Source organism: Azospirillum aestuarii, assembly GCF_016632405.1.
Classification (GTDB): Bacteria; Pseudomonadota; Alphaproteobacteria; order Azospirillales; family Azospirillaceae; genus Azospirillum; species Azospirillum aestuarii.
Genome location: NZ_JAEPIV010000001.1, coordinates 625,825 through 739,542, shown reverse-complemented (window position 1 = coordinate 739,542; position 113,718 = coordinate 625,825). Strand labels below are relative to the sequence as shown.

Annotated in this window: 106 protein-coding genes, 1 tRNA gene and 1 pseudogene (2 of these 108 cut by a window edge); 54 read left to right on the top strand and 54 right to left on the bottom strand. The window is 68.1% G+C overall.

Translation table 11 applies throughout. The annotated features are described in order from the left end of the window. The 7 genes from JJL56_RS03410 to JJL56_RS03380 all read right to left on the bottom strand — a co-directional run. Positions 1-338, bottom strand: partial view of a hypothetical protein gene (locus JJL56_RS03410; protein ID WP_109069503.1) — the 5' portion only. It extends 61 nt beyond the left edge of the window; 338 of the gene's 399 nt are visible here — the first part of the coding sequence; the start codon lies at positions 336-338; the stop codon falls past the left edge of the window. Between the two features lie 117 nt (positions 339-455). Further along, a complete protein-coding gene (locus JJL56_RS03405; RefSeq protein ID WP_247890246.1) occupies positions 456-1,367 on the bottom strand; it encodes a DMT family transporter in 912 nt (303 codons plus the stop codon). A 16-nt stretch (positions 1,368-1,383) separates the two neighbouring features. Then, positions 1,384-4,023, bottom strand: coding sequence for a cation:proton antiporter (locus JJL56_RS03400; RefSeq protein WP_200484180.1), 2,640 nt, complete (start codon positions 4,021-4,023; stop codon positions 1,384-1,386). A 155-nt stretch (positions 4,024-4,178) separates the two neighbouring features. Further along, a complete protein-coding gene (locus JJL56_RS03395; protein ID WP_345772538.1) occupies positions 4,179-5,732 on the bottom strand; it encodes a sensor histidine kinase in 1,554 nt (517 codons plus the stop codon). A 70-nt stretch (positions 5,733-5,802) separates the two neighbouring features. After that, entirely contained in the window at positions 5,803-6,603 is an 801-nt protein-coding gene (locus tag JJL56_RS03390; RefSeq protein ID WP_186452813.1) for a response regulator transcription factor, read from the bottom strand. Next, complete coding sequence (locus JJL56_RS03385; protein ID WP_145623590.1) at positions 6,596-7,135, bottom strand: hypothetical protein; 540 nt, start codon at positions 7,133-7,135, stop codon at positions 6,596-6,598. Before JJL56_RS03385 ends, JJL56_RS03390 begins: the two co-directional genes overlap by 8 nt. A 799-nt stretch (positions 7,136-7,934) precedes the next feature. Then, positions 7,935-9,377 (bottom strand): hypothetical protein, encoded by a 1,443-nt coding sequence (locus JJL56_RS03380; RefSeq protein ID WP_345772537.1) that lies wholly within the window; start codon positions 9,375-9,377, stop codon positions 7,935-7,937. 260 nt (positions 9,378-9,637) lie between these two features. Between JJL56_RS03380 and JJL56_RS03375 the strand changes: the two genes are divergently transcribed. The 11 genes from JJL56_RS03375 to JJL56_RS03325 all read left to right on the top strand — a co-directional run bounded on the left by JJL56_RS03375 (position 9,638) and on the right by JJL56_RS03325 (position 19,042). Beyond that, positions 9,638-10,621 carry a hypothetical protein gene (locus JJL56_RS03375; protein WP_200484178.1) on the top strand — a complete coding sequence of 328 codons (984 nt, stop codon included), beginning with the start codon at positions 9,638-9,640 and terminating at the stop codon, positions 10,619-10,621. Further along, positions 10,618-11,034: a phage holin family protein gene (locus tag JJL56_RS03370; protein WP_145623592.1), complete on the top strand. Its 417-nt coding sequence runs from the start codon at positions 10,618-10,620 to the stop codon at positions 11,032-11,034. The genes JJL56_RS03375 and JJL56_RS03370 overlap by 4 nt, the downstream gene beginning before the upstream one ends. Beyond that, positions 11,031-12,041 carry a hypothetical protein gene (locus tag JJL56_RS03365; RefSeq protein WP_200484177.1) on the top strand — a complete coding sequence of 337 codons (1,011 nt, stop codon included), beginning with the start codon at positions 11,031-11,033 and terminating at the stop codon, positions 12,039-12,041. The genes JJL56_RS03370 and JJL56_RS03365 overlap by 4 nt, the downstream gene beginning before the upstream one ends. Positions 12,042-12,328: 287 nt before the next feature. Continuing rightward, entirely contained in the window at positions 12,329-12,811 is a 483-nt protein-coding gene (locus tag JJL56_RS03360) for an SUF system Fe-S cluster assembly regulator (protein ID WP_145623594.1), read from the top strand. A gap of 49 nt (positions 12,812-12,860) precedes the next feature. Beyond that, positions 12,861-14,348, top strand: a complete 1,488-nt coding sequence (gene sufB / locus JJL56_RS03355) for a Fe-S cluster assembly protein SufB (protein WP_145623595.1) — start codon at positions 12,861-12,863, stop codon at positions 14,346-14,348. A 32-nt stretch (positions 14,349-14,380) separates the two neighbouring features. Further along, complete coding sequence (sufC, locus tag JJL56_RS03350) at positions 14,381-15,133, top strand: Fe-S cluster assembly ATPase SufC (RefSeq protein WP_145623596.1); 753 nt, start codon at positions 14,381-14,383, stop codon at positions 15,131-15,133. A gap of 2 nt (positions 15,134-15,135) precedes the next feature. Next, the gene (gene sufD / locus JJL56_RS03345; RefSeq protein ID WP_200484176.1) at positions 15,136-16,491 is read left to right on the top strand and encodes a Fe-S cluster assembly protein SufD; all 1,356 of its coding nucleotides are present in this window, start codon (positions 15,136-15,138) and stop codon (positions 16,489-16,491) included. Positions 16,492-16,505: 14 nt separating this feature from the next. Next, on the top strand, positions 16,506-17,774 hold the full coding sequence (locus JJL56_RS03340; RefSeq protein ID WP_200484175.1) for a cysteine desulfurase: 1,269 nt from the start codon (positions 16,506-16,508) through the stop codon (positions 17,772-17,774). Beyond that, a complete protein-coding gene (gene sufU, locus JJL56_RS03335) occupies positions 17,771-18,238 on the top strand; it encodes a Fe-S cluster assembly sulfur transfer protein SufU (protein WP_145623599.1) in 468 nt (155 codons plus the stop codon). The genes JJL56_RS03340 and sufU overlap by 4 nt, the downstream gene beginning before the upstream one ends. Positions 18,239-18,261: 23 nt before the next feature. Continuing rightward, positions 18,262-18,669: an iron-sulfur cluster assembly protein gene (locus JJL56_RS03330; RefSeq protein ID WP_145623600.1), complete on the top strand. Its 408-nt coding sequence runs from the start codon at positions 18,262-18,264 to the stop codon at positions 18,667-18,669. Positions 18,670-18,685: 16 nt separating this feature from the next. Continuing rightward, on the top strand, positions 18,686-19,042 hold the full coding sequence (locus JJL56_RS03325; RefSeq protein WP_200484174.1) for a HesB/IscA family protein: 357 nt from the start codon (positions 18,686-18,688) through the stop codon (positions 19,040-19,042). Positions 19,043-19,112: 70 nt separating this feature from the next. Here the strand turns inward: JJL56_RS03325 and JJL56_RS03320 are convergent, their stop codons facing one another. From JJL56_RS03320 to JJL56_RS03310, 3 genes are read right to left on the bottom strand one after another with little or no spacing between them, the layout of a single operon-like run. Then, positions 19,113-19,730 carry a hypothetical protein gene (locus tag JJL56_RS03320; protein ID WP_200484173.1) on the bottom strand — a complete coding sequence of 206 codons (618 nt, stop codon included), beginning with the start codon at positions 19,728-19,730 and terminating at the stop codon, positions 19,113-19,115. 5 nt (positions 19,731-19,735) lie between these two features. After that, on the bottom strand, positions 19,736-20,920 hold the full coding sequence (locus tag JJL56_RS03315) for a M48 family metallopeptidase (RefSeq protein WP_200484172.1): 1,185 nt from the start codon (positions 20,918-20,920) through the stop codon (positions 19,736-19,738). A 5-nt stretch (positions 20,921-20,925) separates the two neighbouring features. Further along, positions 20,926-21,651 (bottom strand): hypothetical protein, encoded by a 726-nt coding sequence (locus JJL56_RS03310; RefSeq protein WP_200484171.1) that lies wholly within the window; start codon positions 21,649-21,651, stop codon positions 20,926-20,928. Positions 21,652-21,892: 241 nt separating this feature from the next. Here JJL56_RS03310 and pepN point away from each other — a divergent pair, with 241 nt between their 5' ends. Next, positions 21,893-24,550 carry an aminopeptidase N gene (pepN, locus tag JJL56_RS03305; RefSeq protein WP_200484170.1) on the top strand — a complete coding sequence of 886 codons (2,658 nt, stop codon included), beginning with the start codon at positions 21,893-21,895 and terminating at the stop codon, positions 24,548-24,550. Positions 24,551-24,638: 88 nt separating this feature from the next. Here pepN and JJL56_RS03300 read toward each other — a convergent pair whose 3' ends face one another. From JJL56_RS03300 to JJL56_RS03290, 3 genes are all read right to left on the bottom strand, one after another. Further along, positions 24,639-25,019: a c-type cytochrome gene (locus JJL56_RS03300; protein WP_145623607.1), complete on the bottom strand. Its 381-nt coding sequence runs from the start codon at positions 25,017-25,019 to the stop codon at positions 24,639-24,641. 129 nt (positions 25,020-25,148) lie between these two features. After that, a complete protein-coding gene (locus JJL56_RS03295) occupies positions 25,149-25,820 on the bottom strand; it encodes an SRPBCC family protein (protein ID WP_200484169.1) in 672 nt (223 codons plus the stop codon). 102 nt (positions 25,821-25,922) lie between these two features. Then, positions 25,923-26,384 carry a hypothetical protein gene (locus JJL56_RS03290; RefSeq protein WP_200484168.1) on the bottom strand — a complete coding sequence of 154 codons (462 nt, stop codon included), beginning with the start codon at positions 26,382-26,384 and terminating at the stop codon, positions 25,923-25,925. A 235-nt stretch (positions 26,385-26,619) separates the two neighbouring features. Between JJL56_RS03290 and folK the strand changes: the two genes are divergently transcribed. The 3 genes from folK (at position 26,620) to JJL56_RS03275 (ending at position 28,039) form a co-directional block, all read left to right on the top strand. After that, positions 26,620-27,126, top strand: coding sequence for a 2-amino-4-hydroxy-6-hydroxymethyldihydropteridine diphosphokinase (gene folK, locus JJL56_RS03285; RefSeq protein WP_145623610.1), 507 nt, complete (start codon positions 26,620-26,622; stop codon positions 27,124-27,126). A 144-nt stretch (positions 27,127-27,270) separates the two neighbouring features. After that, positions 27,271-27,678 (top strand): dihydroneopterin aldolase, encoded by a 408-nt coding sequence (locus JJL56_RS03280; protein ID WP_200484167.1) that lies wholly within the window; start codon positions 27,271-27,273, stop codon positions 27,676-27,678. Between the two features lie 202 nt (positions 27,679-27,880). Then, positions 27,881-28,039: a hypothetical protein gene (locus tag JJL56_RS03275; protein WP_186452815.1), complete on the top strand. Its 159-nt coding sequence runs from the start codon at positions 27,881-27,883 to the stop codon at positions 28,037-28,039. Positions 28,040-28,099: 60 nt separating this feature from the next. Here JJL56_RS03275 and JJL56_RS03270 read toward each other — a convergent pair whose 3' ends face one another. From JJL56_RS03270 to JJL56_RS03255, 4 genes are all read right to left on the bottom strand, one after another. Beyond that, positions 28,100-28,459 (bottom strand): hypothetical protein, encoded by a 360-nt coding sequence (locus tag JJL56_RS03270; RefSeq protein WP_145623612.1) that lies wholly within the window; start codon positions 28,457-28,459, stop codon positions 28,100-28,102. 225 nt (positions 28,460-28,684) lie between these two features. Next, a complete protein-coding gene (locus tag JJL56_RS03265; RefSeq protein ID WP_145623613.1) occupies positions 28,685-28,945 on the bottom strand; it encodes a hypothetical protein in 261 nt (86 codons plus the stop codon). 150 nt (positions 28,946-29,095) lie between these two features. Next, entirely contained in the window at positions 29,096-29,962 is an 867-nt protein-coding gene (locus JJL56_RS03260; RefSeq protein ID WP_200484166.1) for a universal stress protein, read from the bottom strand. Positions 29,963-30,101: 139 nt separating this feature from the next. Next, on the bottom strand, positions 30,102-31,661 hold the full coding sequence (locus tag JJL56_RS03255) for a bifunctional aminoglycoside phosphotransferase/ATP-binding protein (RefSeq protein WP_200484165.1): 1,560 nt from the start codon (positions 31,659-31,661) through the stop codon (positions 30,102-30,104). A 246-nt stretch (positions 31,662-31,907) separates the two neighbouring features. On the opposite strand from JJL56_RS03255, the gene JJL56_RS03250 reads away from it, so the two are divergent. The 3 genes from JJL56_RS03250 to JJL56_RS03240 all read left to right on the top strand — a co-directional run bounded on the left by JJL56_RS03250 (position 31,908) and on the right by JJL56_RS03240 (position 34,266). Further along, a complete protein-coding gene (locus JJL56_RS03250; RefSeq protein ID WP_345772536.1) occupies positions 31,908-32,483 on the top strand; it encodes an acyloxyacyl hydrolase in 576 nt (191 codons plus the stop codon). A gap of 162 nt (positions 32,484-32,645) precedes the next feature. After that, on the top strand, positions 32,646-33,188 hold the full coding sequence (locus tag JJL56_RS03245) for a DUF2934 domain-containing protein (RefSeq protein ID WP_145623615.1): 543 nt from the start codon (positions 32,646-32,648) through the stop codon (positions 33,186-33,188). 115 nt (positions 33,189-33,303) lie between these two features. Beyond that, positions 33,304-34,266, top strand: a complete 963-nt coding sequence (locus tag JJL56_RS03240; RefSeq protein ID WP_145623616.1) for a DMT family transporter — start codon at positions 33,304-33,306, stop codon at positions 34,264-34,266. A gap of 61 nt (positions 34,267-34,327) precedes the next feature. Here JJL56_RS03240 and JJL56_RS03235 read toward each other — a convergent pair whose 3' ends face one another. Then, on the bottom strand, positions 34,328-37,894 hold the full coding sequence (locus JJL56_RS03235) for a PAS domain-containing protein (RefSeq protein WP_200484164.1): 3,567 nt from the start codon (positions 37,892-37,894) through the stop codon (positions 34,328-34,330). 284 nt (positions 37,895-38,178) lie between these two features. Here JJL56_RS03235 and JJL56_RS03230 point away from each other — a divergent pair, with 284 nt between their 5' ends. From JJL56_RS03230 to JJL56_RS03200, 7 genes are all read left to right on the top strand, one after another. After that, positions 38,179-39,432, top strand: a complete 1,254-nt coding sequence (locus JJL56_RS03230) for a multidrug effflux MFS transporter (protein WP_345772535.1) — start codon at positions 38,179-38,181, stop codon at positions 39,430-39,432. 132 nt (positions 39,433-39,564) lie between these two features. Continuing rightward, positions 39,565-40,497, top strand: a complete 933-nt coding sequence (locus tag JJL56_RS03225) for a LysR family transcriptional regulator (protein ID WP_145623619.1) — start codon at positions 39,565-39,567, stop codon at positions 40,495-40,497. A 168-nt stretch (positions 40,498-40,665) separates the two neighbouring features. After that, the gene (locus JJL56_RS03220) at positions 40,666-41,154 is read left to right on the top strand and encodes a formate dehydrogenase subunit gamma (protein ID WP_109069533.1); all 489 of its coding nucleotides are present in this window, start codon (positions 40,666-40,668) and stop codon (positions 41,152-41,154) included. After that, positions 41,151-42,716 (top strand): formate dehydrogenase beta subunit, encoded by a 1,566-nt coding sequence (locus JJL56_RS03215; RefSeq protein WP_200484162.1) that lies wholly within the window; start codon positions 41,151-41,153, stop codon positions 42,714-42,716. The genes JJL56_RS03220 and JJL56_RS03215 overlap by 4 nt, the downstream gene beginning before the upstream one ends. A gap of 19 nt (positions 42,717-42,735) precedes the next feature. After that, positions 42,736-45,564, top strand: a complete 2,829-nt coding sequence (fdhF, locus tag JJL56_RS03210; RefSeq protein WP_200484161.1) for a formate dehydrogenase subunit alpha — start codon at positions 42,736-42,738, stop codon at positions 45,562-45,564. A 28-nt stretch (positions 45,565-45,592) separates the two neighbouring features. Next, entirely contained in the window at positions 45,593-46,378 is a 786-nt protein-coding gene (gene fdhD, locus JJL56_RS03205) for a formate dehydrogenase accessory sulfurtransferase FdhD (protein WP_200484160.1), read from the top strand. A 24-nt stretch (positions 46,379-46,402) separates the two neighbouring features. Beyond that, positions 46,403-46,636 (top strand): formate dehydrogenase subunit delta, encoded by a 234-nt coding sequence (locus JJL56_RS03200; protein ID WP_145623623.1) that lies wholly within the window; start codon positions 46,403-46,405, stop codon positions 46,634-46,636. Between the two features lie 111 nt (positions 46,637-46,747). On the opposite strand, the gene JJL56_RS03195 is transcribed toward JJL56_RS03200, so the two are convergent. Beyond that, positions 46,748-47,134, bottom strand: coding sequence for a MarR family winged helix-turn-helix transcriptional regulator (locus JJL56_RS03195; RefSeq protein WP_247889301.1), 387 nt, complete (start codon positions 47,132-47,134; stop codon positions 46,748-46,750). Between the two features lie 396 nt (positions 47,135-47,530). Here JJL56_RS03195 and rimO point away from each other — a divergent pair, with 396 nt between their 5' ends. Further along, entirely contained in the window at positions 47,531-48,895 is a 1,365-nt protein-coding gene (rimO, locus tag JJL56_RS03190; protein WP_200484159.1) for a 30S ribosomal protein S12 methylthiotransferase RimO, read from the top strand. 82 nt (positions 48,896-48,977) lie between these two features. Here rimO and JJL56_RS03185 read toward each other — a convergent pair whose 3' ends face one another. The 4 genes from JJL56_RS03185 to JJL56_RS03170 form a co-directional block, all read right to left on the bottom strand. Continuing rightward, the gene (locus JJL56_RS03185) at positions 48,978-49,313 is read right to left on the bottom strand and encodes a tRNA-binding protein (protein WP_200484158.1); all 336 of its coding nucleotides are present in this window, start codon (positions 49,311-49,313) and stop codon (positions 48,978-48,980) included. Positions 49,314-49,438: 125 nt separating this feature from the next. After that, a complete protein-coding gene (locus JJL56_RS03180; RefSeq protein ID WP_145623627.1) occupies positions 49,439-49,867 on the bottom strand; it encodes a phasin family protein in 429 nt (142 codons plus the stop codon). 137 nt (positions 49,868-50,004) lie between these two features. Further along, positions 50,005-50,751, bottom strand: coding sequence for a TetR family transcriptional regulator (locus tag JJL56_RS03175; RefSeq protein WP_200484157.1), 747 nt, complete (start codon positions 50,749-50,751; stop codon positions 50,005-50,007). A 56-nt stretch (positions 50,752-50,807) separates the two neighbouring features. After that, on the bottom strand, positions 50,808-52,466 hold the full coding sequence (locus JJL56_RS03170) for a phospholipid carrier-dependent glycosyltransferase (protein WP_247890913.1): 1,659 nt from the start codon (positions 52,464-52,466) through the stop codon (positions 50,808-50,810). 146 nt (positions 52,467-52,612) lie between these two features. Here JJL56_RS03170 and hflX point away from each other — a divergent pair, with 146 nt between their 5' ends. From hflX to JJL56_RS03140, 6 genes are all read left to right on the top strand, one after another. Beyond that, a complete protein-coding gene (gene hflX / locus JJL56_RS03165; RefSeq protein ID WP_200484156.1) occupies positions 52,613-54,019 on the top strand; it encodes a GTPase HflX in 1,407 nt (468 codons plus the stop codon). A 134-nt stretch (positions 54,020-54,153) separates the two neighbouring features. Next, positions 54,154-54,576 (top strand): DUF2934 domain-containing protein, encoded by a 423-nt coding sequence (locus tag JJL56_RS03160; RefSeq protein WP_200484155.1) that lies wholly within the window; start codon positions 54,154-54,156, stop codon positions 54,574-54,576. 195 nt (positions 54,577-54,771) lie between these two features. Then, a complete protein-coding gene (ilvD, locus tag JJL56_RS03155) occupies positions 54,772-56,637 on the top strand; it encodes a dihydroxy-acid dehydratase (RefSeq protein ID WP_200484154.1) in 1,866 nt (621 codons plus the stop codon). Between the two features lie 294 nt (positions 56,638-56,931). Continuing rightward, a complete protein-coding gene (locus JJL56_RS03150) occupies positions 56,932-58,932 on the top strand; it encodes a tetratricopeptide repeat protein (protein ID WP_200484153.1) in 2,001 nt (666 codons plus the stop codon). 216 nt (positions 58,933-59,148) lie between these two features. Continuing rightward, complete coding sequence (locus JJL56_RS03145; RefSeq protein WP_200484152.1) at positions 59,149-60,099, top strand: sensor histidine kinase; 951 nt, start codon at positions 59,149-59,151, stop codon at positions 60,097-60,099. Between the two features lie 47 nt (positions 60,100-60,146). Further along, positions 60,147-61,109, top strand: coding sequence for an acetyltransferase domain-containing protein (locus JJL56_RS03140; RefSeq protein ID WP_200484151.1), 963 nt, complete (start codon positions 60,147-60,149; stop codon positions 61,107-61,109). A 12-nt stretch (positions 61,110-61,121) separates the two neighbouring features. Here JJL56_RS03140 and JJL56_RS03135 read toward each other — a convergent pair whose 3' ends face one another. The 6 genes from JJL56_RS03135 to JJL56_RS03110 form a co-directional block, all read right to left on the bottom strand. Continuing rightward, positions 61,122-62,129, bottom strand: a complete 1,008-nt coding sequence (locus JJL56_RS03135) for a YihY/virulence factor BrkB family protein (RefSeq protein ID WP_145623635.1) — start codon at positions 62,127-62,129, stop codon at positions 61,122-61,124. Between the two features lie 10 nt (positions 62,130-62,139). Then, a complete protein-coding gene (locus JJL56_RS03130; RefSeq protein ID WP_200484150.1) occupies positions 62,140-62,970 on the bottom strand; it encodes a ferritin family protein in 831 nt (276 codons plus the stop codon). 220 nt (positions 62,971-63,190) lie between these two features. Beyond that, positions 63,191-63,266 (bottom strand) — tRNA-Lys (locus tag JJL56_RS03125). Positions 63,267-63,385: 119 nt separating this feature from the next. Further along, complete coding sequence (gene coaD / locus JJL56_RS03120) at positions 63,386-63,934, bottom strand: pantetheine-phosphate adenylyltransferase (RefSeq protein WP_035675985.1); 549 nt, start codon at positions 63,932-63,934, stop codon at positions 63,386-63,388. A 21-nt stretch (positions 63,935-63,955) separates the two neighbouring features. After that, the gene (gene gyrA, locus JJL56_RS03115) at positions 63,956-66,778 is read right to left on the bottom strand and encodes a DNA gyrase subunit A (protein WP_200484149.1); all 2,823 of its coding nucleotides are present in this window, start codon (positions 66,776-66,778) and stop codon (positions 63,956-63,958) included. 186 nt (positions 66,779-66,964) lie between these two features. Next, the gene (locus JJL56_RS03110; protein ID WP_247890912.1) at positions 66,965-68,344 is read right to left on the bottom strand and encodes an MATE family efflux transporter; all 1,380 of its coding nucleotides are present in this window, start codon (positions 68,342-68,344) and stop codon (positions 66,965-66,967) included. A 206-nt stretch (positions 68,345-68,550) separates the two neighbouring features. On the opposite strand from JJL56_RS03110, the gene JJL56_RS03105 reads away from it, so the two are divergent. After that, complete coding sequence (locus tag JJL56_RS03105) at positions 68,551-68,703, top strand: entericidin A/B family lipoprotein (RefSeq protein WP_109069550.1); 153 nt, start codon at positions 68,551-68,553, stop codon at positions 68,701-68,703. A 202-nt stretch (positions 68,704-68,905) separates the two neighbouring features. On the opposite strand, the gene JJL56_RS03100 is transcribed toward JJL56_RS03105, so the two are convergent. After that, entirely contained in the window at positions 68,906-69,136 is a 231-nt protein-coding gene (locus tag JJL56_RS03100; protein WP_200484147.1) for a hypothetical protein, read from the bottom strand. A 65-nt stretch (positions 69,137-69,201) separates the two neighbouring features. On the opposite strand from JJL56_RS03100, the gene JJL56_RS03095 reads away from it, so the two are divergent. The 4 genes from JJL56_RS03095 to JJL56_RS03080 all read left to right on the top strand — a co-directional run bounded on the left by JJL56_RS03095 (position 69,202) and on the right by JJL56_RS03080 (position 71,193). Next, the gene (locus JJL56_RS03095) at positions 69,202-69,828 is read left to right on the top strand and encodes a calcium-binding protein (protein ID WP_145623640.1); all 627 of its coding nucleotides are present in this window, start codon (positions 69,202-69,204) and stop codon (positions 69,826-69,828) included. 158 nt (positions 69,829-69,986) lie between these two features. After that, entirely contained in the window at positions 69,987-70,451 is a 465-nt protein-coding gene (locus JJL56_RS03090; protein ID WP_247890911.1) for a hypothetical protein, read from the top strand. Positions 70,452-70,594: 143 nt separating this feature from the next. After that, positions 70,595-70,849, top strand: coding sequence for a hypothetical protein (locus JJL56_RS03085; RefSeq protein ID WP_200484146.1), 255 nt, complete (start codon positions 70,595-70,597; stop codon positions 70,847-70,849). Beyond that, positions 70,846-71,193 (top strand): hypothetical protein, encoded by a 348-nt coding sequence (locus tag JJL56_RS03080; protein WP_200484145.1) that lies wholly within the window; start codon positions 70,846-70,848, stop codon positions 71,191-71,193. Before JJL56_RS03085 ends, JJL56_RS03080 begins: the two co-directional genes overlap by 4 nt. On the opposite strand, the gene JJL56_RS03075 is transcribed toward JJL56_RS03080, so the two are convergent. After that, positions 71,153-71,458, bottom strand: a complete 306-nt coding sequence (locus JJL56_RS03075; RefSeq protein ID WP_200484144.1) for a hypothetical protein — start codon at positions 71,456-71,458, stop codon at positions 71,153-71,155. The two genes, JJL56_RS03080 and JJL56_RS03075, sit on opposite strands and share 41 nt — an antisense overlap. A 372-nt stretch (positions 71,459-71,830) precedes the next feature. Here JJL56_RS03075 and JJL56_RS03070 point away from each other — a divergent pair, with 372 nt between their 5' ends. Both JJL56_RS03070 and JJL56_RS03065 read left to right on the top strand, forming a co-directional pair. Then, positions 71,831-72,271, top strand: a complete 441-nt coding sequence (locus JJL56_RS03070) for a helix-turn-helix domain-containing protein (RefSeq protein WP_200484143.1) — start codon at positions 71,831-71,833, stop codon at positions 72,269-72,271. 74 nt (positions 72,272-72,345) lie between these two features. After that, positions 72,346-72,822 (top strand): annotated as a pseudogene (locus JJL56_RS03065) (transposase); the annotation flags it as partial. 552 nt (positions 72,823-73,374) lie between these two features. Here JJL56_RS03065 and JJL56_RS03060 read toward each other — a convergent pair. From JJL56_RS03060 to JJL56_RS03010, 11 genes are all read right to left on the bottom strand, one after another. Further along, positions 73,375-75,756, bottom strand: coding sequence for a heavy metal translocating P-type ATPase (locus JJL56_RS03060; protein WP_200484142.1), 2,382 nt, complete (start codon positions 75,754-75,756; stop codon positions 73,375-73,377). Between the two features lie 151 nt (positions 75,757-75,907). Next, entirely contained in the window at positions 75,908-76,378 is a 471-nt protein-coding gene (locus JJL56_RS03055) for a c-type cytochrome (protein ID WP_247890909.1), read from the bottom strand. 19 nt (positions 76,379-76,397) lie between these two features. Beyond that, the gene (locus JJL56_RS03050; protein WP_200484141.1) at positions 76,398-77,264 is read right to left on the bottom strand and encodes a WD40/YVTN/BNR-like repeat-containing protein; all 867 of its coding nucleotides are present in this window, start codon (positions 77,262-77,264) and stop codon (positions 76,398-76,400) included. Between the two features lie 62 nt (positions 77,265-77,326). Then, the gene (locus JJL56_RS03045) at positions 77,327-77,719 is read right to left on the bottom strand and encodes a hypothetical protein (protein ID WP_200484140.1); all 393 of its coding nucleotides are present in this window, start codon (positions 77,717-77,719) and stop codon (positions 77,327-77,329) included. A 36-nt stretch (positions 77,720-77,755) separates the two neighbouring features. Next, positions 77,756-80,872: an efflux RND transporter permease subunit gene (locus JJL56_RS03040; protein WP_200484139.1), complete on the bottom strand. Its 3,117-nt coding sequence runs from the start codon at positions 80,870-80,872 to the stop codon at positions 77,756-77,758. Between the two features lie 13 nt (positions 80,873-80,885). Further along, entirely contained in the window at positions 80,886-82,610 is a 1,725-nt protein-coding gene (locus tag JJL56_RS03035) for an efflux RND transporter periplasmic adaptor subunit (protein WP_200484138.1), read from the bottom strand. Beyond that, positions 82,607-83,821, bottom strand: a complete 1,215-nt coding sequence (locus JJL56_RS03030) for a TolC family protein (RefSeq protein ID WP_200484137.1) — start codon at positions 83,819-83,821, stop codon at positions 82,607-82,609. The genes JJL56_RS03035 and JJL56_RS03030 overlap by 4 nt, the downstream gene beginning before the upstream one ends. Then, a complete protein-coding gene (locus JJL56_RS03025; RefSeq protein ID WP_200484136.1) occupies positions 83,814-84,491 on the bottom strand; it encodes a methyltransferase family protein in 678 nt (225 codons plus the stop codon). The genes JJL56_RS03030 and JJL56_RS03025 overlap by 8 nt, the downstream gene beginning before the upstream one ends. Beyond that, a complete protein-coding gene (locus JJL56_RS03020; RefSeq protein ID WP_200484135.1) occupies positions 84,488-84,760 on the bottom strand; it encodes a DUF2933 domain-containing protein in 273 nt (90 codons plus the stop codon). Before JJL56_RS03020 ends, JJL56_RS03025 begins: the two co-directional genes overlap by 4 nt. Before the next feature lie 10 nt (positions 84,761-84,770). Then, positions 84,771-85,520 (bottom strand): Spy/CpxP family protein refolding chaperone, encoded by a 750-nt coding sequence (locus tag JJL56_RS03015; protein ID WP_200484134.1) that lies wholly within the window; start codon positions 85,518-85,520, stop codon positions 84,771-84,773. Positions 85,521-85,676: 156 nt separating this feature from the next. Beyond that, positions 85,677-86,030 (bottom strand): hypothetical protein, encoded by a 354-nt coding sequence (locus JJL56_RS03010; protein WP_200484133.1) that lies wholly within the window; start codon positions 86,028-86,030, stop codon positions 85,677-85,679. Between the two features lie 472 nt (positions 86,031-86,502). Here JJL56_RS03010 and JJL56_RS03005 point away from each other — a divergent pair, with 472 nt between their 5' ends. From JJL56_RS03005 to JJL56_RS02990, 4 genes are all read left to right on the top strand, one after another. Further along, positions 86,503-86,841: a hypothetical protein gene (locus JJL56_RS03005; RefSeq protein ID WP_200484132.1), complete on the top strand. Its 339-nt coding sequence runs from the start codon at positions 86,503-86,505 to the stop codon at positions 86,839-86,841. A gap of 105 nt (positions 86,842-86,946) precedes the next feature. After that, positions 86,947-87,597: a cupredoxin domain-containing protein gene (locus JJL56_RS03000; protein WP_200484131.1), complete on the top strand. Its 651-nt coding sequence runs from the start codon at positions 86,947-86,949 to the stop codon at positions 87,595-87,597. Between the two features lie 17 nt (positions 87,598-87,614). Next, on the top strand, positions 87,615-89,306 hold the full coding sequence (locus tag JJL56_RS02995) for a cbb3-type cytochrome c oxidase subunit I (RefSeq protein WP_200484130.1): 1,692 nt from the start codon (positions 87,615-87,617) through the stop codon (positions 89,304-89,306). Positions 89,307-89,322: 16 nt separating this feature from the next. Continuing rightward, entirely contained in the window at positions 89,323-89,511 is a 189-nt protein-coding gene (locus tag JJL56_RS02990; protein ID WP_200484129.1) for a hypothetical protein, read from the top strand. Positions 89,512-89,588: 77 nt separating this feature from the next. On the opposite strand, the gene JJL56_RS02985 is transcribed toward JJL56_RS02990, so the two are convergent. Further along, positions 89,589-89,798, bottom strand: coding sequence for a hypothetical protein (locus tag JJL56_RS02985; protein ID WP_200484128.1), 210 nt, complete (start codon positions 89,796-89,798; stop codon positions 89,589-89,591). A 257-nt stretch (positions 89,799-90,055) separates the two neighbouring features. Continuing rightward, positions 90,056-90,538 carry a single-stranded DNA-binding protein gene (locus tag JJL56_RS02980; RefSeq protein WP_200484127.1) on the bottom strand — a complete coding sequence of 161 codons (483 nt, stop codon included), beginning with the start codon at positions 90,536-90,538 and terminating at the stop codon, positions 90,056-90,058. A 467-nt stretch (positions 90,539-91,005) separates the two neighbouring features. Between JJL56_RS02980 and uvrA the strand changes: the two genes are divergently transcribed. The 5 genes from uvrA (at position 91,006) to JJL56_RS02955 (ending at position 98,396) form a co-directional block, all read left to right on the top strand. Further along, the gene (gene uvrA / locus JJL56_RS02975; RefSeq protein WP_200484126.1) at positions 91,006-93,858 is read left to right on the top strand and encodes an excinuclease ABC subunit UvrA; all 2,853 of its coding nucleotides are present in this window, start codon (positions 91,006-91,008) and stop codon (positions 93,856-93,858) included. A gap of 115 nt (positions 93,859-93,973) precedes the next feature. Further along, on the top strand, positions 93,974-94,174 hold the full coding sequence (locus tag JJL56_RS02970; RefSeq protein ID WP_137141096.1) for a hypothetical protein: 201 nt from the start codon (positions 93,974-93,976) through the stop codon (positions 94,172-94,174). A gap of 138 nt (positions 94,175-94,312) precedes the next feature. Beyond that, positions 94,313-94,705 (top strand): SRPBCC family protein, encoded by a 393-nt coding sequence (locus tag JJL56_RS02965; protein WP_247890908.1) that lies wholly within the window; start codon positions 94,313-94,315, stop codon positions 94,703-94,705. 142 nt (positions 94,706-94,847) lie between these two features. Then, complete coding sequence (gene trmFO, locus JJL56_RS02960; RefSeq protein ID WP_200484125.1) at positions 94,848-96,212, top strand: methylenetetrahydrofolate--tRNA-(uracil(54)-C(5))-methyltransferase (FADH(2)-oxidizing) TrmFO; 1,365 nt, start codon at positions 94,848-94,850, stop codon at positions 96,210-96,212. Between the two features lie 105 nt (positions 96,213-96,317). Next, complete coding sequence (locus tag JJL56_RS02955; RefSeq protein WP_200484124.1) at positions 96,318-98,396, top strand: methyl-accepting chemotaxis protein; 2,079 nt, start codon at positions 96,318-96,320, stop codon at positions 98,394-98,396. A gap of 10 nt (positions 98,397-98,406) precedes the next feature. Here JJL56_RS02955 and JJL56_RS02950 read toward each other — a convergent pair whose 3' ends face one another. Beyond that, positions 98,407-99,261 carry a phytoene/squalene synthase family protein gene (locus tag JJL56_RS02950; protein ID WP_200484123.1) on the bottom strand — a complete coding sequence of 285 codons (855 nt, stop codon included), beginning with the start codon at positions 99,259-99,261 and terminating at the stop codon, positions 98,407-98,409. Between the two features lie 120 nt (positions 99,262-99,381). Here JJL56_RS02950 and JJL56_RS02945 point away from each other — a divergent pair, with 120 nt between their 5' ends. The 4 genes from JJL56_RS02945 (at position 99,382) to JJL56_RS02930 (ending at position 103,226) form a co-directional block, all read left to right on the top strand. Continuing rightward, positions 99,382-100,254: a squalene/phytoene synthase family protein gene (locus tag JJL56_RS02945; protein WP_014197277.1), complete on the top strand. Its 873-nt coding sequence runs from the start codon at positions 99,382-99,384 to the stop codon at positions 100,252-100,254. Between the two features lie 39 nt (positions 100,255-100,293). Beyond that, positions 100,294-101,229 (top strand): presqualene diphosphate synthase HpnD, encoded by a 936-nt coding sequence (gene hpnD / locus JJL56_RS02940; protein WP_200484122.1) that lies wholly within the window; start codon positions 100,294-100,296, stop codon positions 101,227-101,229. Between the two features lie 9 nt (positions 101,230-101,238). Next, positions 101,239-102,552 carry a hydroxysqualene dehydroxylase HpnE gene (hpnE, locus tag JJL56_RS02935; protein ID WP_200484121.1) on the top strand — a complete coding sequence of 438 codons (1,314 nt, stop codon included), beginning with the start codon at positions 101,239-101,241 and terminating at the stop codon, positions 102,550-102,552. Positions 102,553-102,620: 68 nt separating this feature from the next. Next, positions 102,621-103,226 (top strand): superoxide dismutase, encoded by a 606-nt coding sequence (locus tag JJL56_RS02930; RefSeq protein WP_035676248.1) that lies wholly within the window; start codon positions 102,621-102,623, stop codon positions 103,224-103,226. 86 nt (positions 103,227-103,312) lie between these two features. On the opposite strand, the gene JJL56_RS02925 is transcribed toward JJL56_RS02930, so the two are convergent. From JJL56_RS02925 to JJL56_RS02905, 5 genes are all read right to left on the bottom strand, one after another. Beyond that, entirely contained in the window at positions 103,313-103,690 is a 378-nt protein-coding gene (locus tag JJL56_RS02925) for an Mth938-like domain-containing protein (protein ID WP_145623701.1), read from the bottom strand. Between the two features lie 27 nt (positions 103,691-103,717). After that, positions 103,718-104,671 (bottom strand): protein translocase subunit SecF, encoded by a 954-nt coding sequence (gene secF, locus JJL56_RS02920; RefSeq protein WP_200484120.1) that lies wholly within the window; start codon positions 104,669-104,671, stop codon positions 103,718-103,720. A gap of 12 nt (positions 104,672-104,683) precedes the next feature. Next, the gene (gene secD, locus JJL56_RS02915; RefSeq protein WP_200484119.1) at positions 104,684-106,282 is read right to left on the bottom strand and encodes a protein translocase subunit SecD; all 1,599 of its coding nucleotides are present in this window, start codon (positions 106,280-106,282) and stop codon (positions 104,684-104,686) included. Between the two features lie 36 nt (positions 106,283-106,318). Beyond that, positions 106,319-106,690 (bottom strand): preprotein translocase subunit YajC, encoded by a 372-nt coding sequence (gene yajC, locus JJL56_RS02910; protein WP_145623702.1) that lies wholly within the window; start codon positions 106,688-106,690, stop codon positions 106,319-106,321. 111 nt (positions 106,691-106,801) lie between these two features. Next, positions 106,802-107,542 (bottom strand): hypothetical protein, encoded by a 741-nt coding sequence (locus JJL56_RS02905; RefSeq protein ID WP_200484118.1) that lies wholly within the window; start codon positions 107,540-107,542, stop codon positions 106,802-106,804. A gap of 151 nt (positions 107,543-107,693) precedes the next feature. On the opposite strand from JJL56_RS02905, the gene JJL56_RS02900 reads away from it, so the two are divergent. Further along, the gene (locus tag JJL56_RS02900; protein ID WP_200484117.1) at positions 107,694-108,551 is read left to right on the top strand and encodes an ATP-binding protein; all 858 of its coding nucleotides are present in this window, start codon (positions 107,694-107,696) and stop codon (positions 108,549-108,551) included. Here the strand turns inward: JJL56_RS02900 and JJL56_RS02895 are convergent. The 4 genes from JJL56_RS02895 to serS are packed head-to-tail and all read right to left on the bottom strand — an operon-like array spanning position 108,508 to position 112,547. After that, entirely contained in the window at positions 108,508-109,803 is a 1,296-nt protein-coding gene (locus JJL56_RS02895) for a peptidoglycan DD-metalloendopeptidase family protein (RefSeq protein ID WP_345772534.1), read from the bottom strand. The two genes, JJL56_RS02900 and JJL56_RS02895, sit on opposite strands and share 44 nt — an antisense overlap. Positions 109,804-109,817: 14 nt before the next feature. Continuing rightward, positions 109,818-110,471, bottom strand: a complete 654-nt coding sequence (locus tag JJL56_RS02890; protein ID WP_200484116.1) for a protein-L-isoaspartate(D-aspartate) O-methyltransferase — start codon at positions 110,469-110,471, stop codon at positions 109,818-109,820. A gap of 28 nt (positions 110,472-110,499) precedes the next feature. Continuing rightward, positions 110,500-111,282 carry a 5'/3'-nucleotidase SurE gene (surE, locus tag JJL56_RS02885; RefSeq protein WP_145623706.1) on the bottom strand — a complete coding sequence of 261 codons (783 nt, stop codon included), beginning with the start codon at positions 111,280-111,282 and terminating at the stop codon, positions 110,500-110,502. Beyond that, positions 111,282-112,547, bottom strand: coding sequence for a serine--tRNA ligase (gene serS / locus JJL56_RS02880; RefSeq protein ID WP_145623707.1), 1,266 nt, complete (start codon positions 112,545-112,547; stop codon positions 111,282-111,284). Before serS ends, surE begins: the two co-directional genes overlap by 1 nt. Before the next feature lie 185 nt (positions 112,548-112,732). Between serS and JJL56_RS02875 the strand changes: the two genes are divergently transcribed. Further along, on the top strand, positions 112,733-113,718 hold the 5' portion of the coding sequence (locus tag JJL56_RS02875; RefSeq protein ID WP_200484115.1) for a GGDEF domain-containing protein. It continues 178 nt past the right edge of the window; 986 of the gene's 1,164 nt are visible here — the first part of the coding sequence; its start codon is at positions 112,733-112,735; the stop codon falls past the right edge of the window.

The following is a 113,718-nucleotide window of genomic DNA, read 5'->3' as shown; positions in this document are numbered from 1 at the left end:
GCCTGCGCCGGCGTGGCCGGGCCGCCGGCCCCCGGCGCCTTGGCCGAGGTCGCCAGGAATCCGCCGACGCGGGCGCGCAGCTCGACCGAATCGTGGGCGGCCTGATCGGCGTTTTCCGCCACCTGGCGGCGCACGTCGGCGTCGAGCGTGTTGAAGGCGCGGGTGGCGAATTCGAAGGCCGGCTGGGACTTGGTGGCGATCACCTGCCGCAGCGCCTTGGAAACCAGGACCGTGTCCAGCCCGCCGGGGCCGTCCACCCCATCCAGCACGTCGGCGAGGATGCCGATGGCCTGCAGGGTCTGGTTGTCATCGAGCGAGATGGGCTCCAGGCCGTCCATGACACTCACTTCCGATGTGGTTTGCCGAAGCGTGGTTGAACCAGCGGACACCGCCGGAAATTTTGCCGGTGCGGGGAAGCATAGTCGGACCGCCCCGCCGAGGCAATGCGCACGGCGTCAGGCCGCACGTCTGGCGCTCCGGTTCACCAAGGCGACACCGGCCACCGCCAGCGCCATGCCGGACAGGGCCAGCAGCCCCAGCCGCTCCCCGAACATCGCCCAGGCGATCACCGCGGTGACCGGCGGGACCAGATAGAACAGGCTCGCCACGCGCGCCGCCGCACCACGCCGGATCAGCAGGAACAGCAGGAAGATCGCCCCCACCGACAGCACGAAGCTGAGCCACAGCAGGGCGAAGACGAACTCGCCGGTCCAGTCGATGCGCATCGTCTCGAACAGCGGGGCCAGCACCGCCAGCACCGCCGCGGTCGCCGCATACTGGATGGCGGTGCCGCTGCGCAGGTCCATCGCCGTGCCGTGGCGCTTCTGATAGAGCGTGCCGAAGGTGATGCCCAGCAGGGCGGCCAGCGCCAGCCCGATGCCCAGCGCGTCCGTCGAGTCGAAGTGGAGCTTCTCACCCACCACCAGCCCTACTCCCGCCAGCCCCATCAGGAAGCCTACCCACTGCCGCCCGGTCACCCGCTCGCCCAGCAGCGGGCCGGAGAGGGCGGCGGTCAGCAGCGGCTGGATGCCGACGATCAGCGCGGTCACCCCTGCCGGCATGCCCTTGGCGATGGCGCAGAACACGCCGGTCAGGTAGACGCCGTGCACCAGCAGCCCCGCCAGCGCGATCCGCCCGGCCTCGGCCCAGCTTTTCGGCCAGGGGGCGCCGGTGACCAGGGCGACGACGCCGAGAATCACCGCGACCAGCCCCAGCCGGACCAGCAGGAAGGTCAAGGGCTCCGCATAGGGAAGCCCGTATTTGGCGCCGATGAACCCGGTGCTCCACAACAGCACGAACACGCCCGGCATCAAGCGCACCCAATCGGGCCGCCCGCCCGCGGCGGCGGTGGTCGCTTGCACGGTCATCGCTTTCCCTCGTCTCCTATCCGCGCGCCTGCGCACCTTCGGCGGCGGAGGCCTCGACCGCCAAGGGCTGGGCGTCCGGGGCGGTCGCCGCAGCACCGGACGGGTCCGGCTTGGGCGCCTCCACCGCACGCGTTTCCGCCACGGGTGTCGCAGACTCCTCGACAGGCTTCGGCGGCGGGTTGCGCCGCGCTTCGGCCACCGACTGGAGATGGGCGCGCAGGCTTGCGTCCTTCTTCACCAGCCGATGGAAGTCTCTCACATCCAGTACCAAAAGTTGGCAATAGCCCATCGCGCGCACATCGGCGTTGCGCCGCTGGCGGGTCAGCAGGGCCATCTCGCCGAAGACGTCCCCGGTGCCGAGCTGGACCGGCTCGTCCAGACCCGGCACCATCACCTCGACGGCGCCGGATGCGATGAAGAACATGGCGTCGCCGCGCTCGCCGCGCCGCACGATGGTTTCACCGGGCAGGACCAGCCGTGGCTTCAGCAGGGTGGCGATGCCGCGCACGCGGTCGCCCTCCAGCCCCTTGAACAGCGGCACCCGCCCGACGAGGTCCATCAGATCCAGCCGCAGGTCGAGCTTCGGCAGGGCGTCGAGCGCGCGGCGGCGGTCGTCCAGATCGCGCTGGAGGTCGCTCAGGATCTCCTGGCTGATGATCGATTCGGCGAAGAGCGCCCGGTAATCCGCCTCCTCCAACCGCAGGGCGGCGCGGCTGACGTAGCGGCTCTGCAGAATCAGTGCGTAGTCGGGATATTGCAGCTTCAGCGCCGCCAGGGCCTGCTCGACCATGGCGAGGCGCACCGTCAGGATGCCTTCCAGTTCACAGGCGACGTCGGTGCCCAGGACCTGCCCGACCTTGTCGTTGATGAACTCCAGAAGTTCGCGCTGCACGGTGCGCACGCCCAGAAGGATCTCGAAGCGGAAGGCGAGCCGGCGGGCGAGCGGCGCGTGGATGCCCAGCCGGCGGTGCAGCAGGCTGGCCACCCGCATCCAGGGCGTGAAGGAAATGAAGGGCTCCTCGAAGGCGCGGTAGCCGGCGCGCCCCTGGGCCTTCACCGCGTCGAGCAGCCGCCCGGTGCGGCGGTTCAGCAGCTCCGCCACCCCGCGCGACAGGATGCCCTCTCGGAAATGCTCGTAGTACAGCTCCTCCTCGCGGTTCACCAGGATCACGAGGCCGATGGTCACGCGGTCCTCGTTGCTCAGCGGCGCCTCGGTCGAGCGTTCCCGGACGATGGCGTCGAGCCGGTCGCTGTACTGCGACACGGTCGAGCCGACGGCCTGCTCGTCCACCTCATAGCGGTGGGCCAGATCCTCCACCCGCTCGCGCACGCCGGCCAGCGACAGGGCGAGCGCGCGGTTGCGCATGGCGTGCTCGACCGGGGACAGCTTGTTCAGGCCGAGCAGGTTGATGACGGCGCGCAGCGTCGTGCCGTTGATGAAAAGCGTGTAGAAGACGAAGCCGGTGACCAGCACGGCGACGAAGCCCTGGACCCGGTCGGGAACGCGCCCGTTCTCGGTGACCGCCAGCGCCAGCGTCAGCGACACCGCCCCGCGCAGGCCGCCCCACAGCATCACCGCCTTGTAGGCGTGGCTGACCCGCTGGGCCAAGCCGGCGCCGGACAGCAGCGGCAGCAGGCCGAACAGCACCAGCGCGCGGGACACCGTGGCCGCCCCGACCACGACCAGCACCAGCCCGACATCGCTCCAGCCGATGCCGCCGAGCAGGCGCGGCACCAGAAGCGCCGTCATTAGGAAGATCAGCGAATTCGCCCAGAAGCCGAGCTGCTTCCAGACATGCTCCAGCGCCCCCCAGGTGGCCGGGGAGATGCGCGTGCGCCCGACCGAGCCGACGACCAGCGCCGCCGTGACCACCGCCACGACGCCGGAAGCCCCGACATAGTGCTCCGCCAGCACGTAGCTGAGATAGGCGAGCGCCACGGTCAGCGTGATCTCGGCCATCGGCTGGTCGCGCACCGGCTCCACGATCATGCAGACCACGCGCCCGCACACATAGCCGGTCAGCACGCCCCCGGCGAAGTCGCGCAGGAACTCCATCGCCGCTTCCGTCGCCCCGCCATGGGCGTTGCGGGTCAGCATGCCGAGCAGCAGCGTGAACAGCGCGATGGCCGCGGCGTCGTTCAGCAGGCTTTCGCCCTCGACCAGCATGGTCAGCCGGCGCGGCGCGCCGAGGTCGCGGAAGATGCTGACGACCGCCGCCGGATCGGTGGTGGCGACGATCGCCCCCAGCAGCAGGCAGGCCACCAACCCCATCGAGGTGAAGAGATTGAGCGCGTAGCCGACGGCGAAGGTGCAGACGAACACCGCCACCACGGCCATCAGCAGGATCGGCCACACATCGTCGAACAGCCGCCGCACATCCACCGCCAGCGCCGTCTCGAACAGCAGCACCGGCAGGAAGACGTAGATCAGCACCTCGGACGAGATGTCCATCTCGGCCAGGGAATTCAGGAAGTCATGGAAGGGGCCGGTGCCGCCCTGGCCGGCGAAGGTCTGGATCACCAGCCCCAGCGCCACGCCCACGGCGGCCAGCAGCACCGTGTAGGGGACGCGCAGCCGGGCGGCCAGAGGCGGCAGCAGGCTGACCAGCGCGAGAAGGCCGGAGACCGCGAGGACATAGATGACGATGACGTGCATGGGGCTGCCTTGCCCTTGGGGGTCGCGGCGCACGGTATCGCCCGATTGAGGCGCCGGCAAGGTCAGGATAAGGGACAAAGCTGTTCCGTACGTGTGACCGGGCGTACAGTCCGGCCACACCCATACAGAGGGGCACGTACAGAGGGCGCCCCCGGTTACGCCACCGCCAGGGTCACCGTCATGCGGAAGCCGCCGGTGGAGCGGTTTTCGGCGCGGACCTTGCCGCCGAAGGCCTCGATGTTCCGCCGAACGATCCACAGGCCGATGCCGAAATGGGTCGCCTCGGCCTGGTTCTGCGCCGCCGCGTCCTCCGGCATGCCCCGTCCCGGCTCGCGCTGGGAGAAGTAGCGTTCGAAGATGCGCGGCAGGTTCGCCGGATCGACGCCCGGACCCTCGTCCTCGACCACCAGCTCCGCCCAGGCGCCGTTGCGCGACAGCCGCACGCTGACGGTGCCGTCCGGCGGAGAGAAGCTGACGGCGTTCTCCACCAGATTCTCGATGACGGTTTCCAGGATGTCCTCGCTGGCCCGCACGACCACCCCGGATTCGATGCGCGAGCGCATGTGGAGCTGCCGCTCGGCGAGCAGGCTGGTGTAGCCGCCGGCCATCCGTTCCACCAGATCGGACAGGTCCACCCGGCGGCGCGGAGGGACCAGCAGATCGGCGGCGGCCTCGTCCATGCGCCGCCCGAAGGAGACCAGACCGTCGAGCTTGTCCACCGACTTCTCGATCATGGTCAGCGCGCGCTGGCTGCGGTTGTCCTCGGCAGGCAGCGACCGGCGCAGCGGCTCCACAGACTGGCGGATGACCGCGATGGGTGTCTTGTAGGCGTGGGCGTTGTCCTCCGCGGCGCGGCGCAGCGACCGCGCGCTTTCGCGCAGGGTGTCGACCAGCCGATCGAAGTCCTCGGCCACCCCGGACAGTTCCGGCACGGTGTTGCGGTTGGTGAAGGACCCCTGCCCGCTCTCGCCGATGCCGCCCGACACGATGTCGCGGGCGAGGTCGCCGAAGCGGTGCAGGTTGCGCCAGACCCCCAGCAGGACGGCCATCACCAGCGCCGCCATGACGATGTAGATCATCGCCGCGGCCTGGACGACCGGCGTGCTCCAGTAGGGGCGCCCCAAGGAGGATTCCAGATAGCCGCCGGCGGTGTGGCTGGTCACCAGAGCCCAGCAGCCGAAGGCCGTGTTGATCGGCGTGACCGAGGTCAGAATCTCGTAACCGCCCGATGAGCGCGGCAGACGAAGCGCCAGCGGCTCGTTCCCGGCGCAGGAGGCGCCCAGCCGGTCCAGCACCCCCTGTTCGAGGAGCTGGTGCCGCTCGGCGTCCAGGTCGTCGGTGGGCACCGACGGGGCGGCGGCGACGTAGTAGAAGCCGTCGCTGCCCATCAGGTTGTTGCCGGCCAGGACGCGCGGCCGGACCAGCAGCTTCAACCGCGTGTTCCCGTCCGCGAAGCGGCGCAGGATGGAGCCGAGCTGCGGCAGGGCCGCGCGGTTGGCGCGCGACAGGTCCGGCTCCAGCGCGCGGGCGATCAACTCGCCCTGCCGCTGCGCGCTTTGCAGCAGCAGGGTCTGCGTCGTGGTGTCGGCCCGCTGGAACTGATCGTAGATCAGAACCGGGACCGCCAGGAAGACGATGGTCAGCAGCGCCAGCCGGCTGGCCAGCGAATGCCACAGCCACCGCAACCGGCCGCCGGGGAAACCCGCCACGGAGAAGCCTCCCTTGGTGAGTTCCGCCCCGTCCCGCGCGCCGTCAGGCCCCCCGTCGGGCCCATGGGCCTCAATCGGCAGCAGCGCCATCGACCATCACATCCGCGTCGTCATCCCGCGTGCGCCCCGTGCCTCCGGTGCCGTTGCCCCAGCGGTAGCCGAAGCCCGGATAATTCTCGATGCAATCGAATTCGGCGTCGACCACGCGGAACTTCTGGCGGATGCGCTTGATGAAGGCACGCACGTTGGCGCGGTAGCCCGAAGGGCCGTAACCGGCCAGGAAGCCCTTGCCGTGCACGAGATCGTAGATCTCGCGGTAGGACACATCCTCTTCCGGACGGGTCGCCATCAGCTTGACGATGTTGAACTCGGTCAGCGTCAGGTCGATGCGCTTGCCGTTCCACAGGGCGCGGCTGTTGTCCAGGCGCAGGTCGAGGTTGCCGAGCGCGTAGACGGATTCCTTCGGCTCTTCGGCCTCATCCGGTGTGCCCTTGGAGCCGTCCACGATGAGGCGCATGCGCTTCAGCAGGATCGACAGGCTGCGCGACTTCTCCACGAAGTCGAGCGCGCCGCCGGCCAGGGCGGCCTCTTCGTAAATCTGGTCCGACAGCACGGTGAGGAAGATCACCGGCAGGTCGATGCCGCGGGCGCGCATCTGACGGAGGACGTCGATGCCGTCCATTTTCGGCATGCGCCAATCCAGCAGGACGATGTCAACCGAACCGCCCTCGGCGAAAAAGTCGAGCGCGGGTTCGCCACGGTCGAACGTGACGACCTCGTACCCCTCGTCGGCGAGGTTGAGGCTGAGGGATTCGCGGAACAGGTCGTCGTCGTCGACCAGCGCCACACGGGCGACGGCGGCCTCAGTCATTGCGGACATCCCAGCCTTGGGCAAGGAGTTGAGCGAAGCATCGTTTATCGACATCTGGGACATTTTCGCTGCTCTTCATATCGTAGGAAAGGGCACGGAAGTCCTGGGAGGACGTCATGTCCATGAAGAAGAAGACTTTGAGCGAGCAATCGCCCTTAGCGTAATGCCACACCTTTGCAGGTGGCGCCTCTTCCGTTGCGGCAGGGGTGCCCAGGAGACGCCGGGTCTGGACCTGGTCCAGGCCGACGAGCGTTTCGGGGGACAGGGTGGCGGGCGGGCTGGCGCCGCCGAACGGTACGGGGGGCAGCCCCGCCACCTCTGTCCCAGCCATGGCGATGACCTCGGCGGCGGGACCGGTCCCCGGACCGTTCACCGCCGGCGTGGCCGTCTGTTCCTTGCCCGCGGTCTTGACGCGCGGAGGAGCAGGCTTCGTCTTCGGCACCGGAACGGCCATGGCGGTCGGTCCGGCGGTCTGTGTTTCAGGAGGAACCGTGGTGCCGGGGCACCCGGCCAGCAGAAGAACCGCCAGCACAAGGCCCGCCTTCCGCCGCCGGCACCCCACTCCGGCGTTGGTTCCAGCCACTTCGCATATGGTACCCGTCATCGTCATCGTCGGGCCTTTCAAGCATCGTGGTTGAATTCGCGGGCGGTGTTGCTGGCCCCATGCCTGCACTTGCCGCCTCCGTGAGATCAAGGTCAGTCCAGTCTGGTTAATGTGGCGTTAAACCCCTGTTTGATACCCCCTTTTTGCGCACATTTGCGGCCAATTTTTGTTCCTACTCCTATCGATAGGTCGGATTTTGAACTAATTTGCCTATTTGTGGGTTAGGTGGAAGGGCGCCGATCGCTTCAAATACCCTTACTTCCCTTTGGCTTATCCTATGACGGGAAAAGCGGAAGGGGTGCGTGCACACGGCGCGTGGCACCGAGCGTCTCGGGGCGTGAAAACCGGCGGATGGGAAGGGAAAAGGAAAGGGCGAAAAAGCGCCCAAAAGACAATCGGCGGCGGAGCCACCCGGGTATGGCCCCACCGCCGGTCAGCCGGACGGGCAACAGTATCGGTAAGATGAGAGCGCCACACAGGCGTCTCACAGGATGTTGCCGCTTGAACTCCAGCCTTCTATCCGACCGTCGTTACCGCCGGTCGGCACTGTGCGTACAATGCTTTTCGAGCATCAACCTTCACATCGACGATTCTGCTCCGGTCCGCCGCCCGCGTCAAGTCTGTATTGATCGCGAAATGGGCTGGATTACCCACATGGCGATACTTCCGAAGGCGATCGCCTCACGCGCACGAAGGGAGTGTCCTCCGCTTCGGCGCACCGGCACTGCTACGCGAGCAGATTGACCGATCCCGCCAAGGCCGGCATCCCCAGATCCGCCACGCCCAGATCCGCCCCACCAAGAACCGGCAAGCCGTCCGCCGAAGGCGTGATCGCGGCCTCTCCGGCGGCGCCGTCCGGATCGCCGGAACCGCCGTTCGCGGCGTCCGGGTCGGTCATGGCCTCCACGAAATCCTTCAGGGTCGTGCCGGACCCGAAGGCCGCCTGACGCAGTTCGTTGACGTTGTCCTGCGCCTCTTCCACAACCTTGTCGTAATCCTTGAAGGACTCCCGCCGCGCCTTGCGCCGCTCTTCGGCCTGATCCAGCTCGTTGGCGGCCTTCGCCTCGGCGATGATCGACTTCGCCTCGGCGAGGACGGCTTCCACCCGGCGACCGAATTCATCGGCCTCGCGGTAGCGCGACATCTTCAGGTCGTTGTCGGCCATCATCCGCTGGATATAATTGCGTATCCTGTCGCCCGGCGGGGCGTTGGGGGTGGCGTTCAGGCTGGGGGCCACGTCCTTCATCAGCTGCTCAAGCTCACCCGCCTGCCCGTCCGCGGCATTCTCGTCGGTCTTCCCTTCATCCCTGTCCTTTTCTTTGTCCTTATCCGTCCTTTCGCTGGCCGCCCCTTCGCTGGCGGACTTGCCGTCCGATGACGTCTTGCCATCCGAGGACACCCCCTGGGCCGTGGCTTGCCCGGCCAAGCCGGCAGCCTCCGCCGCCACCGCTTCGGCGGAGCGCGCCTCCCCATCCTCCGCCGCCTCTTCACCGGCCGCCATGTCCGCAGACGTGCTTGCGTCCTCCGCGGCGGCGTCCACCGGCAGCGGCGGGGGTGGCGGAAGCGTCGGTTGCTCCGACGGTGCCCCTTCGGCCAGAGCGCCCTGCGCAGGCGCGCCGTCGCCGCGGATGGTCATCGTCACATCGACGGCGATCTCCGTCTGAACGACGGTGATGGAGGTGCGGGTGGTCGTCCTCTCGATGGTGATGCCACCGATGGATGGCGCTCCCGCCCCGCCGGGCAACCCCATCTCCGCCGCGGCGGCCACGCCGGCGCCATACTCCTTCGCCGCCCGTCCGGCCTGCTTGGCGAGAATCGCGGCTTCCCGCGCCAACTGCACCAGCTTCTCCCGGTCGCCATGGTTGTGGCGCATCATCATCTTCAGTTCGGCGATCTTGCGCTCGACGTCCTCCAGCCTTTGCGCGGCCACGGCCTTCGGCCCGCCGACGCGCTTGGCCTCCTCCAACGCGTTGACCACGGCGGTGAAGTTCTTTTGCTGTTCCGGAGTCATGGCGAAGGGCAGCTTCGCCTGGTCGGCCTTTTCGGCCAGGATCTGCATGGCGTCCTTGCCGTCCATGGCCTCCATCGCCCGCTCCCAGTCCTTCTTGGCCTTCTGGAGCTGGAAAAGGCTGTTCTGGCCGTTGGTCAGAGCGGAAAAAATGCCGTTCACGGCCGCCTCCTCCGGTTCATTGGAACCTTCGCGAATTCGCGGAGAAGTTTAGCACAGTTTCATAGCCCGTCCAATTCCGACAGCGCCCGCGGAGTCGGCACCGGCAACCCCGCGTTGATGCGCAGGAACGCATTACACACCCCGGAACTCCGATGCCCATGAGGGTGTTTGATTCCCGACATCGGACGCCGCAGAACGCGGCGAATTGCCGCAGGCTGCGGCCGGGACACACCCGCAGCCGACCCCGAGGAGGAAAACAGATGGCAGACCGCGATACGTTGGGCACCGGCGAACCGAACCGCAAGACGCCGGACCCGATGGCGAACCGTGGGGCGAACACGGGAATGGGCAACGATCGTCCGCAGAACAGGAGTTCCTCGGACGATCTCAACCGCATGGCCGGCGAGGCCACCGATGCCGGCCGCGACACCATCGACGCCGCCCAAGGCCGCATCCGTTCGCTTCTGGAAATGCAGACGGGACGCGCCGCCGACCAGCTGGGCAGCGTCGCCAACGCGCTTCACAAGGCCGCCGAGCAGTTGAACGAGGAGAACAACGGCACCGCCGCCCATTACGCCGGGCAGGCCGCCGACCGGGTGGAGCGGGTGGCTGATATGCTGCGCAACTCCACCGTGGACGACATGGTCGGCCAAGTGGAGCGTTTCGCGCGACGTCAGCCCGAGGTGTTCGTCGGCGCCGCCTTTGCCGTCGGCTTCCTGTTCGCCCGCTTCGTCAAAAGCTCCGGAGAACGGCGAATTCGCGGCGCGTCGTCGTCGCGTCTGACCGGCGGCTATGGTCGGCATGACCTTGGCCGTCACAAACAGGACCATCACGACTACCGGGACTTCGGCCTGCGGGGCGCCGACCGCGCCGGTCAGGAGGCTCTGCGCACCGACCGGGATCTGGCGGGCCATCCCCGGGGCATGACCGGTGGGGTTTCCGGCGCCTCGTCCATGGGAGGTGACGCCGCGCCGCGCCCGAGGTCCGGCATATCGTCCGGCATGACCTCCACCGGCATGACGTCGGCGGCGGCCATAACCTCGGCGGGGGGTGGGATCGGCCGGAACCAGGAAAGCCCGCGTCCGCTGAACGCCGCCTCCGCGGCGACTTCCGCCGCCCGCACCCGTGACGCCGCCGAGATGGTCGCCGGCACGACCCCCGGCAGCGCGTCCAACACCACGCCGGGCGCCGCCTCCGAAACCAAGCCGGTGTCCGGCACTCCGATCCAGGGGATCAAACCATGAGCGCTGCGGAGGACCGTTCCTACGATCCGCGGCAAGACCGACCCATCGCCGGCCTGTTCGCCGATCTGGCGCGGGAAACCACCAACCTCGCCCGCACCGAGATCGAACTGGCCAAGGCCGAGCTGACCGAGAAGGCCGGTCAGGCCGCGGGCGGTGCGGCGTATGTCGTGGCCGGCGGGCTGATCGCCTTCGCGGGCGTTTTGGTCCTGCTGGGCGCGGCGGTGCTGGCCTTGTCGAACGTGGTCGAGCCCTGGCTGGCCGCGGTCATCGTCGGGGCCGTCGTGCTCATCATCGGCGGCGTGCTGGCGATGATCGGCAAGAAGCGGCTGAGCCCGGAGAATCTCCAGCCGCAGCGCACCATCGAGACGCTGCGGGACGACAAGCGCTGGGCCCGCTCCCAGCTTGCCCGATGAACGGCGGTGAAAAGGGGCGCGCAACGCCCCGCGACTACGACGCGATGCAACGGGAGATCCGCGAACGCCAGGCCCGGATCGGCGACACGATCCAGGTCCTGAAGCGCAAGACCGCGCGGCTCGCTCCCCGTCACCTGATGGAGCAGACCATGAACCGGATGCACACCACCACCGGCGGCTACGGCGAACGCGCCCAGGACCGCTATTATGAGCCGATCCGCAACCAGACCCACCAGCGGTCCCATTCGGTCGGCGACACCATGCGCAGCAACCCGATCCCGCTCGCCATGATCGGCATCGGACTGGGCTGGCTGGCCCTGACCGCCTCGGGCTACGACCGGCGCATCGCGCGCAGCGGAGCGATGCACAACGTCCGTGACCGCGCCGGCAGCGCCGCGCAGTACGCCCGCGACACGTTCTACAGCGCCGGCGACAGCGTGCGCGAGGCCGCCAGCCACGCCTACGAGCGCGCCAGCGACGCAGCCAGCCACGTCTATGAACGGGCCAGCGACGCCGTGGACGAGGCCGGCGACCGCGTGCGCGGCCTGACCGACCAGGCCCGCGAGCGGGCGCACGACCTGACCGACCACGCCCGCGACCGGGCGCAGGGCATGCGCCGGGACATGAGCAGCCGCGTGGACAGCCACATCGGCAACCATGGCGGCAACCATGGCGGCACCAGCCACTTCCGGGCGTCGGACCGGCTGCACAGCGCGACCGGGCGCTTCTGGGAGATGGTGGACGATCACCCGGTGGTGGCCGGCGTGATGGGGGTCGCCTTGGGCGCCGCCTTGGGCGCCAGCATCCCGACCTCCCGCTATGAGGACCGCTGGGTCGGCGACTATGCCGACGAGGCGACGCACCGCGCCAAGGAAATGGCCCGTGACGCCATGGACCGCGGCACTCGCGCCGCCCACGCGGCGGTCGAAGCCGCCAAGGAAGAGGTCGGCGATGCGGTGAGCGCGGCCAGCGACGCGGCTCGGGAAGAGGCGCGCAAGCCGGGCTGATCCGGTTTCGCTCACGGCTCCCCCCTCGGCTCCTTTCGGGTTCCACGCTGACTGCACCGGCCCTGCGGCTTCAACCGCTGGGCCGGTTTTTCTTTGTCCTACCGTTCCGCATGGTTTCCTCTTGCCGGACTCCAGCCCGCGACAGTTCGCCGCAGCGTGCGCCGCGTGCAGTCCTGCCATCCTTATACCCGAGTGTTTTTCCCGGTTATCCGGCAGCGGTTCCGCTTGACAAAGGTCCTATGATGGCCACTTAATCAGGACCAATTTAGTCCTGTATCGGGGTGGTCATGATCCGGCTGAGCAAGCTGACCGACTACGCCATCGTCGTGATGAGCGAAATGGCGCGCCATGTGGGCACGGTTCACACCGTCTCCCATCTGGCGGAGCGCACGGGCGTGCCCTCCCCCACGGTCGCCAAGCTCATGAAGACGCTGACCCCGGCGGGCCTCACGACCTCGCACCGCGGTGCCGCCGGTGGTTATGCGCTCAGCCGCTCCGCCGATGCAATCTCTATCGCCGAGATCATCACAGCGCTCGACGGCCCGATCGCGCTCACCGCCTGCGTGGAGGGCGGCGACAGCCAATGCGGCGTGCAGCGCCTGTGCCCGATGCGCGGCGGCTGGGAGAAGGTCAACAGCGCCATCCGCGGCGCGCTCGAACAGGTAACGCTGGCCGACATGATGGGACCGCCCGCTTGGGCGGACGGCCCACCCGGCCCGCTCGACAAGATTGGAGCCGGCCCAGTCCCGGCACGGCGCGCCGCCGTCTGACGTTTCGGCGCCTTCATCGGACAACGCTTTCAGGGAACGAGAGACAAGCATGGCCGCCACGACCGAAACCGTCGAACAGGTCCGCGCCGTCACGGAGCAGAAGTACAAGTACGGCTTCACGACGGACATCGAATCGGATGTCGCGCCCAAGGGCCTGAATGAGGACATCGTCCGCTTCATCTCCGCCAAGAAGGAGGAGCCGGAATGGCTTCTCGAATGGCGCCTGAAGGCGTTCCGCGCGTGGCTGGAGATGGAAGAGCCGCGCCATTGGGCGAAGCTGTCCTACCCGCCGATCGACTTCCAGGACGCGCACTATTACGCCGCGCCCAAGATGAAGGACCGCCCGAAGTCGCTGGACGAGGTCGATCCCGAACTGCTGAAGACCTACGAGAAGCTGGGCATCCCGCTGCGCGAGCAGGAGATCCTGGCCGGCGTCGAGGGGGCCGAGGGCAAGAGCCCGGCCATCGCCGTCGACGCCGTGTTCGACAGCGTCTCGGTCGCCACCACGTTCAAGGCCAAGCTGGAGGAGATGGGCATCATCTTCTGCGCGATCTCCGAGGCCGTGCACAAGTGTCCGGAGCTGGTTCAGAAGTATCTCGGCTCGGTCGTTCCCTACACCGATAATTTCTACGCGACGCTGAACTGCGCGGTCTTCACCGACGGCAGCTTCGTCTACATCCCGAAGGGCGTGCGCTGCCCTATGGAGCTGTCGACCTACTTCCGCATCAACCAGGCCAACACCGGCCAGTTCGAGCGGACGCTGATCATCGCGGACGAGGGCAGCTACGTCAGCTATCTGGAAGGCTGCACGGCGCCGCAGCGCGACGAGAACCAGCTTCACGCCGCGGTGGTCGAGCTGGTGGCCCTGGACGACGCGCAGATCAAATACTCGACGGTCCAGAACTGGTATCCGGGCAACGCGGATGGCGTCGGCGGCATCTACAACTTCGTGACGAAGCGGGGCGCCTGTCGCGGCCGCAACTCCAAGATTTCCTGGACGCAGGTGGAGACCGGTTCCGCCATCACCTGGAAGTACCCAAGCTGCATCCTGCAGGGCGACAATTCGGTGGGCGAGTTCTATTCGGTCGCCATCACCAACAACTTCCAGCAGGCCGACACCGGCACCAAGATGATCCACATCGGCAAGAACACCCGCTCGACCATCGTGTCGAAGGGCATCTCCGCCGGGCGGGCGCAGCAGACCTACCGAGGGCTGGTCAAGATCCTGCCGAAGGCGGAGGGTGCGCGCAACCACACCCAGTGCGACAGCCTGCTGATCGGCGACCAGTGCGGCGCCCACACGGTGCCCTACATCGAGAACCGCAACCGCACCGCCCGCGTCGAGCACGAGGCGACAACCGCCAAGATCAGCGAGGACCAGCTGTTCTACTGCCGCCAGCGCGGCCTGTCGGAAGAGGACGCCGTGTCGCTGATCGTCAACGGCTTCTGCAAGGAAGTGCTGAAGGAGTTGCCCATGGAGTTCGCCGTGGAAGCCCAGAAGCTCGTCGGCATCAGCCTCGAAGGCAGCGTCGGCTGACCGCCCACCGTATCGCGAAGGAAGAAGAAACGATGATCGAGATCAAGAACCTGCACGCCACGGTGGACGGCAAGGAAATCCTCAAGGGCATCGACTTGACGATCGGTCCGGGCGAGGTGCACGCCATCATGGGGCCGAACGGCTCGGGCAAGAGCACGCTCAGCTACGTGCTGGCCGGCCGCGACGGCTACGAGGTCACCGAAGGCTCGGTGAGCTTCTTCGGCAAGGACCTGCTGGAGATGGAACCGGAGGAGCGCGCCGCCGCCGGCCTGTTCCTGGCCTTCCAGTACCCGGTCGAAATCCCCGGCGTCGCCAACACCACCTTCCTGAAGTCCGCCCTGAACGCCATCCGCAAGAAGCGCGGCGAGCCGGAGCTGGACGCCATGCAGTTCCTGAAGCTGGTGCGCGAGAAGACCAAGGCGCTGAGCATGACCGACGAGATGCTGAAGCGCGCGGTCAACGTCGGCTTCTCCGGCGGCGAGAAGAAGCGGAACGAGACGCTCCAGATGGCTGTCCTCCAGCCGAAATTCGCCATCCTCGACGAAACGGACAGCGGCCTGGACATCGACGCGCTGAAGATCGTGGCCGAGGGCGTGAACGCGCTCCGCTCGCCGGAGCGGTCGATGCTGGTCATCACCCACTACCAGCGCCTGCTCGACTACATCGTGCCGGACCATGTGCATGTGCTGGCCTTCGGCAAGATCCAGCGCTCCGGCGGCAAGGAGCTGGCGCTGGAGCTGGAGAAGAACGGCTACGCCGAGTTCGGCGTGAACGAGGCGGCCTGACCATGGCGACGACAACCCTCACGAAGGCGCCGCGGGGCTACGACCCGGCGGCGGCCAAGCCCTTCCTGGAGCAGTTCGACCGGGTCAGGGACGGCTTGCCCGGCGGCGGACTGTCCTGGCTGAACGACCTGCGCACCCAGGGCCGCGCCCGCTTCGCCGAACTCGGCCTGCCGACGGTGAAGAACGAGTCCTGGCGCTACACCAACCTGCGCGCGCTCGACAAGCTGGCCTTCCAGCCGGCGGCCGCGACCGGCGAAGGGGTCCGCTTCGACGTGCTGCCGACCGTTCGCGCGGACGGCGCGACCGGCCCGCGGCTGGTCTTCGTGGACGGCCGCTTCCGGGCGGAGCTGTCCTCCACCGCCGGCCTGCCGGCGGGGGTCGAGCTGCTGAACCTCGCCGACGCCCTGGCGCGCAAGCCCGATCTGGTGGCCGAGCATCTGGGCCGCATCGCCGCCCCCGACGACCAGACGCTGGTCGCGCTGAACACCGCCTTCCTGGCGGACGGCCCGGTGCTGCATGTGCCGCGCGGCGTCACGGTGGAGGAGACCATCGAGCTGGTCTTCGTCTCCGTCGGCACCGAGGCGCAGCCCACCGCCTTCCATCCGCGCGGCCTGATCGTCGCCGAGGCGGACTCCCGCGCCGTGATCGTCGAGCATCATGTGGGCCTGGGCTCCTGCACCACCTTGTCGAACGGCGTGACCGAGGTCTTCGTCGGCGAGGGCGCGTCGGTCCACCACTACAAGGTCCAGCGCGAGCACACGGACTCCTTCCACCTGTCGCACACCGCGGCGAAGGTGGCCGGCAAGGGCGTCTACGACAACTTCATCCTGACCATCGGCGCCAAGCTGTCGCGCAACGAGGTGAACAGCGTTCTGGACGGCGAGGAAGGCGACACGCATGTCAGCGGCGCCTACATGGTGCGCGGCGGCCAGCATGTCGACACCACGACCTTCATCGACCACGCCAAGCCCTGCTGCACCAGCCGCGAGGTCTACAAGGGCGTGATCGACGACCAGGCCCGTGCCGTCTTCCAGGGCAAGATCATCGTCCGCCCCAACGCGCAGAAGACCGACGGTTACCAGCAGAACCGCGCGCTCCTGCTGTCCGACACCGCGGAGATCGACGCGAAGCCGGAGCTGGAGATCTACGCCGACGACGTGAAGTGCAGCCACGGCGCCACCGTGGGCGAGTTGGACGACGACCAGCTCTTCTACCTGCGCGCCCGCGGCATCGACAAGGACACGGCGCGCGGCCTGCTGATCGGCGCCTTCCTGTCCGAGGCGCTGGAGGAGATCGCGGAGGAGAGCGTCCGCGACGCCTTCCAGAGCTACGTCGCCAACTGGCAGAACGCGCGCTGAGGAGGGACCCGGACATGGACACCCAAATCACCAACACCCTCGCCGGCTACGACGTCGAGCGCGTTCGCGCCGACTTCCCCATCCTGTCGCGCACCGTGCACGAGCGGAAAGGCAAGCCCGGTAAGCCGCTCGTCTACCTGGACAGCGCCGCCTCCGCGCAGAAGCCGCGGCAGGTCATCGACGCCATGACCCGCTTCCTGGAGGAGGATTATTCCAACATCCACCGGGGCGTCCATTTCCTGTCGCAGACCGCGACCGACCAGTTCGAGGAGGCCCGCCGCAAGGTCGCCCGCTTCCTGAACGCCCCGTCGGAGCGCAACATCGTCTTCACCCGCAGCGCGACTGAGGCCGTCAACCTCGTCGCCCACAGCTATGGCCGGACCTTCCTGTCGGAAGGCGACGAGATCATCGTCTCGGTCATGGAGCACCACGCCAACATCGTGCCGTGGCAGCTCCTCCAGATGGACAAGGGCATCCGCATCCGCGTCGTCCCGGTGGACGAGCACGGCGTGCTGGACCTGAACGCCTACGAGGACCTGCTGTCCGACCGCACGAAGCTGGTGGCGATGACCCACTGCTCCAACGTGCTGGGCACGGTGACGCCGGCCAGGATCATCGCCCGCATGGCGCACGAGCGCGGCGTGCCGGTGCTATTCGACGGCAGCCAGGCCGCCGTGCACGGCGTGGTGGACGTGCAGGACATCGACGCCGACTTCTACATCATGACCGGCCACAAGCTCTACGGCCCGACCGGGACCGGCGTGCTCTACGGCAAGTACGATCTGCTGAAGAAGATGCCCCCATACCAGGGCGGCGGCGACATGATCGAGAGCGTCAGCTTCGAAGGCACCACCTTCAAGGCTCCGCCGGCCCGCTTCGAGGCCGGCACCCCGGCGATCACCGAGGTCATCGGGCTGGGCGTGGCGCTAGACTACATGGAAAAGCTGGGCCGCGAGGCCATCGCGGCGCACGAGCACGACCTGCTCCAGTACGCCACGCAGCAGCTTTCCCAGATCGACGGCCTGCGCGTTTACGGCACCGCGCCGGGCAAGGGTCCGATCATCTCCTTCACGCTGGAGGGCGTGCACCCGCACGACCTCGGCACCATCGTGGACCAGTACGGGGTCGCCGTCCGCGTCGGCCGCCACTGCGCGGAGCCGCTGATGGAGCGTTTCGGGGTCGGCGCCACGGCGCGGGCCAGCTTCGCCCTTTACAACACGCGGGCGGAGGCCGACGCTCTGGTCGAATCGGTGATCGCGGTGAAGGAGTTCTTCGGAGCATGATGGACGAACTGCGCGAGCTGTACCAGGAAGTGATCCTGGACCACGGCAAGAATCCCCGGAACTTCCGGCATCCCGACGATGCCAACCGGGAGGCCAAGGGCGAGAACCCGATGTGCGGCGATCGCTTCATGGTCTATCTGAAGCTGAAGGACGGGATCGTGGAGGATGTGGCCTTCCAGGGCCGCGGCTGCGCCATCTCCACCGCCAGCGCGTCCATGATGACGGAGGTGATCAAGGGCAAGACCGAGGCGGAAGCCAAGGCCCTGTTCGAGACCTTCCACGACCTGTGCACCAAGGACGACCACGACCACGGCCACCACGGTCCGGTGGACGAGGACGCCATGGAACGGCTGATGGTGCTGTCCGGCGTCCGTCAGTTCCCGGTGCGCGTGAAATGCGCCACCCTCGCCTGGCACGCGATGAACGCGGCCATCGAAGGCGAGGACAAGGCGAGCAGCGAGTAAGTTGCAGGAAACGGTGAAACGCGATGCCCGATGACGCGATCTCCAAGGAAGCCGACGCCGCGGAGGCCAAGCCGATGAACCAGACCGAAGCGGACATGGCTGCGGCCAAGGCCGCCTACGACCCGCGCGCCGCGCTGAGCGAGGCGGTGATCTCGGCGCTGAAGAGCTGCTACGACCCGGAAATCCCCGTGGACATCTGGGAACTGGGCCTGATCTACCGCGTCGACATCGGCCCGAACAACGAGGTCGAGATCGACATGACCCTGACCAGCCCGATGTGCCCGGTGGCCGGCGAACTGCCGATGCAGGTGCAGCAGGCGGTTGCGTCCGTCGAGGACGTCACCACATGCAAGGTGGAGCTGGTTTGGGAACCGCCCTGGCACCAGGGCATGATGTCCGAGGTCGCTCGGGTCCAACTGGACATGTTTTAAGGAGGCGAAGATCCCCATGGCTACGGCTTCTACGGCTTCTCTCCCCAAGGCCCTTTCCATCACCGACGCCGCCGCGGAGCGCGTGCGGCTGCTGATGTCCAAGGCGACCGACGACTACATCGGCCTGCGCATCGGCGTGAAGGCGAAGGGCTGCTCCGGCCTCAGCTACGACGTGCAGTACGCCAAGGAAAAGATGAAGTTCGACGAGGTGGTGGTGGACAAGGGCGTCACCGTCCTGATCGACCCCGCCGCGGTGATGTTCCTGCTCGGCAGCGAGATGGACTACGTCGACGACAAGTTCCAGACCGGCTTCGTCTTCAAGAACCCGAACGAGAAGGGCCGCTGCGGCTGCGGCGAGAGCTTCCACGTTTGATGGGCACCGCCTCTCCCGCTTCCGGCGGGAGAGGCGTTTAACGCCGCGCATACGGGACGGGATGCACCGGTCACGCTTTGTCGATGATGCGCATCGACGCGATGATGCGGTCCACCTCCGGGGCGTATTTCGGGCGGTAGTGCAGCCGCGCCCCCTGATGGGCGACCATGTACAGCTTGCCGTTCTTCTGAACCAGGACAGCCACACCATCACGATCCAGTTCGTCCTCTCCTGAGAAGGAGAAGTCGAGGCGTATCCCCTCACCTCCGGCCACCGTCTGCGGCTTCAGCGAGCGGACCGTGAAGACCTTGGCCTTGAAGGTTTTGGTGAAGGCCGATTCGAACAGGCTGCTCAGGTCTTCGGTCGGCATCCCCGCCCGGTAGGCCGGAGGCTTTTCATCGCTTCCGGTGATGTTGAACAGGGGCCTTCCATCCTCGATCCCAGCCGCGAGGATCAGCAGGTCCAACTGTTCGCCATCGACCGTCCAGAAATCCAGATTCCCCGTGTCCGCCGCCCCCAGGGCCGTGATCCGGTTCCACTCGATGCCGGGCTGGATGGTCATGCCGCTGCGGACGGTCACCTTTTCCGTGGACGGGATGAGCGCGTAGTGCACGCAGCCGGACAGCGCCACCAAGGCGCACAGCACGGCCAGACTGCGGGCCAGGGTGCGGATTGCAAACTGCGGCATATGGATCAACTCCCCAGGGCAATGTAGCTTTGAATGAGGTCGCGGTCCGCCGCCCGCGGTGCGAGCGACAGATAACGCTGAAAGGCTTCCGCCGACGGTCCCCGCTCCCCCTGCTGGCGCAGGACGAGACCGAGGCCGCGCCAGGCTTCGGGCGGGGCGTCCGGTGTGGCAAGCGACCGCTCGTACCAGCCCCGCGCACGGCCCAGATCCCCGTTCTCGGCGCGGAGACGGTGGACCTCGCCGTAGAAATGCATGATGTCCGCATCGGGTGGGATGTCGGAACAGAGCTGGTCGAGCAGGACCAGCGTCCGCGGAAACTGGCGCATCCGCAGTTCATCCTCGAACAGCGTCCGGCGCAGGCCCCGCAAATTTCTGCGGTAAGGCTCAGCCCCGTCGGTCTGCCCAGGCTGGGCCAAGCCGGTTGCCTTCGCCTTCAGGATCGCCTGCCGCTCCTCCGGCTCCGGGTGCGACGCGAAGAAGACGTTGCGCTCGGCCTCCTCCGCCATCGCCTTTTTCTCGGCGACCAACTGCTCCCAGACGCGGGCGGCTTCTCCCGGCGCGTAACCGGCCTTCGCCATGAGCTGGATGCCGATGTCGTCGGCCTCCCGCTCCTGGTCGCGGGAGTAGGAGAATATGCTGGCGAGCAGCGCCATCTGGGTCAGACTTCCCACCGCGGGGATGCCGGCCAGGGCCAAGCCGAGGCTCAGGAACGCCCCGAAATCCGCCTTGGCCCGCGCGTCGCGCCACTTCTGCAACGAGTGCTTCCGCAGGTAATGCCCGATTTCGTGACCCAGAACGGCGGCCAGCTGCGCCTCGTTGCGGGTGCGCAGAAGAAGGCCAGAGTAGACCTGCATCATCCCGTTCGGCGCCATCGATGCGTTGAACACCGGAGTGCGCACGACATAGACCCGGATATCGGCGCAGTGGTCCGCGGTCATGCGGCACACGATGTCGCGCAGATAGGTGTTCACGGCCTCGTCGCGCACGAGGGCGCGGGAGCGCTTCAGCTCGCTCTCCGTCCGGTCCATCACCTGCCAGAGCCCGCCCTCGTCCGTCGCCGCTGACGGCCGGTAACCGGGTGTGGCGTTGCCCTCCCCCGTCCCGGTGGTCGTGCAGCCGGTCAGCGCCAAGGCCGAGCAGCAGCCGCAGCCCGCAAGAAAGCTCCGGCGGTGCATTGTCTGGCGATGCATGGCGATCATTTCGGGAAGTCCGCCAGCAGCACCTTGGCGGTTTCGCGCGCCGGTTCCACCGTGCGCAGGTCGCCGGCCCCCCGCATCAGCCGGTTGAACCAAACGATGTCCCCGGTTTCGAGATCGACCAGAGACGCGAAGCCGACCTGCGAACCGCCCTGCACCCCGACGCCCAGAACCGCCGCCGCGACCATCAAGGCGACCCGCCCACCGCTTGCGTAGCTGTCACGCACCCAGACGAACAGCGCATAATCGGCACCGGTCGCCTCCCTCAGCGTCCTGGCGGTGGTTCCCAGGGTCCAATCGAACTTGCCATGCTTGGTCGGGAGTTTCTTGACGTCGAAGAAGTGGTGGATCATGGCCGACGTGCCGACCTTCTCATGCAACCTCTGCAACTGATGCAGGGTGTCCACGACCTCCGGACTGGCCTTGCTGTCGTCGAAAGCGGCGATGCTCAGCCCCAGATCCGCCTGTTGTTCGTCGAAGGCCACGGACAGGTGACGACGCGCCGCCTCGGTCCATTCGGCCTTCGGCTCGTTCATTCCGGCGGCTGACAGTTCGCTGAGTTCGACATCCAGAGGCATCAGCACGATCCGGGTGCTGTTGCCCGGACGCTTGATCGTTTCGACATGCTTTACGGTGGATTGGCAGGCGGACACCAGAACCACCGTCAGAAGAACAGCCAGAACTCTACCGAACACGGAAAGCGCGGGAAATGATCGACCATACACGCCAAGGCTCCATCATACTGGGGTATTCACATCAATCGGGTTACCTCTTTCAGTTCTATGTATCATTAAGGGCAGATTCAACAGATATCGCCACCGGAGGTCATTGCCGCATGCCCGCATGGACAGGGCGCGATGAATGCGCCGTTGCCCCTGTCCAACGGCGTCCCGCGTCCCCACTCTCCATGCTAGAGTCCGTCCCCGCGACGCCGACACGGCCAAAACAAGGTTAGAGAAAAGCCCCATGGACAAAGGCACGCCCAAGGCCATCCGCCTGCAGGACTACCGCCCGCCCGCGCACCTGATCGAAACGGTCGATCTGTTCTTCGACCTCGGCGAGGACGTGACCACGGTCCGCGCGCAGCTCGGGCTGCGGCGCAACCCGGCGCGCGACGACGCGGCGGCGCTGCCGCTGACGCTGGACGGGCAGCGGCTGGAACTGGTGTCCGTGGCGCTGAACGGGAAGCCGCTGGGCGATGCCGACTATACCGTCACGCCGGACCATCTGACCGTCCACAGTGTGCCGGAAACCTTCACGCTGGAAACCGTCGTCCGCATCAAGCCGCAGGAGAACACCGCGCTGGAAGGGCTCTACAAGTCCTCCGGCAACTTCTGCACCCAGTGCGAGGCGGAGGGCTTCCGCAAGATCACCTATTTCGCCGACCGGCCCGACGTGATGGCCCGCTACACCACCACGATCACTGCGGACAAGGCGCGCTACCCGGTGCTGCTGTCCAACGGCAATCTCATCGAATCCGGCGACCTGCCCGACGGGCGCCATCGCGCGGTGTGGGAAGACCCCTTCCCCAAGCCCTGCTACCTGTTCGCCCTGGTCGCCGGCAGTCTGGTGCATCAGGAGGACCGCTTCCGCACCGCGTCCGGCCGCGACGTCACCCTGCGCATCTATGTGGAGCCGGGGAACGAGGACAAGGTCGACCACGCCATGCGCTCCCTCATCAAGTCGATGCGCTGGGACGAGGAGGTGTTCGGGCTGGAATACGACCTCGACATCTTCAACATCGTCGCGGTCGGCGACTTCAACATGGGGGCGATGGAGAACAAGTCCCTCAACGTCTTCAACACCAAATACATCCTGGCGAAGCCGGAGACCGCAACCGACCAGGATTTCCTGGGTATCGAGGCCGTGGTGGCGCACGAGTATTTCCACAACTGGACCGGCAACCGCGTCACCTGTCGCGACTGGTTCCAGCTGTCGCTGAAGGAAGGGCTGACCGTCTTCCGCGATCAGGAATTCTCCAGCGACATGAACTCGCGGGCGGTCAAGCGCATCGCCGACGTGCAACGCCTGCGCACCGTGCAGTTCCCGGAGGATTCCGGCGCCATGGCGCACCCGGTGCGCCCGGACAGCTATGTGGAGATCAACAACTTCTACACCCCCACCGTCTATGACAAGGGGTCGGAAGTCATCCGCATGTACCACACGCTGCTGGGTCCACAGGGCTTCCGCAAGGGCATGGACCTGTATTTCCAGAGGCACGACGGACAGGCGGTCACCTGCGACGACTTCGCCGCGGCGATGTCCGACGCCACCGGCGTGGACCTGACGCAATTCAAGCGCTGGTATCGGCAGGCCGGCACGCCGGAGTTGGACGTGACAGGCGCCTATGACGGCGCGGCCAAGACCTACCGGCTGACCGTCAGGCAGACCGTGCCGCCCACCCCCGGCCAGCCGGTGAAGGAGCCGATGCACATCCCGCTGGTCATGGGGCTTCTCGGTCCGGAGGGGGCGGACCTCCCGCTGCGCCTGACCGGCGAGGCGGAGCCCGCCGGGACCAGCCGCACGCTGCACGTCACCGAGGCCGAGCAGACCTTCACGTTCGTCGACGTGCCGGCCCGCCCGGTGCCGTCGCTGCTGCGCGGTTTCTCCGCCCCGGTGAAGCTGCGGGCCGACCTGACGGACGGCGACCTGACCTTCCTGATGGCCAACGACAGCGACGCCTTCAACCGCTGGGAGGCCGGGCAGACGCTCGCCACCCGGCTGCTGCTCTCCCTGGTCGCCGACTGGCAGGCCGGGCGGGAACTGGCTCTGCCCCAGAGCTTCATCGATGCGGTGGGCGCCGTTCTCAAGGACGCAGACCAGGACCCGGCCTTCGCCGCGCAGGCCCTGGTGCTGCCGACCGAGAGCTACCTCGGCACGCAGATGGAGGTGATCGACCCCGACGCCGTCCACGCCGTGCGTGAGTTCGCCCGCCGCCGGCTGGCCGAGGCGCTGCGGCCCGGCTGGCTGGACACGCACCGCCGCAACGCGGGCAACGAGCCCTTCTCGGTGGACGCCGCAGCCATCGGGCAGCGGGCGCTGAAGAACTTGTGTCTCGCCTATCTCATGGCGCTGGAGGACGAGGAGGCGCTCGGCCTGTGCCTCGGCCAGTATCGCGGCGCCCAGGCGATGACCGACGTGATGGCCGCGCTCCAGTTCCTAAGCAATTCCAGCGCCCCGGAGCGGGACGAGGCCGTCGCCGGCTTCTACGAGCGCTGGAAGGGCGATGCGCTGGTCGTGGACAAGTGGTTCGGGGTGCAGGCGACCTCCCACCGTCCCGACACGCTGGAGCGGGTGACGGCGCTGCTCGCCCATCCCGCCTTTGAAATCCGCAACCCGAACAAGGTCTACGCCCTGATCGGCGGCTTCGCGGGCGGCAACCCGGTGCGCTTCCACGACACCAGCGGGGCGGGTTATCGCTTCCTGGCCGATCAGGTCCTGAGGCTCGATCCGATGAACCCGCAGGTGGCGGCCCGCATGGTCGGTCCCTTCTCGCGCCTGCGCCGCTACGACGCGCCGCGCCGCGCCCTGATGAAGGCTGAGCTGGAGCGCATCGTCGCCACGCCAGGCCTGTCGCCGGACGTCTTCGAGGTGGCGAGCAAGAGCCTGGACGCCGCGGGCTGATCAAAGGTGGGCTGATCCGGAAAAAGGAAAGGGCCGGAGGATTTCCCCTCCGGCCCATCCGTACCCCCGCGCCGAGGCGCGGGCGTCTTTACTTCTGCTCGGCCAGGAAGGCGACCAGATCGTCCACCTTGGCGGCGTCCTTGATGCCGGCGAAGGCCATCGTGCCACCCGGAACGACTTCCTTCGGGGCGGTGATGTAGGCCTTCAGGTTGTCCGCGGTCCAGACCAGACCGCCGGCAGCCTTCTCCTGCATCGGCTTGGAGTACTTGAAGCCATCGATCTTGCCGGCCGGACGGTCGACAACGCCGAACAGCGACGGGCCGACCTTGTTCTTGCCCTGCTCCGTGGTGTGGCAGGCCATGCACTGCTTGAAGACGTCCTTGCCAGCGGCGGCGTCAGCGGCCTGCGCGGCGCCCGCGCCCATGGCAATGCCGGCGATCAGGGCAGCGCCCAGGATATGCTTGTTCATTGGTCAGATTCCCCCTTCCGGATGAAGCCGGCGTTCTGGTGCCGGCGGGTTCGGGCGCAGCATACACATTCTGTGGTTAAGGCCAACCCCCGAACGTGTCGCGCTCACAGCACGAACACCAAATACGGGTTATTTCATCCACACGAGAAGAATCACAAGAACGGCCACCGCGACCAGCGCCGCCCAGGGTACATAAAAGCCGCCCTGCCCCCGGGAGGCGGGAAGCGGGATGGGGATTTCCGGCGCGGGCGCCTCTGCGGCGGGCGTCACCGGTTGTGGAGCCGCGGCGCTTTGCCCAACGGGCTCCGCAACCGTTACAGGGGCCGGTCCGGCAATCGGCATGGACGCCGGCTCAGGCTGCGGCCCGCCGACCACCGCCGTGAATCGATTGAAGAAATCGTCCGCCATCTTGCGGGCGGTGGCGTCCACCAGACGCGAACCGATCTGCGCCAGCTTGCCGCCGACCGTGGCGTGGGCTGTGTATGACAGGATCGTCGCCTCGCCGTCCGGTTCCAGCGAAACCTTGGCGCCGCCCTTGCCGAAGCCGGCCGCCCCACCGGAGCCCTCCCCGGTGATGGTGTAGCCGTTGGGCGGGTCGAGATCCGACAAAGTCACCTTGCCGGAGAACTTGGCACTGACAGGCCCCACCTTGGCGACCACCTTGGCGGTGAATTCCGTGTCGGAGGTCTTCTGCACCTCCTCGCAGCCGGGAATGCACTGGCGCAGGATGTCCGGATCGTTCAGCGCCGCCCAAACCTTGTCCCGCGGGGCCGTGATGCGCTGGCTGCCGCTCATGTCCATGACGTGATCCTCCCCTGCCTTTGTTCACAGCCAAGCCATAGCCGGACGATACGGCAAGGCCGCAACCGGCGACAGTCCCCCTTTCAGCCAGGAAGGGACGGTTCAGCGCGGGGCGGGCGGCACGCAGTTCTGCACGATCGGCGTGCAGGCGGACAGCGAGGCGTTGGCCGGGTAGGACACCTGCTCCACGAGCCCGCCCGGCCCCAGGACGAAGGTGGCCTCGCACATGCCGGGAGACGAGGAACCGATCGGGAGCCCAAATCCCAGCCCGACGCCGACGCCGCTCGAACCGCCCCCGCCGAAGCCACCGACGCCGATGCTGCTGCCGCCCAACGGGCTGACCGCCACTCCGGGGTCGGAGACATAGGTGTAGTATTCCCGCCCACCGGCCTGGGCCTGCCGCGCCGGCACCCCGGCGCAGGAAAGCAGCCGTTCCTTCGGCATGCCGACCAGTTCGGTCTGAGCACGCCGGGCGATCTGCGGGTCCGGCCCCGTGGCGCAGGACGCCAGGAGCGCCCCGGCCAGCCCCAGAAGCGTCGCCGTCCCGACATGCCGAATCGCCATGACCATCCCCCTCCGATGCAGCATCGCACGACTGGCACAACCCCGCCCGCCGCTTGCGGTTCCCGGCGAAAGCCGGCTACCTAAACCGGAGCGTGCTCCATACCGGCCCATTCCACCGGGCGAAAAGCCGGTTTGGGATGTGACGGGGCCGCCGCCCGACGCTTTGACCGTTGATGGAACGGAGGATCATGGTATGACTGACCAGGGTTTGGTTTCGACTAGCGACGGTTCCGCGATGACCACGGTCTACCTTGCGCTCGGCAGCAATCTGGGCGACCGCGCCGCCAATCTGGCGGCCGCACAGCGGCGGCTCGCTCCGCAGGTCCGCATCACTCTGGCGTCGCCCGTCTACGAAACCGCCCCGATGTATGTGACCGACCAGCCGTCCTTCCTGAACATGGCGCTGCGCGGTCAGACCGCGCTCGGCCCGTGGGAGCTTCTGCGCCATGTCAAGGACATCGAGGCGGAGATGGGCCGTGATGTGGAAGGCGGCCTTCGCTTCGGGCCGCGCCCCATCGACATCGATATCCTGCTCTACGGCGAACTGGTTATGTATGCGCCGGAGTTGGAGATTCCCCATCCCCGCATCGCGGAGCGCGCCTTCGTCCTGGCCCCGCTGGCCGACATCGCAGGCGACCTGCAGCATCCGGCCATCGCGCGCAGCGTCGACGATCTTCTGGCCGCCGTGCCTGGGCGCGACACGGTGGTCCGCACCGGCACGGAGCTTCCGGCGGCGGTCTGACGTTGTTGCCCGTCCGACGTCGTTGGTCGTCTGACCTTGCCGAATGGGCAGGCGCCTGCGCTATAGTGGGCGCGGCGCAGCGACGAGGCGGCCGCCCCGGACGGGTCATCGACCAGGGCCGCCGCCCGCCAGGAGATGTCTTTTTTGGCCAACGATCCCGTTTCCCGACACACCGGTTCCGGTTCCCCCCGCGCAGCGGCGACCTACACCATCCTGCTGCGCGATTTCACCGCCACCGTGTCGCTCGCCGGGCACTCCGGACGCCACACCGTCCATATCAGTCTGGAGTTGAAGGTCAGTCATCCCGGTCTGGGTTTTCCCGACGACATAACCGCGGTCATGTCCTACGAGGACATCGTGGAGGACCTGCGCCGTCTGTGCGCCGAGGAGATGGTGCCCGGCCCCGACTATCTGGCCGACCGCACCGTGGCGTTGTGCATGGCCCAGCCGAAGGTCCGTCATGTGCGCGTCGACGTGGAGTTGCCGTCCCTGCTTCCCGACACGGCGGGGGCCGGCGTCACGATCATGCGCAATCGCGACGCGGAGCACTGACTCCGCCCCCCACCATCGCGGTAACCCCTTTGCCGATATAGGCATCGAACCGGTGTTCAGGCATGAACACTCAGCGGTTTCCTGCCCTTACGCCAGCCGCGATAGAATATTTCGCGATACAGCATTGTTGCGAAATACCGTATCTCAAGTACAATAGAACCACGCCGCCTCAAGGCCGGCCGGAATGCACAGGGAGGGTAACATGGACCATTTGACGGCTCCGACCCTGTCGGAAATCCTGGACGAGCCCATCATCGTCGCCCTGATGAATCGGGATGGCATGACTGCCGAGACGTTGCGGCAGCTTCTCGAACAGGTCGGACGCAATTTGCGCGACCGCGAGGAACGGCTGGCCGCCTGATCGGGCGGAACCGGGCGGCGCGCCCGGACCAGGCGGACCGCCGCGGGAACCAGCCGGCATTCAGCGAACGGAAACGACGCGGAAGGGGCGCTGCTCGCCATCATGTTCGGTGATGGAGATGTATTCCCCCTCCACCAGTGTATGGCGGTCGAAGCGGAAGATCGGCTCGTCGTCGTCGCTGTCGTCGGCGTCGTAATCGAACAGCCATGATTTGCCCCGATGAACGAGGCGGCCGTTCTGCTCGTCCTCGCCGCGCCAGAAGCGGCGAACCGTGCAGGCGGCCTTTTGGCTGCGCCATTCCTCCAGGTCCAGATGGCCGTCCGCGGTCAGTGGGGCGTGGAACTCATAACCATGCTCCGCGCTGCCTTCCGGATGGTCGGCGGTGCGGGCCAGTTCAAGGCGGATGGTCTTCAAGGGCACGGTCGTTCGTCCTTTGCTGGCAGCGGAACAAGACAGCGCGTTGCGGCGGCCCGACGGTTGAGGGAGCGCGCCGAGCGCACTCCCCGCCGTCCCCCCGACGCGATCCCGCCAATGCCAACCGAACAGGGGGCCGGTTGTTCCGCGCCTCCCCTTCCCCACCGCGCACCGTACCGGTGCGGGTCGAGCATTCCTTCCTGCCGCCGTCCCGCGTGTTGCGGGCTCGCTCTACAGGGCCGGGTGCTGGTGCACGAAGCCGTCCAGAACGACCGTCAACTGGCGGGCGTGGACGGTCTGCCCATGGCTGCGGGCCCGGTCGATGTCCTCGCGGATGATGCGGGCGATCCGGCGGATGCCTTCGGGGTCGTGGGCAAGGCAGCAGCCCAGTTCCACCGCCAGGATTTCCGGCAGATGCTCATGCTCCGCGATGGCGTCGATTTCTTCTTCGGTCAGATCGCTGAGCGCGATGCAATCGTCGATCGTCAACATGGCGCGTTCCTTCCCGATTGCCGGGCCTTGCCCGGACCGGAGTCCGGGTGACCCTTGTGATTGGAAACCATCGGCGTGGAGGGCGCCCGTCATCGCGGCGCCGCGCGTCGGATCGGAGAAGCCCGGCCTTTTAAAAGAGAGGCCCTGTCGTCAGTGGGCCATCAGCACGGGCAGGCCGGCGTGATTCAGCACATAGCGGGTCACGCCACCCAGGATCATTTCCCGCATCCGGCTGTGTCCATACCCCCCCATCACGAGGAGGTCGGACCCAAGCTCCGCGGCCTTGTTCATGATGGCTTGGCCGACGGGTTCCGATCCCGGCTTCAATATGGTTACCTGAACGTTAACACCATGCCAAGCGAGATATTGGGCGATGCGACGCCCTGCCGCAGCCTGGGTGTTGGAGGTTTCGGCGGTCAGCACATGGACCGTGTCAGCGCCGGTCAGGAACGGCATCGCCCCGGTCAAGGCACGAACCGATTCGGGGCTGCCGTTCCAGGCGAGCGCCACCGTGCGCCCGATCTCGTCCGGCAGGATGGCCGGCGCCAGCAGCAGGGGACGGGCCGCTCCCAGCAGGGCGCTTTCCACCGTGGCGTAAGCCTGGGTGTTGCTGTCCAGCGTGGTGTGGGCGAAGACCAGCAGATCGGCCAGCCGCCCTTCGCGCGGCACCACCTCCTCGACACGCCCCGTCTCCTCCCGCCACTGGGCGGTTGGCGCCTCGACGCCGGTGGGAATGTCGCGCAGTTCGACATCCGCGGCGCGCACCACGTCGTCGAAGGTGCGGCGGGCGGCGTGGAGGTGGGTCTTCGACTCCCCTTCGGCGGCGCGCATGATCTCCTCGACCATCGCGCCGGACATGCCCTCACCCAGCATGGGCACAGCGTCGCGCGGGTCCAGAGACACGAACAGGGCGTCGACGTGGGCGTCAAATTCGCGCGCGATCTTCAGCGCGGCGTTCAAAGCCACCGTGTCGCCGTCGAGACCGGCCAGCGGCACAAGGATCGTCTTGAGTGACATGATCTCCCCCCGGGCCGTTTCCGCCGGCCCATCTTATGGACGGTGCCTGTCGGAACGACGGCTGGATGCACCGTTTCCAGCAGCCGCGCCGCCCTCATACTAGACCATGGGGAACCGGCGGCGCCCGTTCCACCTGGAATTACACCAGTCGTTCCAGCGCAGCCACAAGCGTTTCCCCCGCATCCCTGCCAGCATTCGTACGCAGCCACTCAAGCGGGCCCAGATCATAGACGTCCTGCCGCTTGGCCACTTCCTCCGTGGCGTCGGAAGCGTCGCCCCGACGGGCGGCGATGCGGTCGATGCGCGTGCCCAGCGGCGCGTCCAGCCAGATCCCGTCGAATCGCACGCCGGCGTCCGCCGCGAGACGGGCGACGGCGGTCCTCTCCTCCGGCCGGGCATGAACGGCGTCCAGCACCACCGCGTGCCCGGCGGCCAGCACCGTCCGCGCCCGCTCCAGCAACCCGGCGTAGACCCGTTCCGTCACCGCCGGCGTGTAGGCGTCCGCGGGAAGCCGCTCCGTCTCCCCGACCCCGAACAGGCGCTTGCGCAGCGCGTCGGAGCGCAGGACCACGGCACCCGGCGACGCGCCCAGCGATGGCGCCAGGGCGCGGGCGAGCCGGGTCTTGCCGGTGCCGGACAGGCCGCCGATGGCGACCAGCCGCGGCGGCGGCGGTTCCAGCGCCGCGACGGCCTGCTTCAGATAGGCCTGCGCCTCCTCTTCCGACCTCCGCTCCGCGTCCTCGCCGGGGCGGAGCGCCGCCGTGGTGGCGGCGATCTTGGCGCGGATGGCCGCCCGCGCCGACAGGAACAGGGGCAGCGGCGCCAACGCGCCATAGTCCTCCGTCGCGTCCAGGCTGCGGTTGAGAAAGGCGTTGGCGAGGGGGCGAAGCCGCCGCCGCTCCAGATCCATCAGCAGAAAGGCGAGGTCGTAAGCGACGTCGATGACCGCCAGCCGCTCATCGAACTCGATGCCGTCGAACAGGACCGGCTTGTCGCCCAGCAGCACGATGTTCCGCAGATGCAGATCGCCGTGGCAATGCCGGACGAAGCCGTCCCGCCGCCGTTCCTCCAACAGCGGGGTCAAGCGCTCCAGCGCGGCCGCGGATTTGCGGGCCAGCGATTCGACGTCCTCCGGCGGAAACAGCGACGGTCTGGCGCGCAGTTCGGCGATGTTGCCGTCCACCACCTCCCGCATCGCCACGGCCCCGCCGCCGTCCGGGCGCGGCTCCGCGACCTTGTGAAAGACGGTCACGGCGTCGGCCAGCTTGCGAATCAACTCGTCGTCGAGACCGCCCCGCTCCGCCACGCGGTCCAGAAGGGCGTCCTGTGGAAATCGGCGCATCGCAACCAGCCAGTCCAGCGCCGTTCCACCCGCCGCATCCTCGCCGCCGAAGGCGAGCGCGCCGTCCGCCCGCCGCACCACCGACTCCAGGCCAAGATACAGGGATGGCGCGGTTCGCCGGTTCAGCCGCAGTTCCTCCAGGCAAGCCGCGCGGCGCCGCGCGACCGTCGAATAGTCGAGATAGGGGTAGCGAACCGCACGCTTCAGCTTGTAGGCCCGCTCACCGGCCAGAAAGACGATGGCGGCATGGGTTTCGACGCGCTCCACCGCCGCCCCGCCGTGGCTCGCTGGATCGGCGAGGAAGGCGACCGCCAACGGCATCGGGTCCTGGGTCGGATCGGAAGAGGCGTGCTGCATGACGGCAGTCTAGCACGCTCCCGCGATCCCCGATGAGCCCCGCCAACCGCCTGAACCTTCGCAAACAGGGCAACCCTCCCACCATTGACGTGGGGTGCGGGGCGCACGACATCTGGGAGTAGCACCGTTACGCGCTTGCGCGGGGGTGCGGTGCAACGCGTAATGCCACAACCGCGCCGAGATCGGACGCGGTAGGCTGGAGCAGCCGGAGTAGGACGGTCAACGATCGATCGGGAGCAAGCCGCCGTGCGTCAAGGGACTTCGTGCCTCTGTCTGGTGGTTGCCGTGGCGGGCTTCGCGCTCTCCGCTCCCGCAGGCGCGCAGACCCTGTCCATACCGGACGACCGGATCGGCAACTGGAAGATCGGCGGCCTCGCCTACAGCGTCGGTGACACGCCGGATACCAAGGTGTCCGACCTGCACAACAAGATCCGCATCGGCTCCTCCCTCCTGCCCAAGCTAGACGGTTATGCGGAGGTGCGCCCCTGGGTGTCGCTCGGTCCCAGCGCGCCGGACGGCAACCTCCACGGGATGGGCGGCATCCTGATCGACGTTCCGCTGGGAGGGTCCTCCTTCGTCTTCACGCCCAGCGTCGGCGCCGGAACCCTGCCGGTCACCCCCCGCGACCCGTCGGCGTCGGGCAGCGTGGTCGAGTTCCGATCCCAGCTCGAACTTGGCTACCAGTTCGAGAACAAGGCCCGCTTCAGCCTGGGATACAGCCGCATCGACACCAGCGGCCCCACCGCGGACTCCGCCACGCCGGCCAACAACGTGTTCGGTTTCTATTACCGAATGCCGTTTGGAGCCTTCACCGGACGCTGAGAATTCGCTCGTTCTTTTGCGGCGCAGCATGACCATCCGCGAATCACTTCGGGTTTCCTCTGACGCGGAGGCTGCGCAAAAGGTCTGGCAATACTCGCCTTAACCACTTGTTAATGACGGCTGGTTCTATTGACCTCGGGGATCAACGCCGGGGATTCGATCATGGCCAAGCGCAAGACCGCCACCGCTAAGACCGCCGAAGCCGCTCCGTCGCTCGAAGCGGCTGAAGCGCTCGCCACCGACACCGGGGCGGAAATCGTCCTGAACACCAACTTCGCGGCCATCGAGCAGGACGCTGTCGCGCTGCTGCACGCCGCCAGCCTTCTCGTCGAAGCCGACACGCCGGAAAAGGCGAATCACGCGCTCGACCACAATCTCCGTCTCTGGGTCGCCATCAAGACCGTGCTCCAGAACGAAGAGAACACGCTGGATTCCGAGGTCAAGGCGAACCTGCGCAACCTCGCGCAGTACGTCACCGTCACCACGATGGAAGCCACCCAGGGCTCCATCGAGACGCGCAAGCTGGTGTCGCTGTCGCGCATCAACATGCACATCGCCGAGGGACTGCTGCACGGCCAGAAGAGCCGCATGGTGCAGGAGCGCGCCTATGAGATCTGGGAGCGCGAAGGCCGCCCGGACGGGCGCGAGATGGACCATTGGCTGCGGGCCGAGGCGGAAATCGCCGAGGCGCTGAACAACCGCTGACGGCACGCGCACCGGCCGGATCGGCGTCGCACCGCAATCCGGCCATTCCGTCAGGACATGACCACCCGCGTCGCGGCAACGTGACGCGGGTGGTTGCAGTTGATAGCATCCGGGCGTGACCGCGCCCCCCCTCTCCCCCGCCCCCGCCCGTCCCGCGACGCCCCGCCACATCCGCGTGGAGAACATACCGCTCGGCATCGTCATGATGCTGGGATCGGTGCTGCTGTTCTCCGTGATGAACGTGCTGGTGAAGCTGCTCTCGGAGACGTATCCCGTCATCGAGGTGACCTTCTTCCGCAACGCCATGGCCCTGATTCCCGTGGCGGTGGTCATCTCGTTGCAGGGCGGCTGGATCAACAGCCTGCGCACCGAGCGCCCGATGGGCCATGTCTGGCGCTCGGTCGTCGGGCTGACGGCGATGTCCCTGACCTTCTGGTCGTTCAGTTTGCTGCCGCTGGGCGACGCTGTGGCGCTGAATTTCTCGGCCCCGCTGTTCCTCACCGCCCTGTCGGTGCCGCTGCTCGGCGAAAAGGTCGGCATCCACCGGTGGAGCGCGGTGCTGGTCGGCTTTGTCGGCGTTCTCATCATGGTCCGGCCGTCGGGCGAGATGCTGACGCATCTGGGCGCGCTGGTCGCGCTCGGCGCCGCCTTCTGCCAGTCCTTCGCGATGGTGGCGATCCGCCAGCTCAGCAAGACCGAGCACGCCAACACCATCGTCTTCTACTTCACCGCCATAACCACCCTGATCCTGGCGCTGGTCATGCCCTTCGTGTGGATCACTCCGCACAACCTGACCGACCTCGCCCTGCTGTCAGCCACCGGCGTGCTGGGCGGCGGCGCCCAACTGTTCCTGACGCGGGCCTATTCGCTGGCCCCGGCGGCCGTGGTAGCGCCCTTCAACTACGCCGCGCTGCTGTGGGCCGTTCTGTTCGGCTGGATGCTGTGGGGCGAGATGCCCACCCTGCATATGGTGCTGGGAGCCGCCGTGGTGGCGGTCAGTGGCCTTTACATCCTGCACCGCGAAACCCGCCGCCGTCTGCCGCCCACCCCGCCCGCGATGAGCGGCGGCGGCGATTGACCGTCCGGACCTGACGGCCTCACGTCGCCGACTTCATTCCGCCGGCTTCATTCCGCTGGCTTCATTCCGCTGGTTGCAGGGAGCGCTCCATGGCACCGGCGAGTTGGCGCGGGGTCACCGGTTTGTGCATCAGGCCGAAGCCGTGGCGCACGGCGTCGCGCTGACACTCCGGACCGGTTTCCCCGGTCACGATGATCGCCGGGATCTCGGCGTCGAACAGCCGACGGATGTCGAGGATGGCTTCGGTGCCGACCTTGCCTTCGCGCAAGCGGTAGTCCGCGATGATGATGTCGGGCTTGCGGCTGACCGAGCGCAGCTTGTCCACCGCCTGCTCCCCCGAGCCGGCGATCAGCACCTCGTACCCCCATTCGCGCAGGATGGCCTGAAGGCCGAGCAGCACGATGGCGTCGTCGTCGATGACCATGGCCAGCCGCTCATCGCCGCTCGCCGACGCCGCAAGCACGGGGACCATCGGCTCTACAGGCTTCGAAGTCTCGCCCACCGGCACCTCGATGGTGAAGACCGACCCCGCGCCGGGCGTGGAGCGGACGGTCACCGGATGGTCCAGAAGCTGCCCGATGCGCTGCACGATGGCGAGGCCCAGCCCAAGCCCCTGGCTGCGGTCGCGCTCCGGGTTGCCGACCTGATGGAACTCCTCGAAGATTCGCGGCAGCTGCTCTTCGGAAATGCCGATGCCGGTGTCGGCAACCGTTATCCGCATCCGCCCGCCCACGGCCGTGCAGGTGATGGCGATGCTGCCCCGCTCCGTGTAGCGGATGGCGTTCTCCACGAGATTGCGGATCATCCGGCCCAGCAGCACCCGATCGGAGCGGATGTTCAGCGGACACCCCTCCATCGTCCAGTCGAGCCCCTTGCCGCGGGCCACCGGGGCATAGCCCGCCGCGATGTGGTCGAGCAGCAGCGCCACCGGAAAATCCTCCAGCGTCGGCTTGACCACCCCGGCGTCCAGGCGCGACACGTCGAGCAGGCTGTCCAGCAGCCCCTTCAGCGCGTCCAGCCCGCTTTCCAGCAGGCGCAGCGCCTTCATGCCCTTTTCCCCCTGGACGTGGCCGTGCAGCGCGCCGGAGAACAGGTACAACGACTGCATCGGCTGGCGGAGATCATGGCTGGCGGAGGCGAGGAACTTCGACTTGGACAAGGCCGCCTGCTCCGCCTCCTCCTTGGCGCGGCGCAGGGCGTCCTCGGCCTCCAGACGGTCGGTCACGTCGGTGTTCGTGCCGAACCACAGCACGACGGCCCCGTCGGAATCGCGAACGGGCAGCGCCCGCGACAGGAACCAGCGGAAAGCGCCGTCCCGCCCGGCCATGGGAAAAGTGTCCTCCCACGGTTCTCCGGTCTGGAACGATCGTTGAAGGCTGGCCGTGACACGCTCGGCATGGTCGACGGGAAGAATTCCGTCCCACAGCGGACCGGTGGCGGCGTCCGCGCCCGCAACGCCGGTGTAGTCGCACCAGCGTTGGTTGTACCAGAAGATCCGGCCGTCCGGGCGGGCCATCCAGGCGAGCTGCGGGATGGAATCCGCCAGCGTGCGGAATCGCAACCCGGCCTCCTCCGCCTCCTCCTTGGCGGCCTGCATGGCGTCGCGCGCCTCGAAGATGTCGGTGATGTCGGTGGAGGTGCCGAACCAGCGCTCCTCCCCGGTTTCCGGGTCGGTGATCGGCAGGGCGCGCTTCTTGAACCAGCGGTAGGTGCCGGCGGCGCTGCGGATGCGCGCCTCGGTGTCGAAGATCGTCCTGATTTCGACCGCCTGCATCCAAACCGTGAGAAGGCGCTTCCGATCCTCGGGATGAACAGCCTCGGACCAGCCGAAATCCCGTGCCTCCTCAGATTGCTGCCCAGTGTAGGACAGCCATTGTTGGCTGAGGAAGTCGCAGCTGCCATCCGCCCGGCAAGTCCAGACCATCTGCGGCAGCGCTTCCAATAGCGTGCGGTAGCGGTGCTCGCTGGCGCGCAGGGCCGCCTCCGCCGCGCGGTGGGCGGACACGTCGCGGAAGTAGATGGACAGGCCGCCGCCAACCTGCGGATAGACGTTGAACATGGTCCAGCGCTGGAAGATGCCGGACAGCGCCTCGAACTCCCGCGGCTGCTGGTCGGCCATGGCGGCTTCGAAGCTGCGGATGATCGTATTGCCCGCCACTTCCGGAAACAGATCCAGCAGGCAGTGACCGATGAGTTCTTCACGCGGTCGCTCGAACATCTCCTGGGCGCGTTTGTTCACGTAGGTGATCCGCCAATCGCGGTCGATGGCGTAGAAGGCGTCGCCGATGCTCTCCAGGATCTGGTTCGCCTGCTCCACCGCGCGCTCCAACGCCCGTTCGGCGAGCAGGCGCTTGCTGATGTCCTGGAAATAGATGGCCAACCCGGCGGACGACGGAAAAACCCGCAGGAAGAGCCAGACGCCGAGAGGCGCGAAGTAGGCTTCGAATTCGTCGGGATGGCGGTCCCTCATGGCGATGTGCAGACGGTCCCACAGCACCGTCCCCATGGCGTCGGGAAAGGCCTCCCACAAACGCTGTCCGGTCAGATCGCTGCTGCCGCCCATCAGGCCGCGCGCGCGTCCGTTCATGTAGACGATGCGCCAGGACCGGTCGATCTCGTAGACGCCGTCCGTCGTGCTTTCCAAAATGGCGTGGGATCGCCGGTCAGCCTCCGCCGCGGCTTCCGCCACCCGCGCGCGCCGCTCCGCCTCCTCCCGCCGGTGGTGGGAGCGGGCAAGGGCCCAGGCGACCAGCGCCGCCACCGCCAGCGCGCCCAGCCCGCCGCCGGCGACCGCGTAGACCGTGCGCCGCGCCGCCGCCTGGATCGGTTCGGCCGGCGTCCCGAGGGTCAGAAACCAGCCGGGCGCCGCCACCGAGCCGGCCTTCGCCGACAGCACCTCCTGCCCCTGCTGGGTACGGGACAGGAAAAACTCGTCGCCGGTTTTCAGCGCCTGGGCAAGAGACTCGTGCGCCGGCTTTCCGACCATTGGGTCGAAGGCCGTTTCGGACCTCGTCCGGGCGATGAAGCGCCCATCGCGGTCGAAAAGCGCGACGATCCAGTTCGGCGTCGCCACCTGATCGACCAGGACCTGACGCAGGGACCAGGCCCGTACATAGGCGGTCAGGACCAGGCGCACCTCGCCCACGCCCCAAACCGGCACGCTTACCGCGAAGACCGGCTCCACCTTGCCGGCCGGGTCGCTGATGACGCCGCTGACCCAGACCTCTCCCGACCGGAACACACGGTCCGCCTGGGCGGACCGTGCAGCCGGATCGATGTCGTTGGCTTCCGGTTCCTGAGGCCTGTGGAGCAGGGCGACGTCACCCTGGCGGTCGCGAACCTCCAGGGCGACCCAATCCGAACGCTGGCGCAGCGCACGTTCCGACCGCTCCATCCAAACGGCGCGGTCACCAAGGTCCAGCGAACGGGCTGAGGACATGATTTCAAGCGCGCTGCGCGTCATAAGGACGCGCCCGTCCACCGTCCGAACCGCCGCATCGGTAGCGTGGCGGACCAGTTCTTCCACCGACCGTTCCTGTTGACGATCGACCAGCATGATCGAGGCCACCGCAAAGGCGACGAGCGGAAGAAGCGCCAGCAGGGCCACGAAGGGGAGACGAAGGCGCATACCCGATTTTCACAAACAGTTGACGACACCCACTATAGACAGACACTCAGGCGACTCCCACAGAATCCGCCCGTCTATCACTACTTTCAACAGGAGCCGGGTGAAGTTCTTGAAATCCTCAAATGAAAGTTGGGTGCGCCACAAAAGGTGGCAATGTGCGGAGCACAGGACCGCAAGCCGTCACAGCCCTGAATTGTCGATGCCCAAATATCGATGGCGGGCCTGCGGGAATTCGATTTGCCGCGGAGACAGGCGCGCGGCACAGTGGCGCAATGCCTGATTCCGTGCCCCACTCCGCTTCCGCCGCCCGGCGCGGCGACATCCGCTTCGGCGAGTTCGTCGCGCTCATGGCCCTTCTGATGGCGCTGACGGCGCTGTCCATCGACATCATGCTGGTCGCCTTGCCGGAGATCGCCCACACGTTCGGCGTGGTGCGGGAAAACGACCGGCAGCTCGTCATCACCGCCTACATGCTGGGCTTCGCCGTCGGACAGCCCTTTCACGGGCCGCTGTCCGACCGGTTCGGGCGCAAACCGGTGCTGGCCGCCGGTCTGGTGATCTTCGCCATCGGGTCGCTGGGCGCGGTCTTCGCCCCCAGCTTCACGACGCTGCTGGCCGCCCGCGCGCTGCAGGGCTTCGGCGCCGCTGCGCCGCGCGTCGTCGCCATCGCCATCGTGCGCGACCGCTTCGTCGGGCGCGACATGGCGCGGGTGATGTCCTTCGTCATGATGATCTTCATCATCGTGCCGATCATCGCCCCGGCCCTGGGCGAGGGAATCCTGCATCTCGGCACCTGGCCGTGGGTGTTCGGCGCGCTGTTCCTGGCCGCCGTCGCCGCCTTCGCCTGGTCGATGCTACGGCTTTCGGAAACCCGCGCGGCGGAGGATCGGCTGCCGCTGTCTCCCGCGGCGCTCGGCCACGCCTTTGGCAAGGTGGTGACGACCCGCGCGACGGTCGGCTACACCGCCGCCATGGGCCTGCTGTTCGGCGGGCTGCTGAGCTATGTGGGCAGCGCCCAGCAGATTTTCGTGGACGTCTACGGGCTGGGGGCGATGTTCCCGGTGGCCTTCGGCGCGATCGCCGGGGTGATGGCCCTGGCCTCGCTGGTGAATGCGCGGCTGGTCGGGCGGGTCGGTATGCACCGGGTGTCGCACGTCGCCCTGATCGGCTACGCGCTGACCGGCGTCGCCATGGCGCTGCTGGGCTTTCCGGAGCATCCGCCACTGCTCGGCCTCGGCCTGTTCATGGCCGCGATCTTTTTCTGCTTCGGCCTGATCGCTCCCAACTTCAACGCCATGGCGATGGAGCCGCTGGGCCATGTGGCGGGCATGGGGTCGTCCTTCGTCGGCTTCTTCAGCACCGGCATGGCGGCGGTGGTCGGCTGGATCGTCGGCCAGTCCTTCGACGGCACCGTGCGCCCCCTGACCGTCGGCTTCACCGTGCTGGGCGTGCTGGCGCTGCTGACCGTCCTGGTGACGGAGCGCGGGACGCTGATGCGCTCCACCCACGCCGCGGCAGCAGTGCAGCCGGGGGATTGACGTCCCGGGAGGGGGCATCGGCCGGCAAGGCGTCTGCGTCCTTGCCGGCGGTGTGTCCAATTCGGCATAACGTCCACGACGCCCCTGGAGGGCGCCGAGCGGGCACTGGCCCATCACGCGCGGGAGGGGACTGTGTTCCGCAAATTCGTCTATCTGCTGGCCCTGGCGCGCGAGCAGCATTTCGGCCGGGCGGCGGAGGCCTGCCACGTCTCCCAGCCGACGCTGTCCAACGCCATCCGCCAGCTTGAGGACGAGCTGCGCGTGCCCATCGTCGAGCGTGGGCAGAAATTCTCCGGCTTCACGCCGGAGGGGCTGAAGGTGCTGGAATATGCCCGCCGCATCGTCGCGGAGCGGGACGGGCTTTATCAGGAGCTGACGGCGCTGGGCCAGGGCCTGTCCGGCCATCTGCGCATCGGAGCCATCCCCACCGCCCTGCCCGCCGTCCCCCATGTTCTGGCCCGCTTCGCCGAGCGCTACCCGCAGATCCGCTCCAGTGTGCGCTCGCTCAGTTCGCGGGACATCCAGCGCGACCTCGACGGGTTCGAGCTGGACGCCGCCGTTACCTATCTCGACAACGAGCCGCTGAGCAACGTCCGCACCGTGCCGATGTTTTCGGAGCGCTACTTCCTGCTGGCCCAGCGCCGCCAGGTGCGGGAGGGCGCCACCAGCATCCGCTGGACCGACGCGGCGGAGCTGCCACTGTGCCTGCTCACCCCCGACATGCAGAACCGGCGCATCGCCGACACCGCCTTCCGCATGGCCGACCGGACGGTGGTTCCGCTGATGGAGACGAATTCCATCGTCACCATATACACCATCGTGCGCAGCGGTCTGGCCGCCAGCGTGGTGCCCAGCCAGCTCCTGACCCTGGTCGCCCGCCACCCCGATCTGGTGGCCCTGCCGCTGACCGAGCCGGACCTGACCTACGCCGTCGGACTCGTCTACGCCGACCGCGAACCGCCGGCCCCGCTCGCCAAGGCGCTCGCCGCCGTGGCGGCGGAACCGGGCCTTGCCGAACGCGTGCGTTCTTTGACCGACGAGGCGCTGGCCCCCTGGGGTCTCTAAAAAGGGCTATGATCTCAACAGCATAACCGCGCGGTCCGTGTGGTGATAGGGAAACCCTATCACCGCATCAGAAAATCAAATTTGCGCGCCTCCCCCAATGTCCGTAACGCTGACGGACGAGACACCAACGAAGCGCCACCGATCCAGGCGGGCGCGGGGGAGGAGACCATGAACGCCCGATCTCCATGGAGCGAGGACCGCGCCACGGCGGTGATCGCCGCCAACCGTCACCTGCGTGGGGCGCTGCTGCCGATGCTGCACGCTCTGCAGGAAGAGTTCGGCTGCATCGACGAGGAGGCCATCCCGCTGCTGGCGCGTGAGCTGAACCTGTCGCGCGCCGACGTGCACGGGGTGGTGTCCTTCTACCACGAGTTCCGCCGCAGCCGTCCGGGCCGCCACACGATCAAGGTCTGCCGGGCCGAGGCCTGCCAGTCGATGAACGCCGACGGGCTGATCGACCACATCCGCCGCCGCCTGAAGGTGGACTTCCACGAGACCACCGCCGACGACGCCTTCTCGCTGGAGCCGGTCTTCTGCCTGGGCAACTGCGCCCTGGCCCCCGCCGTGATGGTGGACGAGACGCTGCACGGCCGGGTCAGCCCGGCCCGCTTCGACGCCATCACCGCCTCCACCCTGGCCACGGAGGCTGCACGATGAGCGAGCCCCTGCACACGGTCTACGTGCCGCGCGACGCCGCCGCCCTGTCGGTGGGCGCCGACGAGACGGCCGCCGCCATCCGCGCCGAGGCCACCCGGCGCGGCATCCCGCTGCGCATCGTCCGCAACGGCTCCCGCGGCATGCTGTGGATCGAGACTCTGGTCGAGGTGGAGACGCCCGAGGGCCGCGTCGCCTACGGCCCGGTGATGGCCGAGGACGTGCCCGGCCTGTTCGACGCCGGCTTCCTCGAGGGCGCCGACCACGCGCTGGCCCACGGCCTGACCGAGAAGATCCCCTACTTCGCCAAACAGGAGCGGCTGACCTTCGCCCGCTGCGGCATCATCGACCCGCTGTCGGTCGAGGACTACCGGCTGCACGGCGGCTTCCGCGGGCTGGAGCGGGCGCTCGCCATGACCCCGGCGGAGATCGTGACCGAGGTCACCGAATCCGGCCTGCGCGGCCGCGGCGGCGCCGGCTTCCCGACCGGCATCAAGTGGAACACGGTGCTGAACGCCCAGGCGGACCAGAAATACATCTGCTGCAACGCCGACGAGGGCGACAGCGGCACTTTCGCCGACCGCATGATTATGGAGGGCGACCCCTTCTGCCTAATCGAGGGCATGACCATCGCCGCCATCGCGGTGGGCGCCACCGAGGGCTACATCTACATCCGTTCCGAGTACCCGCACGCCGTCGCGACGATGCGCGAGGCGATCCGGCTGGCCTATGACGAGAAGTGGCTGGGCGACGAGATCCACGGCACCGGCCACCGCTTCCACCTCGACGTCCGCGTCGGCGCCGGCGCCTACATCTGCGGCGAGGAGACCTCCATGCTGGAAAGCCTGGAGGGCAAGCGCGGCACCGTCCGGGCCAAGCCGCCGCTGCCGGCGCTGGAGGGTCTGTTCGGCAAGCCGACCGTCGTCAACAACGTGCTGTCGCTGACCTCGGTCCCGATCATCCTGGACAAGGGCGCCAGCTACTACCGCGACTTCGGCGTCGGCCGCTCGCGCGGCACGCTGGCCTTCCAGCTCGCCGGCAACATCAAGCACGGTGGCATCGTCGAGAAGGCCTTCGGCGTCACCCTGCACGAGTTGCTCTACGAGTTCGGCGGCGGCACCATCACGGGCCGTCCGATCCGCGCGGTGCAGGCCGGCGGCCCGCTGGGCGCCTATCTGCCGCCCTCGCTGTTCGACCTGCCGAAGGATTACGAGGCTTTCGCGGCGGTCGAGGCGATGGTCGGCCACGGCGGCATCGTCGTCTTCGACGACAGCGTGGACATGGCCAGGCAGGCCCGCTTCGCCATGGAGTTCTGCGCCGCCGAATCCTGTGGCAAGTGTACCCCCTGCCGCATCGGCGCGGTGCGCGGGGTGGAGGTGATGGACCGCATCATCGCCGGAGAGACGGTGGCAAAGAACATCACGCTGCTCAACGACCTGTGCGAGGTCATGACCGACGGCTCGCTCTGCGCCATGGGCGGCATGACGCCGATCCCGGTGCGCAGCGCCCTGAAGCACTTCCCCGAGGATTTCACCCGCAGCCCCGCGGCTGTCGCGGCCGAGTGAGCGGAAAGGACCAGATCCCATGTCCATCCAAGACATCGATTACGGCACCCCGGCCCGCGAGTCCGCCACCATGGTGACGCTGGACATCGACGGCCGCACGGTGACCGTGCCGGAAGGCACCTCGGTGATGCGCGCGGCGATGGAAGCCGGCATCACCGTCCCCAAGCTGTGCGCCACCGACATGCTGGACGCCTACGGCTCCTGCCGCCTGTGCATGGTGGAGATCGAGGGGCGGCGCGGCACGCCGGCCTCCTGCACCACGCCGGTCGCCCCGGGCATGAAGGTGCACACCCAGAACGAGCGTCTGGGCCGGCTGCGCCGCGGCGTGATGGAGCTGTACATCTCTGACCACCCGCTGGACTGCCTGACCTGCCCGACCAACGGCAACTGCGAGCTTCAGGACATGGCCGGCGCGGTCGGCCTGCGCAACGTCCGCTACGGCTACGAGGGTGAGAACCACCGCTCCGCCGTGAAGGACGAGAGCAACCCCTACTTCACCTTCGACCCGTCCAAATGCATCGTCTGCTCCCGCTGCGTGCGGGCCTGCGGCGAGGTCCAGGGCACCTTCGCCCTGACCATCGACGGGCGCGGCTTCGACAGCAAGGTATCGCCGGGGGCGCTCGAACAGTTCATGGACAGCGAGTGCGTCTCCTGCGGCGCCTGCGTCCAGGCCTGCCCGACCGCGACCCTGACCGAGAAGTCGCTGATCGAGCTGGGCCAGCCGGAGCACAGCGTCATCACCACCTGCGCCTATTGCGGGGTGGGGTGCTCCTTCAAGGCTGAGATGAAGGGCACCACCGTGGTCCGCATGGTCCCCCACAAGGACGGCGGCGCCAACGAGGGACATTCCTGCGTCAAGGGCCGCTTCGCCTGGGGCTACGCCACCCACGCCGACCGCCAGATGAAGCCGATGATCCGCGAGAGCATCGACGATCCGTGGCGCACCGTGTCCTGGGAGGAGGCGATCACCTACGCCGCCACCCGCCTGCGCGCAGTCCAGCAGAAGTACGGCCGCGGCTCCATCGGCGGCATCACCTCGTCCCGTTGCACGAACGAGGAGGTGTATGTCGTACAGAAGATGATCCGCGCCGCCTTCGGCAACAACAACGTCGACACCTGCGCCCGCGTCTGCCACTCCCCGACCGGCTACGGCCTGAAGCAGACCTTCGGCACCTCCGCCGGCACGCAGGACTTCAAGAGCGTCGACAAGTCCGATGTGATCCTGGTCATCGGCGCCAACCCGACGGATGGCCACCCGGTCTTCGGCTCCCGCATGAAGAAGCGGCTGCGCCAGGGCGCCAAGCTGATCGTCATCGACCCGCGCCGCATCGACCTCGTGCGCAGCCCGCACGTCTCGGCCACGCATCACCTCCAGCTCCGTCCCGGCACCAACGTCGCCGCGATGAACGCGCTGGCCCATGTGATCGTGACCGAGGATCTGGTCGACCGCAATTTCGTGGCCGACCGCTGCGACCCGATGGAGTTCGCCCGTTGGGAAGCCTTTGTCCGCGACCCGCGCCACTCCCCGGAGAACACCGAGCAGTACACCGGCATCCCGGCGGCGGAGATGCGCGCGGCGGCCCGGCTCTACGCCACGGGCGGCAACGCGGCGATCTATTATGGCCTGGGCGTGACTGAGCACAGCCAGGGTTCCACCGCCGTGATGGGCATGGCGAACCTCGCCATGGCGACCGGCAACATCGGGCGTGACGGCGTCGGGGTGAACCCGCTGCGCGGCCAGAACAACGTCCAGGGCTCCTGCGACATGGGCTCCTTCCCGCACGAGCTGACCGGCTACCGCCACGTCTCCGACGACGTGGTCCGCCAGCAGTTCGAGGAGGTGTGGAACGCCGCGCTCGACCCCGAGCCGGGCCTGCGCATCCCCAACATGTTCGACTCCGCGGTGGACGGCACCTTCATGGGCCTGTTCGTCCAGGGCGAGGACATCGCCCAGTCCGACCCGAACACCCAGCATGTGTTCGCCGCCCTGCGGGCCATGGAGATCGTCGTGGTGCAGGACCTGTTCCTGAACGAGACCGCGGCCTTCGCCCATGTCTTCCTGCCCGGCACCTCCTTCCTGGAGAAGGACGGCACCTTCACCAACGCCGAGCGCCGGATCAACCGCGTCCGCCCGGTGATGCCGTCCAAGACCGGCAAGCAGGAATGGGAGGTCGTCTGCGATCTGGCCACCGCCATGGGCTATCCCATGTTCTACCGGACCAGCGCGCAGATCATGGACGAGATCGCCCGCCTCACCCCGAGCTTCTCCGGCGTCAGCTTCGCGAAGCTGGACCGGGTGGGCAGCGTGCAATGGCCGTGCACCGACGAGGACTCGGTCGGCACCCCGATCATGCACGCCGACGGCTTCGTCCGCGAAGGCAAGGCGTCCCAGGGCCGCTTCATGATCACCGAGTATGTGCCGACGGAGGAGCGGGCCTCCCGCTTCTACCCGCTGATCCTGACGACGGGCCGCATCCTCAGCCACTACAACGTCGGCGCCCAGACCCGCCGCACCGCCAACGTGGCGTGGCACCCGGAAGACATTCTGGAAGTTCACGCCCACGACGCGGAGGAGCGGGGCATCCGCGACGGCGATCTGGTCTCCATCGCCAGCCGCGTCGGCGCCACCACGCTGCGGGCGCGCATCTCCGACCGGATGCCGCAGGGGGTGGTCTACACCACCTTCCACCACCCCGTGACCGGGGCCAACGTCGTCACCACCGAGAATTCGGATTGGGCCACCAACTGCCCCGAATACAAGGTGACCGCGGTGCAGGTGACGCTGAGCAACCACCCGTCCGATTGGCAGATCCGCCGCGGCGACCTGGTGGAAGTGGCGGCGGAGTAAGGCGCAAACGCGCAGCGGAGGACCAGCCATGCTCACCCACGCCCATTCCCGGCCGGCCAGCGGCACCGGCTTTCCGGAGGCGGCCAATCAGGCTGACGTGACATGGCTGGTCGCCGAGGAGACTCCGGTGGCGTTCGAATACAACGGACGCTCCCACGCCGTGATGATGGCGACGCCCGCCGATCTGGAGGACTTCGCGCTCGGCTTCAGCCTGTGCGAGGAAATCGTCGGCAGCGCCGCCGACATCGACCGCATCGCTGTGCGTCCGGTGGAGGACGGCATCATCCTATCCATCGAGGCGGACCCGTTGCGTCTTCTGCGCGGCTCGCTCCGCCGCCGTTCCATGGAAGGGCGGAGCGGCTGCGGCCTGTGCGGGGTGGACAGCCTCGCCAACGCCGTGCGCGAGCCGCCGAAAGTGACGGCGGGCTTCACCCCGTCGGTTGAGGCGGTGGCCGCCGCCTTCGCCGCCCTGCCCGACCATCAGCCGATGAACCGCGCGAACCGGTCGCTTCATGCCGCGGCCTGGGCTGGGCCGGACGGGCGCATCGTGATGGCACGGGAGGATGTCGGGCGGCACAACGCTCTGGACAAGCTGGCCGGCGCGCTGGCCCGTGCGGGGTTCGACCCGTCCGGCGGCTTTGCGGTGATGAGCAGCCGTTGCAGCTTCGAGCTGGTTCAGAAGGCGGCGACCATCGGCATCCCCATGCTCGCCACCATTTCCGCCCCCACGGCGCTGGCACTGAAGCTCGCCCGCGCCGCCGGCATGACCTTGGCCGCCCGCGCGCGCGGCAACGGCGTCATGCTGTTCCGTTAAAAACGCTATTCCGGGAGCCGAACCATGGACACCACACGTGAACTCGTCCGCATGGCGAACCAGATCGCCAACTACTTCCAGTCCTACCCACAGGACGAGGCAGTGACCGAGACCGCCGGTCACATCCGCGCCTTCTGGGAACCGCGGATGCGTCAGCGCCTGCTGGACCACAGCAGCGCGGGCGGCGAAGGCCTGCACGAGATCGTCACCCAGGCGGTCGAACGGCTGAAGGGGCCGACGAAGGTCGGGAGCGCGTAGAGGCTCATTGCCCCCACCCCGGCCCTCCCCCGCTTTGAGGGGGAGGGAGTTTTGTCCCCTCCCCTGCAAAGCGGGGGAGGGTTAGGGAGGGGGCAATAGCACCTCTCCTGTTCAGGCCCGTTTGCTCAACAACCCCTTCAGCACGCGCGACAGCAGATCCGCGAGCTGGAACTGCTCCGGCCCCGGCAGGGCGGCGATGACCGAGGCGAAGTCCTTCAGCGGATCGTATTCGAGAAGTGCCAGCGCCTTCTCCGTCGGATGAAGCTGCACGACGCGGCGGTCCTCCGGCACCGGGACGCGCGTCAGCAGTTCCTTCGTCACCAGAACCTCGACCATCTGGGACGCCGCGCCGCGGGTCGTCGCGTGAAAGTCGGCAAAGGCGGACACGGTCCGCTGGCTGTCGTTGGCGCGCGCGAAGTAGCGCAGCGCCGTCCACTGCGACGGCTTCAAACCCTGCGTGTAGCCCATGCTGTCGGCGATGTGACCGATGTGCATCATGACCTCGGCAATCGCTTGCGCCGAAGCCAGGGACGGTGGGCTTTTCGACATGGCAGCGGGGTCTCGACAGTTGCCAGAATAAACACGCGCTGCACAGCAAATGCCGGCAACGAGTCTGTACGCTTTAGAGACTATACGAATACCAAACTAACATACCCCAGTAGGCAAGTCCATGACTCCCCACCCCCGACGACGAGCCGCACACTACGGTATCGGATGGGTAAACGAAACATTGACCTTAAACCTTATTCAGCACAAGGTGTCGCACCCCCCTGTGGCGCTGTCCGGAGTACCGGACCGGTGCGGAGACAACGCAGGACACCCACCACCTCGTGTCGGGGCTGCGCCGTGCGTTTTGTCTGGCGTTGCGCCGCGACTCGCCTATATATGCGCGCCATGACCAGCACGCCCCCGTCCATTCCCGGTTTCAAGACCAACCCGGCTTCCTCCCCCAAGGTGGGGATCGTCAGCCTGGGATGCCCCAAAGCGCTCGTCGACTCCGAGCGCATCCTCACGCGCCTGCGCGCCGAAGGCTACGAGATCTCGCCGTCCTACGACGGCGCGGACGTCGTGCTGGTCAACACCTGCGGCTTCCTCGATTCGGCCAAGAAGGAATCGCTGGAGGCCATCGGCGAGGCGATCAAGGAAAACGGCCGGGTCATCGTGACCGGCTGCATGGGCGTGGAATCGGACATGATCCGGCAGGTCCATCCGGACGTGCTGGCCGTCACCGGTCCCCACCAGTACGAGCAGGTCGTCAACGCCGTGCACGACGCCGTGCCGCCGGTCCACGACCCCTTCACCGATCTGGTGCCGCCGGAAGGGCTGCGGCTGACCCCGCGCCACTACGCCTATCTGAAGATTTCCGAGGGCTGCAACAACCGCTGCAGCTTCTGCATCATCCCGTCCCTGCGCGGCGATCTGGTCAGCCGTCCGGTCGCCTCGGTCCTGCGCGAGGCGGAGAAGCTGGCGACCGCCGGCGTCAAGGAACTGCTGGTCATCTCCCAGGACACCAGCGCCTACGGCATCGACCGCAAGTATGCGGAAGAGGACTGGTACGGGCGCAAGGTGAAGGCCCGCTTCATCGACCTCTGTCGCGAGTTGGCGAACTTCGACGTCTGGGTGCGTCTGCACTACGTCTACCCCTACCCGCACGTGGACGAGGTAATCCCGCTGATGGCGGAGGGCCGCATCCTCCCCTATCTGGACATCCCGTTCCAGCACGCCTCTCCCACCGTGCTGAAGGCCATGCGCCGTCCGGCGGCACAGGAGAAGCAGCTCGACCGCATCCGGAAGTGGCGGCAGGAATGCCCGCATCTGGTGCTGCGTTCCACCTTCATCACCGGCTTCCCCGGCGAGACGGAGGAGGACTTCCAGTTCATGCTGGACTGGCTGAAGGAAGCGCAGCTCGACCGCGTCGGCTGCTTCAAGTACGAGCCGGTCGAGGGCGCCACCGCCAACGACCTGCCCGGCGCCGTTCCGGAAGAGGTCAAGCAGGAGCGCTGGGAGCGCTTCATGGAAACCCAGAAGGCGATCAGCGCCGAACGGCTCCAGCAGAAGGTCGGCTTCACACTGGGCGTTCTCATCGACGAGGTCGACGAGGAGGGCGCCATCGGCCGCTCCTACGCCGACGCGCCGGAGATCGACGGCAACGTCTTCCTGAACGGCGAGACGAACGTGAAGCCGGGCGACGTCGTGGACGTGACCATCGAACACGCCGACGAATACGACCTCTGGGGCTCCATCGAACGCGCCGAGTAAGGCGCTCCGCCCAAAACAAAAGGGCCGGGACGGCAATGCCTCCCGGCCCTTTTTCTGTTCGCAGACTCAGTACGGCCGGGCCTCAGTACAACCGCCCGCCGTTCGGCACATCCTGCCCCGGCCCGACCAGCACCACTTCGCCGTCCGCGTCGGGCAGGCCCAGGCACAGAACTTCACTCGTGAAGGGGCCGATGCGCTTGGGCGGGAAGTTCACCACGCCCAGAACCTGCCGGCCCACCAATTCATCAAGCGTGTAGTGGCGGGTGATCTGGGCGGAACTGCGCCGGGTGCCGATTTCCGGCCCAAAGTCGATGGTCAGCTTGTAGGCGGGCTTGCGCGCCTCCGGAAAGGGCTCCGCCGCGATGATGGTGCCGACGCGGACGTCCACCTTCAGGAAATCGTCGTAACTGATGGTCACGGTTCTTGTCCCTGCCCTGTTTCAATCGTCGCGGGCAAGGCTAGCACCGGCGCCGCCGAAGCTGAAACGCGAAAGGGCCGCCCCAGTGGGCGGCCCCTTGCGGCACTCTCCGGTGGGAGAGGAGCTTACTTCTTGGCGATGGCGGCCTTGACCTCGTCCAGGCTCTCCGACACGCGCTTCGACAGCACGTCGGCGGCCTCGGTGTTGGACTTGGCGACCAGCTCGGCCAGTTCCTTGATGTTCGACAGGGCCTTCTCGAAGGCGACCTTGACCATCTCGGCCTGCTTGGCGGCCTTCTCTTCCGGCGTGCCGGCGGCGGCGACCTGGTTCACGTAGCTGCCGGCCTCCTCGACGGAGGAGCGGACGATCTCGGCCTGGCGGCGCAGAACGGCCTGCAGACCCTCGATCGCGAGCTGGTTGGCGGCGGTCACCGCCTCGATGTTCTTGCGCTGGCTCGCCAGGATCGACTCGACGTCGAGGCCGGGCACCTTGTACTCGCCCAGCATCTTGGACAGGTCGAATTCGAGGAACGGGTTACCGGTCTGCTTGGCCATGGTTCTCACCCCCGACGAAAGGATTCATTCGGCGTGCTGCGGCGCAGCAAACCTGTGGCGCGACTATGCAGATTGCCAAAAAGATAGTCAACGCCCTTGTGCGTCGCACCAGGGGCTACACTGCGTCCTACGGAACCTCAACCGGCGGACGCGCTTCCTGGTTCCCTGGCTGGTTCCCCAGCCGGTTCCCCGATGCCCTGCTGCGCCGTCTGCGATTCGGAGGAAGAGGCGCGTCCGGATCTGCGGCGTAATGCCTCAGCCCAGCGCTCCGCCCGCCGAAGCTCCGAATCGAGCGCCGCCATGGTCCGCGACAGGTCGGCGCTGTCGTCCTCCAGGAAGACGCGCATGACCCGCGCCTGCACCGCGCCCAGCCCGGCCACGAGGAGGGCGCCGCCGGTCCGGTCGGCCTCGATCCCGGAGGCACGCAGCATCCAGGCCATCGACCGACCGAAATGGCGAGAGAAGGCCAGAGCGGTCAGCGGCTCCCGCCGCAGGTCGCGGACAACCGAACGCAGCCCGTCCCGGTAGGGCAGAAGCGCGTCGTAACGGCGCATCATCACATCGAACAGCCGGTCGCGGGCGCTCTCGTCCGGGCTGACCGGAGCGTCGTCGGCGAGGACCGCCGTGTCGGCGACCCGCGACACCGCGGCCAGCACGTCGGACCGGTCGGGGAAGCGGCGGTAGAAGACGTCCGGCGGCACCCCCGCCGCCCGCGCGATCGCCAGCAGCCCGGTGTTGCGCCAGCCCTGCCCGGCGGCGAGCCGCATCGCCGCGGCGGCCACCCGCTGGTCCAGGTCATCGGCCCCTCCCCCTCCCGCGGCATTCCCCACGGCGTCGGGGGCCTCGGGATCGGTCTTCCAGCGGGTGTTGGCGGTGTCGTCCATGGGGTCGAACCTCGTGGTCAGCCTGTCTCCATGATGTGGGACGCCGGCGCCGCACCTCAACCGGGGCGGCAGAAGGGGAAGGGCTCGACCCGCTTCATGTAGGTGGGAATCCAGCCGCACTGGCCGGCGGGGTTGGGCAGGCGGATGGCCTCGATGGCCGGCCAGACCTGGGCGACCACCACCACCAGCGCCACCATGCCGACGATCCAGCGACGCGTCCGGGCGCGCTCCAGCAGGCCGGGCAGGCGCAGCAGCACCCAGGCCGCGGCCAGCCCCATCAGCGGGTCGGTGTAGGCGGCGTAGGCGCGCTGGAAGCCGCGCAGGGAGAACAGCGTCTCCAGCCCCCAGGCGACCAGCAGCAGAAGCGCCGCCTGCGCCGCGGCCACCCGCTCCCCCCGACGCCACAGGACGATGCAGCCGCCGATGATGAACCACTCCACCACGATGGTCTGCGGGATGTTGTCGGGGTGGAGGACGATGGTGCGGATCGCCAGCGTGCGCCACAGCCCCTTCGCCAGCAGCGTCACCAGCCCGTCGGATAGCACCTGTTCCTGCCCCTGGAGCGCCGCCTGATGCTTCCAGGTGGTGAAGACGAACATGTGCTCGATCAGGTTGGCGACGGCGATGACGTTCTGCTCATGCGGGCGGATCGTCAGGGCGAGCACCCCGAGCGCCAGCCCGAGCGCGACCGCCGCCATGGCCGCCACCGCGTAGGACAGGCGCACCCGCCACACCGCCGCGTAGACGGCCATGCCGAGGACGACCCAGCCGACGACGATCCCCTGATAGACCCCCGACAGCCCGCCGCCCACCGGGCGGTAGGGGTAGAGCGACTGGCCGGCGCTGGCGATGCCGTGCTGGATCAGGGCCGCCGCGGGCAGCGCCGCGGCACCCGCCGCCAGCCCCAGTATCCCGGCGGCGATCCAGCGGGAACCATCCTGGCCGGCGAAGCGGCGCCCGAAGGCCAGCGCGATCACAGGGATGCCAAGCGCCAGGAAGATCGCCTGGATCTTCGTCACCACCGCCAGCCCGGCCAGCAGACCGGCCAGCCCGAGAAGCAACAGGGGCCGCCAGCCCGGCGCGGTGCGGATGGCGACCAGCACCAGAAGAAGCGCCGTGACCACGAAGGAGGCCGACAGCAGGTCGGTGCGCATCTGCCGCGCCTGGGTGGACAGGCCGATGCCGAAGGCCATCACCACAGCGGCCAGGAAGGCCACCCGCCGGTCCCCGACCAGCGCGCGGACGAGGTTGGCGTAGATCAGCGCGAAGCCGGTGGTGACGAGAATGGACAGCGCCCGCCCGGCTTCCACAAGGTTCTGCCAGGCCGCGTTGTAGGCGGCGGTGTCGGCGGCGGGCGGCAGGCCCGACAGGGTGATGACCGGCATCAGACCCAGCGCGTGCAGCAGCCGGTACCAGACCTCGATCACCAGGAAGTAGGTGTAGCCGGGATGGTCGAAATACTCCTGGGGCAGCCCCTCGCTGAACAGCAGCCCGTGATAGGCCAGCACCAGATCCTGGTCGGCGTGCGACCAATAGGGGGTGCGGAAGCCGATCGCCAGAGCCGACGCCACCATCACCATCGCCAGTGCCGTGCACAGCCCCCACCAGGGCCAGCGGTCCAGCGCACCGCCGCCGGACGCCCCGGCGGAGCGGTTGGGCATGACCGTATGGCGGGCCGTTTGGGGGGAAGCGGCACCGCGGTCCAGGGATGACATGATCGGAGTATGTCCAGAGGTTACACGCCAGCGGTTTGTGCACGATTCCGGACGGTTTTGGAACCGCTGCGGCGGCGGGCTGTTTTTTGCTCACCTGCAACCCCTGATCGATCAACCCCATCGCCAGAAGGAACGGTGCCAGCCCGATGCCTGATCCCGACGACCGCCCGTCACCCCGTTCCACCGCCTCCGTTTCCCGCAGCGCCCAAGGCCAGGATTCCGACGGAGCGGGACCGCCACCCGCCGGCCGCGCCCTGGTCCTTCTACCTGTTCTGCCTGCGCACCCGGACGAAGGGAACGGCGCGGCGCGCCAGCCCGACGCGCGGCTCTCCGAAGCGATCGCGCTTGCCCAGGCCATCCGTCTGGAGGTGCCGCACGCCGAGGTGATCCGCGTCGCCCGTCCCGACCCCGCCACCCTGTTCGGGCGCGGCACCGCCGATCGAATCGGCGGGATGGTGGAAGCCTTTCACGCCGATCTGGTGGTGATCGATCATCCGCTCAGCCCGGTGCAGCAGCGCAACCTGGAGCGCCGCTGCATGGCCAAGGTGATCGACCGCACCGGCCTGATTCTGGAGATCTTCGGGGAGCGCGCCCACACCCGCGAAGGCCAGTTGCAGGTCGAACTGGCGGCGCTGACCTACCAGCGTTCGCGGCTGGTGCGGTCGTGGACCCACCTTGAGCGGCAGCGCGGCGGCTTCGGCTTCCTGGGTGGCCCCGGCGAAAGCCAGCTCGAACTCGACCGCCGACTGATCGCCGAGCGCATCACCCGTCTGAAGTCGGACCTTGAGGAGGTGCGACGGACGCGCAAGCTGCACCGCTCCGCCCGGCAGCGCGGCGGCACCCCGCTGGTGGCGCTGGTCGGCTACACCAACGCGGGCAAATCCACCCTGTTCAACCGGCTGTCCGGCGCCGGGGTCACCGCCGAGGACATGCTGTTCGCCACGCTCGACCCCACGGTCCGCCGGATCGTCCTGTCCTCCGGCAAGACCATGGCCCTGTCGGACACGGTGGGCTTCGTGTCGGAGCTGCCGACCCAGCTCGTCGCCGCCTTCCGCGCGACGCTGGAGGAGGTGCAGGCTGCCGACCTGATCCTGCACGTCCGCGATGCCTCCCACCCAGACGCGGCGGCGCAGAAGGCGGATGTGGATTCGGTGCTGGCCGACCTCGGGATCGACGCCGCCAACGACCCACGCGTGGTCGAGGTGCTGAACAAGACCGACCAGATGCCTGCGACCGCGCGCGGCGCGCTCCACATGCGCCTCGCCAACCAGCGGATGATGGAGGGCGAAGAACGCGCCGTGGCCGTGTCCGCCCTGACCGGGGAGGGTCTGGACGACCTGTTGGACCTGCTGGACCGGCGCATATCGGCCGAGCGGCAGGTGCTGGAACTGAGCGTGAACCTGTCGGACGGGCGCGCCCTGGCGTGGCTGTACGAGCATGGGCAGGTGCTGGATCGCCGGGACGAGGACGGACAGGCCCATGTGCATGTGGCTCTGGCCCCCGCCGACGCCGCCCGCTTCGAAAGCCGGTTCGTCGGGCAGGACAGCCGCTGACGGGACGTCGCCCATCATTTGGTCCACGGCTTCGGATGATTTGAAACCACCGCCGCTCTCCTGCGTTGTGACGGGCAGGCCGGTCCGTAACCCGCCCAGTCCGTAACCCGCCATGACCAGGAGGAGGCAGCCCCATGACTCAAAAGCCGGGACAGGATCGGGCCGAGCGTGTTCGCCGCCGCGCCCATGACATCTGGGAGCGGGACGGCCGCCCCGACGGCCGGCACGACGAGCACTGGGCACAGGCCGAAGCCGAGGTCGATGACGAGATCCGCGCCGAGAAGCGAAACGAGGAAACCGAAAGCAGCGCCCCGGAGGCGCCGCCAAAACGGCGCTCCAAGGCGACCGCCGCAAAACCGGTTTCCATGAAACCCGAAGCCGCTTCCAAAGCCGCTCGGGCCAGCGGCACGCGGGCGGCGGCGGAGAATCTGTCGGCTGTCGCTGCCGGACGGATGGAGCAGACCGGCACGACCAAGACCGGTGGCCAGATCTCCCGCGGCGGTGCCGCGAGCGGAAAGCCGGGCAAGGCGTCACGCCGGGACGCGTCGCGCGGCTGACGTCGTACGTCTGACGTCGCACGTCTGACCGGGCGAGGTCATTCTCCCTCCCCGTCCTCCGCAGACCTCCTATGCCCCATCTACCGGAAAACGGGGCGGAAAAGGGAACGAGAGGTCTGGTTTCCGCCCGTCGGGATTGCTAGTGTTGCTGCCCCTGCGCATCCGCACGCAATGTTCGATCCCTGAGGTAGAGACATGCCGCATTATCGCTCCCGCACTTCCACGCACGGCCGCAACATGGCGGGCGCCCGCGGCCTGTGGCGCGCGACGGGCATGAAGGACGGCGATTTCGGCAAGCCGATCATCGCGATCGCCAACTCCTTCACCCAGTTCGTGCCGGGGCACGTCCATCTTAAGGATCTGGGCCAGCTGGTCGCCCGCGAGATCGAGAAGGCCGGCGGCGTCGCCAAGGAGTTCAACACCATCGCCGTGGACGACGGCATCGCCATGGGCCACGACGGCATGCTCTACAGCCTGCCCTCGCGCGAGCTGATCGCCGACGCGGTGGAGTACATGGTGAACGCCCACTGCGCCGACGCGCTGGTCTGCATCTCCAACTGCGACAAGATCACCCCCGGCATGCTGATGGCGGCCATGCGGCTGAACATCCCGGCGGTCTTCGTGTCGGGCGGCCCGATGGAGGCCGGCAAGGTCAACTGGCGCGGCAAGACCAAGTCCGTGGATCTGATCGACGCCATGGTCGCCGCCGCCGACCCGACGGTGACCGACGAGGAGGCCGCGGAGATGGAGCGCGGCTCGTGCCCGACCTGCGGTTCCTGCTCCGGCATGTTCACCGCCAACTCGATGAACTGCCTGACCGAGGCGCTGGGCCTTTCCCTGCCCGGCAACGGCACGATCCTGGCCACCCACGCCGACCGCAAGGAGCTGTTCCTGGCCGCCGGCCGCATGGCGGTTGAGCTGTGCCGCCGCTGGTACCAGGAGGAGGACGCCACCGCCCTGCCCCGTGGCATCGCCACCTTCGAGGCGTTCGAGAACGCCATGACGCTCGACATCGCCATGGGCGGCTCCACCAACACGGTGCTGCACCTGCTGGCCGCCGCGCAGGAGGGTCAGGTGCCCTTCACCATGGACGACATCGACCGGTTGTCACGCCGCGTCCCCAACGTCTGCAAGGTCGCTCCGGCGGTGGCCGACGTCCACATCGAGGATGTGCACAAGGCCGGCGGCATCTTCGGCATCCTGGGCGAGCTTGATCGCGGCGGGCTGCTGAACCGCGACGTCGCGACCGTCCACGCCAAGACGCTGGGCGACGCGCTGGACCGCTGGGACGTCAAGCGCACCCAGGACGACGGCGTGCACACCATGTTCAAGGCCGCTCCCGGCGGCATCCCGACGACCATCGCCTTCAGCCAGGAGAAGCGCTGGCCCGAACTGGATCTCGACCGCGACCGGGGCGTCATCCGCTCCGTCGACAGCGCCTTCAGCAAGGACGGCGGCCTGGCCGTGCTGTTCGGCAACATCGCCGAGAAGGGCTGCATCGTGAAGACGGCGGGCGTCGATGCCTCCAACCTCGTCTTCACCGGCCCGGCCCGCGTCTTCGAAAGCCAGGACGCGGCGGTCGCGGCCATCCTGGGCGACACGGTCAAGGCGGGCGACGTGGTGGTCATCCGCTATGAAGGCCCGCGTGGCGGCCCCGGCATGCAGGAGATGCTCTACCCGACCAGCTACCTGAAGTCGAAGGGGCTGGGTAAGGCCTGCGCGCTGGTCACCGACGGGCGCTTCTCCGGCGGCACCTCGGGACTGTCGATCGGCCACGCCTCGCCGGAAGCGGCGCAGGGCGGCGCCATCGGTCTCGTCCAGGACGGCGACCGGATCGAAATCGACATCCCCAACCGCAAGATCAACCTCGCCCTGTCCGATGAGGAGTTGCAGCGCCGCCGCGACGCCGAGAATGCCAAGGGCGCCGACGCCTGGAAGCCGGCCAACCGCAACCGCGTCGTTTCCCCGGCGTTGCGCGCCTACGCCGCCCTGACCACCAGCGCCGACCGCGGCGCGGTGCGCGACGTGTCGCAGGTTGAAGGCATCGCCGTGAAGCGCTGACACGGTTGCCGAACATGCAACCGAAGGAACCAGAACCTTTCGGTTAAGACTTTCGGCAAGGTTGCGAATCCGACAGGCAGTAACGAACGGCGCCGCGGCAATCCGCGGCGCCGTTTCGCTTTTCTGGCGCAACGGGACGCCAAGAGGCATGCGGCAGTATGTCTCCAATCCGCCCTGCCTATCGCCGAAAGAAGCGCAGGCCATCCGCACCGAAATCTGTCATTGTCCTTCCGCATGCTCCGACATGCCGGAACGGGATGTGCGTCCCGCAAAACCAACACCACGGGGAAACCGATGGCGCATCCGTGGTCCGTCGCTCGGGATGATGCCGGGCCGCCGCCCGATGGTGCCGCGTTCCGGCGCGCGCTGGTGGACATCGCGGATGCGTTGCATCGGGCCGAGGAAGGCATCGGTTCCGTCCTATCCCTGACCGCGGCGGAGGGCGATGTCGACCGCCTGATCGCCGCGCTTCTCCACAGCCCCGTCTCCGCCGGTTTCAGCATCCTGCGCTGGCCGCAATCCCTTCTGCCGCCGCTGGATGGACCGGACGACCTCGAAGCGGTGGCGCTCAGCCTTCTGCCTTTGGCCGATGGTCCTCCGGACAGGGCCCGTCGGGACATCGCGCTGGCCGCCGAACGCGGCGGCGGCGATCTGGCCGGAGAGGCGGTGCGCGGCCTGTTGGGCCTTCCGTCGCTTCAACCGCTCTGGCTGGGGCTGGACGGCGCGCAGAGGGCGGAATTCCAGGTGGAGGGGCTGGCCGCCGCCCTTCTTGACTTGTGCTACGAGCGTCCTGTCCTGATCGTGGTGGAGAACGCTCAATGGGCGCGCGGATTGACGGTGCCGCTGCTCAATGCGCTCGGCAACACCGTCGAAGACGCACGGCTGTGCCTGCTGGCCATCCGCTATCCCGCGCCGTGCGAGCGGCCCGGTGGTTGGACGCCCCCCGGCACCGCACGACGCATGGTCTTGCCTGAACCGGATGGCGGGCCTGAACCGGATGGCGTGACGGCCGACCTCGTCGGCACAGGCATGGACGATCCGACGCCGCATGCCGTCCTGTTGGACGCGCTGCGCCGCGACCGGCGGCCGGAACGGATCGAGTGGATGGCCCACCACGCCCCATTGGCCGGCGATTGGGCGCTGGCCTGCGCCTGCGCGCGACACGCCGGACGACGGGCGGAGGTGGACTGCCGCCCCGCCGACGCCGCCCGTCATTACAGGGATGCGCTCGCCGCGCTGGACCGTTTGCCCAAAACCCGGCGGCACGCGCAACGCCGGATCGACTTATGGACCGCGCTAGCCCGCACCCACCCGACGCCGGACGGCGGTGCGATGAAAGCGGCGGAGAAGGCTCGCGCGCTCGCCGAAGACCTCGGCGACCGACTGCGCGTTGCGCGCACCCTGTCGCTTCTGGCCGCCCTGCGCTGGGCCGGCGGCGATCTGCCGGCTGCCCGGCGGACGGGCATGCAGGCCCTGCGGATCTGGCGGCAAACCCACAACCACGACCAACAGGTGCAAACGCTCATCAGGCTGGGCCGCGGCTTGACCGAGGAGGGCCGCTTCCGCCGCGCCGACACCGTCCTGCGCGCCGCCGCCGAACTGGCGAGCCAGAGGGGAACGCGCCGCCTCCACGGTCCGATGGCGTTGGCGCCGGTGTGCATCGCCGCGCACCGGGCGCGTTGCCGGGCGGAACTGGGCGAACCGGAGGAGGCGCTTCGACTGGCCCGTGCGGCGCTCGCCCAGGCGGAGGATGACGGCCACGCCGCGTCCCGTGCCCTGGCCTGTCTGCATCTCGGCTGGGCCGCGTTGACCGGGCAGCGCTATGCCGTCGCGGTGGAACCGCTGAAACGGGCCGTCGCCATCACCGAGACGATCCGCCTGCACGCCTGCCAGCCGCTGGTCCTCGGTGCGCTGGGCTACGCTTTGGTCCGCAACGGAGCGCTCAATGACGGGGCATCCCTGCTGCTGGGCAGTCGGGAGCATGCGCGAATGCTCGGCATCCGGCGCCACGAGCCGCAAATCCTGATCTGGATCGCCGAGGCCGCTCTGCTCTCCGGCCAGCCGGAGGACGCCGTCCGCAACGCCCGCGACGCTGCCGAGAAAGCCGCGGCCGCGGGACAATCGGGCGACATGGCCTGGGCGCAACTCGCGCTGGCCCGCGGGCTGGCCGCGCAGGGCGACGCCGCCGCGGCCCGGCAAGCGATGGAGGCCGCCGCCCGCATCGCCGCACAACGCTCGATGGCGCCCTTGCTGGCCCAATGCACTGATTTCCGCAGAGCAGTGACATCGGTGTGAAGACCCAAGGCCAAGCGCTGGACAAACCCCTCGAAGATCGAACTTAATTTGCCAAGCACCCGCATAAAAGGCGGTGCGTTCGCATACGAATTTCCATATCGTAGATGCTCCTCCCGGCGGACGGCCTCGTCCGTTCCCTGCTTTCAATACGGACGACCGCCGCATATGACTCTTGCCCAGCTCTCCCGGTTGCGCGGGCACAGGGGTTTGGGATTCATGTTCGCGCTGGCGACCTTTGCCGTCGCCCTGGTGGCGCGACTTGCCCTGGATGACCGGCTGCCGGCGGGCTTCCCCTTCCTGACCTTCTTCCCGGCGGTCATCGTCACCACCTTCCTGGCCGGGCTGTGGCCGGGCATCCTGACGGCGCTGCTGAGCGGGCTCGCCTCCTGGTATTTCTTCCTCGGCACCAGCCAATCGCTCGATCTGCCACCCGGCAGCGCTCTGGCGCTGGGCTTCTTCGGGCTGGTGGTGGCGGTGGACATCGCCGTGATCCACATCATGAACGTGGCGCTGGAGCGGCTGGCGGAGGAGCGCAACCGCAGCGCCCGCCTGACCCAGCAGTCCCAGGTGATGTTCAGCGAGCTTCAGCACCGCGTGTCCAACAATCTTCAACTCGCCTCATCGCTGATCGCAATCCAGAAGTCCAAGGTCAAGGACCCCGAAGCCCGCCGCGCGCTGGAGGAGGCCGCCGGACGGCTGTCCACTCTGGGCCGCCTGCACCGCCGGCTCCACGCGCCCCATGACGGGCCGATGGACATGGAGCCGTTCCTGCGCGAGCTGTGCCAGGACATCCTGAAGACCTCCGGGGCGGAGCGGATCGACTGCACGGTCAGCGCCGCCGAGTCCGACCTTCCACCCGACACCCTGATCCCGCTGGCTCTGATCCTCACGGAGCTGGTCAGCAACGCCCTGGAGCACGGCTTCCCCAACGGCGAGACCGGACGGATCGGCGTCGACCTGCAGGCCGGTGACGGTGAGCTGGTGCTGACGGTGCGCGACGACGGGACGGGCCTTCCCAATGGCTTCACCCTGACCCGCCCCTCCAGCCTCGGCCTGAAGATCGTCAGCTCGCTGGCCGCCCAAATCGGCGGTACCTTCAGCATGAGCGGATCTCCCGGGCAGGGCACCACCGCCCGGCTGGTTCTTCCCCAGACCGTGATTTCCTGACGGGCACCGGTGGACAGCGGCGTGCCATTCCGGCAAAAGTCGCGCCCATGCCCACCCTCTCCACCTCATCCACATCGGCGACCGCGCCAACCATGACGGCGCGGCGCGTCGGCGCCATCGACGTGGCGCGCGGCGTGGCACTGCTGGCCATGGCCCTCTATCACGGCTCCTGGGACCTGACGTATCTGGGACTGGCGGATTTCGACCTGTTCGGCGATCCGCTCTGGCTGGCCGCGCGCACCGGCATCCTCGGCAGCTTCCTGCTCCTGTCGGGCCTCAGCCTCACTCTGGCCGCGGAAGGCGGGATCGACCGGCGCCGCTTCCTGCGACGCTTCGCCCTGCTGGTTCTCGCCGCGGGCGGCGTGACGGCCGTGTCGATGGTCATGTTTCCGGACAGCCCGATCGTCTTCGGGGTGCTGCACCATATGGCGGTGGCGAGCCTGCTCGGCCTTGCTCTGCTGCGCCTGCCGTGGCCGGCGCTTCTGCTGCTCGGCGTGGCGGTGATCGCGCTGGGCGAGACGGTCGCCCTGCCGCTGTTCGACGAGCCCTGGCTGCGCTGGGTCGGGCTGATGACCTTCGAGCCGGAATCGAACGACTATGTGCCGTTGTTTCCCTGGTTCGGCGGCTTCCTGTTCGGGATGGCGCTGGGGCGGCTGTGGCGTCCCGGTCGGGCGAGTACTCCGGGCGGGGCGGTCGGGCGCGGGTTCGCCTGGGCCGGACGGCACAGCCTGGCGGTCTATCTGCTGCACCAGCCCGTGCTGTTCGGCCTGCTGTCCCTGCTGGCGATGGGTATTGGCGCCGACCCGGCGGACGTCCGCAGCTTTCAGACCTCCTGCGTGGCGACCTGCACCGCCAACGGCGGGGAGGCGGCGCACTGCGCCGCCACCTGCCGCTGCGTGTCCGACGATCTGAACCGCGCCGGCCTATGGTCTGACTTCGTCCACGACCGATTGAGCGCGGACGGCGCCCGCAAGGTCGACGGCGTCATTCAGAGCTGCGGCAACCGCTGACCGGGGGAGGCGCTACGCCCGGCGCTTCCCCACCGTATCGGCGACGTAGGCGTCGCGATGGCCCATCGGCTTCGGGCCGCGTCCATCTTCTTCCGTGGTGTCGCGGGCCGTCTGGTGCTCGATCTCAGCGTTCAGTTCGGCCCCCATCAGGATCGCGTAGGAGGTCAGGTTGAACCACAGCAGGAGCACCACACCCGCCCCGACCGACCCGTAGGTCTGGTTGTAGCTGCCGAAGTTCGACACGTAGACGGAGAAGCCCACCGACGCGATGATCCACAGCGCCGTGGCGATGGCCGATCCCCAAGTGACCCAGCGCCATTTCGGTTGCCGCCGGTCCGGGGCGTAGCGGTAGAGCACGGCGAGCGCCAGCACGATCGCCACCGCCAGGATGGGCCAGCGCGCGAGGCTGGCGGCCCAGCCGATGGGGGTGTCCCTCAGGCCGAGGAAATTGATGGCCGCCGGGACCGCCACGATCAGCGCCAGGGTCATGATCACGAACACCAGCCCGGCCAGCGTCAGCACCAGCGATAAAACGGCGAGCCGGAGGAAGCCGCGCCGCTCCTCCTCTCCATAGGCGATGTTCAGCGCGGTGATCAGCGAGTTGGTGCCGCGCGACGCGCTCCACAGCGTCAGTGCAAGGCCGAACAGAACGCCGAAGCCCAGCCCCTCCTGCGGCGCCGATGCCACGTTGCTCGCCTGATCGCGCAGCACATTCAGCGCCTCCGGCGGCAGCAGCCCGGCCAATTGGTTGACTTGCTGCTCGACCCCCGCCGGGTCGAAGACGAGGCCGTACAGCGAAACCAGCGCGGCGATCGCCGGGAAGATGGCGAACAGGGCGTAGTAGGCCACCCCCGCCGCCACGATGGAGATGTTGTCCTTCCCCTGCTCTTCCCAGGTGCGCCAAAGGATGTCCTTCCAGCCCGCCTTGGGAATGTCGGAAGGCCGGGTCGCCGATCGCCCCCGCCCCCCCATCTCGACGCTCGGATACCGATTGCGGTGGCGACGGCTCAGCCCCAGCATGCCCCCCCCCTCACGCGACCGCTTCGCGCAATGCGCCGACACGGTGGCGCACCGTTTCGATCTCATGGAAATGGGCGCCGACGATCACCGTCAGCTCCTCGGGCAGATCATCGTGCAAGCTGTTGCGGAACAACCCCAGCGTGCCCTCCACGCCGCTTTCCAGACCACGGAGCAGCCCGCCGCGCGTCCGCGCACCACCCAGTTCCGTGTCCAGGTCACGCCAGACCGCGTGGACGGGCAACTGCAGGTCTCGACCGCCACCACGGCGCACAAGTTCCGCCTCCAGGGCGGCGGCGCTGCGATCGAATTGGCTGGCGACCTGGGTCAGCCGCGCCCTCAGGTCCGGATCGTCCAGAGCCATGTCGGCATGACGGAATCCGGTGGCCCCCTGGCGGCACGCGGCGACCAGAACGCTCAACACATCCTGCACCGTTCCATCAGCGACCCGCCCCGCAGCGGCTCCCGAAACGGTCGGCTCGACCTCCGGCGTGCGGGAGACGGTCCAGGCGAACCACAGCGCGCCCGCCGCCACCAGAGCCAGCGGCCAGGGATTGGAGCGGATGGCGCGGGCGACGCGCGACGGGTTGCCCTCGACCACATCCCGCACCACCTCGATGACGCCGCCCGACATCTGACCGGGGGACAGACGGAACTCGATCTCATCGAGAACCGCGTCCATGCGGCCGCGGATGGCGTGGATATCCTGTTCGATCTCATCCGCCCCCCGTTGCCCGCGCGGCGATGGCGGGTTATCGGGCGTGGTCTTGGGTGTGGTGTTTGCTGCTGTGCCCGCCGCGACGCCGCTCATGGTGTCGGCATACGGATCGGTGGCTCGGTTCATGCCGGCATCTCCCCCTCTTGACGCTGCCGCCAAGCAACACCCGCAAATGGCGGAAGGTTCCGGCCTGCTGCCGGGGTGACACGAGGGATCGCCTATCCGATCTTTTTAAACAGGCGGCCAACCGGGAGCGGTACCCCATCCCCTGCAAACCGCCACGGGTCGGTTTGTTGGAGGGATCTGGACTGGCGGCTCGCCTAGCCCGCTAACCCATTGAGGGGAATGGTGATCCGGGTGGGATTCGAACCCACGGCCACATGATTAAAAGTCACGTGCTCTACCGACTGAGCTACCGGATCACAGAAGCATGCGGCCTGTCGCCGATGCGGGGCGCAACATAGGGGGCGGTGACGCCCCGGTCAACAGTGGGGTTGGGCGGAGCGCACAAAAATTTCGTCCTCCGCCACGCCCCATGCCGTCATTGCTTGAGGGTCTGCACCTGCTTGCTGGCGTCGCCATTGCCGGCTTCCAGAGCGAAACGCTCGGCCAGATGCTCGGCCACGCGGCCGCTGACGAAGCCGCGGATGTCGCCACCCAAACGCCCGATCTCCTTGACGAAGCGGGACGAGATGAACTGACTCTTCTCCGAGGCCATCAGGAACATGGTTTCGATCTTCGGGTTCAGGCGGGCGTTCATCCCGGCCATCTGGAACTCGTATTCGAAGTCCGAAACCGCCCGCAGGCCGCGGATGATCACGGTGGCGTTCACCTCCACCGCGAAATGCATCAGCAGCGTGTCGAAGGCCCGCACCTCGATGCTGGCCCCGGCGTTGTTGAGGGCGGTCACGTCCTCCCGGACCATCGCCACCCGCTCGTCCGTCGAGAAGAGCGGGCCTTTTCCGGCGTTGCGGGCGACGCCGACGATCAGATGATCGACAAGGCGCGAGGCCCGCTGGATGATGTCCATGTGCCCGTTGGTGATCGGGTCGAAGGTGCCGGGATAGACACCGATGCGGCGCTTGGCCATGGGAGTACCTTCCGCCTCTTTTTATTCGATCGTGTCACCGGGCGTATCGCCAGGAGCGGCATCATTCGCAGTCGTATCGTCCACAGGGCCGTCATCCACGGAGGCCGTCCCGCCGCCGTTCGGATCGCCACCGTTGCCGTTGGTCCCATTCCCGTTGGTGTCCTCATCCTCCGCGATGGAGGCGACGGACACCACGCGCTCGTCCGCACCGACACGGAACAGCGTGACGCCCAGCGTCTTGCGGCCGGCGATGCGGACGTCGTGGATCGGCATGCGGATGACCTGACCGCCGTTGGTGACCATCATCACCTGGTGCGAGTCCTCCACCGGGAAGGCCGCGACGATGGAGCCGTTGCGGTCGCCCATCTCCATGTTCCAGATGCCCTGGCCGCCGCGGCCAGTCACCCGGTACTCGTAGGAGGAGGTCCGCTTGCCGTAGCCACGCTCGGTCACGGTCAGCACATACTGCTCCAGGCCCTTCAGTTCCTCGTAGCGCTCGGGGCTGATCGTCACAGCCTCGGTCGGCACCTCGTCGGCCTCCGGGGCCGCCTCGCCTTCCATCTCGACGCCTTCCTCGCGCTTCATCTTCAGGAAGGCGGCGCGCTCTTCGGGCGAGGAATCGACATGGTGGAGCGTGGTCATCGAGATGACCTCGTCGCCGTCGGCCAGACGGATGCCGCGCACGCCGGTCGAGGTGCGGCCGGCGAAGACGCGCACGTCACCGACCTCGAAGCGGATGCACTTGCCGCCGCCGGTCGCCAGCAGCACGTCGTCCGCCTCGGAGCAGGTGCGAACGGCGATCAGACGCTCGCCCTCCTCCTCCAGCTTCATGGCGATCAGGCCGTTGGAGCGGATGTTGGCGAAATCCGACAGACGGTTGCGCCGCACGTTGCCCTTCGAGGTGGCGAAGACGACGTGCAGATCCGCCCACACGGCCTCGTCCTCGGGCAGCGGCAGGACGGTGGTGATGGTCTCGCCGTCGATCAGGGGCAGCAGATTCACAAAGGCCTTGCCGCGCGCCTGCGGGTTGCCCAGCGGCAGTCGGTAGACCTTCAGCTTGTAGACCATGCCGCGCGACGAGAAGAGCAGAAGCGGCGTGTGGGTGTTGGCGACGAACAGGTCGCTGACCGCGTCCTCCGCCTTCATCGACATGCCCGACCGCCCCTTGCCGCCGCGCTTCTGGGCGCGGTAGGTGGACAGCGGCACGCGCTTCACATAGCCGGACTGGCTGACGGTGACGACCATGTCCTCGCGCTGGATCAGGTCTTCGATGTCGGCCTCGAACTCCAGCTCCTGGATCTCGGTGCGGCGCGGGGTGCCGAACCGCTCCTTCATCTCCACCAACTCGTCGCGGAGGATGCCCAGCAGCTTCGCGCGGTTCGCCAGAGTCTCCAGGTAATCGGCGATCTGGTCGGTCACGTCCGTCAGCTCGGCGCCGATCCGGTCGCGCTCCAGCCCGGTCAGGCGGTGCAGGCGCAGGTCCAGGATGGCGCGGGCCTGCTCTTCCGACAGCCGGTAGGTGCCGGCCTCCGACACGCCGCGGCCCGGCTCGTCGATGAGCGCGATCAACGGGGCGACGTCCATCGCCGGCCACTCGCGCTCCATCATCTGCTCGCGCGCCCAGACGGGGTCCGGGGCGCTGCGGATCAGCGCGATCATGGCGTCCAGGTTGGCGACGGCGACGGCCAGACCGACCAAGGTGTGGGCGCGCTCGCGCGCCTTGCCCAGCAGGAACTCGGTGCGCCGGGTGATGACCTGCTCGCGGAACCGGACGAAGGCCGCGATGATGTCCTTCAGGTTCATCAACTCCGGCCGGCCGCCGTTCAGCGCCAGCATGTTGACGCCGAAGGAGGTCTGGAGCTGGGTATGGCGGAAGAGCTGGGCCAGCACCACGTCGGGTACGGCGTCGCGCTTCAACTCGATCACCACGCGCACGCCGTCGCGGTCCGATTCGTCGCGCAGATCGGAAATGCCTTCGATCGTCTTGTCGTTGACGACCTCGCCGATGCGCTCCATCAGCTTGGACTTGTTGACCTGATAGGGGATCTCCGTCGCCACGATGGCGAGGCGGTCCTTGCGCACCTCCTCGATCTCGGTCTTGGCGCGGATGATGACGGAGCCGCGCCCGGTCATCAGGGCGGAACGGATGCCCGACCGGCCCAGGATCATGCCGCCCGTCGGGAAGTCCGGGCCGGGCACGATCTCGATCAGCTCTTCGATGGTGACGTCGTTGTTGTCGATGTAGGCGCAGCAGGCTTCCACCACCTCACTCAGATTGTGGGTGGGGATGTTGGTCGCCATGCCGACGGCAATGCCGCCAGCACCGTTGACCAGCAGGTTCGGGAAGCGCGCCGGGACGACCGTGGGCTCCTTACCCGAATCGTCGTAATTGGCCTGGAAATCGACGGTGTCCTTGTCGATGTCGTCGAGCAGCGCCTCCGCCGCCTTGGCCAGCCGTGCCTCGGTGTAACGCATGGCCGCCGCCGGGTCGCCGTCCATCGAACCGAAGTTGCCCTGCCCGTCGATCAGCGGCAGGCGCATGGAGAAGCCCTGCGCCATGCGGACCATGGCGTCGTAGATCGCGCTGTCGCCGTGCGGGTGGTATTTACCCATCACGTCGCCGACGATGCGCGCCGACTTCTTGTAGGGCTTGGTCGAGTCGTACCCGCCCTCCTTCATCGCGTAGAGGATGCGGCGGTGCACCGGCTTTAGCCCGTCGCGGACGTCGGGCAGGGCGCGGCTCACGATCACGCTCATCGCGTAATCGAGATAGGACCGGCGCATCTCGTCTTCGATGGTGACCGGCGCGATGTCGGAGGCGGGAGGAAGGGGCGTCGTGCTCAAGGAGACAAACTCATTCTACGGGCTGCGGCGATGCTCGGTGTTCAACGCTCAAGGTTCAACACTTAGGGTTCAACGGTGCACGTCCGCACGGCCCTTCGGGCCGCTGCATGTAATATAAGAATTCCTATCAGCTTTCGCATGTGCACACAACGCTCCGGCAATCCCACGATTTCTGGCCTTTGCAGGTCAATGGCCTTCGGCCTTTGCAGGCCGAGGGCGGCTCAACAGCGCGAAGCGCAGCGAAAGGATGGTCACGGATACCACACTGGCGATCAAAATTCCCTCAAAAAGACCGCGCGCGCCGCGGTCCAACCCGAAGGCGAGCAAGGCCGACACCGGAATCATCACCACCGCGTAGGAGATGAAGTGCAGCGCGGTGGGAACCCAGGCGTCGCCGCGCCCGCGCAGCGCGTTCGCCATGACCACCTGTCCGCCGTCCGCCACCAGAACCCAGGCGGTGAAGGCGATCAGCGGCGCCACCGCGGCGATAAGTTCGGGATCGGCGCTGTAGATCGCGGCCAGCGGCCCCGGCACCCAGCGGTAGAGCACCCCGACTCCGGCCAGGATCAGGCTGGTGACGCCCAGCCCCGTCCAGCCGGCCAGCGCCATGTCCAGCGGGTCGCGCCGGCCATAGGCCACCCCCACCCGCACCGCCGTGGCCGAGGCCAGCCCGACCGCCGCCATGAAGGGCAGCGCCGTCAGGTTCAGCCCGACCGTGTAGGCGCCGAGCGCCAGCGGCGAGATCATCCCGGCGAACAGGCCCAGCGTGGCGAAGGCGCCGCTTTCCACGCCCAGGCTGACGCCGGCGGCGTAGCCGAGATGGCGTTGCTTGCGGCTGCCGCTCCACCAGTCGCGAACCGGGTCGCGCACCGCCCAGCGGGCGTGGTCGCTCATGTGCCAAGCGTAGAGGACGAGGCCGAGCCCCATCCCCCAGCGCACCGCCGTTGTCGCCCAGGCCGAGCCGACCGCCCCCAGGGCCGGGAAGCCGCCGTGCCCCCAGACCAGCATCCAGGCCAGCAGCGCGTTCAGAAGATTGCCGAGGATCATCGCGACCATGCCCGGCACGGGCCTCTTCAGCCCCTCCAGGAAGAAGCCGGTGGCGACGTACAGCATCATGCCCGGCATGCCGTAGCCAAGCACCGCCATGACCTGCCCGCCGCCCGCCGCCAGATCCGCTGACTGGCCGGTCAGGCGGAAGAAGGGCTCGCCGGCCAGCGAGGCCAGGGCGAACAGGATGCCGAGCAGCAGCGCGTAGGGGATTGCCCGGCGCCAGATCCGTCCGCACTCGGCGTCCTGCCCCGCCCCCAGGGCGTGGGCAGTCACCGCCACCACGCCCATCATCAGCCCCACGCCGGTGGTGACCAGCAGGTTGGCCGGCAGATGGGCCAGCCCGTAATAGGCCAGTTCCTGCGCGCTGTAGCGGCCGACGATGGCCGTATCCACCGCCATCATGACGACCAGTCCGGCGCGCGAGATGATGACCGGAGTGGCCAGCCGCAGCAGTTCGCCCGCATGGGTGCGCAGACGGTCGGCCAGGAGAGGGGTGGGAATCGCGTGGTCGGGCATGATCGGGGTGTCGGTCGCTCGTGTACGGTTGTGTCTGCGGTTGTCGGCGCCGGAGGCGGAACCGGCCATCTTGACCTTGCGGCGTACCACGTCAAGTGGCGGCTTATTGTCCTTCCGCCCTGTTGCAAATCCGCCGAACGGGCCGGAACCAACGCCCACGGCGGCGCGTTGACGAAGCAACAGCATCCATTGAGGAGTTCGGGATCATGAGCCGCGCCATGCCGTTCCCCGTCCGCCAGATCGCCCTCGCCAGCTTCGTTCTGACCTTTGCCGCCCTGCTTGCCGGCTGCAACACGATCGAAGGGGCCGGGCAGGATGTCCAGGCCGGCGGCCGGGCCGTCGAACGCGCCGCCGAGTGACGCGCCCCACCACGCTTTTCAACCACGGAAGAGACGCCCGCATGAGCGACCCCATGACGCCGGAGCGCCCCACCCCAGGACACCCTACTGAGGTGCCGCCAAGCAACCCGAACCCCCCGCAGCCGGACCGCCCGACCACACCGGACCCATACCCGGTGCCCGAAAATCCCGACACCCCCCCGGAGATGCCGCCGCCGGCGGATCAACCGGTTCCCGGCATGCCGTCGCCCACCCAGGCGTAAGACGCCGGACACGGCTGTTCTTCGCAACACGCTGTTTCAGGAAAGGCCGGTGCCGCAAGGCGCCGGCCTTTTTCCTTGTTCGGGCTTCGATATCCGGAAGTCGAAGATTCGAATCTGAAAACAACACCGAAACACATGCGCAACAACGCCCAAGGGACCGTGGCAAAAATTGGCACAACGACGTTCATCATTTTTTTACTTTTCTCTTCGCCCATCTTGATGTTAACAGTTTGTTAATCATTGAGGAGAGGCAACCATGGCCAGGTTTTCGGGCACCAACGCCGCCGAACGCTACCTCGGCACCGACTCCGCCGACACGGTCTATGGCAATGGAGGAAACGATTCGCTCGCCGGGGGGCTCGGCAACGATTTTCTGGATGGTGGGCTTGGGAATGACTGGCTGGGCGATCCCTACGCCGGCGATCCGGGCAACGACCGCATGTACGGGCGCCAAGGCGACGACCAGCTGTTCGGTGGCGCCGGCGGCGACTGGCTGGATGGCGGGTCCGGCAACGACACGGTGAAGGGCGGGCGCGGCGACGACACGCTGGTCGGCGGAACCGGTGACGATTGGCTGATCGACACGCTGCGCGACGACGGGTCCGACATCTTCCTGCCCGGCGTCGGCAACGACCATATGGTCAGCTATCGCGACAGCGCCACGGACATCTTCCGCTTCGACGTGGCGCCGGGCGGCTTCGGCACCGACGACATCAGCTATTTCGAAGCCGGTATCGACCGCGTCGAGTTCCGCGGCTTCTCCGCCGCCGACCTGACCGTTTCCACCACCGCCACCAACACGGCCTTCGGGTTCCGGGACGGGTCGTCGCTGACGGTGGATGCGGTGGGGTTGGTGTCCGGCCGCGACTACGTCTTCACCTGACCGCTGTTCTCCTCACCTGAAGGAAGTACCGCGGGCACGAGGGCCTGATGGCGCAAGGGGCGTGTCCACGGCTGGCCGCGCCCTTTTCCGCTCTTGCCCGCGGCCCCTCCGCTCCGCTGCCGCGTTATAGCCTTGCCCACGCGACGGAGGAGCCCCGCATGAACCCCCGCATGAACCATCGACGCTTCACCCCTCGCCCCGCCACCCGGCTGCTGGCCGTCTGCGCCCTGGCCGCGCTCGGCGCCTGCGCGGAGACCGGTGCCACGCAGCGCCCCATGGCACAGATGTCGCCTTTGGAGTTGGTCGGGCTGACGGTGCAGTCCATTCCCGAGAACCGCATCATGGGAGCCGTGGAGGATGTCGTCCTCACCCCGGCCCGCGAGCCGGTCCAACTCGTGGTGGCGAGCGGCGCCCCGGTCCATCCGGTGAAGCGCCATGTGACGCTGGACTCCGGCCAGTTGCGCTATTCGGAAGAGCGGCAGGCGCTGGTCCTCACCGGCATGACGGCGGACCAGTTCGACGCCCTGTTCGCCACGCCGGCCGCAATGGCTCCGGCCCTGGCTCCCCTGCCCGGCAATCCGGCCGACGCCACCAACTGGAACCGCGCCACCGCCCCGCGCTGATCCCACCTTCGGCCAGACCATGCGAAGAGCTCACCATGACGGAGCCGCAAGGTCTGGCCGGCGCGCATCCTTTGGTCTTTAAAATGTTATGATATAACGTTACATATTCCCGGTGCTGTTTAACGACACGCTGCAACGGGGGCATGGTGATCGAGGATATGGATGCGCCGGACGGTCCGGCGGGCTTCGCGGCGGCGCTGGACCTGGTGCGCTCGCTGTGGGCCGACGGACGGCACGAGGGCGTGCCGGATCGGTTGGTCGCCTGGGCGATGATGGTCGAATCGGTGGACCGCCTCGCCGCACTGCATGGCCCAAGCGCGACGGCGGCTCTGCTCGACCGGTTGGGCCAGGCCGTTCTGGACACCCCTCCGGGCGCCAGTCCGGGATCGCTTCAATGAGCGGGGTGACCAACAACCGCTTCTACGGCGCGCGCTCCTGGCGGGAGGCGAAGCCGGTGGTCCTTCACCCACGCTTCTTCGACGGGTTCCGGGATTTCCTCGACGGGCGTCCGTTCGATTACCGTGGGCTGGACGGCTGGCCGCTGCTCGACCAGCACCGCTATGAGAATGGCCGGGAGTTGGCGGCGGAATGCCGCGCCGCCGGGATCGTAGTGCGCTGGGGCGACCGCAAGCGCGTCCCACGCGGGCTGAAGGAGCTGGTTGCCGGGCGCGCCCGGCGTCGTGAAGGGCCCCGAAGGCCCCTTAGAAGCGCAGGCCGGCCGCGGGATTGTCGATCTGGTTGAGTGGGCAGCGGCAGGTCGGACAGGACAACTGGGAGAGGAGCGTGTTGCGCTGCTCCTCCGTCAGCGAGACTCCGGCGGCCTGCACGGCCTCGTCGATCATCCGGCGATGATAGGCGGTGGTGCCGCAGCCCTCGTCCAGCACACCCTTCATGTCGTCGTTCGGGATCACCCGGAACGCCGCGGCGGGACCGGATAGGGTCGCCGCCCCACTACCGACCGCGACGGCGGCAAAGGCTCGCAGGATGTGACGACGCTGGGGGGCCATGGCTGCTCCTGGATCACGACGGACGCTCGCCGTGAATCTCGGTTGGCAGGCACCCCCCGTCAAGCCCGGACTGCGCCTTTCCGGCGAAGACATTTCCCAAACCGGAACCGGACGGGAGGGGAAAGCAACTCCTCCCTCACGGTCACCCGGATGCTTAAAAAGGTTATACATGCCCAATGATTGTTAATTTTCTATAAGAAATTGAACTTCAACGATCTCTTGGCGCCCCTAACTACAGCATGATCGGATTCGTAAAGTTTAATGCCATTCCAGCATGAAAATCTTTACATTAGGGCAAATTCCTGTTGGGAGCGAAGAACGGAAGTGAGGCTTGGCTGTTGGAGCGATTGCCCCATTGTGGAGGGTGTCGCGGTGAGCCGAGCCTATTCGAGAGATTTGCGGGAGCGCGTGCTGCGGGCGTGCGCTGTCGGGACCGAGACGCAAGCGTCGATTGCCCGGCGCTTCGAGGTATCGGAGGCGACGGTGTCGGATTGGCGCAAGCAGGAGCGTGAGGACGGCCGCCAGGAGGCCAAGGCGCACGCTGGCGGACGGGTGATGCTGGCTGGCGACCTTCCGATTCTGGACGCGGTAGCGGCCGAACATCCCGGCGCCCAGTTGGCGGAATACGCGCGCCTGGTCGAGAAGTGCACCGGCCGCCACCATTCGTCGCCCGCGCTGTGTCGGGCGTTGCAGCGGCTTGGCTGGCGTCGAAAGAAAAGTCTCTGCACGCCAGCGAGCACGAGCGCGCCGATGTTCAGGCGGATCGCGCGGCGTGGCGCGAGGCCCAACCCGCCTTGCCCGCCGAGGACCTGATCTTCCTTGACGAGAGCGGCATCGACACCGCGATGACCCGGCGCTATGCCCATGCCTGAGGCGGCGCACGGGCGCTCGGCGATGCGCCGACCGGGCATTGGCGCCGTCTCACGCTGCTCGGCGCCCTGGGCGCAGAGGAGCTGGTGGCAATGATGACGGTGGCGCGCGCCACCGACACCGAGGTCTTTCCGGCCTTCCTGGAGCAAGTGTTGTTGCCCGCTCTCAAGGAGCGCCCCCACCCGATCGTCGTGCTCGACCGGCTCGCATCACACCGCAGCCCGCAGGTCCGCGCCGCCTTCGAGGCGGCCGGGGTGGAGGTGCGGTTCCGGCCGGCCTATTCCCCCGACTTCAACCCCATCGAGCCGTGCGGGTCGAAGATCAAGACGGCCCTGCGCTCCGCCGCCGCGCGGACCTGGAAGCCCTGGAAGACGCGTTGCCCGGTGTTCTCGACACCGTCACAGCTTCCGATGCCCACGGCTGGTTCCGTCACTGCGGCTACAAAGCCGCATAGCTCAAGCTTTCAGAAACAACAGGAACTTGCTCTAGGCTGAAAGCCAAGGTGCCGCTGACGAAGGGGTGGAATGGCGTGGGCCAGCGAGAGGCGCCGCCGGTCGAAGTTATGGGCCGCGTGTTGGAGGTGCTGGAACCGGACTCGCCTGACAACCCTTGGAAGGACCGTCGATGCCGATCAGAACCGGTCGGCGTTCAAACGGGTAGCCCAGTTCCTTCCATGCGCGGGAAAGCAGGCCGCGGTAGGAACTCGGCGCCTGCTTCATGTCGGGTTCAGTGTCCCTCCTTGGTCTCTCCAGAGTTCCGCCGCATGGTCGTCTTCGGGCTTGGCTCAAGGGACTGCTTCCGGACTCCGTCATGCGGGCACCCGCTTCCACGCTTCCGTGACGCAAGGACAAATGGCCACTCCGGCTTGACTGCGGCGAACCCCGGCCTCCCGCTGCCGAACAACGATCGCGTCGAGTGTTGCCCCAGCCCGGGAGCTTCGGCAGACGATACCAATGGGGATTCCCGACACCCATGGATGACGGTCAGGAGCATAGTCCGGGAAGACCGGCGTCCGGCCTTCGCGCGGGCGACACCCGTCGATCCTCCTACAATTTGAGCCTACGCAGCCGCAGCGCGTTCCCGACCACGGACACCGAACTCAGGGCCATCGCGGCCGCGGCGATGATCGGCGACAGCGTCCACCCGAATAGTGGGTAAAAGACACCCGCCGCGACCGGCACGCCGAGCGCGTTGTAGACGAACGCCAGAAACAGGTTCTGCCGGATGTTGCGCATCGTTGCCCGGCTGAGCGTCCGCGCCCGTGCGATGCCCGCCAGATCCCCCTTCACCAGCGTCACCCCGGCACTCTGAATCGCGACCTCGGTGCCGGTGCCCATCGCCACGCCGACGTCGGCCTCGGCCAGCGCGGGGGCGTCGTTCACGCCGTCTCCGGCCATCGCCACCACCCGGCCCTGCGCCTTCAGCCGCTTCACCACTTGGTTCTTGTCCTCCGGTAGCACCTCAGCCTCGACCGCGTCTATGCCCAAGCGGCGCGCCACCGCTTCGGCCGTGGTCCGGTTGTCGCCGGTCAGCATGACGATCCGCACGCCGTCGTTCCGGAGCGTCTCCAGAGCATGCGGCGTGGTCGCCTTGATCGGGTCGGCGACCGCAATCACGCCACCGGGCTGGCCGTCGATGGCGGCGAAGAGAGCGGTGGCGCCCTCGTGCCGGAGGTCGTCGGCGCGCGTTTCCAGGTCGCCCAGCGCGACACCCTGGTCCCGCATCATCGCGGCGTTGCCCAGCGACACCGTGCGCCCGCCGACCGTCCCGACCACCCCCTTGCCGGTGACGGAGCCGAAGTCGGCGACGTCCTGCACTGGCACACCCCGCTCCTTGGCGGAGGCGACGATGGCGGCCGCCAAGGGATGCTCGCTCGACCGCTCCAGGCTCGCCGCCAGCGTCAGAAGGTCCGCCTCGTCGATGCCCGGCGCCGGAACCACGGCGGTCACCTTTGGCTTGCCCTCGGTCAGGGTGCCGGTCTTGTCAACGACAAGCGTGTCGACCGTCTCGAACCGCTCCAGGGACGCCGCGTCCTTGATCAGGACGCCCGCGGTCGCCCCCTTGCCGACACCGACCATGATCGACATCGGCGTCGCCAGCCCCAGCGCGCAAGGGCAGGCGATGATGAGCACTGAGACCGCCGCGATCAGCGCGTATGAAAAGGCCGGAGACGGCCCCCAAATCAGCCACGCGACGAACGCCAGGAGCGCGACGACGATGACCGCCGGGACGAAGTAGCCGGAAACGACGTCAGCCATGCGCTGGATGGGCGCCCGGCTGCGCTGGGCCTCGGCGACCATGGTCACAATGCGGGACAGCATGGTGTCGGACCCGACCTTCTCGGCGCGCATCACCAAGGCACCGGTTTGGTTCACCGTTCCGCCGATCACCTTGGAACCGGGCTCCTTGCTGACCGGCATGGACTCGCCGGTCACCATGGACTCGTCCACGGCGCTGCGGCCCTCCAAAACCTCGCCGTCCACCGGCACGCCCTCGCCGGGGCGCACGCGCAGGCGGTCGCCGACGTGCACGGCGTCGAGCGTCACCTCCTCGTCCTCGCCGTCCGGGCGGATGCGGCGCGCCGTCTTCGGCGCCAAGTTCAGCAGGGCGCGGATGGCGCCGCCGGTCTGCTCACGGGCGCGGAGTTCGAGCACCTGGCCCAACAGCACCAGCACGGTGATGGCCGCCGCCGCCTCGTAGTAGACCGCGACGAGCCCCTCGGCGTTCCGGAAGCCCGCCGGGAAGATGCCAGGCAGGAAGGTCGCGACGAGGCTGAACACATAGGCGACGCCAACGCCGAGCGCGATCAGCGAGAACATGTTCAGGCTGCGGTTCACGAACGACAGCCAGCCCCGCTCCAGCAGCGGCCAGCCCGCCCACAGCACCACCGGCGTCGCCAGAAGGAACTGGAGCCACAGGGAAGCCTGGGGCGAGATCAGGGTGTGGAGCCCGAGCCCCGGGAGGTGGGCGCCGAGTTCCAGGAGCACGAGCGGCACGGTCAGGGCGGTGCCGATCCAGAACCGCCGCGTCATGTCGACAAGTTCCGGGTTGGGCGCTTCCTCGAGGGTGGCTCCGACCGGCTCCAGGGCCATGCCGCAGATCGGGCAGTTGCCCGGCCCCTCCTGGCGGATCTCCGGGTGCATCGGGCAGGTGTAGATCACGCCCTTCTGCGGCGACCCCTGGGCGGCCTTCTCGGGAGCGGCGGGCTTTGCCTCCGGCTTCAGGTACCGCTCCGGGTCGGCGACGAACTTGTCGTGGCAGCGCGCCGAGCAGAAGTGGAAGGCCTGGCCGCCGTGCCCGGCTTGGTGCCCGGTCCGCTCGGGATCGACCATCATGCCGCACACGGGGTCCTTCACATTAGGCCGGTCGTGCCCACCGTGACTGTGGTGGTCAGGACGGTGTGCGTGGCTGCGGTGCTGGTCGTTCATGTTCGCTTCTCCCTTCGCATGCAGGCGTCGGTGCCTCCGCGTTCGTTCGCGCTTCCCGGCACCGGCGTGCGATGGCATCCATGAAACCAAGGCTCCGCCTTCCAATGACTGGAAGGTCAAGCGCGTTGTGTGGCCCGCTCGCGTCCGCTCCTCACTTCTTCGCGCGTTCGCCCAGGGCGGCGTGGCGACGACGGATCTCCTCGGGCCAGGAACTCTTGATGAAGGCCAGGACCGCCCAGATTTCGGCATCGCTCAGCACGCCGCCGAAGGCGGGCATGTCGCTTTCGTAGCCGGGCGGGGCGAACTCAACGACGCCTTGATTGGTGATTTTGAAGAGGTCGGCGTCGGGGTGGTGCCACGTGTGCCCGGAGGCGTCGTGCGGCGGCGCGGGCAGACGGCCGTCCGGCTTGCGGCTTTGCCACTCCGGCTGGCCCTCGAGCCGCGCGCCGTGGCACGACGCGCACTGCTCCGCGTAGACCGCCTTGCCCTGGGCAACCTGGGCGGCGTCGGTTGGATCGGCGCCTGCCCTGGGTCCAGTGAGCAGGACGACGCCAGCCACCGTGCCGGCCACCGTGATTGCTGCACCCATGGCCAAGCCAACGCTAATCTTCATCGCCTTCATCACCATATCCCCCGGCACATCACGACCGGAACGGTTTCCAGGTCTTGCCGCCGTCCTGGCTGGCCAGGATGGCGCTCTTGTCGGTCACGGCGTAGAGCCGCTCGGGGTTGGTCGGGTCGACGGCCAGATGCAGCAGGACGGCGTCACCGAAGCCGTTGCTGACCGGTTGCCACGCGAGGCTCGGCTCTGTCGTCTTGAGCAGGCCGGTGCCGACTTGGTAGGCGTAGGCGGCGCCGTCCTTCGTGGTCGCAACCATGGTCGCCGGGCGCTGCACGATGTTGGCGGCCTGCCAGGTCTTGCCTGCGTCGCGGCTCACGATCAGTCCGGCGCGCGTGGCGCCGTACACGGTGTTCGGGTCCTTCGAGGACGCCGCCAGGTCGAACATGTCGGCGGGCGGCTTGCCGGTCACCTCCCAGGTCTTCCCGGAGTCGCGGCTGATCTGGACGCTGCCGTAGTGCCCGTACAGCACCTTCGGGTCGGCCGGGCTGACGTCCATCGCGTGGAAGTCCACGGGCCCGTTCACACCCGCCGAGACCTGCTCCCAGGTCTTCGCTCCATCGGTCGAGACGAGGACGCCGAGGTTCCCGCCCTTCTCCGGATGGCCGCTGGCAAAGAAGGCGTTGGGCTGCGCCGGATTTGGTGTGAACCCCATGTAGTCCCAACGGTTGTCGGATACCCGCGTGGCCGTGCCGCCGGGATTGGTCAGCCACACATCGTGATGCGAGGCGAGATACAGGCGCGACGGGTCTGTGGGGTCCACGGCAATCCCGTGGAGGTGTGAGACCTCATTCAGCTTGAGGGTCTCGGCCGCCCCGACCGGTACTGCGACCACGGCACCGAGCAGCAGGGCGGCAGCCATCGTGGCGAGTTTCTTCTTGGCGCTCATCGCGCATCTCCTTGCTTGCGGGACAGCATGGGGCGGGGAGCCTCATGCCGCCCATGCCGATCTCAGTGACCCGCGTGGCCCATCTCGAAGCGGGCCTGGACCGGCTTCTGGCCGGGCATGGTCAGGGCAGTCACGACCTTCACGCTGTCGTGCGCGCCGCCGAGGTTCGCCTGCCCCTTGAGGGCGTTGCCGCCCGCGGGTTCGAGCGCGACCTTCTGGGTCTGCTTGTTCGCCAGGACGGTCGCCTCGGCCTTGGCGCCGGTCACATCGACCGGCTTGTCGGCGCCATCGGTCACGTACAGGACGACGTCGTTGCCCTTGAGCACGACTTCGACGTGGTAGGGGCCCGCGTCGGCGCGCTGGCCGCCGTTCGGGCCAATCTTCGGGCCGTCGGCGAAGGCCGTGCCCGGAGCGGTGAAGAGGGCGACGGCGAGGAGGAGGGTCGAGAACTTCACAGTGTGGTTTCCTTCTGGATGGACAGGGTGAGGGGATCAGTAGGCCTCGGCCGGGCGCAGCGAACCGGCCTGGGCGGCGACCAGACGGTTCAGCGGCTTCTCGCCGAGCTTGAGGAAGAGGACCGGGGTCAGGAAGGTGTCGAGCAGCGTCGCGCTGACCAGCCCGCCGAAGATGGTGACGGCGACCGGGTGCAGGATCTCCTTGCCCGGCGCGTCGGCGCCGATCATCAGCGGCACCAGCGCCACCCCCGCCGAAAGCGCGGTCATCAGCACGGGTGTCAGGCGCTCCTGGCTGCCCCGGATCACCATGGCCTTGCCGAAGGTCTCGCCCTCGTGCAGGACCAGATTGATGTAGTGGCTGATCTTCAGGATGCCGTTGCGCGTGCTGATGCCGGTCAGCGTGATGAAGCCGATCATCGAGGCCACCGACAGCGGCTGCCCGGCGATCCATAGAGCGGCAACGCTGCCGATCAGGGCCAGCGGCACGTTGCCCATGATGATGAGCGCCAGCACGGCCGACCGGTAGCGGCTGTAGAGCACCAGGAAGATCATCGCCAGCGACACCATCGACAGCGCGGCGATGGTCTTCGACGCCTCCTCCTGCGCCTGGAAGGTGCCTTCTAAGCTGGTGAAGTAGCCGGACGGCAACTGCGACGTGGAGACGACATTGCGGATGCCAGCGACGATCTGCGCCATGTCCGTCTGGCCGTCGGAGTTGCCGAGGATGACGATGCGGCGCTTGCCGTTCTCCCGGAGGATCTGGTTGGGGCCGTCCGTCTCCTCGACCGAGGCGAACATGCTGAGCGGCACCCGGCCCGCCGGGGTCTCGACCAGCAGGTTCGCCAGGCCGCTGGTGGTGCGGTCCTCGTCCGACAGGCGCAGCACGACGTCGAAACGCCGGGTGCCGTCGACGATCTCAGACACCACGCGGCCGTTGGACAGGCTCTCCAGCGCCTCCGTCGCCATGGACGGGGTGACGCCGTAGAGCGCCGCCCGCTCGTAGTCCACGACCACCTGGACCTGCGGGATGCGCACCTGCTTCTCGATCTGGAGGTCCACCAGTCCCGGAACCGCCGAGAGCTTCTGCTGAAGCTGCCCGGCGAGGCTGCGCAGGGTGTCGAGATCCTCCCCAAAGACCTTCAACGCGATCTGGGCGCGGACCCCGGAGAGCATGTGGTCGAGCCGGTGTGAGATCGGCTGGCCGATGTTCACCGACACCGGCAGGGCGGCCAGCCGGGTGCGGACATCGGCCAGCACCTCGGCCCGGCTGCGTTCGGACGGCTTCAGGTCGACGTCGATCTCGCTGGAGTGGACGCCCTCGGCGTGCTCGTCGAGTTCGGCGCGGCCGGTGCGGCGCCCGACGGAGGCCACCTCGGGCACCTGCATGATCAGCCTCTCCGCCGCCAGCCCGACCCGGTTGGACTCGGCCAGCGAGATGCCGGGGTTCAGCACCATGGAGATGGTCAGCGTGCCCTCGTTGAACGGCGGCAGGAAGGCGCGTGGCAGGCTCGGGACCGTCGCCGCGGCGATCAGGACGGCGGCCGCCACGGTGGCGAACAGCGTCCCCGGGTTGGCGAAGGCCCAGCCCAGGAGCCGGGCGTTCCCGGCCTTCAGCTTGCGGACCAGCCAGCTGTCGTGCTCCTCCAGCCGCTTCAGGCGCGGCAGCAGGTAGTAGGACAGCACCGGCGTGACGGTGATCGCCGTAATGAGGCTGGCCAGGATGGAGACGATGTAGGCCAAGCCCAGCGGCGCGAACAGCCGCCCTTCGATGCCCGATAGGGCGAACAACGGGACGAAGACCAGGATGATGATGACCGTGGCGTAGACGATGCCCGAGCGCACCTCCTGCGAGGCACCCGCCACCACCTCCAGGATAGGCCGCGGGTTGCCTGCGCGGCGGTTCTCGCCCAGCCGCCGGTAGATGTTCTCAACGTCCACCACGGCGTCGTCGACGAGTTCGCCGATGGCGATGGCGAGACCACCCAACGTCATGGTGTTGATCGACATGCCGAACGCCTTGAACACCAGCACGGTGATCAGGATCGAGATCGGGATGGCGGTCAGCGAGATGAACGTGGTGCGCACGTTCAGCAGGAACAGGAAGAGGATCACCGCCACGACGGCGACCGCCTCCAGCAGCACCTTCTCCACGTTGCCGATGGAGGTCTGGATGAAGTTGGCCTGCTTGAACAGGATCTCGTCGGCGTGGACGCCCTTCGGCAGGAACTGCGCCAAGTCGCGCAACGCCCGCTCGACCTCGGCGGTGAGTTCGGTGGTGTCGGCGCCGGGCTGCTTCTGCACCGACAGGATCACGGCGGGCTTGCCGTTCACCCCCGCGTCGCCGCGCTTCACGCGGGGGGCGAAGTCCACGGCGGCGATCTGGTGGAGCAGGATCGGCTGCCCCGTCTTGTAGGCGACGACGAGGTTGCGCAGATCCTCCAGCCGGGTCGTCCGGCCGATGTTGCGGATCAGGTACTCCTGGGAATGCTGGTCGATGAAGCCGCCACCGGTGTTCGCCGAGAATTGCTGGAGCGCCTTCACCAACTCGTCGGTCGTGATCTCCAGGTCGTGCAGGCGCGCCGGGTCGGGGGCGACGCGGTACTGCCGGATCTCCCCGCCGATGGGGATGACCTGGCTGACGCCGGGGATGGCGAGCAGCCGCGGCCGCACCACCCAGTCGGCGAGTTCACGGACCTCCATTGGGCCGACGCCGTCGCCGCTCATGGCGATCAGCATGATCTCGCCCATGATGGACGAGATCGGCCCCATCTGCGGCCGGATGTTGGGCGGAAGCTGTCCCTGGACGATGGCCAGCCGCTCCGCGACCTGCTGGCGGTTGCGGTAGATGTCCGTGCCCCAGTCGAACTCGACGAAGACGATGCTGAGCCCGACGCCGGAGACCGAACGCACACGGGTGATGCCCGGCATGCCGTTCATCGACGTTTCCAGCGGGAAGGAGACCAACTGCTCGACCTCCTCCGGCGCCAGCCCCTCGGCCTCCGTCATCAGCGTGACCGTGGGCTTGTTCAGGTCGGGGAAGACGTCGATCGGCAGGTCCTTCAGCACGAAGGACCCGTACACGACCAGGATCGCCGCGGCGGCCAGGACGAAGAGCCGGTTGCGCAGGCTCGTGTTGACGAGGAAGTTGAACATGGCGGGGGGCTCCTCACCGGATCTGATTGAGGAGACCGGCGCCGTCGGTGACGATGCGCGCTTCCGGCTCGACACCCGCCAGGACCAGCACCGTGTTGCCGTCGACGGGCTGCGTGCGCACCGGGCGGGCGACGAAGCGTTGCGGGGTGTCGTGCTGCCAGACGATGGGCTGGCCGCTGGCGTTGCGCACCACGCTCTGCCGCGGCAGGACGATGCCGGACGCCTTCCCCTGGATCTGTGCGACGATGCGCACCGGTTGGCCGACGCTCAGGCCCTGGGGTGGGTTGTCGATCCGGAAGAGCAGCAGGATGGCCTGTTGGCGCAATGCCAGACTGTGCCCCAGGTGCCCGAGGGTCAGGGTGAGGCCGTCGGCGGTGGTCGCCGTGGCGCCGCGGACACTGTTCGCCACGCGGGGGTCGAAGGCGACCGCCTCGATCATCAGCCGCGCCGGGTCGACGATCTCGAACAGCACCTGGTCGCGCCCCTCGACCACCTGTCCGGCCTTGATGTTGTTGGCGGTGACCACCCCGGAGATGGGCGCCCGCAGGGCTTCCTTGGTCGTCAGCGCGGGGGACAGGGCCGCCCGGCGCTTGCGCAGCCCGTTGAGGTTGGCCTCCGCCTCTTCGATGTCGCGCTGGGGCACGCTGCCTTCCAGCTTCCGGAGCCGTTGGAGGCGGGACTCGGCAATGACGAGCTCCTGCTCCACCACGGCGATCTGCTGCTGGATGCCGCTGCGGTCCACAAAAGTCACGGCGGGGGCGATGTGGGCCAGGATCTGCCCGGCCTCGACCCGCTGGCCGACGTAGGGCAGCCCCTTGTCCCCCGGCTCGATGCGACCGCTCTGCGTGGCCTGGACGTGGCCGCCGCCGTTGGGGTCGGCGATGATCTGACCGATCAACTGCACCGTCTGCGCCGCCTCCTGCGGCTTGGCAACGATGGTTCGGACCGCCAGCAGGCGCTGCGACGGCTTGGGCACGTACAGGCTGCCGTCCGGCAGGCGCCGCGGGCTCTCCGAGGCGCCGGTCGCCCCTATCGGGACAGCCGCCGCCGGTGCTTTGCCCCCGTCCTCGTCGCCGTGGCTGTGGTCCTCGCCACCGTGGGCGAAGGCGGCGCCGGTCGCCAACAGCAGGCCGATGCCGACCAGCGCGGCGCCCGCGACCGTCCGCGTGCGTCCACGCTGGGTCAGGGCGACGGTGGTCAGGACCCCGAGCAGGAAGACCATGACCGCCCCCAGCATCAGGCCGGAATCGTTCCGGACTTGGCCGAGGACGGCGGAAACACCCTGCGCACCTCCGGTCTGCGCTTCGGCCGCACCTGCCGGGATCTCCAGGGTACCGATCAGCAGGTCGGCCGCGTCGGCCGCGGTGATGGAGACGGTTACGTCATGTGATCCCGGCTTTGAGAGCCATGCCGGTTCGAGGCGGTAGACGCCCTCCTCGCCGGAGACGGGCGAGGCCGTCGCGGCCTCGCCATCGGCGCTCACCTCGATGGTGGCGCCGTTCACGGGCTCGTTGGTGGCGAAGCGGTCCAGATGGACGAGCAAGGTCTTTCCCCGGGCGACCGCCACGAGTTCGAAGTCGGACGAGGACGCTTCCAGGGTGGGGGCGGCCGTCGTGACGACCGGCTTCGGCTCCTCGCCGCCATGGGTGTGGCCCTCATGGGCGAGGGTGGGAGCGGCGACCGGCGCGGCAAGGCTTGCGGCGACGGCGGTCGCGGCAAGAAGGCGTCGGGTGGTCATGGGAGAACTCCGAGGGATTGGTTCATACGGGCGCGGGCGGCGCCGAGCTGGACTTCGGCGGTGGCGCGGGCGAGGTCGGCCTCGAAGGCCGCCTCCTGGGCGCGCACGTACTCGACGAGGCTGATCTCGCCCGCCCTCCGGGCGCGCTCGATGTTCGACAGGCGTGCCCTGAGGGCCGCAGCCCGGTCGCGCGCGATCGACAGGCGCTCGCTCGCCGCCTGGTGGGCGAGGCGGGCTTGCCGGATGTCCGACTCGACCGTACGGGTCGCGTTGGCCTGCTCGGCCTCGGAGCGGACAACCTCGCTCAGCGCCTCAGCCCGCTTGGGCGCGTTCACGGCCTCGACCGCGAACGGGATGCGGACGGAGACGCCGAACACGGTGTCGTAGCGTTCCTCGCGGCTGTCGCGCTCGCGGCGGGCCATCAGCCCGACCTCCGGGCTGTCGCGCGTCGTCAGGTCCACCAGTTGGCGCTGGGCCTGAGCCGAGCGGACGCCCAGCCGCGCCGCCAGCAGGGAGGGGTGCTGCTCAAGCGGCGGCTCGCCGATCTCCGGCTCCGGTGCCGCCTTCGGCGGCGCCATGCCGGTGAGCGTCCGGAACGCTTGGCGGGCCTCCTCCAGGGCGAGTTCCTCGTCGCGGAGATCCGCCGCGATGGAGAGAGCCTCGGCGCGGGCCAGTTGATGGTCGGCCTCCGAAATCTCCCCGGCCCGGGCGGTCCGTCGGGTGTCGGCCTCAAGCTGGCGGGCGACCGTCAGGCGCTGCCGGGCGAGCTCGGCGCGGCGCTCGGCCAGCGCGACCTGCCACTGGGCCCTCCGGACCTCCCCGGCGACCGCCAACTGGCGCGCGGCGATCTCGGCGTCGGTGCGCGCCAGAAGCGCGTCGCCCGCCCGGACGGTCGCCGTTCCCTGGCCGGGCAGCCAGAGCGGGACGCCGAGTTCGGCCTCGTACTCGCGCCGTCCGATGTTCCGGTTCAAGTAGTCGCTCGTGTGCCGCAGCGTGACCGCCGGAGCAGCCGGGACCAGCGCCTCCCCGGCGCCGCGCCGGGCGGTGGCCATGGCCCTCTGGGCCTCCAGGCTCCTGACCTCGGGATTGAGCTTCCAGGCGCCCTCGACCGCGTCCCGAAGCGTCTGCGCTCCGGCCGGGAGCGCCAGCAGGCACACGGCGACGGACGTTGCCGCCGCTTGCTTCAGGAGCTTCCAACCAAGATCACGCACCGAACGACCCTCCCACTCTGGGGTGGTTCGGCCCACGGAAGGAAAGACGCGGAAGCCAACCCGGAGTGACCGCGGCGTAACGCTCGTACTCGGCTCCGAACACCCGGAGGGCTTCCCGCTCCTCGGACCGGGCCAGACGGACGTACATCAGGACCAGCAGCGGGAACATCGCCAGCGTCAGGATGGTCGGCCACTGGAGCAGAAAGCCGAACAGGATGCCGATGAAAGCGATGTACTGCGGGTGCCGGACATGGGCGTACACGCCCGTCGTGGCGAGCCGGTCTTGCTTCTGCGCCGCGTGAAGCACTTTCCAGGCCGCCGAGAGCAGGACGAAGCCCGCGAGGATCAGGACGTTGCTGAGGACGTGCAGCACGTTGAAGTGCGGGTTGCCCTCCAGGCCGAGGACGGTCGACCAGAGGTGCCCGGCGTCGTGGGACAGGATGTCGAGGCTCGGGTAGCGGGTCTGGAGCCAGCCCGAGAGGAGGTGGATGGTCAGCGGAAAGCCGTACATCTCAGTGAACAGGGCCACGATGAAGGCGCTGAACGCCCCGAAGGACCGCCAGTCCCGCGGTGACTGCGGCTTGCCGAAGCTGAAGGCGAAGACGATGAAGATGGCCGAGTTGAGGGCAACCAGCACCCACAGGCCGTAGGCCGAGGCTTCGTGCGTCATGGCAAGCCTCCCTTGGTCGGCCGGTCGGCGTCACCATTCCCGCCGTGGCCGCCATGCCCGTGGCCGCCGTGCATGAACAGGTGCATCAGCGGGCACAGCAGCAAGACGAGAAGCGGAAGAGCGTCGAGCACATGGTCGACGTGGAAGAGCGACAGGTACACGGCCGCCAGGGAGGTCGCGCCGAGTCCGGCCAAGCCGGTCCAGGTTTGGTACCAGGGCGTGCGCGCCTGCGGCTCGGGAGCGTGATTGGGGTGTTCGTGGTGCGTCATGGCCGCCTCCTCACATCATGCCCATGGGGCCGGGGAGCAGCCGGTCCGCGAGCGCCTTCTGCTCGTCGGTCAGCACGGCGTAGAGCGGCTTGGCGGCGGACTCCAGCGCCTTCAGGGCGTCGAGCCGGGTGGACAGCGCCTTCTGCTGGAAAGCGAGCCGGTCGGGCCAGGAGGAGGGCATGCCGCTTTTGGTCATCTGCTCGTGCATGGCCTGATGGGCCTTGGCGTTCGCCCGCAGCGTGTCGGCGAAGGCGTTCCACTGCGGCGCCTGGGCGTCGGTGATCTTGAGTTCGGCCTTCAGGAACGCGATGCGGCCCTCGACGTGCTCGAAGGGCAAGCCCATTCCGGCCTGCTGGCCCATCATCATCTGTCGCATCATGGACATCATGCCGGGCCCCATCATCCCGGATTGGCCGTCCTGCTGGCCCGACATGCCGCCCATCATCGAACGCATCTGGTCCATGTTCATCATCATGCCGGGCTGGCCACCCTGTGCCTGGGCGCCGGGCTGGACGATGATGCCGCTGCCCATGCCCTGACCCATCATCGGCGCGTTGCCGGGCGCGCCGGGCTTCGCGCCCGGGGTCGGCTGCGTGGGAGCCGGGGTCGGGGCCGGAGCGGGCTGGGCCTGCGTCGTGGCCGCGGCACCGTCCGGATGATGGGCGTTGTGGTCCTGGTCGGTGGTGGTCTGGGCCTGGGCGACCGACATCATGGCGGTCAGCGCGAGTGCCGGGAGCATCTTGCGGGTGAGAGACGACATGGCGTCCTCCATCTGAACATTGGGTTCATGCCATCCCGGACGGACTCCACGCGGGAGCGCCGGGGACGCAAAAGCCAAGCGCACGAATCCGGAGTCGGCGTCCTTCGCCGAGCCGAGGCTCAGGTCGGGCGCGGGCGGACTCGTGGCGTCAGATGGTCAGAGCGGGGGGCGGAAAGCCGGGGCGATGCCGATGCCGTCCGGCGTGGCCAGGGCAGGCAGATGCTGCGTCGTGTTCAGGCGCGGGGTGAACGCCTCGACCATCGCAGCGGGGAGGCCTCCGTGCATGGTGACGCACTGAGCGACGCTGCAGCAGGCCCCTTCGTCGAGCAGGCCAAGGTCCCCACACGGAGCTTCCTCGTGCTCGTGGTCCGGGACGGTCGCGATGGCGTCGCCATGGTCGTCGACCAGAAGAACGTGCTCATGAGGGGTCTGGGACGCATGGTGAGGCCCCAGGTTGGCGTGGCTCGGCGCGGCATAGACGAGCAGCGTGGCCAGCATCAGCAGGCTCACCACCACCCTCCTCGCCGACGACCGCGTCGCACGCCACATGGCGTTTGCCTCATCTTGTGGGAACCGTGCGGCACCCCAGTGCCCACCGCACCCTCATGGAAACCTACGACCGTTTCCTGGCCCCTGCAACAACAGATGGCTTCGGCAACGATCCCTACCAAGCGTCGGAGAAGGAGTGCGTCGGAATGTCCCCCGCACCTTCGACCGGGCCGGAGATGCCACAGGAAGAACCCTGCGCCTTCCAGTCGCTGGAAGGTCAAGGACAAAGTCGAACACGTTTCCTGTCCGGTCACCGGCGCCGCCCTGCCGCAGGCGCAAGGCACCACCGCCCGGTGACGTTTCACCCACGGCGTTTCCACTGCCGGACCGTGACACGGGCGCCGGGTTGATGCCGATCAATTCCCGGACCTACGATACGGGCTACGCTTGGCATGCCCTGGGAGGTCCCAGGTCGTTGGTGACGATGGCAGACATGACGCGGTTGGGCCACATCTTCGCCGTTCTGGCGTTCGCCTTCGCGCTCCTGGTGGGCGCGGCGGGTGGAGCCATGGCGCATGTGGAGGCCCATGGCGGGCCGATCGATCACCGTTCCCACCACACGCCATCGCCTTCGGCCCCGTCGCACGGCGACTCCCACAAGGCCGCCCTCGTGGTCGTGGCTCCGTGTTGCCCGGCGGCCGAAGCCCCGGCGGACCATGTCGTCGCCGTCGCGGTGACGACGGTGGAGATGTCCTGGCACCCGCGGCCCGACTACGCCCCCAACGCCCGGGACATCGCGCCGGACACGCCCCCTCCGAAGACCGTCCTCTGACCGGCCGAGCGCCCTGACGCCGTCTGCGTCGGACGCCCGGCCACGCGCCGCCTGACCGGCGGCGTTCGCGAGCGATTCCGACCACGCGATCAGAGGACCCTCATCATGCCCGATCCGAGGCATTTCACGACCCGTCGCGGCTTCATCGCCGGACTGGGCTTCGGCGCCGTCTCCCTGTACGGCGCCTGGGCGGCCTACGGAGCCGCCCCGCTTCCCTTCGGCGGTCACAAGGATACGGCTGCTCCGGAACCTGACGCCCATGGCGGCCATGGTGCCGCCGAAGCACCCGCCGAGGCCGGTGGCCACGGTGGTCACGGGGCTTCGGCGGGCATGGCGCCCGAGGAGTTCCGCTTCGAGCACGACTACTTCATCCAGCGGCACACGCAGGAGGACGGTAGCGTGAACCCGCAAGTCAGCGAGGACACGCACAGCCACGCCGCCGAGGAGCACGACCACGGCCATGACGCCGGTGGCGAGCCGGTGGACGTCTATCTGATGGCGCAGAAGTTCTCCTACAGCCCGGACGTGCTGCGGCTGAAGGCCGGGCAGGCGTACCGGTTCCGCATGATGGCGGACGACATCACGCACGGCGCGTCGATCCAGCTGGGAGCCGCCAGCCGGATCATCCGTCTCCGCCCGAACACCGTCACCGAGCAGACGATCACCTTCACCAAGCCGGGCGAGTACCTCGTGTACTGCACCGTCTACTGCGGCCAGGCGCACGACGCCATGCAGGGCCGCGTCGTCGTCGCGTGACCCGGGGAGGACCCATCATGGATACCATCTCAACGAACTCCGCCCCGGTCGGCTCAAAGACCACATTGACGACGCGGGTCGCCGCCCTGCCGACCTCCGACAAGGCGCTCCTCAAGGTCCTGTTCGGCGCCGCCCTGCTGGCGCTTGCCCTCGGCCTCGCCGGTGGCTTCGTAACCGCGCTGGCGCGCGCCGGAGCCCTGACCTTCTTCCCCGACGACGCCTACCGCCTGCTGACCCTGCATGGCGTGTCGGTGTTCTTCTACTGGCTGTACCTGATCCAAGCGGCCCTCCTGCTCGTGCTCGCCGCCGCGGAGAACGAACGCGGGCTGGCGTTGCGTCCGTTCGCCTGGTTGGGCGCTGCGCTGATGCTGGCGGGCTTCGGTGTCAGCGAATGGATCTCCTACACCGGCACGCCGCTGCTCTACGACGGCAACCCTGAACTCGCCGCGGACGATCCGCGCTCGGTCGGGTTCTTCGCGCTGGGCTACCTGCTGCTCTCCGGCGGCCTGGTCGCCTCGGCGGTCAGCGGCATCGCGACGGTGCTCCAGCCCCGGCTGCGTGGCGAGGCGGACGAATTCACCTCCATCGGCTTCGCGCTGTTCGCCTGGGCGGGGTTCCTGGTGGTCAGCGCCATCGCGGCGACGAACGCCTTCCTGCCGAGCGTGCTGTGGGCGCTGGGCGCCGGGCCGTTCCCGGCGGATCACGGGACGGAGTGGCACATCCTGTTCCACAACCTGCACTACCTGCCGCTGATGGCGACGGTGCTGGTGTGGTACGTGCTGACCGAGCACCTGACGGGGGTGAAGTCCATCCACGGCGCGCGCATGTCGAAGATCGTCTTCGCCGCCTATCTTGTCTTCGTGCCGCCGACCAGCCTCTACCACATGTTCCTGGAGCCGAACCTGTCCGAGGGCGTGCGGGTGGTCGGCTCGCTGCTGTCGCTGTTCGTCTCGGTCCCGACGCTGGCGGCCTTCGCCATCATCGTCTCCTCCCTGGAGGCCAGCGCGCGGGCGCGCGGCGCCACCGGCCTCTTCGGCTGGATGGGCGGGCTGCCGTGGGACAACCCGGCCATGGCGAACATGGGCTGGGCGGTGGTGAACATGATGGTCGGCATCACCTTCGCCTTTGTGCTGATCCAGGGCGAACTGGCGCCGATGCTGTCGGACACCTTCTTCGTCCCCGGCTACTTCCACTTCTTCGCGGTCGGCGTGCTGACCCAGACGTTCCTGGCCGCCATGATGGTCATGCTCCCGGCGTTGAGCGGCGGCAGCCTGTGGCGCCCGGCAGTGCTGAGACGCATGCCGGTGGTCGTGACCATCGGTCTGCTCATCTTCGGCGCCGCTGGCATCACGGCCGGGTTCATGGGCGTGCCGCGCCGGGTGTTCGACGTGAGCTACGGCGGCATGGCCCCCGCGGCGTGGCCGGTGCTGATGGCCCTGGTCGGCGTCGGCGCCACGGTCTTCGCCGTTGCCATCTCGGTCACCGTCTACGGCGTCGTGCGCACGCTGCTGTCGCGGCGCGCGACGGCTGAACAGGCTTCCGTGGTCGATTGGCAGGCCGGGGGTCGCGGCGTCGGCGCGGCGCCCGCGTGGACCGGGCCGGTGTCGGTCGCCGCGCTGGTCACCGCCATGTACGTCTTCACCATCGTCGCGTTCCAGCTGATCCAGTCGCTGCCGATCATCGCGATCGGCGGCGGGCATGGGCACTGAGCGAAGGAGAGAAGCCATGAAGAACGACGAACTCTGGCTGACCCTGGCCATCGTCGCGGTGTGGGCGGTCCTGGCCGCCGTCTACGCCTTCGTCCCCAGCCTCGGCATGCCCGGCTACGTCCGGGTCTGGGGAGGCGGCGCCATCGTGTTCCTGGCGCTCGTCGGGATGTTGTTCGCCTTCGGCCGCAAGACCCGCCGGAACTGAAGGCGCCGGAGAAGCCTGGGTGTCCGCTGCGTTGCGGGCGCCCCAGGCCCCAAAGCCCATGCGATAGACGCCGATGATCAGAAAGGCGGGGCTGCCCGATCGTCTCCCGAACCTTTTCGACGCGGCGGCATGCGCTCGGTGACGACCTCCTCGACTTCGAGCGACACCACCTTGCGAGCATTCGTAGGCTTGGTACAGGCGTCACCGCCCGCCTCGTCCAGATGCCGCACTGCTGCCCCGGCGAAGCTGGCGACCTCGTTGCTCTTGAGGAATTGGCCGGAGAGCATCCGGCTTTCGATGTCGATGCCGGTCTCAGCAGCCCATTGATACAGGAACTTCAGGGACTGGCAGTTTGCCTGCAGGGTGTTGCTGGCCCGATGGGCTGTGCGCCGAATTGTCAGCAGCCAAGCGTTCCTTTACAGGCTTCCCCGGTAACAATCTCACAGGCAGAAAAACACCACAGCCGGTGAGGTATGCAACCGGGGAAACTAGTAAATACAAAGGCCTCAGGCGGGAAACCTCACACGACCACCCCTGGTAAGTTTTAGAACGGGATTTCGTCGTCCAGGTCGTCGTGCTTGGGCGGAGCACCGCCGCCGCTACGACCGCCACCACCGTAGCCGCCACCGCCGCTGCCGCCGCCGCCGCTGTAGCCACCGCCACCACCGCCGCCACGCGACTCGTAGCCGCCGCCGCCGTAACCGCCGCCACCTTCGCCCTCACGACCGCCGGTGAAGTCGATCTCGGCGACACGCACCGACAGGCCGGCGCCGCGGGTGCCGTCGCGCTTCTCGAACTCGCGGATCGTCACCTCGCCGGAGATCACAACGGCCTTGCCCTTGGTCAGATGCGGCGCCAGAGCCTCCGCGCGGCGGCCCCAGATGGAGCAGTCCACCCACTGGGTGGTCTTGCGGTCGCCGAACCCGACGTCGTTGGCGACGCGGAAGCCCAGAACCTTTTCGCCGCTTTGCGTGGAGCGAAGCTCGCCGTCCGCGCCGAGGCGCCCCGTAAACGTCCATACATTCATCGCACGTGTCTCCTAGCGCGGGTTCCCGGTATCCCATCCGACCCGTTCGGGCGCCCGGCGGAAGGGCGTCCGGATACCGGGGGTGTCTGTTCGCAGGGCCGGTTTGATCCATGGATCGGTCCATGCCCCACCCTGCCTTGTGCTTCACAAAGCATGCGGAAAGGGCACGGGTCAACCGCCGCCGCGGAGCGCTTCGCCCCTTCCACCCGGATCAACCCGCCCACTCCGCGCGAAAGAGAACACTCCATGAACAAACATAGCAGAGAGAGTCCGTGGCGCCAACATATTCCTTGGTGGTTGCCCATCGTCGGCTCCCCGGCATTCCCGTATCGCGACCCTGCGTCCCACGCGGCCGGAAAGGGACGTGTACCGGTGGCAAGTCGCCTGCGTCCGGCACATATCTGTCCGGGCTTTCGGAGCTTTTTTGGCGCCTTCCCTTCCCCTCCGGTTTCGGCTAAGAACACTCCATGAACAAGCACATCAGTGTCCGCGGCGCGCGGGAGCACAACCTCAAGAACGTCGATGTCGATCTGCCTCGGGACGAGCTGATCGTCATCACCGGCTTGTCGGGATCGGGCAAGTCATCGCTGGCGTTCGACACGATCTACGCGGAAGGCCAGCGACGCTACGTCGAGAGCCTGTCGGCCTACGCGCGCCAGTTCCTGGAGTTGATGCAGAAACCGGACGTCGATTCGATCGAGGGGCTGTCGCCGGCCATCTCCATCGAACAGAAGACGACCTCGAAGAATCCGCGCTCCACCGTCGGCACGGTGACGGAGATCTACGACTACATGCGCCTGCTGTGGGCGCGGGTCGGCATCCCCTACTCCCCAGCCACCGGCCTGCCCATCGAGAGCCAGACGGTCAGCCAGATGGTCGACCGCATCCTGGCGATGCCTGAGGGCACGCGCCTGCTGCTGCTGGCCCCGATCATCCGCGGCCGCAAGGGCGAGTACAAGAAGGAGATCCAGGACCTCCGCAAGCGCGGCTTCCAGCGCGTGCGTGTCGACGGCACGATGCACGAGATCGACGAGGTTCCGGCGCTTAATAAGAAGCTGAAGCACGACATCGACGTGGTGGTGGACCGCATCGTCGTGCGTGAGGGGCTGGGCAACCGGCTTGCCGATTCGCTGGAGACGGCGCTCGGCCTCGCCGACGGAATCATCTTCGTCGAGAACGCCGAGTCGCACGAGCAGACCGTCTTCTCGCAGAAATTCGCCTGCCCGGTGTCCGGCTTCACCATCCCGGAGATCGAGCCGCGGCTGTTCTCCTTCAACAACCCGTTCGGCGCCTGCCCGGCCTGCGACGGGCTGGGCAGCAAGATCTACTTCGACCCCATGCTGGTCGTTCCGGACGAGCGGTTGTCGCTGAAAAAGGGCGCCATCGCCCCCTGGGCCGGCTCCTCGTCCCAGTATTACGTGCAGACGCTGGAGAGCATCGCCCAGCATTTCGGCGTCGCCATGGACACGCCGTGGGAAAAGCTGCCGGAGAAGGTCCGCCAGACCATCCTCTACGGCTCCGACGGCGCGCCGATCACGATGACCTACGACGACGGGCTGCGCAGCTACCAGACAAACAAAGCCTTCGAGGGCATCGTCAACAACCTGGAGCGCCGCTACCGCGAGACGGAAAGCGCCTACATGCGGGAGGAGCTGTCGAAGTATCAGTCCTCCCAACCCTGCGAAACCTGCAAGGGCGCCCGCCTGAAGCCGGAGGCGCTGGCCGTCAAGGTGCACGGCCAGCACATCTCCCAGGCGGCGGAGATGTCCATCGCCGACGCGGCGACGTGGTTCAGCACGCTGAACGACCATCTGCGCCCGAAGGACAAGGAGATCGCCTACCGCATCCTCAAGGAGATCAACGAGCGGCTGGGCTTCCTCAACGCGGTGGGGCTGGAGTATCTGACGCTCAGCCGGGGCTCCGGGTCGCTGTCCGGCGGCGAGAGCCAGCGCATCCGCCTCGCCTCGCAGATCGGGTCCGGCCTGACCGGCGTGCTCTACGTGCTGGACGAGCCGTCAATCGGCCTGCACCAGCGCGACAACGACCGGCTGCTGGCGACTCTGAAGCGGCTGCGCGACCTCGGCAACACCGTGATCGTGGTCGAGCATGACGAGGACGCCATCCGCACCGCCGACTATCTGGTGGACATGGGCCCCGGCGCCGGCCAGCACGGCGGCACCGTGATCGCCCAGGGCACCCCGGCGGAGGTCCAGGCCAATCCGGACAGCGTCACGGCCCAGTTCCTCACCGGCGCCCGCTTCGTGCCGGTGCCGGACCAGCGCCGCCCCGGCCACGAGGGGCAGTTCCTGGAGGTCAAAGGCGCCCGTGCCAACAACCTTCAGAACGTCTCGGCGCGCATCCCGATGGGCACCTTCACCTGCGTCACCGGCGTGTCGGGCGGCGGCAAGTCCACCCTGATCATCGAGACGCTCTACAAGGCGGTGGCGCGCAAGCTGATGGGCGCGCGCGAGCATCCGGCCGAGCATGACGAGCTGCTGGGGCTGGAGCATCTCGACAAGGTCATCGACATCGACCAGTCGCCGATCGGCCGCACCCCGCGCTCCAACCCGGCCACCTACACCGGCGCCTTCACCCCGATCCGCGACTGGTTCGCCGGCCTGCCCGAGGCCAAGGCCCGCGGCTACGGCCCCGGCCGATTCTCCTTCAACGTGAAGGGCGGGCGCTGCGAGGCGTGCCAGGGCGACGGCGTCATCAAGATCGAGATGCACTTCCTGCCCGACGTCTACGTCACCTGCGACGTCTGCCACGGCAAGCGCTACAACCGCGAGACGCTGGAGGTCACCTACCGCGACAAGACCATCGCCGACGTGCTCGACATGACGGTCGAGGAGGGCAAGGAGTTCTTCAAGGCCGTGCCCGGCATCCGCGACAAGATGGAGACGCTGGAGCGGGTGGGCCTCGGCTACATCCACATCGGCCAGCCCGCCACGACACTCTCCGGCGGCGAGGCGCAGCGGGTGAAGCTGTCCAAGGAGCTGAGCCGCCGGGCCACCGGCCGCACGCTCTACATCCTCGACGAGCCGACCACCGGCCTGCATTTCGCCGACGTGGAAAAGCTGATGGAGGTGCTCCACGCGCTGGTCGACCAGGGCAACACGGTGCTGGTGATCGAGCACAATCTGGAGGTCATCAAGACCGCCGACTGGATCATCGACCTTGGCCCCGAGGGCGGCACCGGCGGCGGCGAGATCGTCGCGGAGGGCACCCCGGAAGACGTGGCGAAGGTCAAACGGAGTTACACCGGCCAGTATCTGGCCCCCTACCTGAAGGCGAAGCCGAAAAGCCGGAAGAGGGCATGAAGTCGGGCCGGGGCCATCCCCGGCCTTTTTCTTCTGACCAACTTTTGTCCCGGAAACAAAGCCGCAGCGGGGGCGTTTCCTCTCCATCTTTCGCCAAACAGGATGGAGACGGAACATGTCAAGGACCATGATGTCCGGTGTGGCGCTGGCCTTCGGCGCGGCCTTGCTGGTCAGCGCCTGCGGAACCGACGAGTCCACCAGCACCACGACCACCACCACGACCACTTCGCCCGGCTACGGCAACTCCAGCCTGACCACCCCGCCGACCGGCGGCTCGACCACCACCGAGCGCACGACGACGACCAAGAGCGAATAAGGACTTTTCGCGTCAGTCCCAAAAGAAACGGCCGGCTCCGCACAGGCGGGACCGGCCGTTGTCTTGCCGATCCTTTCCTTGTTCGTCCTACCAACGTACAGGTTTCAAGCCGTCCCCGCTCGGCTAGGATCGGCCACCTTGCCCTACCCGGTCGAGAAGGTCTGGCAGCAGATCGGCCCCTTCTGCAACCTCGGCACCTGGCACCCGGCGGTGGAAAGCTGCACTCTGCGCCGGAATGAGGGCGCGCAGGAGCGCGTGCTGGCCCTCAAGGGCGGCGGCGCGATCGAGGAGCGCCTGCTCTCCTCCTCCGCCAGCAGCCACCGCATCCGTTACTCGATCCTGACCGGCCCGCTGCCGGTCAAGGACTACGCGGCTTCCCTGTCGGCCGAACCAGCGGGCAGGGGCGCGCGCGTCGTCTGGACGGCGCACTACACCTCCAACAGCGCCAGCGATGAGGAAACGCGCAAGGTGATCTCCGGCATCTTCACCGCGGGCTTCGACGGCCTGAAGCAGAAGCTCGCAGCCCGGTAAGTCACCGGCCTTCAGCGGAGCGACCAGGGTCGCCGGACCGTGGGGGCGATCCTGGTCGCGATTCCGCGCCTTGGTCCGGGTTGGCCTTGCCGCCGCGACAACGACGGTCTACTTGTTCGGCAACTTTGTGAAAGCTGCTGATATGGTCGACACGTCCCTTTCCCCCGTTCACGTCATCGGCGGCGGCCTCGCCGGGTCCGAAGCCGCCTGGCAGCTCGCCACGCGCGGCGTGCCCGTCGTGCTGCACGAGATGCGGCCCGTCCGCCCGACCGAGGCGCACAGCACCGACCAACTCGCCGAACTGGTCTGCTCCAACTCCTTCCGGTCGGACGACGCGGAGTACAACGCGGTCGGTCTGCTGCACGAGGAGATGCGGCGCTGCGGCTCGCTGATCCTGCGCTGCGCCGACGCGCACAAGGTGCCGGCGGGCGGCGCGCTGGCCATGGACCGCGACGGTTTCGCGGGTGCCGTGACCGAGGCGATCACCAGCCATCCCCTCATCACCATCGAGCGCGGCGAGGTCGCCGGCCTGCCGCCGGAGGACTGGGACAGCGTCGTCATCGCCACCGGCCCCCTCACCTCCCCGCCGCTGGCCGAGGCGATCCGCAGCTTCACGGGCGAGGAGTCGCTGGCCTTCTTCGACGCCATCGCCCCCATCGTCTATCTGGAGAGCGTGGACCTGTCCAAGGCGTGGTTCCAGTCGCGCTACGACAAGCCCGGCCCCGGCGGCACCGGCAAGGACTACATCAACTGCGCCTTCGAGAAGGACGAGTACCGCGCCTTCATCGACGCCCTGCTGACCGCCGAGAAGGTGGACTTCAAGGAGTGGGAGAAGAGCACGCCCTACTTCGAAGGCTGCCTGCCCATCGAGGTGATGGCGGAGCGCGGGGTGGACACGTTGCGCTACGGCCCGATGAAGCCGGTCGGCCTGACCAACCCGCACAAGCCGGAGCGCCGCCCCTACGCGGTGGTCCAGCTCCGGCAGGACAACGCGCTGGGCACGCTCTACAACCTCGTCGGCTTCCAGACCAAGCTGCGCCACGCCGAACAGGCGCGGATCTTCCGCATGATTCCCGGCCTGGAAAAGGCGGAGTTCGCGCGGCTCGGCGGCCTGCACCGCAACACCTTCCTGAACAGCCCGCGCCTGCTGGACGGTGCGCTGCGGCTTAAGGCGCAACCGCGCATCCGCTTCGCCGGGCAGGTGACGGGCTGCGAGGGCTATGTGGAAAGCGCCGCCGTCGGCCTGCTGGCCGGGCGCTTCGCCGCCGCCGAGCGGCTGGGCGGCGAACCGTCCGCCCCGCCGGCCACCACCGCGCTGGGGGCGATCCTCGGCCACATCACCGGCGGGGCGAACGCCGACACCTACCAGCCGATGAACGTCAATTTCGGCCTGTTCCCACCGGTCGACGAACGCATCCGAGGACGCGACCGCAAGCTGGCCTACACCCGCCGCGCCCTGGAGGATCTGGGCGGCTGGCTGGCCGCCGCTCCCGGCGTCGCTTCTTGACCCGGCACGCCGTCATGAAACGGTCACGGAACCCATAGGACAGGCTTCACCGTCGCCGATGACCATCCGCCCCCGGAATCGCGCACTCCATGGGGCGGTATGGCCATGCTTCGGGCAAAGTCGTTGGTGTTCAAACAGGTGATCGTGCTGGTTTTGGTGACGATTCTCGCCCTCGCGGCGGGAATCACCGCCCTGACCATGAAGAGCGCGGCCGACATCCAGGCCCTGTCGCTGCGGAGCGGCGACCAGCTCGGCCACCGCTATGCCGAATCGGTGCAGGCGCAGTTGAACGACGCGATGGACGCGGCCCGCTTCGTCGCCTCCTCGCTGGTCGGCCTGAAGGCTGCGGGTCCAGTCGACCGGGCGCAGCTCACCGGCTGGCTGAAGAGCCTGACCGACAGCAACCCGGCCTTCCTCGGCGTCTGGGTCGGGATGGAGCCGAACGCGCTCGACGGGCGTGACGCGGAGTTCGTCGGCGCGCCGGGGTCCGACAAGACGGGCCGCTTCCTTCCCTACTGGAACCGCGCCTCCGGCACCGTCGCGCTGGAGGCGATCATCGGCTACGACGACCCCGGCCCCGATGGCGCCTATTATCAGGTGCCCAAGCGCAGCCGCCGCGCCATGGTGGTCGAGCCCTACGCCTACATGGTGGCGGGCCGCCAGGTGCTGCTGGTCTCCATGGTCGTTCCGATCGTCGAGAAGGACCGGGTGATCGGCGTGGCCGGCGTCGATCTGTCCACCGACGGCATCTGGAACACGCTGAAGACGGTGACGCCCTTCGGCACCGGCTCGGTCCATCTGCTTTCCAACGGCGGCGTCTGGGCCGGGCACCCCGACTCCGCGCGGATGGGCCAGCCGCTCGCCAAGACCGACCCGGCGCTGGAGTCCGCCCTGTCGGCGATCCGCGCCGGCCAGGGATTCGAGACGCGGACCGCCGTGGACGCCGGCGAGGTGCAACGCCTGTTCATCCCGGTGTCGGTCGCCGGGACGGACACGCCCTGGTCGCTGCTGGTGAACCTGCCGCTGGCGACGATGAACGCTCCGGCGGACAGCCTGCGCGACGCCACCATCGGTGGCGGCCTCGGCCTGCTGGTGGTGCTGGTGGTGGCGCTGCTCGCCGCCAGCCACGTCATCGTCGGCGCGCCGCTGCGGCGGACCATCACGACGCTGGAGGCGGTGGTCGGCGGCCGGCGCGGCGTCGCTGTCGCCGGCATCGACCGCCGCGATGAGATCGGGGCCATCGCGCGGGCGCTGGCCCTGTTCCAGGACAACGCCACCCGCATGGCCGAGCTGGAGGAGGAGCGCCGCCGCGAGGAGGAGCGCGCCGCCGAACGCCGCAAGCACGACCTCGCCGACGTCGCCAGCCGGTTCGAGGCGTCGGTGGGCGGCGTCGTGCGCAACGTGTCCCAACAGGCCGGCGCGATGCGCGGCACCGCGCAGAACCTCTCGGCCATCGCCACCCAGACCGACCGTCAGGCCAGCGCCGTCTCCATGGCTGCCGAGGAGGCGAGCCAGAACGTCCAGACGGTGGCCGCCGCCGCCGAGGAGCTGAGCTGCTCCATCCGCGAGATCAACGAGCGGATCGGCCGCTCCTCCCAGATGGCCGCGGACGCGGTGGCCGAGGTGGAGCGCACCAACGCCACTTTGGAAGGGCTGTCCGCCGCCGCACAGAAGATCGGCGACGTGGTCAACCTGATCCAGGGCATCGCCGGGCAGACCAACCTGTTGGCGCTCAACGCCACCATCGAGGCCGCCCGCGCCGGCGAGGCCGGCAAGGGTTTCGCCGTGGTCGCCAGCGAGGTCAAGAATCTCGCCAACCAGACCGCGAAGGCGACGGAGGACATCTCGCGGCAGATCGCCGACATGCAGACCGTCAGCGGCACGGTGGTCAGCGTTATCGAGACGGTGGGGCGGAGCATCATCGCCATCAACGAAACGATCACCGCCATCGCCGCCGCCGCGGAGCAGCAAGGCGCCGCCACCCAGGAGATCAGCCGCAACGTCCAGCAGGCGTCGATGGGCACCGCCGCCGTGTCGGACAACATCGGCGGGGTGACGCGGGCGGCGGGGTCCACCGGCACGATGGCCGATCAGGCGCTCGACGCCGCCGGCGACCTGTCGCGTGAGGCCGACCAGCTGCGCCACGAGGTGGAGCGGTTCGTGGCGATGATCCGCGCGGCTTGATTCGAAAGGGTCAGAACCGCCCGCGCAGCGCCGCCCAGGCCAGCTTGGCGTGGCGCAGCGGGTGGGGCATCAGCACGCGCGCGGCGAAGGGGTCATAGCCCTCCCGCGCCAGCGCGTCCAGATGCAGCCCGGCCAGCACCGCCGGCAACAGGGCCGGCAGGGCGGCACGCGGCACGGACCGGCGGAGCGCACGGGCCTTCGCCAGATGGTCGCGGGCGGCCTCCGCAACCTCGCGCGCCACGGGGCGCAGCTCGGGGGTGGAGCGCAGCTCGAACAGGTCGCCCTGTTTGGCACCGTGCGCCGCCATGCGGTCGGCTGGGAGAAGCTGGCGGTGCTGGCGGGCGTGGAAGGGCACCGCCCGGACGATGCCGGCCAGCGCGTAGCCGATCCCGGCCTGACGCCCGGCCTCCGCCGCGTCGGCACCTTTCGCCCCCAGGATCTCCAGCGCGAGTTGAACGAGCGGCGCGCCGGTGACCTCGGCATAATTGACGAGGCAGGACATGTTGGCCGGCGGGGTGTCGTCGAGGTCGGCTTCCCGCGCGTCGATCAGCCGGTCGAACAGGGTGCGACTCAGCCCGCTCTCCCGTACGGCGGCGGCCAGCGGCTCCATCACCGCGTGCTTGGGCACGGCGCCTCCCTCATAGACCTTATCCAGCGCATCGCGCCAGAATTGCAGCCGCATCTGGCCCAGCACCGGCTCGGTCACCACCTCGCGGGTCTTGGCAATTTCAAGGTTGAAGGCATAAAGGGCGAACAGCGATTCGCGGCGCTCCGCCGGAGCGAAGAGGCAGGTCAGGAAGCGGTCGTTGTCATATTTCCGCACCTCCCGTCCGCAATAGGACAGGTCGGGGGTCGCCTTCGCCATGTGATGCCTGTTCTGGAAAAATGGGGGTGGCACGGTTTGGAAGCGGGGCAAAGCCCGCAAGCGCCTTATATTAGGCAGACAGGCTCTCCACACCAGCCCCGACGCGCAGCAGGCGGAACAATGGCCGATTTCAACGTCGCCCCCACCAAGCCCCGCAAACCCAGCCCGGTCGCCCGCAAGGACGCGGACTCGGAGAATTTTCCGGTCGCCTCGCGCCTGCTCCCGAAGCATCTCAGGCCGCATGTCATGGCCTTCTACCGGTTCGTCCGATTGGGCGACGACATCGCCGACGACCCCGATCTCGAGCCGGAGACCAAGCTCGCCTATCTGGAGGCGCTGGAACGCTCGCTGACCACCGGGCAGGCCAAGCACGCCTATCTGAAGCCGGCGCTGGACCTGCGCGCCAGCCTGCAGGCGACCGGGGTCAGCGACCGCCACCCCCGGCAGGTGCTGCGCGCCTTCCGGCGTGACGCGGTGGGCGCGCGGTGCCACAGCTGGAGCGACCTGCTGCTCTACTGCCGCTTCTCCGCCAACCCGGTCGGGCGCTACCTGCTGGACCTGCACGGTGAGGGCGTGGCCGCCGGGCCGGCGTCGGACGCGCTGTGCACCGCCTTGCAGGTGCTGAACCACCTCCAGGATTGCCGGGAGGACTGGAGCCAGCTCGGTCGCTGCTACATTCCGCTCGTCTGGTTCGACGATTCGGCGATCAGCGTCGAGCGGCTGGTGGAAACGGAGAGCGACGCCAAGCTGCGCGCCATCTTCGACCGCACGCTGGAGCACACCGACCGGCTGCTGGAGCGTGCCGCCCCCCTGCCCGGCCTGATCCAGCACCGGGGGTTGCGGATGGAAGCGTCGGTGATCCTCAGCCTCGCCGAGTCGCTGGCGCAGCGGCTGCGCAGCCGCGACCCGCTGAAGAAGCGGGTGGTGCTCGGCACGCATCATAAGCTGTTCGCCACCGCACGCGGGCTGGCGCGCGCCATCGGGAGCAAATAGACTCCGCACCCTTCGACCGACACCACGCAGGACCGACGTATGCCGCAGCCATCGCTGGATTCGACGCAGAGCGACACCGCCGGCAGCCCGGCTGCCGCGGCGGCGGCGGTGACCGGGCGGTCGGGCAGCACCTTCTACTGGCCGATGCTGCTTCTCCCCCGCTCCAAACGGGCGGCGATGTTCGCCATTTACGCCTTCTGCCGGCGAATCGACGACATCGCGGACGAGCCCGGCGAGCCCGCGGAAAAGCGCGCGGCGCTCGATGCCTGGAGGACGGAGATCCGCGGCCTCTATGCCGGCGGCGCGCCCTCCAGCTCCCTGGGCGCCGCCCTGAAGGGAGCCATCGAACGCTACGGCCTGCCACGCGGCGAGTTGGAAGCGCTGATCGACGGCATGGCGATGGACATCCCCGCGGGTGACGGCAATGGGGCCGGCAACAGCGGGGGCATGACCGGCCCGGCATTGCCGACCCTGCGCCTCTATTGCCGCCGGGTGGCCGGCGCGGTGGGCATGCTGGCGATCCGCGTGTTCGACCGGGCCGATGCCTCCACCGAAGCCTTCGCCCTGGCGCTGGGCGAGGCGCTGCAGCTGACCAACATCCTGCGCGACCTGACGGAGGACGCCGACATCGGGCGACTCTATCTGCCGCGTGAACTGCTCGACGACGCCGGCATCGGCAGTTCCGACCCGGCCACGGTGCTCGCCCACCCCAACCTGCCCCAGACCTGCGAGGCGCTGGCCGTCCTGGCCGAGGAGCGCTTTGCCGAAGCGCGGCGGGCGCTGGCCGAAGGCCAGTCCGCCGGGCGTCGCGGTTCGCTGTGGGCGGCGGTCGCCATGATGGTGCTGTACCACCGGCTGCTGGTGCGCCTGCGCGCGCGGGGATGGCGCGACCTCGACCGGCGGGTGCGGGTCGGCAAGCGCGAATGCGCCCTGGTGGCCGTGCGCTGCGCGCTCGGCTATCCGCCCGCCGCCTGACGGGCCGGCTTGGGCACCGTCCACATCGTCGGCGCCGGCCTTGCCGGTCTGTCCGCCGCCGTCCGCCTGACCGAGGCCGGGCGCCAGGTCATCCTGCATGAGAGCGCGCCGCAGGCCGGGGGACGCTGCCGCTCCTTTTACGACGCCACGCTGGACCGTGTGGTGGACAATGGCAGCCATCTGGCGCTCAGCGGCAACCGCTCCCTGCTCGGCTATCTGGAGCGGGTCGGCGCGAGCGAGGCTCTGAGCGAGCTGCGCCCCGCCGCCTTTCCTTTCCTTGACCTCGGCAGCGGCGAGCGTTGGTGCCTGCGCCCCGGCGGGCTGTGGCTGTTCGACAAGGCCCGCCGCGTGCCGGGAAGCCGCCCTGCCGATTACCTCGCCGCCCTGCGGACCCTGACCGCCCGCCCCGAGGCGGCGGTGGCCGACGCCCTGCCCCCCGACGGAGCGCTCTACGAGCGGCTGTGGCGCCCTCTCGCAGTGTCGGTGATGAACGGGGCGCCGGAGCGGGTGTCCGCCCGGCTGTTCGGGGCCGTGCTGCGGGAAACGCTGCTGCGCGGCGAGGCCGCCTGCCGCCCCCTGTTCGCGGAGAAGGGCCTCTCGGCCGCCCTGGTCGATCCGGCGGTGGCGTGGCTGATGCGGCATGGTGCGGACCTCCGCACCGGGACGCGGGTGGACGGGCTGGAACGCGCGGGGGATCGTGTCGCCGCCCTGTCGGTGGATGGCGAGCGCATCCCGCTTGGCAGCGAGGACACGGTGGTTCTGGCGGTTCCCGCCTGGATCGCCGGGCGCCTGCTTCCGGATGTGTTGCCCGTTCCCCCCGCCGCCGGGCGGGCCATCGTCAACGCCCACTTCCGTCTGCCCGCCCCGATCGACCTGCCGGGGGGCCTGCCCTTCCTGGGGCTGGTGGGCGGAACGGCGGACTGGCTGTTCCGGCGCGGCGACGTTCTGTCGGTGACGGTCAGCGACGCAGACGCGCTGGCTGGTCAGCCCGCCGAAACGGTCGCCGCCACGCTGTGGCGCGATGTGGCGAAAGCGCTCGGCACGGCCGGCACGGCGCCGCCGCCCCACCGAATCGTCAAGGAACGCCGGGCGACTCCGGACCAGTCCCCTGTCCATGCGGCGAATCGCCCCGGTGCCCGGACGGAGCTGGAAAACCTCGTTCTGGCCGGCGATTGGACGAACATGGGGCTTCCGGCGACGCTCGAAGGTGCGGTCCGCTCGGGCGAGTTCGCCGCGCGGGCGGTCCTGACCGCTAGGATTACCACCTTTTCGCGTCTCGGCCTTTTTCCAGCCTTCACTTTGCCGCGCCGCGGGCCTATTTGAGCGGACGGAGGTGCCGTGCCGCAAGGCGCGGGCCGAGATGGGACAATCCAAGAAGAGAGGGTAACTCAATGGCGTTCGAACTGCCGCCGCTCCCGTATGGCTATGATGCTCTGCAGCCGTTCATGTCGTCGGAGACGCTGCACCTGCACCACGACAAGCACCACCAGACCTACGTCACCAACCTGAACAACCTGACGAAGGACAGCCCGCTGGCCGACGCCAGCCTGGAAGACGTCATCAAGCAGAGCTACGGCGACGCCTCCAAGCAGGGCCTCTTCAACAACGCCGGTCAGGTGTGGAACCACACCTTCTACTGGCAGAGCATGAAGAAGAACGGTGGCGGCGCCATCCCGGGCGAGCTTGAGAAGCGCCTGATCGCCGACTTCGGCAGCGTCGACAAGTTCAAGGAAGAGTTCTCGAACGCCGCCATCACCCAGTTCGGCTCGGGCTGGGCGTGGCTGTACCTTGACGGCGGCAAGCTGAAGGTCACCAAGACCTCCAACGCCGACACCCCGTTGGCCCAGGGCCACTTCCCGCTGCTGACCGCCGACGTGTGGGAGCATGCCTACTACGTCGACTACCAGAACCGCCGCGCGGACTTCGTGAAGGCGTTCCTGGAGAGCCTGGTGAACTGGGAATTCGTGGCCGAGCGCCTGTCGAAGGCCCCGGCCTGATCCTTCACCGGATCGCCAGAACGGAAAAGGCCCCCGATCGGGGGCCTTTTTCGTTTGAACGGTCGTAGCAAAGCACAAGAACCGGATCACACCGGCAGCAGCGCCGCCCCAACCCGCCGGCCTTCGGCCAGCAGGACGTTGTAGGTGCGGCAGGCCGCCCCGGTGTCCATCACCTCGACGACTAGCCCGGCGTCGCGCAGGCTCTGGCGCAGGGCCTTGGGCAGAAGCTGCATCCGGATGCCGGAGCCGAGCAGAAGGAACTCCACCCGCGGCTCCGCCTGGATGACGGGGGCGAAGTCCTCCGCCGTCAGGGCGGCGAAGTCCTGGGGACGCCAGGGCTGCGTACGGTCGGGAAGGACCACCACCGCCCCGGTGCGCCATTGCCCGGACACGCAGAACTGCCCTTCCCCGTACCCGTCGATGACCTGCCGGTCCGACGGGATGATCGGCGTGATGTCCGCCATCTCTTGTCCGTTTCCTGTTCTTTCCGGTCAGGGCGTCGGATTGGCGGCCGGGGCCGCATTGTCCACCGGCGCGTTGCGGCGCAGCCGGTTCTCGCCCAGGAACAGCAAGATGGGGGCGGCGATGAAGATGGACGAGGAGGTCGCCAGGAAAATGCCGAAGATCAGCACGATGCCGAAATCCTGCAACGCCTCGCCGCCGAAGAAGGCCAGCGGCAGAATCGACAGCAGCGTCGACATCGAGGTGCCCAGCGTTCGGTTCAGCGTCTCGTTGATCGAGCGGTCGATCAGCTCGCGCAGCGGCATCTTCTTGTAGATGCGCAGGTTCTCGCGCATGCGGTCATAGACCACGACCTTGTCGTTGGTCGAATAGCCCATGATCGTGAGGATCGCCGCGATGGCCGTCAGGTTGAACTGCATCCCGGTGATCGCGTAGAAGCCGACCACCTTCGTCACGTCCAACAGCAGCGTCACGATGGCGCCGAAGCCGAACTGCCATTCGAAGCGGAACCAGATGTAGACCAGCATAGCCAGCAGCGCGAGGCCCAGCGCCAGCATGCCGTTGAAGAACAGCTCTCCGCTGACCGACGCGCCGACCGCCTCGACGCGGCGCACGGTGGTGCCGGGAATCTCCTGGGCGAGCGTGGCCCTCACCTTGTCGGCGGCCACCTGCTGCGCCGCGTCGTCGCCCGGCTGGCGTTCCAGCCGGATCAGCACGTCCTGGGGCGAGCCGAACTCCTGCAACGCCACCTGCCCCATGTTGAGCTGGGTCAGGGTGTGGCGCAGCGAGGCGAAGTCGGCAGCCTGCGGCGTGCGCGCCTCGATGACGATGCCGCCGCGGAAGTCGATGCCGTAGTTCAGGCCGGGATAGAAGAACAGCACCACCGACGCGATCGACAGGAACGCCGACACGATCAGGCCGGCGTGTCGCCCGCGCATGAACTGGATGTTGGTGTTGTCAGGGACCAGACGAAGCCGGAACATGGGAATGACCTCTTACACCGGCAGGGCGGCCGGCCGCGTCTTGCGCAGCCAACTGACCATCATGAGACGCACGAGCACGGTGGCCGTGAACAGCGAAATCAGGATGCCGAAGGTGATGGTGACGGCGAAGCCCTTGATCGCGCCGGTGCCCAGCACGAACAGGATGGCCATCTTGATGGCGGTGGTCAGGTTGGCGTCCACGATGGTGGAATAGGCGCGGCTGAAGCCGGCCTCGACCGAGCCGAAGACGCCGCGGCCCTTCTTCGTTTCCTCGCGGATGCGCTCGTTGATCAGGATGTTGGCGTCGACCGCCAGACCGAGCGACAGCAGGACGCCGGCGATGCCCGGCAGCGTCAGCGTGGCCTGGAGCAGGGACAGCGCGGCCAGCGTCAGGACGGTGTTGACCAGCAGGGCGAAGCAGGCGAAGGCACCGAACAGGCCGTAGGCGGCGATCATGTAAACGCAGACCAGCACGAAGCCGATGCCCACCGCCATCAGGCCGGCGCGGATCGAATCGGCGCCGAGGTCGGGGCCGACCGTGCGCTCCTCGATCACCTTCAGCGGGGCCGGCAGCGCACCGGCGCGCAGCAGGACGGCGAGGTCGTTGGCGTCGGCGGCGGTGAAGTTGCCGCTGATCTGGCCGCGTCCGCCGGTGATCGGCTCGCGGATCACCGGAGCGCTGATGACCTTGTTGTCGAGCACGATGGCGAAGGGTCGGCCGACGTTGGCGCGGGTCACGTCGGCGAAACGGCGGGCGCCGATGCTGTCGAATTCGAAATTGACCACCCATTCGCCGGTCTGCGGATTGCTGCCCGCGGTGGCGTTGGTCAGGTTCGCGCCGTCCACCTCGACCTTCTTGCGGATGACGTAGGCGGTCTGCGCCCGCCCGCTTTCCGACGAGGGCAGGATGTCGGTGCCCGGAGGGGCGCGGCCCGCGCTCGGGTCGGCGTTCATGTCGACCAGGCGGAAGGTCATCTTCGCGGTGGTGCCGAGAAGGCGCTTCACACGGTCGGGGTCCTCGACGCCGGGAAGCTGGACCAGGATGCGGTCGCTGCCCTGGCGGGCGATGGTCGGCTCGTTGACGCCGGTCTCGTCGATGCGGCGCCGCACGATCTCGATGGACTGCTCGATGGCCTGGGTGGCGCGCTCGCGCAGGGCGATCTCGCTGAGCCGGGCGGTGACGACGCCGCCGCCGGAGGTGACCTCCAGGTCGGGCTGCCCGCCGCCGAGCGGACCGCCGCCGATGGTGTTGGCGAGTTGGCGAAGCGCCCGCACCGCCGTTTCGGCCTGCGCCGGATCGCGGAGCTGCACGGTGATGCCGCGGTCGCCCGCGTTGATCGCCGTGTAGCCGACATTGTCGTTGCGGAGCTGGGTGCGCGCCGAATCGACCAGACCTTCGACGCGGTCACGGATGACCGCGCCCATGTCCACCTCGAGCAGCAGGTGCGACCCGCCGCGCAAGTCGAGGCCGAGGTTGACCCGGTTGTGCGCGTACCAGTTCGGCAGGGCCGCCAACGTCTCACGGCTGAGAAAATTCGGCAGCGTGAGGATGGTCCCGAGCACGCAGATCGCGACGATCAGAAAAATCTTCCAGCGCGGAAAATACAGCATTCGTAAACCAGTCCCGTTCGCTACCGGAGAACCGCGTTACTTGCGGTCCACAACCTTTTCTTCAGCCTTCTCGTCGGCGCTCTTGGCCGGCTCGGACTTCGACAGCACGAGATTCACGGTGGAGCGCATGACGCGGACGCGGACGTTCTCGGCGATCTCGACCTGAAGCTCGTCTTCCGGGCCGACCTTGGTGATCGTGCCGATGATGCCGCCGCCCGTCACCACGCGGTCACCGCGACGGATGGACTCCAGCATGCCCTTGTGTTCCTTCATCTTCTTCTGCTGCGGACGGATCAGCAGGAAATAGAAGACGACGAAAATCAGAATCAGCGGCAGGAACTGCACGATCATGTCGGCCCCACCGGCGGCGGGCGCGGCGGTCTGTGCATAGGCCGTCGAAACGAACATCTGGAGGCTCCCTGTGGTTTGGTTCCGAAGGCGCAGCGGGCGCTCGCGGACGCGGGGACTATAACGGTCCGGGCCGTCGATGCAATGGAATAGGGGTACGCCCGCCGGGCTTCAAGGGCCGCGGTTGTCCATCACGGCAAAGAGAAGCAGGAAGCGGCGCACGCAGGGCGCCTCCACCGGCTCCACCCCATGGAAGGAACGGCCGGACGGCGCGTAGGCCAGCAGATGGTTCGGCAGGAAGGGTGCGGTGCCGGCCAACTCGAAATCCCCGCGCGGGAACCGCTCCGTCGACCGCCCGGCGTTGGCGCTGAAGGACGGGTCGCGGGGCCGGTACAACGCTGTTCCGAGATCGGGGCGGCTGCCGTCCGCCGGCATGTAGAGCAGCATGGACAGGAAGGTGCCGAACACGTCGGTGTGGGGCAGCATGGCGTGGCCCGCATGGTCCTCGACCAGCCGCGCGTAGACCATGGCTGGCCGGCTTCCGACCGGCGTCTCCAGCTTGGCGGCCAGCGAAGGGAAGCGCGGCGCCAGCCGGGCGAGCGTGTCCGGCCCGAACAGGCAATCGCGGACCTCCCGCCAGACCGCCCCAGCCTCCGGCTCCAAGTCCCTCAGATTGCGGTCGGTCAGCACCATCTGATAGCGCTGGGGAAGGCTGTCCATCTGCAGGAGCGCCAGCGCCTCGAACCTCGGCCAGTGGGCGATGGCGCGGGCGTAAAGGTCTGTCGGCAGGGCGTCCGGCACCACCAGATGCGGGAAAGGGTCCTCCCGCAGGGGCGTTTCCTCCAGCCGCCGCAGGACATGTTCGGCGCTCCCGGCCGGCGTCGGGAGATCGGTGGAGCGTTCTGCGTGCATGGCTGGCCCTCGGTTCGCGTTTGAGGAACCATAGCGGCGCGCACGCCTCCCCCGCAAGCGCGCCTCCTTGGCGCGCGTCCTTGTCCGGTGCCGGGCCGGCGGGTTAGGGTCGGCGCAACGAAACCGGAAGAAACGCCTGCAAAGGAACACGATGTCGGACGCCCACCTGATGCCCTTGCTCACCCGCATCGCCGAGGCCCTGGAACGGCTCGCCCCGCCGCCGCCGGGCCGGCTGGACCTCGGCGCCGCCGACGCCTTCGTCTGGCACGCCGATCCCGACCGGCTGGAGCCGGTGCCCACCGTCAACCGGGTTGAAATCGGCCTGCTGCGCGGCGTCGAGCGGCAGCGCGACATCCTGCTGGACAACACCACCCGCTTCGCCACCGGCCTGCCCGCCAACAACGCCCTGCTCTGGGGCTCCCGCGGCATGGGCAAAAGCTCGCTGGTCAAATCGGTGCACGCCGCGGTGGCCCAGGACCATCCCGGCACGCTGGCCCTGGTGGAGATCCACCGCGAGGACATCCCAACCCTGCCCCGCCTGCTTGCCCGGCTGAAGGACGAGCCGCGCCGCTTCATCCTGTTCTGCGACGACCTGTCCTTCGACCACGACGACGCGCACTACAAGTCGCTGAAGGCCGTTCTGGAGGGCGGAATCGAGGGCCGTCCGGAGAATGTGGTGTTTTACGCCACCTCCAACCGCCGCCACCTGATGCCGCGCGACATGATCGAGAACGAGCGTTCCACCGCCATCAACCCGGCGGAGGCGGTCGAGGAGAAGGTGTCGCTGTCCGACCGCTTCGGCCTGTGGCTGGGCTTCCACAACTGCGACCAGCCGACCTACTTCGCGATGATCGAGGGCTACGCCGCCCGCTTCGGGCTGGACATCCCGGCCGAGCAGCTGCGGGCCGAGGCCGTGGAATGGTCGATGACCCGCGGCAGCCGCTCCGGCCGGGTGGCCTGGCAGTTCATCCAGGACCTGGCTGGCCGTCTGGAGAAGCCCCTTCGCTGACCCGCGGCTCCATGCGGTCGCGCGGATCGACCGCCTGGCTGCCCTTGCGCAGCTCGAAATGAAGCTGCGGGCTCGTCACCGATCCGGTCTGGCCGACCGTGCCGACGGCCTGCCCGCGCTTCACCGCCGTCCCACGCTCCACGTCGATGCGGTCGAGATGGGCGTAGGCGGTGATGAAGCCGTCCGAATGCTTCACCAGCAGCAGATTGCCGAAGCCGCGCAGCTCATTGCCGGCGTAGGCGACGACGCCGTTGTCAGCGGCGACCACCGTGGCGCCCTTGGCGGCGGCGATGTTCAGACCGTCGTTGTGCAGACCGTCCGGCTTCGGCCCGAAGGTCGAGATCACCTTTCCCTTCACCGGCCAGAGCAGACGGCCGGTGGCGCGCTGCGGCGGCGCCTCCACCGCCTTGGGCGGCGGGGGCGGAGCGGCGGCGACCTCCTGGGCCGGTGCCGGCGGCGGAGCCGGGACCGGAGCGGCCTCGACAGGGCGCGGCGCGGGCGCCGGTTCCGGGACGGCGGGTTTCTGGCCGGGCGGGCGCAGCGAGGTCGGGGCCTGCCCCGGCTGGTAGAGGGGCGCTCCAGTCGCCACCTCCGGCGCGGCGGCCGGCTTGGCGCCGGGCACCGGGGCGAGGACGGTCGCGGTTGATGACGGGCTGTCCACCGGAGCCCTTTCGACCGGGGCCGGAATCGAGGCGCCCGGAGGCGGCAGTTCCGCCGCCTGGATGGACCCGCGCGACACCTGCTTGACCGGCGCCGAGGCCACCACGCCGCCGACCGCGGCCCCCGCGCTGGAGGACGGCGCCTGGGCCACCGCGGTGCCGCCCGGCGCGTCACCGCCCGGCAGGCGCAGCGGCTGCCCGGCCTGCACGGCGTAGGGGGCGGTCAGGCCGTTGAGTCGCGTCAGCTCGCTCATGTCCGCGCTGAACATGCGGGAGATGCCGTAGAGCGTGTCGCCGCGCTGGACGATGTACTGGCGCGACACCGGCAGGACGAGACGCTGTCCCACCTGCAGCTGGTAGGGCGGCGACAGGTGATTGACCTCCAGCAGGTCGCGCAGCGGCACGTTGTAACGCCGCGACAGCGAATAGGCGGAGTCCCCCCGCTGCACGATGACGGCGCCGCCGATGGAATCCGGAGTGTTGGACACCGAGGTGACCGGCGCCAGATCGCCGGTGCGCTGCTGGCAGGCGGCGAGCAGCGGCAGCACCGCCAGCGCCGCGAGGAGGGCGCGCCCAATTACGCTGGATGTCACGCCGAACGGGTCGGCTACTCCGTCCCTGGAGGAGATGGAGGGTCGGACAGCAACGGTACGAAGCGGACGGGCCACAAGTCCTCCCGTGTAAGACCGGTTTCGGTCCGCCGGATGCGGACGACCCGCTGGCCGCGGTAGTCGCCCCCCAGCGGGATGACCATGACACCACCAACGGCGAGCTGATCCGTCAAGTCCTTTGGCGCATCGGGGCCTCCGGCGGCCGTGACCAGTATGCGCTCGAACGGTGCCTGCTCGGGCCAACCCTTCGTCCCATCGCCATGGCGGGTCGTGATGTTGTTCAGGCGCAGCGCCTGGAATCTCTGTTCCGCCTCGGCCAGCAGCGGACTCAGCCGTTCGACGGTGTAGACCCGCCGGCACAGCCGCGACAAAATCGCCGCCTGATAGCCGGAGCCGGTGCCGATCTCCAGCACCGTCTGCCGTTCCTCCAGTTCCAGCGCCTGAGTCATCAGCGCAACGATCAGCGGCTGGCTGATGGTCTGGCCGAGGTCGATGGGAAGCGCCGTGTCCTCCCACGCCTGATCCTGGAAGGGCTCCGGGACGAAGCGTTCGCGCGGAATGCGCTCGATCGCGGCCAGAACCCGGGTGTCGGTCACGCCGTTGCGGCGCAACGCCATCAGAAGCCGGATCTTGCGTGCCTCGACCGTCACACCCTACCCATTCATATTGGAAACGATCTCATTCGAACGCGTGCCGCAAGGTCTGGAGCGTCGGCGTGTGCGTCAGATCCAGATAGATCGGAGTTACCGAGATGCCGCCATGGAAGACCACGTGGATGTCGGTGTCGGACGCCACGTCGGCCTCCCCGCGGAGCGTCCCGATCCAGATATAGGGCTTCCCGCGCGGATCGACACGCTCAACCAGCTCGTCGCCGATCTTCCGCTTGCCATGGCGGACGACCTGGATGCCGGTCACCTGATCCGCCGGACGGGCCGGGAAGTTGACGTTGAGCAGGACGTATTTCGGCCAGGGCGTGGAGACGGCCTTGCGGATCACCTCCGCCCCCCAGCGCTCCGCCGTCGACCAGTCGATCTGGGCGCGGTTCTCGTAGTGCTGGCTGAGCGCGATGGCCGGAACGCCCAGCAGGGTCGCCTCCATGGCCGCCGCGATGGTGCCCGAATAGGTCACGTCCTCGCCGATGTTGGAGCCTTGGTTGACGCCGGACAGGACCAGCGTCGGGCGGGCGTCTTTCATGATGTGGTTGACGGCCAGCAGCACGCAGTCGGTCGGCGTGCCGTCCACCGTGTAGCGCCGCTCGTCCAGTTGCCGCAGCCGCAGCGGCCGGTTGATGGTCAGAGAGTGGCTGGCCGCCGACTGCTCCATCTCCGGCGCCACCACCCACACGTCGTCGGTGAGGGAGCGCGCGATGGCCTCCAGCACCTTCAGGCCCGGCGCGTGGATGCCGTCGTCGTTGGTGACGAGGATGCGCGCGTTCGACAGGTCGAGCGGGAGATCGAACATCAGGCGGTGATCCTTTCCAGCCCGCGCATGTAGGGCCGGAGCGCTTCGGGAACCAGGATGGAGCCGTCGGGCTGCTGGTAGTTCTCCAGCACCGCGATCAGGCAGCGCCCGACCGCCACGCCCGAGCCGTTCAGCGTGTGGACGAACTGCGTCTGCTTCTCGGCCTTCGGACGGCAACGGGCCTTCATGCGGCGCGCCTGGAAGTCGCCGCAGTTCGAGCAGCTCGAAATCTCGCGGTACATGTTCTGGCCGGGCAGCCAGACCTCGATGTCGTAGGTCTTGCGCGCGGAGAAGCCCATGTCGCCGGTGCACAGCGTCACCACGCGGTAGGGCAGCCCCAGCCGCTGCAGGATGGTTTCGGCGCACTGGGTCATGCGCTGGTGCTCCGCCTCCGACTGGTCCGGCGCGGTGACGCTGACCATCTCGACCTTCCAGAACTGGTGCTGGCGGATCATGCCGCGGGTGTCGCGCCCCGCCGAACCGGCCTCGGCGCGGAAGCAGGGGGTCAGCGCGGTGTAGCGATGGGGCAGTTCCTCCGTCGCCACGATCTGGTCGTTGACGAGGTTGGTCAGCGGCACTTCCGAGGTCGGGATCAGGTAGTGATCGCCCGCGCGGAACAGGTCCTCCTCGAACTTCGGAAGCTGGCCGGTGCCGAACAGGGCGTTGTCGCGCACCATCAGCGGCGGCGCGATCTCGGTGTAGCCGTGTTCGCCGGTGTGGATGTCCAGCATGAAGTCGGCAAGAGCGCGCTCCAACCGGGCCAGCCCGCCCTTCAGGACGGTGAAGCGGGCGCCGGACATGCGCGACGCCGCCTCGAAATCCATCAGGCCCAGCGCTTCGCCCAGCTCGAAATGCTGCTTGGCGTCGGCGATGGCCTTCGGCTCGCCCCAACGGCGGATTTCGACGTTGGCGGTCTCGTCCGGGCCTTCCGGCACGTCGTCGGCGGGCAGGTTCGGGATGGAGGCGAGCAGGCTGTCCAGCTCGGCGCCCAGCGCCTTCTCCTCCTCCTCGACCTGGGGCAGCCGTTCCTTGAGCTGCGCCATCTCGTCCATCAGCGGCTGGGCATCGCGGCCCTCCCGCTTGGCGAGGCCGATCTCCTTCGCCGCCTCGTTGCGGCGCGCCTGCATCTCCTGCAACTGGGTCTGCGCGGCGCGGCGGCGCGAATCGAGATCCAGCACCGTCGGCGACATTGCCTCAAGGCCCCGGCGGGCAAGGCCGCGGTCGAAGGATTCGGGGTTCTCACGGATGGCGCGAAGGTCGTGCATGGCTCACGGCGATACGGAATGGGTGGGAGGCTGGTTATAGTCCGCCGCTGGGTGAAGGTCCAGTGGTGGCGCCGCGCCAATGGGAGAGACCCTGAAATGATTGGCGTCCTACACTTATCGGTGGCGCCGCCGATGGGATAGCGTGCAGAACCCCGAAATCGATCGCTGCACTCCCCACTCCGGACATGATCCTCGACACCCGCACCCTCGTCATCGTCCTGGTGGGCATCGGCGTTCTGCTGTCCATCGCCGCTTTTCTCGCCTGGAAAGCGCATCGCCACATCACCGCGCTGGCATACTGGGCGGGGGGAGCCCTGGCCGGAGCCGCCGGGATGGCGCTGGTCATGCTCTACGGGGTCTGGCCGCCCGCTCTCGTCATCCCTCTCAGCAACGCTCTGGTGGCCGCCACCTACCTGCTGAACTGGTTCGGCGTGCGCAGCTTCGCCGGGCGGCCCATCCCCTGGCGGAGCGGGCTGGCGCTGCTCGCCGCACTGACCGCCGGCAACGCGTGGTTCGTGGTGATGAGCAACGACGTGACAGCGCGCATCCTCGTCGGGTCCGCCGGGATCACCGGGCTGTCGCTGCTGGCGGCGCTGGAGTTGTGGCGCATGGGGCCGGCGGACCAACCGCGGCGGGCGCAGCGCGTCACCGCCCTGGTGTTCCTGATCCACGCCCTGTTCGTTGCCGGGCGCGCCGTGCTGACCGCCTGGGGCGGACCGGTGGACAGCGTTCTGATGCCCAATCTGGTGCAGAGCGCCGGGTTCCTGGAAGCCATTCTGGCGGTCACAGGCTGGGGCTTCGGCTTCCTCGCCATGACCAGCGAACGGCTTCAAGCCGATCTGGACCGCATCGGCACCATCGACCCGCTGACCGGCGCCTACAACCGTCGGGCTTTCATGAAACACGCCGAGCGGGAGTTGGCGCGGTCGCAGCGCAGCGGAGCGCCTCTGACCTTGCTTCTGCTCGACCTCGACCGCTTCAAGCGGGTCAACGACACCTTCGGCCATCTGGCCGGCGACGCGCTTCTCCGCCTTTTCTCCGAGACTGTCACGGCACGGCTGCGCCGCACCGACCTGTTCGGGCGCTATGGCGGGGAGGAGTTCTGCGTGCTGCTTCCCGACACCGACCGCACGGGGGCGGCGGCCCTGGCGGAGGCGCTGCGGCGCGACGT

Excerpts from the sequence above, each read along its gene's own strand:
- JJL56_RS03405 (WP_247890246.1), bottom strand. The coding sequence starts at position 1,367 with ATGACCGTGCAAGCGACCACCGCCGCCGCGGGCGGGCGGCCCGATTGG.
- JJL56_RS03400 (WP_200484180.1), bottom strand. The coding sequence starts at position 4,023 with ATGCACGTCATCGTCATCTATGTCCTCGCGGTCTCCGGCCTTCTCGCG.
- JJL56_RS03390 (WP_186452813.1), bottom strand. The coding sequence starts at position 6,603 with ATGACTGAGGCCGCCGTCGCCCGTGTGGCGCTGGTCGACGACGACGAC.
- JJL56_RS03375 (WP_200484178.1), top strand. The coding sequence starts at position 9,638 with ATGGCAGACCGCGATACGTTGGGCACCGGCGAACCGAACCGCAAGACG.
- JJL56_RS03370 (WP_145623592.1), top strand. The coding sequence starts at position 10,618 with ATGAGCGCTGCGGAGGACCGTTCCTACGATCCGCGGCAAGACCGACCC.
- JJL56_RS03365 (WP_200484177.1), top strand. The coding sequence starts at position 11,031 with ATGAACGGCGGTGAAAAGGGGCGCGCAACGCCCCGCGACTACGACGCG.
- JJL56_RS03360 (WP_145623594.1), top strand. The coding sequence starts at position 12,329 with ATGATCCGGCTGAGCAAGCTGACCGACTACGCCATCGTCGTGATGAGC.
- sufB (WP_145623595.1), top strand. The coding sequence starts at position 12,861 with ATGGCCGCCACGACCGAAACCGTCGAACAGGTCCGCGCCGTCACGGAG.
- sufC (WP_145623596.1), top strand. The coding sequence starts at position 14,381 with ATGATCGAGATCAAGAACCTGCACGCCACGGTGGACGGCAAGGAAATC.
- sufD (WP_200484176.1), top strand. The coding sequence starts at position 15,136 with ATGGCGACGACAACCCTCACGAAGGCGCCGCGGGGCTACGACCCGGCG.
- JJL56_RS03340 (WP_200484175.1), top strand. The coding sequence starts at position 16,506 with ATGGACACCCAAATCACCAACACCCTCGCCGGCTACGACGTCGAGCGC.
- sufU (WP_145623599.1), top strand. The coding sequence starts at position 17,771 with ATGATGGACGAACTGCGCGAGCTGTACCAGGAAGTGATCCTGGACCAC.
- JJL56_RS03330 (WP_145623600.1), top strand. The coding sequence starts at position 18,262 with ATGCCCGATGACGCGATCTCCAAGGAAGCCGACGCCGCGGAGGCCAAG.
- JJL56_RS03325 (WP_200484174.1), top strand. The coding sequence starts at position 18,686 with ATGGCTACGGCTTCTACGGCTTCTCTCCCCAAGGCCCTTTCCATCACC.
- JJL56_RS03320 (WP_200484173.1), bottom strand. The coding sequence starts at position 19,730 with ATGCCGCAGTTTGCAATCCGCACCCTGGCCCGCAGTCTGGCCGTGCTG.
- JJL56_RS03315 (WP_200484172.1), bottom strand. The coding sequence starts at position 20,920 with ATGCATCGCCAGACAATGCACCGCCGGAGCTTTCTTGCGGGCTGCGGC.
- pepN (WP_200484170.1), top strand. The coding sequence starts at position 21,893 with ATGGACAAAGGCACGCCCAAGGCCATCCGCCTGCAGGACTACCGCCCG.
- JJL56_RS03300 (WP_145623607.1), bottom strand. The coding sequence starts at position 25,019 with ATGAACAAGCATATCCTGGGCGCTGCCCTGATCGCCGGCATTGCCATG.
- JJL56_RS03295 (WP_200484169.1), bottom strand. The coding sequence starts at position 25,820 with ATGGACATGAGCGGCAGCCAGCGCATCACGGCCCCGCGGGACAAGGTT.
- JJL56_RS03290 (WP_200484168.1), bottom strand. The coding sequence starts at position 26,384 with ATGGCGATTCGGCATGTCGGGACGGCGACGCTTCTGGGGCTGGCCGGG.
- folK (WP_145623610.1), top strand. The coding sequence starts at position 26,620 with ATGACCACGGTCTACCTTGCGCTCGGCAGCAATCTGGGCGACCGCGCC.
- JJL56_RS03275 (WP_186452815.1), top strand. The coding sequence starts at position 27,881 with ATGGACCATTTGACGGCTCCGACCCTGTCGGAAATCCTGGACGAGCCC.
- JJL56_RS03265 (WP_145623613.1), bottom strand. The coding sequence starts at position 28,945 with ATGTTGACGATCGACGATTGCATCGCGCTCAGCGATCTGACCGAAGAA.
- JJL56_RS03260 (WP_200484166.1), bottom strand. The coding sequence starts at position 29,962 with ATGTCACTCAAGACGATCCTTGTGCCGCTGGCCGGTCTCGACGGCGAC.
- JJL56_RS03255 (WP_200484165.1), bottom strand. The coding sequence starts at position 31,661 with ATGCAGCACGCCTCTTCCGATCCGACCCAGGACCCGATGCCGTTGGCG.
- JJL56_RS03245 (WP_145623615.1), top strand. The coding sequence starts at position 32,646 with ATGGCCAAGCGCAAGACCGCCACCGCTAAGACCGCCGAAGCCGCTCCG.
- JJL56_RS03235 (WP_200484164.1), bottom strand. The coding sequence starts at position 37,894 with ATGCGCCTTCGTCTCCCCTTCGTGGCCCTGCTGGCGCTTCTTCCGCTC.
- JJL56_RS03220 (WP_109069533.1), top strand. The coding sequence starts at position 40,666 with ATGAACGCCCGATCTCCATGGAGCGAGGACCGCGCCACGGCGGTGATC.
- JJL56_RS03215 (WP_200484162.1), top strand. The coding sequence starts at position 41,151 with ATGAGCGAGCCCCTGCACACGGTCTACGTGCCGCGCGACGCCGCCGCC.
- fdhF (WP_200484161.1), top strand. The coding sequence starts at position 42,736 with ATGTCCATCCAAGACATCGATTACGGCACCCCGGCCCGCGAGTCCGCC.
- fdhD (WP_200484160.1), top strand. The coding sequence starts at position 45,593 with ATGCTCACCCACGCCCATTCCCGGCCGGCCAGCGGCACCGGCTTTCCG.
- JJL56_RS03200 (WP_145623623.1), top strand. The coding sequence starts at position 46,403 with ATGGACACCACACGTGAACTCGTCCGCATGGCGAACCAGATCGCCAAC.
- JJL56_RS03195 (WP_247889301.1), bottom strand. The coding sequence starts at position 47,134 with ATGATGCACATCGGTCACATCGCCGACAGCATGGGCTACACGCAGGGT.
- rimO (WP_200484159.1), top strand. The coding sequence starts at position 47,531 with ATGACCAGCACGCCCCCGTCCATTCCCGGTTTCAAGACCAACCCGGCT.
- JJL56_RS03180 (WP_145623627.1), bottom strand. The coding sequence starts at position 49,867 with ATGGCCAAGCAGACCGGTAACCCGTTCCTCGAATTCGACCTGTCCAAG.
- JJL56_RS03175 (WP_200484157.1), bottom strand. The coding sequence starts at position 50,751 with ATGGACGACACCGCCAACACCCGCTGGAAGACCGATCCCGAGGCCCCC.
- JJL56_RS03170 (WP_247890913.1), bottom strand. The coding sequence starts at position 52,466 with ATGTCATCCCTGGACCGCGGTGCCGCTTCCCCCCAAACGGCCCGCCAT.
- hflX (WP_200484156.1), top strand. The coding sequence starts at position 52,613 with ATGCCTGATCCCGACGACCGCCCGTCACCCCGTTCCACCGCCTCCGTT.
- JJL56_RS03160 (WP_200484155.1), top strand. The coding sequence starts at position 54,154 with ATGACTCAAAAGCCGGGACAGGATCGGGCCGAGCGTGTTCGCCGCCGC.
- ilvD (WP_200484154.1), top strand. The coding sequence starts at position 54,772 with ATGCCGCATTATCGCTCCCGCACTTCCACGCACGGCCGCAACATGGCG.
- JJL56_RS03150 (WP_200484153.1), top strand. The coding sequence starts at position 56,932 with ATGGCGCATCCGTGGTCCGTCGCTCGGGATGATGCCGGGCCGCCGCCC.
- JJL56_RS03145 (WP_200484152.1), top strand. The coding sequence starts at position 59,149 with ATGTTCGCGCTGGCGACCTTTGCCGTCGCCCTGGTGGCGCGACTTGCC.
- JJL56_RS03140 (WP_200484151.1), top strand. The coding sequence starts at position 60,147 with ATGCCCACCCTCTCCACCTCATCCACATCGGCGACCGCGCCAACCATG.
- JJL56_RS03135 (WP_145623635.1), bottom strand. The coding sequence starts at position 62,129 with ATGCTGGGGCTGAGCCGTCGCCACCGCAATCGGTATCCGAGCGTCGAG.
- JJL56_RS03130 (WP_200484150.1), bottom strand. The coding sequence starts at position 62,970 with ATGAACCGAGCCACCGATCCGTATGCCGACACCATGAGCGGCGTCGCG.
- coaD (WP_035675985.1), bottom strand. The coding sequence starts at position 63,934 with ATGGCCAAGCGCCGCATCGGTGTCTATCCCGGCACCTTCGACCCGATC.
- JJL56_RS03110 (WP_247890912.1), bottom strand. The coding sequence starts at position 68,344 with ATGCCCGACCACGCGATTCCCACCCCTCTCCTGGCCGACCGTCTGCGC.
- JJL56_RS03105 (WP_109069550.1), top strand. The coding sequence starts at position 68,551 with ATGAGCCGCGCCATGCCGTTCCCCGTCCGCCAGATCGCCCTCGCCAGC.
- JJL56_RS03100 (WP_200484147.1), bottom strand. The coding sequence starts at position 69,136 with ATGATGAACGTCGTTGTGCCAATTTTTGCCACGGTCCCTTGGGCGTTG.
- JJL56_RS03095 (WP_145623640.1), top strand. The coding sequence starts at position 69,202 with ATGGCCAGGTTTTCGGGCACCAACGCCGCCGAACGCTACCTCGGCACC.
- JJL56_RS03090 (WP_247890911.1), top strand. The coding sequence starts at position 69,987 with ATGAACCCCCGCATGAACCATCGACGCTTCACCCCTCGCCCCGCCACC.
- JJL56_RS03085 (WP_200484146.1), top strand. The coding sequence starts at position 70,595 with ATGGTGATCGAGGATATGGATGCGCCGGACGGTCCGGCGGGCTTCGCG.
- JJL56_RS03080 (WP_200484145.1), top strand. The coding sequence starts at position 70,846 with ATGAGCGGGGTGACCAACAACCGCTTCTACGGCGCGCGCTCCTGGCGG.
- JJL56_RS03075 (WP_200484144.1), bottom strand. The coding sequence starts at position 71,458 with ATGGCCCCCCAGCGTCGTCACATCCTGCGAGCCTTTGCCGCCGTCGCG.
- JJL56_RS03060 (WP_200484142.1), bottom strand. The coding sequence starts at position 75,756 with ATGAACGACCAGCACCGCAGCCACGCACACCGTCCTGACCACCACAGT.
- JJL56_RS03055 (WP_247890909.1), bottom strand. The coding sequence starts at position 76,378 with ATGAAGGCGATGAAGATTAGCGTTGGCTTGGCCATGGGTGCAGCAATC.
- JJL56_RS03050 (WP_200484141.1), bottom strand. The coding sequence starts at position 77,264 with ATGAGCGCCAAGAAGAAACTCGCCACGATGGCTGCCGCCCTGCTGCTC.
- JJL56_RS03040 (WP_200484139.1), bottom strand. The coding sequence starts at position 80,872 with ATGTTCAACTTCCTCGTCAACACGAGCCTGCGCAACCGGCTCTTCGTC.
- JJL56_RS03035 (WP_200484138.1), bottom strand. The coding sequence starts at position 82,610 with ATGACCACCCGACGCCTTCTTGCCGCGACCGCCGTCGCCGCAAGCCTT.
- JJL56_RS03025 (WP_200484136.1), bottom strand. The coding sequence starts at position 84,491 with ATGACGCACGAAGCCTCGGCCTACGGCCTGTGGGTGCTGGTTGCCCTC.
- JJL56_RS03020 (WP_200484135.1), bottom strand. The coding sequence starts at position 84,760 with ATGACGCACCACGAACACCCCAATCACGCTCCCGAGCCGCAGGCGCGC.
- JJL56_RS03015 (WP_200484134.1), bottom strand. The coding sequence starts at position 85,520 with ATGTCGTCTCTCACCCGCAAGATGCTCCCGGCACTCGCGCTGACCGCC.
- JJL56_RS03005 (WP_200484132.1), top strand. The coding sequence starts at position 86,503 with ATGACGCGGTTGGGCCACATCTTCGCCGTTCTGGCGTTCGCCTTCGCG.
- JJL56_RS03000 (WP_200484131.1), top strand. The coding sequence starts at position 86,947 with ATGCCCGATCCGAGGCATTTCACGACCCGTCGCGGCTTCATCGCCGGA.
- JJL56_RS02995 (WP_200484130.1), top strand. The coding sequence starts at position 87,615 with ATGGATACCATCTCAACGAACTCCGCCCCGGTCGGCTCAAAGACCACA.
- JJL56_RS02990 (WP_200484129.1), top strand. The coding sequence starts at position 89,323 with ATGAAGAACGACGAACTCTGGCTGACCCTGGCCATCGTCGCGGTGTGG.
- JJL56_RS02985 (WP_200484128.1), bottom strand. The coding sequence starts at position 89,798 with ATGCTCTCCGGCCAATTCCTCAAGAGCAACGAGGTCGCCAGCTTCGCC.
- JJL56_RS02980 (WP_200484127.1), bottom strand. The coding sequence starts at position 90,538 with ATGAATGTATGGACGTTTACGGGGCGCCTCGGCGCGGACGGCGAGCTT.
- uvrA (WP_200484126.1), top strand. The coding sequence starts at position 91,006 with ATGAACAAGCACATCAGTGTCCGCGGCGCGCGGGAGCACAACCTCAAG.
- JJL56_RS02970 (WP_137141096.1), top strand. The coding sequence starts at position 93,974 with ATGTCAAGGACCATGATGTCCGGTGTGGCGCTGGCCTTCGGCGCGGCC.
- trmFO (WP_200484125.1), top strand. The coding sequence starts at position 94,848 with ATGGTCGACACGTCCCTTTCCCCCGTTCACGTCATCGGCGGCGGCCTC.
- JJL56_RS02955 (WP_200484124.1), top strand. The coding sequence starts at position 96,318 with ATGCTTCGGGCAAAGTCGTTGGTGTTCAAACAGGTGATCGTGCTGGTT.
- JJL56_RS02950 (WP_200484123.1), bottom strand. The coding sequence starts at position 99,261 with ATGGCGAAGGCGACCCCCGACCTGTCCTATTGCGGACGGGAGGTGCGG.
- JJL56_RS02945 (WP_014197277.1), top strand. The coding sequence starts at position 99,382 with ATGGCCGATTTCAACGTCGCCCCCACCAAGCCCCGCAAACCCAGCCCG.
- hpnD (WP_200484122.1), top strand. The coding sequence starts at position 100,294 with ATGCCGCAGCCATCGCTGGATTCGACGCAGAGCGACACCGCCGGCAGC.
- JJL56_RS02930 (WP_035676248.1), top strand. The coding sequence starts at position 102,621 with ATGGCGTTCGAACTGCCGCCGCTCCCGTATGGCTATGATGCTCTGCAG.
- JJL56_RS02925 (WP_145623701.1), bottom strand. The coding sequence starts at position 103,690 with ATGGCGGACATCACGCCGATCATCCCGTCGGACCGGCAGGTCATCGAC.
- secF (WP_200484120.1), bottom strand. The coding sequence starts at position 104,671 with ATGTTCCGGCTTCGTCTGGTCCCTGACAACACCAACATCCAGTTCATG.
- secD (WP_200484119.1), bottom strand. The coding sequence starts at position 106,282 with ATGCTGTATTTTCCGCGCTGGAAGATTTTTCTGATCGTCGCGATCTGC.
- yajC (WP_145623702.1), bottom strand. The coding sequence starts at position 106,690 with ATGTTCGTTTCGACGGCCTATGCACAGACCGCCGCGCCCGCCGCCGGT.
- JJL56_RS02905 (WP_200484118.1), bottom strand. The coding sequence starts at position 107,542 with ATGCACGCAGAACGCTCCACCGATCTCCCGACGCCGGCCGGGAGCGCC.
- JJL56_RS02900 (WP_200484117.1), top strand. The coding sequence starts at position 107,694 with ATGTCGGACGCCCACCTGATGCCCTTGCTCACCCGCATCGCCGAGGCC.
- surE (WP_145623706.1), bottom strand. The coding sequence starts at position 111,282 with ATGTTCGATCTCCCGCTCGACCTGTCGAACGCGCGCATCCTCGTCACC.
- serS (WP_145623707.1), bottom strand. The coding sequence starts at position 112,547 with ATGCACGACCTTCGCGCCATCCGTGAGAACCCCGAATCCTTCGACCGC.